This is a genomic window from Streptomyces sp. NEAU-sy36, assembly GCF_013423905.1.
In the GTDB taxonomy this organism is placed as follows: Bacteria; Actinomycetota; Actinomycetes; order Streptomycetales; family Streptomycetaceae; genus Streptomyces; species Streptomyces misionensis.
On sequence record NZ_CP058977.1, the window covers coordinates 2,072,364 to 2,186,615 of the forward strand.

General features: G+C 72.4%; 105 protein-coding genes, 1 tRNA gene and 1 pseudogene (2 of these 107 running past the window's edge). 69 read left to right on the top strand and 38 right to left on the bottom strand.

The window, feature by feature from the left end; all coding sequences use genetic code 11:
- Positions 1-281: the end of a TetR/AcrR family transcriptional regulator gene (locus HZZ00_RS09440; RefSeq protein WP_180331775.1), read on the top strand. The gene continues 343 nt to the left of window position 1, outside the view; the window shows 281 of its 624 coding nt (coding positions 344-624); the start codon falls outside the window, past its left edge; its stop codon occupies positions 279-281.
- 10 nt (positions 282-291) lie between these two features.
- Here HZZ00_RS09440 and HZZ00_RS09445 read toward each other — a convergent pair whose 3' ends face one another.
- On the bottom strand, positions 292-753 hold the full coding sequence (locus tag HZZ00_RS09445) for a MaoC family dehydratase (protein WP_180331776.1): 462 nt from the start codon (positions 751-753) through the stop codon (positions 292-294).
- A 93-nt stretch (positions 754-846) separates the two neighbouring features.
- Here HZZ00_RS09445 and soxR point away from each other — a divergent pair, with 93 nt between their 5' ends.
- The gene (gene soxR, locus HZZ00_RS09450; RefSeq protein ID WP_180331777.1) at positions 847-1,314 is read left to right on the top strand and encodes a redox-sensitive transcriptional activator SoxR; all 468 of its coding nucleotides are present in this window, start codon (positions 847-849) and stop codon (positions 1,312-1,314) included.
- Between the two features lie 42 nt (positions 1,315-1,356).
- Here the strand turns inward: soxR and HZZ00_RS09455 are convergent, their stop codons facing one another.
- From HZZ00_RS09455 to HZZ00_RS09465, 3 genes are all read right to left on the bottom strand, one after another.
- Positions 1,357-2,424 (bottom strand): RNA ligase (ATP), encoded by a 1,068-nt coding sequence (locus HZZ00_RS09455; protein WP_180331778.1) that lies wholly within the window; start codon positions 2,422-2,424, stop codon positions 1,357-1,359.
- 87 nt (positions 2,425-2,511) lie between these two features.
- Positions 2,512-3,222 carry a 3-keto-5-aminohexanoate cleavage protein gene (locus HZZ00_RS09460; RefSeq protein ID WP_180331779.1) on the bottom strand — a complete coding sequence of 237 codons (711 nt, stop codon included), beginning with the start codon at positions 3,220-3,222 and terminating at the stop codon, positions 2,512-2,514.
- A gap of 122 nt (positions 3,223-3,344) precedes the next feature.
- The gene (locus HZZ00_RS09465; protein ID WP_070027911.1) at positions 3,345-3,947 is read right to left on the bottom strand and encodes a hypothetical protein; all 603 of its coding nucleotides are present in this window, start codon (positions 3,945-3,947) and stop codon (positions 3,345-3,347) included.
- Between the two features lie 219 nt (positions 3,948-4,166).
- Between HZZ00_RS09465 and HZZ00_RS09470 the strand changes: the two genes are divergently transcribed.
- Positions 4,167-6,956 (top strand): penicillin acylase family protein, encoded by a 2,790-nt coding sequence (locus tag HZZ00_RS09470; protein WP_180331780.1) that lies wholly within the window; start codon positions 4,167-4,169, stop codon positions 6,954-6,956.
- 32 nt (positions 6,957-6,988) lie between these two features.
- Here HZZ00_RS09470 and HZZ00_RS09475 read toward each other — a convergent pair whose 3' ends face one another.
- Positions 6,989-8,287, bottom strand: a complete 1,299-nt coding sequence (locus HZZ00_RS09475; protein ID WP_180331781.1) for a serine-threonine protein kinase — start codon at positions 8,285-8,287, stop codon at positions 6,989-6,991.
- Positions 8,288-8,366: 79 nt separating this feature from the next.
- Entirely contained in the window at positions 8,367-9,590 is a 1,224-nt protein-coding gene (locus HZZ00_RS09480; RefSeq protein ID WP_180331782.1) for an exo-beta-N-acetylmuramidase NamZ domain-containing protein, read from the bottom strand.
- Between the two features lie 158 nt (positions 9,591-9,748).
- Here HZZ00_RS09480 and HZZ00_RS09485 point away from each other — a divergent pair, with 158 nt between their 5' ends.
- Genes HZZ00_RS09485 through HZZ00_RS09495 form a run of 3 tightly spaced genes read left to right on the top strand, consistent with a single transcriptional unit; the run spans position 9,749 to position 12,816 of the window.
- Entirely contained in the window at positions 9,749-10,522 is a 774-nt protein-coding gene (locus HZZ00_RS09485) for an SDR family oxidoreductase (RefSeq protein ID WP_107409098.1), read from the top strand.
- The gene (locus HZZ00_RS09490; protein WP_180331783.1) at positions 10,519-12,198 is read left to right on the top strand and encodes a class I adenylate-forming enzyme family protein; all 1,680 of its coding nucleotides are present in this window, start codon (positions 10,519-10,521) and stop codon (positions 12,196-12,198) included. Before HZZ00_RS09485 ends, HZZ00_RS09490 begins: the two co-directional genes overlap by 4 nt.
- 24 nt (positions 12,199-12,222) lie before the next feature.
- Positions 12,223-12,816 carry a TetR/AcrR family transcriptional regulator gene (locus HZZ00_RS09495; RefSeq protein WP_180331784.1) on the top strand — a complete coding sequence of 198 codons (594 nt, stop codon included), beginning with the start codon at positions 12,223-12,225 and terminating at the stop codon, positions 12,814-12,816.
- Here HZZ00_RS09495 and HZZ00_RS09500 read toward each other — a convergent pair.
- From HZZ00_RS09500 to HZZ00_RS09520, 5 genes are all read right to left on the bottom strand, one after another.
- Positions 12,755-13,675: a LysR family transcriptional regulator gene (locus HZZ00_RS09500; protein ID WP_180331785.1), complete on the bottom strand. Its 921-nt coding sequence runs from the start codon at positions 13,673-13,675 to the stop codon at positions 12,755-12,757. The genes HZZ00_RS09495 and HZZ00_RS09500 overlap by 62 nt on opposite strands.
- 356 nt (positions 13,676-14,031) lie before the next feature.
- A complete protein-coding gene (locus HZZ00_RS09505) occupies positions 14,032-15,246 on the bottom strand; it encodes an acyl-CoA dehydrogenase family protein (protein ID WP_180331786.1) in 1,215 nt (404 codons plus the stop codon).
- Between the two features lie 5 nt (positions 15,247-15,251).
- Entirely contained in the window at positions 15,252-16,274 is a 1,023-nt protein-coding gene (locus HZZ00_RS09510) for a phosphotransferase family protein (RefSeq protein ID WP_180331787.1), read from the bottom strand.
- A 139-nt stretch (positions 16,275-16,413) separates the two neighbouring features.
- Positions 16,414-16,932, bottom strand: a complete 519-nt coding sequence (locus HZZ00_RS09515; RefSeq protein ID WP_180331788.1) for an NUDIX hydrolase — start codon at positions 16,930-16,932, stop codon at positions 16,414-16,416.
- A 149-nt stretch (positions 16,933-17,081) separates the two neighbouring features.
- Positions 17,082-17,978, bottom strand: a complete 897-nt coding sequence (locus HZZ00_RS09520) for a DMT family transporter (RefSeq protein WP_180331789.1) — start codon at positions 17,976-17,978, stop codon at positions 17,082-17,084.
- Positions 17,979-18,320: 342 nt separating this feature from the next.
- On the opposite strand from HZZ00_RS09520, the gene HZZ00_RS09525 reads away from it, so the two are divergent.
- The 3 genes from HZZ00_RS09525 (at position 18,321) to HZZ00_RS09535 (ending at position 20,718) form a co-directional block, all read left to right on the top strand.
- A complete protein-coding gene (locus HZZ00_RS09525) occupies positions 18,321-19,301 on the top strand; it encodes a hypothetical protein (RefSeq protein ID WP_180331790.1) in 981 nt (326 codons plus the stop codon).
- Between the two features lie 90 nt (positions 19,302-19,391).
- Complete coding sequence (locus HZZ00_RS09530) at positions 19,392-20,108, top strand: molybdopterin-dependent oxidoreductase (RefSeq protein WP_180331791.1); 717 nt, start codon at positions 19,392-19,394, stop codon at positions 20,106-20,108.
- Entirely contained in the window at positions 20,092-20,718 is a 627-nt protein-coding gene (locus HZZ00_RS09535; protein ID WP_180331792.1) for a cytochrome b/b6 domain-containing protein, read from the top strand. Before HZZ00_RS09530 ends, HZZ00_RS09535 begins: the two co-directional genes overlap by 17 nt.
- A gap of 104 nt (positions 20,719-20,822) precedes the next feature.
- Here HZZ00_RS09535 and HZZ00_RS09540 read toward each other — a convergent pair whose 3' ends face one another.
- Positions 20,823-22,220 (bottom strand): gluconate:H+ symporter, encoded by a 1,398-nt coding sequence (locus HZZ00_RS09540; RefSeq protein ID WP_070027892.1) that lies wholly within the window; start codon positions 22,218-22,220, stop codon positions 20,823-20,825.
- A 35-nt stretch (positions 22,221-22,255) separates the two neighbouring features.
- Positions 22,256-22,774: a gluconokinase gene (locus tag HZZ00_RS09545; protein WP_180331793.1), complete on the bottom strand. Its 519-nt coding sequence runs from the start codon at positions 22,772-22,774 to the stop codon at positions 22,256-22,258.
- Positions 22,775-22,914: 140 nt separating this feature from the next.
- On the opposite strand from HZZ00_RS09545, the gene HZZ00_RS09550 reads away from it, so the two are divergent.
- On the top strand, positions 22,915-23,616 hold the full coding sequence (locus HZZ00_RS09550) for a FadR/GntR family transcriptional regulator (RefSeq protein WP_070027889.1): 702 nt from the start codon (positions 22,915-22,917) through the stop codon (positions 23,614-23,616).
- Between the two features lie 36 nt (positions 23,617-23,652).
- On the opposite strand, the gene HZZ00_RS09555 is transcribed toward HZZ00_RS09550, so the two are convergent.
- Positions 23,653-24,027 (bottom strand): YchJ family protein, encoded by a 375-nt coding sequence (locus HZZ00_RS09555; RefSeq protein ID WP_180331794.1) that lies wholly within the window; start codon positions 24,025-24,027, stop codon positions 23,653-23,655.
- A 109-nt stretch (positions 24,028-24,136) separates the two neighbouring features.
- Here HZZ00_RS09555 and HZZ00_RS09560 point away from each other — a divergent pair, with 109 nt between their 5' ends.
- The 3 genes from HZZ00_RS09560 to HZZ00_RS09570 are packed head-to-tail and all read left to right on the top strand — an operon-like array spanning position 24,137 to position 26,848.
- Positions 24,137-24,451 carry a dsRBD fold-containing protein gene (locus tag HZZ00_RS09560; protein WP_070028030.1) on the top strand — a complete coding sequence of 105 codons (315 nt, stop codon included), beginning with the start codon at positions 24,137-24,139 and terminating at the stop codon, positions 24,449-24,451.
- 11 nt (positions 24,452-24,462) lie between these two features.
- Positions 24,463-25,740 (top strand): phosphoribosyltransferase family protein, encoded by a 1,278-nt coding sequence (locus HZZ00_RS09565; protein ID WP_180331795.1) that lies wholly within the window; start codon positions 24,463-24,465, stop codon positions 25,738-25,740.
- Between the two features lie 19 nt (positions 25,741-25,759).
- Positions 25,760-26,848, top strand: coding sequence for a CapA family protein (locus tag HZZ00_RS09570; protein WP_180331796.1), 1,089 nt, complete (start codon positions 25,760-25,762; stop codon positions 26,846-26,848).
- Here HZZ00_RS09570 and HZZ00_RS09575 read toward each other — a convergent pair.
- From HZZ00_RS09575 to HZZ00_RS09585, 3 genes are all read right to left on the bottom strand, one after another.
- The gene (locus HZZ00_RS09575; protein WP_180331797.1) at positions 26,845-27,222 is read right to left on the bottom strand and encodes a hypothetical protein; all 378 of its coding nucleotides are present in this window, start codon (positions 27,220-27,222) and stop codon (positions 26,845-26,847) included. The two genes, HZZ00_RS09570 and HZZ00_RS09575, sit on opposite strands and share 4 nt — an antisense overlap.
- A 115-nt stretch (positions 27,223-27,337) precedes the next feature.
- Positions 27,338-29,062, bottom strand: a complete 1,725-nt coding sequence (polX, locus tag HZZ00_RS09580) for a DNA polymerase/3'-5' exonuclease PolX (RefSeq protein WP_180331798.1) — start codon at positions 29,060-29,062, stop codon at positions 27,338-27,340.
- A gap of 70 nt (positions 29,063-29,132) precedes the next feature.
- A tRNA-Leu gene (locus HZZ00_RS09585) sits at positions 29,133-29,220 on the bottom strand.
- 213 nt (positions 29,221-29,433) lie between these two features.
- Between HZZ00_RS09585 and HZZ00_RS09590 the strand changes: the two genes are divergently transcribed.
- From HZZ00_RS09590 to HZZ00_RS39030, 3 genes are all read left to right on the top strand, one after another.
- Positions 29,434-30,759 carry a M20/M25/M40 family metallo-hydrolase gene (locus tag HZZ00_RS09590; RefSeq protein ID WP_180331799.1) on the top strand — a complete coding sequence of 442 codons (1,326 nt, stop codon included), beginning with the start codon at positions 29,434-29,436 and terminating at the stop codon, positions 30,757-30,759.
- A 142-nt stretch (positions 30,760-30,901) separates the two neighbouring features.
- Positions 30,902-31,135 (top strand): chaplin ChpH, encoded by a 234-nt coding sequence (gene chpH, locus HZZ00_RS09595; RefSeq protein WP_074991889.1) that lies wholly within the window; start codon positions 30,902-30,904, stop codon positions 31,133-31,135.
- Between the two features lie 139 nt (positions 31,136-31,274).
- A complete protein-coding gene (locus HZZ00_RS39030; RefSeq protein WP_180331800.1) occupies positions 31,275-32,063 on the top strand; it encodes a chaplin in 789 nt (262 codons plus the stop codon).
- A gap of 107 nt (positions 32,064-32,170) precedes the next feature.
- Here the strand turns inward: HZZ00_RS39030 and HZZ00_RS09605 are convergent, their stop codons facing one another.
- A complete protein-coding gene (locus HZZ00_RS09605) occupies positions 32,171-32,359 on the bottom strand; it encodes a DUF5703 family protein (protein WP_005485166.1) in 189 nt (62 codons plus the stop codon).
- Positions 32,360-32,406: 47 nt separating this feature from the next.
- Here HZZ00_RS09605 and HZZ00_RS09610 point away from each other — a divergent pair, with 47 nt between their 5' ends.
- Positions 32,407-33,162, top strand: coding sequence for a hypothetical protein (locus HZZ00_RS09610; protein WP_180331801.1), 756 nt, complete (start codon positions 32,407-32,409; stop codon positions 33,160-33,162).
- A 60-nt stretch (positions 33,163-33,222) separates the two neighbouring features.
- On the opposite strand, the gene HZZ00_RS09615 is transcribed toward HZZ00_RS09610, so the two are convergent.
- Complete coding sequence (locus HZZ00_RS09615) at positions 33,223-35,505, bottom strand: helix-hairpin-helix domain-containing protein (RefSeq protein ID WP_180331802.1); 2,283 nt, start codon at positions 35,503-35,505, stop codon at positions 33,223-33,225.
- Positions 35,502-36,485 carry an aldo/keto reductase gene (locus HZZ00_RS09620; RefSeq protein WP_070027867.1) on the bottom strand — a complete coding sequence of 328 codons (984 nt, stop codon included), beginning with the start codon at positions 36,483-36,485 and terminating at the stop codon, positions 35,502-35,504. Before HZZ00_RS09620 ends, HZZ00_RS09615 begins: the two co-directional genes overlap by 4 nt.
- 139 nt (positions 36,486-36,624) lie before the next feature.
- Between HZZ00_RS09620 and HZZ00_RS09625 the strand changes: the two genes are divergently transcribed.
- Positions 36,625-37,680 carry an LLM class F420-dependent oxidoreductase gene (locus HZZ00_RS09625; protein ID WP_180331803.1) on the top strand — a complete coding sequence of 352 codons (1,056 nt, stop codon included), beginning with the start codon at positions 36,625-36,627 and terminating at the stop codon, positions 37,678-37,680.
- A 181-nt stretch (positions 37,681-37,861) separates the two neighbouring features.
- A pseudogene (locus HZZ00_RS09630) lies at positions 37,862-38,424 on the top strand (ferritin-like domain-containing protein); the annotation flags it as partial.
- Between the two features lie 18 nt (positions 38,425-38,442).
- Here HZZ00_RS09630 and corA read toward each other — a convergent pair.
- The gene (gene corA, locus HZZ00_RS09635) at positions 38,443-39,444 is read right to left on the bottom strand and encodes a magnesium/cobalt transporter CorA (RefSeq protein WP_180331804.1); all 1,002 of its coding nucleotides are present in this window, start codon (positions 39,442-39,444) and stop codon (positions 38,443-38,445) included.
- A gap of 62 nt (positions 39,445-39,506) precedes the next feature.
- On the opposite strand from corA, the gene HZZ00_RS09640 reads away from it, so the two are divergent.
- The 4 genes from HZZ00_RS09640 (at position 39,507) to mshC (ending at position 43,001) form a co-directional block, all read left to right on the top strand.
- Complete coding sequence (locus HZZ00_RS09640) at positions 39,507-40,193, top strand: histidine phosphatase family protein (protein ID WP_180331805.1); 687 nt, start codon at positions 39,507-39,509, stop codon at positions 40,191-40,193.
- A gap of 91 nt (positions 40,194-40,284) precedes the next feature.
- Positions 40,285-40,875, top strand: a complete 591-nt coding sequence (locus HZZ00_RS09645) for a DUF3090 domain-containing protein (RefSeq protein ID WP_180331806.1) — start codon at positions 40,285-40,287, stop codon at positions 40,873-40,875.
- Positions 40,839-41,666, top strand: coding sequence for an SCO1664 family protein (locus HZZ00_RS09650; RefSeq protein ID WP_071828862.1), 828 nt, complete (start codon positions 40,839-40,841; stop codon positions 41,664-41,666). Before HZZ00_RS09645 ends, HZZ00_RS09650 begins: the two co-directional genes overlap by 37 nt.
- A 105-nt stretch (positions 41,667-41,771) precedes the next feature.
- Positions 41,772-43,001: a cysteine--1-D-myo-inosityl 2-amino-2-deoxy-alpha-D-glucopyranoside ligase gene (gene mshC / locus HZZ00_RS09655; RefSeq protein WP_180331807.1), complete on the top strand. Its 1,230-nt coding sequence runs from the start codon at positions 41,772-41,774 to the stop codon at positions 42,999-43,001.
- Between the two features lie 72 nt (positions 43,002-43,073).
- On the opposite strand, the gene HZZ00_RS09660 is transcribed toward mshC, so the two are convergent.
- The 5 genes from HZZ00_RS09660 to HZZ00_RS09680 form a co-directional block, all read right to left on the bottom strand.
- Positions 43,074-44,003 (bottom strand): PAC2 family protein, encoded by a 930-nt coding sequence (locus tag HZZ00_RS09660; protein ID WP_180331808.1) that lies wholly within the window; start codon positions 44,001-44,003, stop codon positions 43,074-43,076.
- Between the two features lie 219 nt (positions 44,004-44,222).
- On the bottom strand, positions 44,223-45,839 hold the full coding sequence (locus HZZ00_RS09665; RefSeq protein ID WP_180331809.1) for a glycerol-3-phosphate dehydrogenase/oxidase: 1,617 nt from the start codon (positions 45,837-45,839) through the stop codon (positions 44,223-44,225).
- Positions 45,840-45,886: 47 nt separating this feature from the next.
- Positions 45,887-47,425, bottom strand: coding sequence for a glycerol kinase GlpK (gene glpK / locus HZZ00_RS09670; RefSeq protein WP_180331810.1), 1,539 nt, complete (start codon positions 47,423-47,425; stop codon positions 45,887-45,889).
- A gap of 70 nt (positions 47,426-47,495) precedes the next feature.
- Positions 47,496-48,287: an MIP/aquaporin family protein gene (locus HZZ00_RS09675; protein ID WP_180331811.1), complete on the bottom strand. Its 792-nt coding sequence runs from the start codon at positions 48,285-48,287 to the stop codon at positions 47,496-47,498.
- A gap of 346 nt (positions 48,288-48,633) precedes the next feature.
- A complete protein-coding gene (locus tag HZZ00_RS09680; RefSeq protein WP_070027852.1) occupies positions 48,634-49,398 on the bottom strand; it encodes an IclR family transcriptional regulator in 765 nt (254 codons plus the stop codon).
- A 310-nt stretch (positions 49,399-49,708) separates the two neighbouring features.
- Here HZZ00_RS09680 and metH point away from each other — a divergent pair, with 310 nt between their 5' ends.
- The 3 genes from metH (at position 49,709) to HZZ00_RS09695 (ending at position 56,152) form a co-directional block, all read left to right on the top strand.
- Entirely contained in the window at positions 49,709-53,224 is a 3,516-nt protein-coding gene (gene metH, locus HZZ00_RS09685; RefSeq protein ID WP_180331812.1) for a methionine synthase, read from the top strand.
- Between the two features lie 185 nt (positions 53,225-53,409).
- Complete coding sequence (locus tag HZZ00_RS09690) at positions 53,410-54,111, top strand: HAD family phosphatase (protein ID WP_180331813.1); 702 nt, start codon at positions 53,410-53,412, stop codon at positions 54,109-54,111.
- Between the two features lie 436 nt (positions 54,112-54,547).
- Positions 54,548-56,152, top strand: coding sequence for an ABC transporter substrate-binding protein (locus HZZ00_RS09695; RefSeq protein ID WP_180331814.1), 1,605 nt, complete (start codon positions 54,548-54,550; stop codon positions 56,150-56,152).
- 95 nt (positions 56,153-56,247) lie between these two features.
- Here the strand turns inward: HZZ00_RS09695 and HZZ00_RS09700 are convergent, their stop codons facing one another.
- Together HZZ00_RS09700 and HZZ00_RS09705 are read right to left on the bottom strand one after the other, a co-directional pair.
- A complete protein-coding gene (locus HZZ00_RS09700; protein WP_070030260.1) occupies positions 56,248-56,919 on the bottom strand; it encodes a response regulator transcription factor in 672 nt (223 codons plus the stop codon).
- A 14-nt stretch (positions 56,920-56,933) separates the two neighbouring features.
- The gene (locus HZZ00_RS09705; protein ID WP_257585723.1) at positions 56,934-57,926 is read right to left on the bottom strand and encodes a RecB family exonuclease; all 993 of its coding nucleotides are present in this window, start codon (positions 57,924-57,926) and stop codon (positions 56,934-56,936) included.
- A 168-nt stretch (positions 57,927-58,094) separates the two neighbouring features.
- Between HZZ00_RS09705 and HZZ00_RS09710 the strand changes: the two genes are divergently transcribed.
- From HZZ00_RS09710 to HZZ00_RS09720, 3 genes are all read left to right on the top strand, one after another.
- Positions 58,095-59,981 carry a site-2 protease family protein gene (locus HZZ00_RS09710; RefSeq protein WP_180331816.1) on the top strand — a complete coding sequence of 629 codons (1,887 nt, stop codon included), beginning with the start codon at positions 58,095-58,097 and terminating at the stop codon, positions 59,979-59,981.
- Between the two features lie 68 nt (positions 59,982-60,049).
- Complete coding sequence (locus HZZ00_RS09715; protein ID WP_180331817.1) at positions 60,050-60,952, top strand: tRNA (adenine-N1)-methyltransferase; 903 nt, start codon at positions 60,050-60,052, stop codon at positions 60,950-60,952.
- Between the two features lie 226 nt (positions 60,953-61,178).
- Positions 61,179-61,763, top strand: a complete 585-nt coding sequence (locus HZZ00_RS09720) for a hypothetical protein (protein ID WP_180331818.1) — start codon at positions 61,179-61,181, stop codon at positions 61,761-61,763.
- Between the two features lie 25 nt (positions 61,764-61,788).
- On the opposite strand, the gene HZZ00_RS09725 is transcribed toward HZZ00_RS09720, so the two are convergent.
- The gene (locus HZZ00_RS09725) at positions 61,789-62,091 is read right to left on the bottom strand and encodes a ferredoxin (RefSeq protein WP_180331819.1); all 303 of its coding nucleotides are present in this window, start codon (positions 62,089-62,091) and stop codon (positions 61,789-61,791) included.
- Positions 62,092-62,612: 521 nt separating this feature from the next.
- Between HZZ00_RS09725 and arc the strand changes: the two genes are divergently transcribed.
- From arc to prcA, 6 genes are all read left to right on the top strand, one after another.
- Complete coding sequence (gene arc / locus HZZ00_RS09730; protein WP_070030254.1) at positions 62,613-64,379, top strand: proteasome ATPase; 1,767 nt, start codon at positions 62,613-62,615, stop codon at positions 64,377-64,379.
- 232 nt (positions 64,380-64,611) lie between these two features.
- Entirely contained in the window at positions 64,612-66,123 is a 1,512-nt protein-coding gene (gene dop / locus HZZ00_RS09735; RefSeq protein WP_374028520.1) for a depupylase/deamidase Dop, read from the top strand.
- Between the two features lie 171 nt (positions 66,124-66,294).
- Complete coding sequence (locus tag HZZ00_RS09740) at positions 66,295-66,513, top strand: ubiquitin-like protein Pup (protein WP_180331820.1); 219 nt, start codon at positions 66,295-66,297, stop codon at positions 66,511-66,513.
- A gap of 14 nt (positions 66,514-66,527) precedes the next feature.
- Positions 66,528-67,145, top strand: a complete 618-nt coding sequence (locus HZZ00_RS09745) for an endonuclease VII domain-containing protein (protein WP_180331821.1) — start codon at positions 66,528-66,530, stop codon at positions 67,143-67,145.
- Entirely contained in the window at positions 67,097-67,942 is an 846-nt protein-coding gene (gene prcB / locus HZZ00_RS09750; RefSeq protein ID WP_180331822.1) for a proteasome subunit beta, read from the top strand. The genes HZZ00_RS09745 and prcB overlap by 49 nt, the downstream gene beginning before the upstream one ends.
- 63 nt (positions 67,943-68,005) lie before the next feature.
- Positions 68,006-68,752 (top strand): proteasome subunit alpha, encoded by a 747-nt coding sequence (gene prcA, locus HZZ00_RS09755; protein WP_180331823.1) that lies wholly within the window; start codon positions 68,006-68,008, stop codon positions 68,750-68,752.
- 66 nt (positions 68,753-68,818) lie between these two features.
- Here prcA and HZZ00_RS09760 read toward each other — a convergent pair whose 3' ends face one another.
- The gene (locus HZZ00_RS09760; protein ID WP_180331824.1) at positions 68,819-69,835 is read right to left on the bottom strand and encodes a LacI family DNA-binding transcriptional regulator; all 1,017 of its coding nucleotides are present in this window, start codon (positions 69,833-69,835) and stop codon (positions 68,819-68,821) included.
- 123 nt (positions 69,836-69,958) lie between these two features.
- Between HZZ00_RS09760 and HZZ00_RS09765 the strand changes: the two genes are divergently transcribed.
- From HZZ00_RS09765 to HZZ00_RS09840, 16 genes are all read left to right on the top strand, one after another.
- Positions 69,959-71,218: an MFS transporter gene (locus tag HZZ00_RS09765; RefSeq protein WP_180331825.1), complete on the top strand. Its 1,260-nt coding sequence runs from the start codon at positions 69,959-69,961 to the stop codon at positions 71,216-71,218.
- A gap of 9 nt (positions 71,219-71,227) precedes the next feature.
- Entirely contained in the window at positions 71,228-72,589 is a 1,362-nt protein-coding gene (gene pafA / locus HZZ00_RS09770; protein WP_070030246.1) for a Pup--protein ligase, read from the top strand.
- Between the two features lie 340 nt (positions 72,590-72,929).
- Positions 72,930-73,736, top strand: a complete 807-nt coding sequence (locus HZZ00_RS09775) for an FKBP-type peptidyl-prolyl cis-trans isomerase (protein ID WP_257585725.1) — start codon at positions 72,930-72,932, stop codon at positions 73,734-73,736.
- A gap of 84 nt (positions 73,737-73,820) precedes the next feature.
- Positions 73,821-74,192, top strand: coding sequence for an FKBP-type peptidyl-prolyl cis-trans isomerase (locus HZZ00_RS09780; RefSeq protein ID WP_180331827.1), 372 nt, complete (start codon positions 73,821-73,823; stop codon positions 74,190-74,192).
- Positions 74,193-74,339: 147 nt separating this feature from the next.
- Entirely contained in the window at positions 74,340-75,317 is a 978-nt protein-coding gene (locus tag HZZ00_RS09785) for a YafY family protein (RefSeq protein WP_180331828.1), read from the top strand.
- Positions 75,318-75,330: 13 nt separating this feature from the next.
- Positions 75,331-76,350, top strand: coding sequence for a YafY family protein (locus HZZ00_RS09790; protein WP_180331829.1), 1,020 nt, complete (start codon positions 75,331-75,333; stop codon positions 76,348-76,350).
- 211 nt (positions 76,351-76,561) lie between these two features.
- Positions 76,562-76,822, top strand: a complete 261-nt coding sequence (locus tag HZZ00_RS09795; protein ID WP_180333442.1) for a hypothetical protein — start codon at positions 76,562-76,564, stop codon at positions 76,820-76,822.
- 42 nt (positions 76,823-76,864) lie between these two features.
- Entirely contained in the window at positions 76,865-77,059 is a 195-nt protein-coding gene (locus HZZ00_RS09800) for a hypothetical protein (RefSeq protein WP_180331830.1), read from the top strand.
- A gap of 235 nt (positions 77,060-77,294) precedes the next feature.
- On the top strand, positions 77,295-77,585 hold the full coding sequence (gene tatA, locus HZZ00_RS09805; RefSeq protein WP_180331831.1) for a Sec-independent protein translocase subunit TatA: 291 nt from the start codon (positions 77,295-77,297) through the stop codon (positions 77,583-77,585).
- Positions 77,586-77,630: 45 nt separating this feature from the next.
- Positions 77,631-78,575 carry a twin-arginine translocase subunit TatC gene (gene tatC / locus HZZ00_RS09810; protein WP_180331832.1) on the top strand — a complete coding sequence of 315 codons (945 nt, stop codon included), beginning with the start codon at positions 77,631-77,633 and terminating at the stop codon, positions 78,573-78,575.
- A 142-nt stretch (positions 78,576-78,717) separates the two neighbouring features.
- Complete coding sequence (locus tag HZZ00_RS09815) at positions 78,718-81,570, top strand: RNA helicase (protein WP_180331833.1); 2,853 nt, start codon at positions 78,718-78,720, stop codon at positions 81,568-81,570.
- A 340-nt stretch (positions 81,571-81,910) separates the two neighbouring features.
- On the top strand, positions 81,911-83,569 hold the full coding sequence (locus HZZ00_RS09820; protein WP_257585726.1) for an ATP-binding protein: 1,659 nt from the start codon (positions 81,911-81,913) through the stop codon (positions 83,567-83,569).
- Entirely contained in the window at positions 83,566-83,970 is a 405-nt protein-coding gene (locus tag HZZ00_RS09825) for a roadblock/LC7 domain-containing protein (protein WP_146463736.1), read from the top strand. The genes HZZ00_RS09820 and HZZ00_RS09825 overlap by 4 nt, the downstream gene beginning before the upstream one ends.
- Positions 83,967-84,419: a DUF742 domain-containing protein gene (locus HZZ00_RS09830; protein WP_180331834.1), complete on the top strand. Its 453-nt coding sequence runs from the start codon at positions 83,967-83,969 to the stop codon at positions 84,417-84,419. Before HZZ00_RS09825 ends, HZZ00_RS09830 begins: the two co-directional genes overlap by 4 nt.
- A complete protein-coding gene (locus HZZ00_RS09835) occupies positions 84,400-85,020 on the top strand; it encodes an ATP/GTP-binding protein (protein ID WP_180331835.1) in 621 nt (206 codons plus the stop codon). Before HZZ00_RS09830 ends, HZZ00_RS09835 begins: the two co-directional genes overlap by 20 nt.
- A 31-nt stretch (positions 85,021-85,051) precedes the next feature.
- Complete coding sequence (locus HZZ00_RS09840; protein WP_180331836.1) at positions 85,052-86,521, top strand: cytochrome P450; 1,470 nt, start codon at positions 85,052-85,054, stop codon at positions 86,519-86,521.
- A gap of 9 nt (positions 86,522-86,530) precedes the next feature.
- Here the strand turns inward: HZZ00_RS09840 and HZZ00_RS09845 are convergent, their stop codons facing one another.
- On the bottom strand, positions 86,531-87,469 hold the full coding sequence (locus HZZ00_RS09845; RefSeq protein WP_180331837.1) for an RluA family pseudouridine synthase: 939 nt from the start codon (positions 87,467-87,469) through the stop codon (positions 86,531-86,533).
- A 74-nt stretch (positions 87,470-87,543) separates the two neighbouring features.
- Between HZZ00_RS09845 and HZZ00_RS09850 the strand changes: the two genes are divergently transcribed.
- Both HZZ00_RS09850 and HZZ00_RS09855 read left to right on the top strand, forming a co-directional pair.
- The gene (locus HZZ00_RS09850) at positions 87,544-88,122 is read left to right on the top strand and encodes a GNAT family N-acetyltransferase (RefSeq protein ID WP_180331838.1); all 579 of its coding nucleotides are present in this window, start codon (positions 87,544-87,546) and stop codon (positions 88,120-88,122) included.
- Between the two features lie 188 nt (positions 88,123-88,310).
- Complete coding sequence (locus HZZ00_RS09855) at positions 88,311-90,575, top strand: NB-ARC domain-containing protein (protein WP_180331839.1); 2,265 nt, start codon at positions 88,311-88,313, stop codon at positions 90,573-90,575.
- Positions 90,576-90,860: 285 nt separating this feature from the next.
- Here HZZ00_RS09855 and HZZ00_RS09860 read toward each other — a convergent pair whose 3' ends face one another.
- Together HZZ00_RS09860 and HZZ00_RS09865 are read right to left on the bottom strand one after the other, a co-directional pair.
- Positions 90,861-91,709, bottom strand: coding sequence for a siderophore-interacting protein (locus HZZ00_RS09860; protein WP_180331840.1), 849 nt, complete (start codon positions 91,707-91,709; stop codon positions 90,861-90,863).
- 122 nt (positions 91,710-91,831) lie between these two features.
- Positions 91,832-92,752, bottom strand: a complete 921-nt coding sequence (locus HZZ00_RS09865; protein WP_257585727.1) for a 5'-3' exonuclease — start codon at positions 92,750-92,752, stop codon at positions 91,832-91,834.
- A gap of 232 nt (positions 92,753-92,984) precedes the next feature.
- On the opposite strand from HZZ00_RS09865, the gene HZZ00_RS09870 reads away from it, so the two are divergent.
- The 4 genes from HZZ00_RS09870 (at position 92,985) to HZZ00_RS09885 (ending at position 97,557) form a co-directional block, all read left to right on the top strand.
- Positions 92,985-94,070 (top strand): glycine betaine/L-proline ABC transporter ATP-binding protein, encoded by a 1,086-nt coding sequence (locus HZZ00_RS09870; RefSeq protein ID WP_180331841.1) that lies wholly within the window; start codon positions 92,985-92,987, stop codon positions 94,068-94,070.
- Positions 94,063-95,877 carry an ABC transporter permease/substrate binding protein gene (locus tag HZZ00_RS09875; protein WP_180331842.1) on the top strand — a complete coding sequence of 605 codons (1,815 nt, stop codon included), beginning with the start codon at positions 94,063-94,065 and terminating at the stop codon, positions 95,875-95,877. The genes HZZ00_RS09870 and HZZ00_RS09875 overlap by 8 nt, the downstream gene beginning before the upstream one ends.
- A gap of 388 nt (positions 95,878-96,265) precedes the next feature.
- Positions 96,266-96,838, top strand: a complete 573-nt coding sequence (locus HZZ00_RS09880) for a helix-turn-helix domain-containing protein (protein ID WP_180331843.1) — start codon at positions 96,266-96,268, stop codon at positions 96,836-96,838.
- Positions 96,835-97,557, top strand: coding sequence for a helical backbone metal receptor (locus HZZ00_RS09885; RefSeq protein ID WP_180331844.1), 723 nt, complete (start codon positions 96,835-96,837; stop codon positions 97,555-97,557). The genes HZZ00_RS09880 and HZZ00_RS09885 overlap by 4 nt, the downstream gene beginning before the upstream one ends.
- Here HZZ00_RS09885 and HZZ00_RS09890 read toward each other — a convergent pair.
- Entirely contained in the window at positions 97,469-98,638 is a 1,170-nt protein-coding gene (locus HZZ00_RS09890) for a TDT family transporter (RefSeq protein ID WP_180331845.1), read from the bottom strand. The two genes, HZZ00_RS09885 and HZZ00_RS09890, sit on opposite strands and share 89 nt — an antisense overlap.
- A gap of 71 nt (positions 98,639-98,709) precedes the next feature.
- Here HZZ00_RS09890 and HZZ00_RS09895 point away from each other — a divergent pair, with 71 nt between their 5' ends.
- Positions 98,710-99,642 carry a LysR family transcriptional regulator gene (locus HZZ00_RS09895; RefSeq protein WP_070030220.1) on the top strand — a complete coding sequence of 311 codons (933 nt, stop codon included), beginning with the start codon at positions 98,710-98,712 and terminating at the stop codon, positions 99,640-99,642.
- Positions 99,643-100,040: 398 nt separating this feature from the next.
- Here the strand turns inward: HZZ00_RS09895 and HZZ00_RS09900 are convergent, their stop codons facing one another.
- On the bottom strand, positions 100,041-100,769 hold the full coding sequence (locus HZZ00_RS09900) for a gamma-glutamyl-gamma-aminobutyrate hydrolase family protein (protein ID WP_180333445.1): 729 nt from the start codon (positions 100,767-100,769) through the stop codon (positions 100,041-100,043).
- 41 nt (positions 100,770-100,810) lie between these two features.
- Complete coding sequence (locus HZZ00_RS09905; protein ID WP_180331846.1) at positions 100,811-101,548, bottom strand: FadR/GntR family transcriptional regulator; 738 nt, start codon at positions 101,546-101,548, stop codon at positions 100,811-100,813.
- Positions 101,549-101,644: 96 nt separating this feature from the next.
- Here HZZ00_RS09905 and HZZ00_RS09910 point away from each other — a divergent pair, with 96 nt between their 5' ends.
- Genes HZZ00_RS09910 through HZZ00_RS09920 form a run of 3 tightly spaced genes read left to right on the top strand, consistent with a single transcriptional unit; the run spans position 101,645 to position 105,179 of the window.
- Positions 101,645-103,003, top strand: coding sequence for a glutamine synthetase family protein (locus tag HZZ00_RS09910; protein WP_180331847.1), 1,359 nt, complete (start codon positions 101,645-101,647; stop codon positions 103,001-103,003).
- 23 nt (positions 103,004-103,026) lie between these two features.
- Positions 103,027-104,400 (top strand): aldehyde dehydrogenase, encoded by a 1,374-nt coding sequence (locus tag HZZ00_RS09915; RefSeq protein WP_180331848.1) that lies wholly within the window; start codon positions 103,027-103,029, stop codon positions 104,398-104,400.
- Complete coding sequence (locus HZZ00_RS09920) at positions 104,397-105,179, top strand: 3-oxoacyl-ACP reductase (protein WP_180331849.1); 783 nt, start codon at positions 104,397-104,399, stop codon at positions 105,177-105,179. The genes HZZ00_RS09915 and HZZ00_RS09920 overlap by 4 nt, the downstream gene beginning before the upstream one ends.
- Before the next feature lie 7 nt (positions 105,180-105,186).
- Here HZZ00_RS09920 and HZZ00_RS09925 read toward each other — a convergent pair whose 3' ends face one another.
- The gene (locus HZZ00_RS09925; protein WP_180331850.1) at positions 105,187-106,389 is read right to left on the bottom strand and encodes an amino acid deaminase/aldolase; all 1,203 of its coding nucleotides are present in this window, start codon (positions 106,387-106,389) and stop codon (positions 105,187-105,189) included.
- Positions 106,390-106,645: 256 nt separating this feature from the next.
- Here HZZ00_RS09925 and HZZ00_RS38270 point away from each other — a divergent pair, with 256 nt between their 5' ends.
- From HZZ00_RS38270 to HZZ00_RS09940, 3 genes are read left to right on the top strand one after another with little or no spacing between them, the layout of a single operon-like run.
- Positions 106,646-108,103: a hypothetical protein gene (locus HZZ00_RS38270; RefSeq protein ID WP_257585728.1), complete on the top strand. Its 1,458-nt coding sequence runs from the start codon at positions 106,646-106,648 to the stop codon at positions 108,101-108,103.
- Positions 108,100-109,260: a type VII secretion-associated serine protease mycosin gene (gene mycP, locus HZZ00_RS09935; RefSeq protein ID WP_180331851.1), complete on the top strand. Its 1,161-nt coding sequence runs from the start codon at positions 108,100-108,102 to the stop codon at positions 109,258-109,260. The genes HZZ00_RS38270 and mycP overlap by 4 nt, the downstream gene beginning before the upstream one ends.
- 56 nt (positions 109,261-109,316) lie before the next feature.
- On the top strand, positions 109,317-110,054 hold the full coding sequence (locus HZZ00_RS09940; protein ID WP_180331852.1) for an SseB family protein: 738 nt from the start codon (positions 109,317-109,319) through the stop codon (positions 110,052-110,054).
- 1 nt (position 110,055) lies between these two features.
- On the opposite strand, the gene HZZ00_RS09945 is transcribed toward HZZ00_RS09940, so the two are convergent.
- Positions 110,056-110,412 carry a DUF1844 domain-containing protein gene (locus tag HZZ00_RS09945; protein WP_070030204.1) on the bottom strand — a complete coding sequence of 119 codons (357 nt, stop codon included), beginning with the start codon at positions 110,410-110,412 and terminating at the stop codon, positions 110,056-110,058.
- A gap of 377 nt (positions 110,413-110,789) precedes the next feature.
- Here HZZ00_RS09945 and infC point away from each other — a divergent pair, with 377 nt between their 5' ends.
- From infC to HZZ00_RS09970, 5 genes are all read left to right on the top strand, one after another.
- Positions 110,790-111,428 carry a translation initiation factor IF-3 gene (gene infC / locus HZZ00_RS09950; RefSeq protein WP_106981816.1) on the top strand — a complete coding sequence of 213 codons (639 nt, stop codon included), beginning with the start codon at positions 110,790-110,792 and terminating at the stop codon, positions 111,426-111,428.
- 114 nt (positions 111,429-111,542) lie between these two features.
- Positions 111,543-111,737, top strand: a complete 195-nt coding sequence (rpmI, locus tag HZZ00_RS09955) for a 50S ribosomal protein L35 (protein ID WP_004933563.1) — start codon at positions 111,543-111,545, stop codon at positions 111,735-111,737.
- 98 nt (positions 111,738-111,835) lie between these two features.
- The gene (gene rplT, locus HZZ00_RS09960) at positions 111,836-112,219 is read left to right on the top strand and encodes a 50S ribosomal protein L20 (protein WP_030381833.1); all 384 of its coding nucleotides are present in this window, start codon (positions 111,836-111,838) and stop codon (positions 112,217-112,219) included.
- Positions 112,220-112,407: 188 nt separating this feature from the next.
- Positions 112,408-113,268, top strand: a complete 861-nt coding sequence (locus HZZ00_RS09965; RefSeq protein WP_180331853.1) for an RNA methyltransferase — start codon at positions 112,408-112,410, stop codon at positions 113,266-113,268.
- A gap of 50 nt (positions 113,269-113,318) precedes the next feature.
- Positions 113,319-114,252, top strand: the 5' portion of a protein-coding gene (locus HZZ00_RS09970; RefSeq protein ID WP_180331854.1) for an ATP-binding protein. The gene runs 197 nt beyond the window's last position; only the first 934 of its 1,131 coding nucleotides appear in the window; its start codon is at positions 113,319-113,321; the stop codon falls past the right edge of the window.

Sequence of the window (114,252 nt, forward strand, 5' to 3'; positions counted from 1 at the left end):
CCGCCCGGGTGGTGCAGTACGAGCTGGACGCCCTCGGTCCCGAGGCCCGCGCGGAGATCCTGGCGCTGCGCCGACAGGTCGACGCCGAGGTGCGCGGGATCATCGAGGACGGTGTCGCCGCGGGCGAGTTCGACGTGCTCGACGTCCAGGGCACCACGCTCGCCGTGCTGTCGCTCTGCATCGACGTGGCCCGCTGGTTCAACATCGACGGGCCACGGACGCCCGAGCAGGTCGGCGAGCTGTACGCCGACCTGGTGCTGCGGATGGTCGGGGCGAAATAGACCCCGGACGCTACAGGTAGTACCGGGACACCGACTCCGCGACGCACACCGGCTTGTCCCCGCCCTCGCGCTCCACGGTGAAGGCGACGGTCACCTGGACGCCGCCGGTGACGTCCTCGACCCCGGTGATCGTCGCGGTGGCGCGCAGCCGGGAGCCGACGGGCACGGGGGCGGGGAAGCGGACCTTGTTCGTCCCGTAGTTGACGCCCATCTTCACGCCCTCGACCGCCATCAGCTGCGGCCCGAAGAGGGGCAGCAGGGAGAGGGTGAGGTAGCCGTGCGCGATGGTCGTGCCGAACGGCCCGGCGGCGGCCTTCTCCGGGTCCACATGGATCCACTGGTGGTCCCCGGTGGCCTCGGCGAACAGATCGATCCGCTTCTGGTCCACCTCCACCCAGTCGGTGTGTCCCAGCTGCTCGCCCACGGCCGCCTTCAGCTCGGCGGGGGAGGTGAAGATCCTCGGTTCTGCCATGTTCCCGGCCTCTCGCTCGCATTCCTAAGCAACTGCTTAGCATGGTCGGGGGCGGAGACGATGTCAACGGGACCGTTCACTAGGCTGTGCGGGGTGCCCCAGATTCCCGAGAAGATCCATGAGCTGACCGTCGGCCAGTTGTCCGCGCGCAGCGGCGCCGCCGTCTCCGCGCTGCACTTCTACGAGGCCAAGGGCCTGATCAGCAGCCGCCGCACCAGCGGCAACCAACGGCGCTTCAGCCGTGACACCCTGCGCCGGGTGGCCTTCATCCGCGCGGCCCAGCGGGTCGGCATCCCGCTCGCCACCATCCGCTCGGCGCTCGCCGAACTGCCGGAGGAGCGGACGCCGACGCGGGAGGACTGGGCGCGGCTGTCGCAGGCGTGGCGCTCCGAACTCGACGAGCGCATCACCCAGCTCAACCGCCTCCGCGACCACCTGACCGACTGCATCGGCTGCGGCTGCCTGTCCCTGGACACCTGTGTGCTGTCCAACCCGGACGACGCCTTCGGGGAGCGGCGCGCGGGCTCGCGGCTGATGACGGAGCGCCCGCGGGGGAAGTGACGGGGGCCCGCGCGAAGGGGGCGGGCCCCGCGCCCGGCCGGCTCACTCGTACTCCGTGCCGCCCTTGCGGGTCAGGTACGCCGCGCTCACCGCCTTGGCGATCGCCCGGCCCCCGGTCACCGCGCTGTACCGCTCGGTCCGGGGCCGTATCACCACACCCTCGCGCAGATGCAGCTCCCGCCCGGACACCGTCTCCCGGCCGCTCGCGACCGACAGCACCCGCTCGATGTCGTACGGCCCCTCGTACAGCCGGGGCACCACCGGCAGCTCGCCCTCCAGCAGCGCGGCCGCGTCCAGCCAGCGCACGGCGCCGTCGATCTCGGCGCAGACGTCGAACGCCGCGTAGCCCAGGGTGTCGCGCCGGCCGTCCGCGCCGTACGTCAGGTCCTGCACCCCCGCGCCGTACACCTCGCCGAAGACGCCGACGCGCCGCGCCCCGAGCCGCTCGGCCAGCCGGGCGGCGGCCGCCGCGACGCCGTGTCCGCGCACCGCCCGCCAGTACAGGTTGCGCGGGTCCTCCTTCAGGGCGAGGGACCTGGCGCCGAAACCCTTGGACGAGACGTACACCCGGTCCTGGTCGGCCACGTACGTCAGCAGGCACGCCGAGCCGTGCAGCTTCTCCGTCAGCACCACGGGCTCGCCCGGCGCGAAGACGTCCGGGTAGCGCTGGATGTTCTCGATGTCGACCCAGGGCAGCAGCTCGGGCGCCGGCTCCACCTCGCCGTTCATCGTGGGCGGGATCGGCGGTACCCATTTGGTGATGCCCAGCCGCTCCGCGAAGTCCGTGCCCGCGGCCGCCGCGGCGGCCAGGTCCACCCCGGCGAGCGCCTTGGGCCGGCACACGATCCCCTGCGACAGCTCGCCCCGCAGCCGCACCGCCCTGACCCGGTTCGCGGCACCGCCCGCCAGCCGCCCGGTCAGCCCCAGCTCCTCGATCAGCCCGTCCGGCAGCACGGCCTGCTCGGGGATGTAGACGGCCGCCTCCCCGGTCCGGAACACACCCTTGGCGACCACGGCCCGGTACAGCCCCACCTGGGCCAGCTCCAGCGCGTCCGCGTTCGGATGCTCATGGACGGTCAGCACCTCGGCGGTCACCCGCAGCGTGGACATGAAAAGCCCCCCGTTCGTCGGTCTCCGGCTCCAACGCCCCTCAGGCTCGCGGACGCTAAACGCGTGGAGCCACCGGATTCCGCGCTGCTACGGTCGCGGGCGCAGCACGTGGGCCACCAACTCCGCGTTGGACGCGGCCCGTTCGCCGTCCGGCAGGCACAGCGTGTCCTCCAGGCCGATGCGGGTGGCCAGTCCCAGGCGGCCGGCCAGCCGGACGAGCGGCCAGGTGCCGCCCTCCTCGCCGTGCAGGAGGACCGGACGGCCGTGGCGGTCGCCCAGTTCCGCCAGCAGCGAGCAGGCCGAGTCCCGTGCCGTGGCCGGGTCCGGGTCCGTCACCTCGGCCAGGACGCGCAGCACCCGCGGGGCGAGCGGGGAGGCGGTGAAGCGGGCCGCGGCACCGGTGCCGGACCAGATGCCCGCCTCGACGGCCACGCCCCGGTCCAGCAGCAGCCGCGCGAGGTCCTCGGCACCCGGCTCGTGCCAGTTGACCGAGGCGAAGTCGGGCAGGAGCGTCCAGGAGCGGACGCGGTCCAGGCGGCGGGCCGGGTCGGGTTCGGCCCAGGCGCCGGTCGTCACGCCGATCGGGACCGGGACGCGGGCGCGCAGCGCTTCGAGGGTCGGGGCGAGGACGCGGGGGGAGAGACTGTCGTGACCGCACGGCGACTTGGGGTGGACATGGATCTCCGTCGCCCCGGCCGCGACGGCGTCCGCGGCGGAACGCGCCATGTCCTCGGGGGACATCGGGACGGCCGTGCCGTCCTCGGGCGTCCGCCGCCCGTTGAGACATACCTGCACCATGACCCGATGGTGCCAGGGCCCACCGACGACCACCCCACCGACAAGGGCCCGACGGCCTCCGCGGCGGCGGAGCGCGGGGGTGCGGCATCCCCTGCGCGACCCCCTGATCGAATCCCGTACCGTCAGGCGGAGATCAGCAGCCGGCCCCGCCGGGCGTGGTCCAGGGCCCGCGGGGAGAGCACCGGAAGCGGCACGAGTATCCCGCAGTCCGTGCAGACCGGGCCGGAGGACGGCTCGTGGTCAAGGCCGTACTTCCACACGAGGCGGTCCGCGCCGCACACCGGGCAGCACGACCCCGGCTCCCGCTCCAGCGCGGCGATCAGCCGGCGCAGCACCTCGGCCAGGGGAGCGGAGGGGTGGACCCGCGGGTCGTCGCACCACGCGACGCCGAAGCCGCCCCAGGTCAGCCGGTGCCAGTCGTCCACGCTGCCCGGCCGGCGCAGCCCGTCGTGCTTCTCCCGGCGGCGCCGCTCGGTGAAGCCGGTCTCGTAGGCGAGCCAGACGGACCGGGCCTCCTCCAGTTCCTCCAGTGCGGCCACGAGCCGCGCCGGATCGGGGGAGCGGTCCTCGGGTCCGAACCCGGCCCGCGCGCACAGATGGTCCCATGTCGCCCGATGCCCGTAAGGGGCGAACTTCTCCAGGCACTTGCGCAGCGAGTAGCGCCGCAGCGCCAGATCACAGCCCGGATCGCGTACCTGTCTCGCCAGACTCCGGAAACCGGCCATCGCCCTGCACCTCCGTCACACCTGCACCTGTTCTCCGGTCAGTTCGGCGTCGTCGTACGGACGTCGCCTGATAGACGTATCGACAGGCGCTTCGGCTCCATCTCTTCGCGTGGTTCCTCCCGGGGACTTCCACTGCCCCCGAAAAAGTGACGCGTGTTCATCTTCAACTTGGGGGATACCGGCGGTAACGTTCGCGCACCCCACTCGCTAGGAGCCGCCATGCCACGGCGAACCCCACGTATCGCCCTTGACGGAGTGAGAACGTCCCGCCGACTCCCCGGGTTCCTGAAGTCCGCGTCGGTATGCGTACTGATAGCCGGACTTCTCTCCCCGCTCACCCAGACCGCGGCCACAGCCGCCACCGCGGCCGCGTCCAACGACTACTGCGGCGGCCAGTGTTCGGACATCCTGCCGCCGGGCGAGAACGGCAACGCCACCCTCGCGCAGATCCTGCTCAACCAGGCCTTCGGCACCCAGCCCTCGCACGCCGAGGACCAGCTCGGGCCGTACGCCGACCTGGCCACGGGCTACAAGGGACTGTCCGACTCGACCATCAACAGCTTCTTCAACGACGCCTCCTTCGGCGTCCCGTCCGACCAGGTCGCCTCGACCGAGAAGCCGAACGGGCGCGGCGACGTGACGATCGTGCGCGACAAGAAGACCGGTGTGCCGCACATCACCGGCACCACCCGCTACGGCACCGAGTTCGGTGCCGGGTACGCGGCGGCCGAGGACCGGCTGTGGCTGATGGACGTCTTCCGGCACGTCGGCCGGGGCCAGCTGACCTCCTTCGCGGGCGGTGCCGCCGCCAACCAGGGCCTTGAGCAGGAGTTCTACCGCAACGCCCCCTACACGGAGGCCGACCTCCAGGCGCAGATCGACCGGGCGGTGGCCGGCAACGGGGCCCGCGGCCAGCAGGCCCTCGCCGACGCGAACGCCTACCTGGACGGCATCAACTCCTACATCGACGCCTCCGACAGCGGGCGTTACTTCCCCGGCGAGTACGACCTGACCGGCCACAAGGACGCCGTCACCAACGCCGGCACCATCGACCACTTCAAGATCACCGACCTGGTGGCGCTGGCCTCCGTCATCGGCACCCTCTTCGGCTCGGGCGGCGGCGGCGAGGTCGGCAACGCCCTCTCCCTGATGGCCGCCCAGAACAAGTACGGCGTCGAGGAGGGCACCAAGGTCTGGGAGTCCTTCCGCGAGCGCAACGACCCCGAGGCCGTGCTCACCGTCCACGACGGCCAGAGCTTCCCGTACGGCACCAAGCCCGCCACCGCCAAGGGCGAGGCGCTGCCCGACGCCGGCTCGGTGACCCAGGAGCCGCTGGTCTACGACCGCACCGGCAGCGCGGGCACCTCCGCCGCCCGGACCATGTCCGAGACGGCCGCCAAGTCCACGCTCGGCTCCGCCCACCGGGGCATGTCCAACGCCCTCGTGGTGAGCGGCAAGCACACCGCGAGCGGCCATCCGATCGCCGTCTTCGGCCCGCAGACCGGTTACTTCGCCCCGCAGCTGCTGATGCTCCAGGAGATCCAGGGCCCCGGCATCAGCGCCCGCGGCGCCTCCTTCGCGGGCCTGAGCATGTACGTCGAACTCGGCCGCGGCCAGGACTACTCCTGGAGCGCGACCACCTCCGGGCAGGACATCATCGACACCTACGCCGTCGAGCTGTGCCAGGACGACTACCACTACCTGTACCACGGCACCTGCACCGCGATGGACAAGGTCGAGCAGAAGAACTCCTGGTCGCCCACGCTGGCCGACGGCACCGCCGCGGGCTCGTACACCATGCGGGTGTGGCGCACCAAGTACGGACCGGTGGAGTACCGGGCGACGGTCGGCGGCAAGAAGGTCGCCTACACCACCCTGCGCTCCTCCTACCTGCACGAGGTCGACTCCATCATCGGCTTCCAGATGCTGAACGACCCCGGCTACGTCAAGGGCCCCCAGGACTTCCAGAGCGCGGCACAGCACATCAACTTCACCTTCAACTGGTTCTACGCCGACTCCCAGCACACCGCCTACTACAACAGCGGTGACAACCCGGTCCGCGCGGACGGCGTCGACCCCGAGTTCCCGGTGTGGGCACAGCCCGCGTACGAGTGGCGCGGCTGGAGCCCGGACACCAACACGGCGGACTACACCGCGCCCTCCGCCCACCCCAACTCGATCGACCAGGACTACTACATCTCCTGGAACAACAAGCAGGCCAAGGACTACACCAACGCCTCCTGGGGCGACGGTTCCGTGCACCGCGGCAATCTGCTGGACGACCGGGTCAAGAAGCTGGTCGCGGCCGGCGGGGTGACCCGCACCCAGCTGGTGCAGGCCATGGCGTCCGCGGGCGTGAGCGATCTGCGCGCCGAGGACGTGCTTCCCGAACTGCTCCAGGTGATCAACTCCTCGCCGGTGACCGACTCCACCGCCGCCGGCGCGGTGAGCAGGCTCCAGGCATGGGTGACCGCGGGCGCCCGGCGCACCGAGACCTCCGCCGGCTCCAAGACCTACGCCGACGCCGACGCGATCCGCATCCTGGACGCCTGGTGGCCGCTGCTGGTCAAGGCGGAGTTCCAGCCCGGTCTCGGCAGCGATCTGTACAACGCGTTCACCGGCAACCTGTCCGTCGACGAGGCGCCGTCCGCCGGGCACGGCCCGACCGGCTCGCACGCCGGCAGCGCCTTCCAGTACGGCTGGTGGAGCTATGTCGACAAGGACATCCGGTCGGTGCTGGGCAAGAACGTGCAGGGTCCGCTCGCCGAGAAGTACTGCGGCGGCGGGGACCTCGGCGCCTGCCGGGACACACTGATCAGCACCCTGAAGCAGGCCGCCGGGATGACCGCCGCCCAGGTCTACCCGGGCGACAGCCTCTGCTCGGCGGGTGACCAGTGGTGTGCCGACTCGATCGTCCAGCGCACGCTGGGCGGCATCAAGCACGGCAACATCAGCTGGCAGAACCGGCCGACCTACCAGCAGGTCGTGGAGTACACCGCGCACCGCTGACCCCCGGCCGTCGAACCGGTGCCGGCGGCGGGTCAGGAGACCCGGCCCGCCGCCAGCACCACCCGGGCCAGTTCGGGGTGGAGGATGTCGCTGTGCACCCCGGCCGGTGGTCCGCCGCGGCGGACCACCGAGGCCGCGTCGATGTTCACGCACCCCGTCGCGGGCAGCCCGCCCGCGAGGGCACGGGCCAGATCGAGCGTGACCGTGCCGGGCACCGACTGCACCCCGTCGTGGCCCAGCGCGCCCCAGCGGGGGCCGAGGACGGCCGCGATCTCGTTGCCCAGACAGGACCGGTCGTCCCCGGCCATCCGCGAGGCCAGCGGATAGAAGGTGCCGAGGGCCGCGTCGAAGCGGGAGTAGCAGCACACCAGCGGGCCGTCGACGCGCCGCTGCTGGTCCTTCAGCGCCCCCGACCGGTGCGGGTCGTCGGGCAGCCGCTCGGCGAACGCGTAGTGCGAGAAGGCGCCTTCGAGCAGCGTCACGGACTTCACCGTGCGCACCGCGGAGGGCAGCCCGCGCAGCGCGAACGACACCAGACGGCCGCCGAAGCTGTGCCCGACCAGATGCACCCGCACCCCGGGCGCGACCGCCGCCAGCCTGCCCAGCAGCGGCCCGAGCCCATGCTCGCCGATGGTTCCGGCGCGCCCCTTCATCGTGTAGTACGCCGCCTGCCGCAGCAGTTCCTTGGCGCCTTCCCACGGGTTCGGCAGGCCGAACCCCTCGGCGCCGCCCGGCGCCGCGACCGCGGCCAGCGCGTCGGCGAACTCCGCGCAGGCGGTGGCCGGTTCCTCGGTGAACACGCTCGGCAGCCCCGGCTCGTCGGTGTCGGCGGCGGGCCGCTGCGCGCCGTCGAGCAGCAGTCGCACCAGCCGCCCGAACTCCGTCAGTCCGGCGTCGCCCTCCGGCCGTTCGTCCAGCAGCCGGGCCAGCCGGTCGAGGACGGACGCCCGGCCGGGGAAGACCGCGAGCAGTGCCCGCCGGGTGTCCTTGTCCAGCGCCGGACCGGGCGCCGCCTCCGCCTCCGTCGCCGTCACCGACTTCGGGAAGTCGGGGATCGGCTCGTCGCTGAACCGCATCGAGGGCCAGACCACCCCGACGTACCCGAGGCGCGCGTGCGGCGCGAGACCCGGGAACGGGGCGAAGAAGCCGCGGTAGAGGGCGGTCGCGGCCGAGCGGTCCTCGTTCCAGCCGTGGGCGAAGACGACCAGGTCACGGACGCCGCGTTCCGTGACCTGGGCCAGCAGGTGATCGCGTTCGGAGGGGTCCACGTCCCCGTTCGTGTCGAAGGTCAGCTCCCAGTAGGGAGACACGCTCATCCCAGGATCCGCCATGTCAGGCTCCCTCGCCCCGCGGAAACGTCACGTGCTGTAATTGTCCCGCAACGCAGAGGAGTTGACCAGGGGGCGTGGTTCACCCGTACAGGAGATATTCCTCGCGCATCCGCCGGAACGCGGCCAGTTCCCCCCGCCAGGCGCCCACCACCTCGTCGGTGCCGGCCCCCGCGTCGATCATCGTGCGCACCCGGTCCGATCCGGTGAGCTTGTCGATCCAGTCGTCCGGCCGCCAGGCGAACTTCTCCCACACCTTCCGCGCGGTCACCAGCAACGCGATCCCGGTGCGCACCGGGTCGTAGGCGGCCCGGTCGGTCACATGGACCTGCACCCCGCCGACCGTGGTGCCCGCGAACTTGGAGAAGGTGGGCGCGAAGTACGCCTCCCGGAACCGCACCCCGGGCAGCCCCAGCTCGTTCACGGCCGCCGCCCAGCGGCCGTCGACGCCCTCGGCGCCGAGCAGTTCGAACGGCCGGGTGGTGCCCCGCCCCTCGGACAGGTTGGTGCCCTCGAACATGCACGTGCCGGAGTACACCAACGCCGTGTCGGGCGTCGGCATGTTGGGGCTCGGCGGCACCCAGGGAAGCCCCGAGGCGTCGTAGAAGTCCGAGCGCCGCCAGCCCGTCATCCGGACGGTCTCCAGGGAGACCGGCGCGGCGAGGAACTCCTTGTCGAACAGCCGCGCCAGCTCCGCGACGGTCATCCCGTGCGCCTGCGCGATCGGCTGCCGGCCCACGAACGTGGCGAACTCCTTGTGCAGCACCGGGCCCCGGGCCTCGCGGCCGGTGACCGGGTTCGGCCGGTCCAGCACCACGAAGCGCTTGCCCGCGAGCGCGGCCGCCTCCATGCAGTCGTACAGCGTCCAGATGTAGGTGTAGAACCGCGCGCCCACGTCCTGGATGTCGAAGACGATCGTGTCCACCCCGGAGGCGGTGAAGACGTCGGCGAGGGCCTGCCCGCTCTTGAGGTACGTGTCGTAGACCGGCAGCCCCGTCTCCGGGTCGTCGTAACGGCCCTCGGAGCCGCCGGCCTGGGCGGTGCCGCGGAAGCCGTGCTCGGGGCCGAAGACCGCGGTCAGCCGGACGCGCGGGTCCTCGTGCATGACGTCGACGATGTGGCGGGCGTCCCTGGTGATGCCCGTCGGATTGGTGACGATGCCCGTCTTCCGGCCGTCGAGGAGCCGGTAGCCGTCGGCCGCGAGGACCTCGAAGCCGGTGCGGAAGGCCGCGCGGCCGTGCGGGGGTGGGGCCGGTACGGCCGCCAGGGTGGCTGTGGCCAGGAGGTTTCTTCGGGAGAGGTGCAAGGGGTGCCTCCGTCCGTGCGGAAGGTGCGGGCCGTGTGGCGCGGGTGGCGCGGTTGCCCGCACCCCTTTGAGGTTGGTGCGGCAGCCCTTCCTTCACACATACCGACCGGTTAGTCTGGCCGCGCTGAGCCGAGTCGCGTCGTGTCGTGAGGAGACCGATGGTGCATGCCATGCAGGATGCGGGAGTGGTCGTCACCGGGGCCGGCGGGGGCATCGGGGCCGCCCTCGCCAGACGGTTCGCCGCGGCGGGGGCACGGGTCGTGGTGAACGACCTGGACGCGGCCAAGGCGGCGGCGGTGGCCGGGGAGATCGGCGCCACCGCCGTGCCCGGGGACGCCTCCGCCGTCGTCGAGCAGGCGCGGGACGCGCTCGGCGGGACCGTCGACGTCTACTGCGCCAACGCCGGGGTCGCCTTCGCGGACGGCGACATCCACGCGTCCCTGGATGAGAAGGCATGGGCGCTGACCTGGGACGTCAACGTGATGGCGCACGTCCGCGCGGCCCACGCGCTGCTGCCGCACTGGCTGGAGCGGGGCAGCGGCCGGTTCGTCGCGACGGTGTCCGCCGCCGGGCTGCTCAGCATGGTCGGCGCCCCCTCCTACAGCGTCACCAAGCACGGCGCCTACGCCTTCGCCGAGTGGCTGTCCCTGACGTACCGCCACCGCGGCCTGAAGGTGCACGCGATCTGCCCGGAGGGCGTGCGCACCGACATGCTCGCGGCCAGCGGCAGCGCCGGCGAGGTGATGCTGGCGCCCACCGCGATCGAACCGGAGGACGTGGCGGACGCGCTGTTCCAGGGCATCGAGGAGGACCGCTTCCTGATCCTGCCGCACGCGCAGACCGCCGAACGCTACCGGGGGCGCGGCGCGGACCCCGAGCGCTGGCTGGCCGGCATGAACCAGATCCAGCAGAAGGTGGAGGAGGTGTCGTGAGCGAGTCCCGCTACGCGTCCAAGCCCTGGCTGGCCCTGCTCGACGAGGCCCAGCGCGCCCCCGTCGACCCCGCCGACTCGCTGGTGCACGCCCTGCGCGCCGCGGTCGCCGAGGCGCCCGAGCGCACCTTCCTGAGCTACTTCGACGGCCGGCTGAGCTATCGCGAGGTGGACCGGCTCACCGACTCCGTCGCCGCCGGGCTCGCCGCGCGCGGACTGGAGCGCGGCGACCGGGTGGCCGTACTGCTCCAGAACTCCCCGCACTTCGTGCTGGCCCTGCTCGGCGCCTGGAAGGCGGGCGCCGTCGTGGTGCCGGTCAACCCGATGTACAAGTCGGCCGAGGTCTCCCACGTGCTGCGGGACGCCGAGGTGGCCGCGCTGGTCTGCTCGCAGCGGGCATGGGAGTCGTACCTCAGGCAGACGGCCGCCGACTCGCCGGTGCGGATCGTGCTCACCGCGTGCGAGCGGGACTTCCAGACGCACGACGACGCCCGGGTGCTGTCCTTCGAGCGGCTGCCGCAGGCGCCCGACGCCGAGGACCTGACGGCCGTGGCCCGGCGGGGCGGACCGGCGCCCGAAAGCCGGGACCCGGCACCCGACGACATCGCGCTGATCAGCTACACCTCCGGCACCAGCGGCACCCCCAAGGGCGCCACCAACACCCACCGCAACATCATGTACAACGCGGAACGGCAGCGCACCGGGCTCCAGCTCCCGCCGGGACCCGTCTACTTCGCGCTCGCGCCGCTGTTCCACATCACCGGCATGGTCTGCGAGCTGGGCGCCTGTCTGAGCAGCGCGGGCACCCTCGTGCTCGCCTACCGGTTCGATCCCGGCGTCGTCCTGGAGGCGTTCGCCGAGCACCGCCCGCACTTCACGGTCGGCCCCTCCACCGCCTACATGGCCCTGGCCGCCCACCCCGACGCGTCCCCGGAGCACTTCTCCTCCTTCGCGCACCTCGGCTCCGGCGGCGCCCCGCTGCCGCCCGCGCTGGTCGAACGGTTCCGGGAGCGGTTCGGGGCGTACATCCACAACGGCTACGGCCTCACCGAGTGCACCGCCCCCTGCGCCTCCGTGCCGACCACTCTGGAGGCGCCGGTCGACCCCGTCTCCGGGACCCTCGCGGTCGGGCTGCCCGGCCCGGACACGGTGGTGCGGATCGTGGACGACCGGGGCGCGGAGGTGCCGTTCGGGGAACAGGGCGAGATCGCGGTGCGCGGCCCCCAGGTGATCCCCGGGTACTGGCGGCGACCGGACGCCACCGCCGAGACCTTCCCGGACGGCGAGCTGCGCACCGGCGACATCGGGTTCATGGACCCGCAGGGCTGGCTCTACGTCGTGGACCGCAAGAAGGACATGATCAACGCGGCCGGGTTCAAGGTGTGGCCGCGCGAGGTCGAGGACGTCCTCTACACCCATCCGGCGGTGCGCGAGGCGGCCGTCGTGGGCGTGCCCGACGGCTACCGCGGGGAGACCGTCAAGGCGTACATCAGCCTCCGTCCGGGGGCCGGAGCGGACCCGGATGAACTCGCCGTGTACTGCAAGGAGAGACTGGCGGCCTACAAGTATCCGCGCCAGGTGGAGATCCTGCCCGAGTTGCCCAAGACGGCGAGTGGGAAGATCCTCCGTCGGGAACTGCGTTCCCGCGGCGGTGGCGGACAGCACGGGACCAAGTGACATCACGGAAGGCAGGTGGCGGCAGTGCCCAGGACGACGGACGGCGACGGAGCCCCTGTTCCGCAGCGGCTCCTGGCCGCCGCCACCCGGCTCTTCGCGGAGCAGGGCTACGACCGCACCTCCGTGCAGGAGATCGTGGAGGCGGCCGGCGTCACCAAGGGGGCGCTGTACCACTACTTCGGCTCCAAGGACGACCTGCTGCACGAGATCTACGCGCGGATGCTGCGCGTCCAGCAGGAGCGGCTCGACCACTTCGCCGGCATGGACGCGCCCGTGGAGACGCGGCTGCGGGGGGCCGCGGCGGACGTCGTGGTGTCCACCATCGAGAACCTGGACGACGCCTCGATCTTCTTCCGCTCCATGCACCAGCTGAGCCCGGAGAAGTACAAGCAGGTACGGGCCGAGCGGCGGCGCTACCACGAACGCTTCCGCGCGCTCATCGAGGAGGGCCAGCAGGCGGGCGTCTTCTCCACCGCGACCCCGGCCGACCTGGTCGTGGACTACCACTTCGGCTCGGTCCACCACCTGTCCACCTGGTACCGCCCGGACGGTCCCCTCACCCCCCAGCAGGTCGCCGACCACCTGGCGGACCTGCTGCTGCGGGCGCTGCGCCCGTGAGGTGACGGACGAGGGCCCGGGCCGCCGGGTTCCCCGGCGTCGCCCCGCGCCCGGCCAGGACGACGGTACGGCCGGGCTCCGGCTGCCGTATGCGCACACACGGCAGCCCCGCCCGCTCCCCGATGGCGCGGGGCACGAACGCCACCCCGATCCCGGCCCGGACCAGCTCGACGAGCAGCCCGATCTGGGTGACGTCGCAGGTGATGCGGCGGTCCAGGCCGCAGTGGGCGGCCAGCCGGCGCACGGCCGTCTCCAGGCCGGTGCCCGCCCGGAAGTCGACGAACGGCTCGTCGGTCAGGTCCCGCAGGAGTGTCCGCCCCGCGCGGGCCAGCGGATGCCCGGGGGCGGTGATCAGCACCAGTTCCTCCTGCCAGGCGGCGTGCGCGTGCAGCCCCGCGGGCAACTCCCGGGCGTCCGGCGCGAGATACGCCAGATCCAGCTCACCCGCGCGCAGCGCCTCGGTCAGCTCGGCGACGGTGGCGTCCCGCACGGAGACCTGGATGCCGGGGAACTCCCGGTGGAACGCGGCGAGTTCGGCGGGCAGATCGACACAGGTGAGCGTCTGGATCGTGCCCACGGCCACCCGCCCGGCCGCCAGCCCCGCCACCGCGGCGACCGCGTCCCGCGCCTCGGCGGCGCCGGCGAGCAGCGCACGGGCCCTGGGCACGAGGGCCCGCCCGGCCTCGGTGAGCACCACCGTGCGGCCCGTGCGGTCGAACAGGTCGGCGCCCAGCTCGCGTTCGAGGTTGCGGACCGACACGCTCAGCGCCGACTGCACGATCAGCTCGGCGCGCGCGGCCGCGGTGAAGCTGCCCTCGGTCACCACGGCCATGAAGTGCCTGAGCTGGCGGATCTCCATCCGCCCATCGTAGAGAACCATTCATAAAAGCGATGGCTCCCAGCGAATCCATCTGTTGGACCGGTGGACGGCCCGCGCGCCACGCTGGACGCATGACACGCAGACCCTCGCCCCTGTCCCGCCTCCGCTCCTTCCTCGGCGCCCTGCTGCGCGCCGACCACACCTACTTCGGCGGTTACTAGGGCCTCTCGTCTGGATCATGCCGGGCTCGCGGGGTCTGGCACGCACATCTGCGGCGTTGTCGTCGGTCGCCAACGCTCCGCGTTGACTCCCTCCTCCGCCTTGCATCTGCACGCACCAGACCCCGCTCCCTGATCCGGCCTGATCCAAACGAAAGACCCTAGTCCTGGCGGCTGCTACAGGTACTTCTTCAGCTCCCGCCGGGCCAGTGACCGCTGGTGGACCTCGTCGGGGCCGTCGGCCAGCATCAGGGTGCGGGCGGCGGCGTAGATCTCGGCCAGCGGGAAGTCCTGGCTCACCCCGCCCGCGCCGTGCAGCTGGATGGCGCGGTCCAGGATGGCGACCACCGCGCGCGGCGTGGCGATCTTGATGGCCTGGATCTCGGTGTGCGCGCCCCGGTTGCCGACGGTGTCCATCAGCCAGGCCGTCTTCAGCACCAGCAGCCGCAGCTGCTCGACCGTCACCCGGGCGTCGGCGATCCAGTTCTGCACCACGCCCTGCCGGGCCAGCGGCTTGCCGAACGCCGTGCGGGAGACCGCCCGGCGGCACATCAGCTCGATGGCCCGCTCGGCCATGCCGATCAGCCGCATGCAGTGGTGGATCCGGCCGGGGCCGAGCCGGGCCTGCGCGATGGCGAAGCCGCCGCCCTCCTCGCCGATCAGGTTGGTCACCGGCACCCGCGCCCGGTCGAAGACCACCTCGGCGTGGCCGCCGTGGAAGTGGTCCTCGTAGCCGAACACCCGCATCGCCCGCCGGACGGTCACACCGGGCGTGTCGCGCGGCACCAGGACCATGGACTGCTGGCGGCGGATGTCCGCGCCGTCCGGGTCGGTCTTGCCCATCACGATGAAGATCCGGCAGTCCGGGTTCATCGCCCCGGAGATGTACCACTTGCGGCCGGTGACGACGTACTCGTCGCCGTCCCGCTCGATCCGGGTGGTGATGTTGGTGGCGTCCGAGGAGGCCACCTCCGGCTCGGTCATCGCGAACGCCGAGCGGATCTCACCGGCCAGCAGCGGCTCAAGCCACTGCTTCTTCTGCTGCTCGTTGCCGAACTGCGCCAGCACCTCCATGTTCCCGGTGTCGGGCGCGGCGCAGTTCGTCGCGGTGGGCGCCAGCTGCGGGGAGCGCCCGGTGATCTCGGCGAGCGGCGCGTACTGGAGGTTGGTGAGCCCCGCGCCGTACTCGGCGTCGGGCAGGAACAGGTTCCACAGGCCCTGCCGCCGGGCCTCGGCCTTGAGCTCCTCGACGACCGGCGGGGTCTGCCAGGGCGAGTCCAGCGCGGCCCGCTGCTCCTCGGCGACCGCCTCGGCCGGGTACACGTGCTCGTCCATGAACGCGAGCAGCCTGGCCCGCAGCTCCTCGGTGCGCGCGTCGAACGCGAAGTCCATGACGGTCAGCCTTCCTGAAGAGTGGTCAGTCCGTGGTCGATGAGGACGGGCACGAGAGCGCCCATGCGGTCGAAACCGCGGCCGACCGTCTGGCCGAGGGTGTAGCGGTAGTGGATGCCCTCGACGATCACGGCGAGCTTGAAGAAGGCGAACGCCTCGTACCAGGAGACGGCCGAGACGTCCCGCCCGGAGCGGGCCGCGTACCGCTCGATCAGTTCCGCGGGGGCCGGGTGCCCCGGTGCCTCGGCGGTGGTGGCCACGGGCGAGTCGGGCACGTCGAGGCTGCGGCTGTACATCACCAGCAGACCGAGGTCGGTCAGCGGATCGCCGAGGGTGGACATCTCCCAGTCGAGGATCGCGGTGATCCGGTCGTCGGCCCCGATCAGCACGTTGTCCAGGCGGTAGTCGCCGTGCACGACGGCGGGCGCGGGGGAGGCGGGCAGCCGGCGGCCCAGGGTGGCGTGCAGCTCGTCGATGCCGGGCAGGTCGCGATTGCGGGAGGCGTCCAGCTGCTTGCCCCAGCGGCGCAGCTGCCGGTCCAGATAGCCCTCGGGCCGGCCGAAGTCGCCGAGGCCCACCCCGGCGGGGTCCACGGCGTGCAGCTCGACCAGCGTGTCCACCAGGGACAGCACCGCGCTGCGCACCCGCTCCTCGCCCAGCGCGGCCAGCTGCCCGGAGGTGCGGTACGGGGTGCCCTCCACGAACTCCATCACGTAGAACGGCGCGCCCAGCACCTCCTCGTCCTCGCACAGCAGCACAGGGGCGGGGACCGGTACGGAGGTGGGGTGCAGCGCGCTGATCACGCGGTGCTCGCGCCTCATGTCGTGCGCGGTGGCCAGCACATGGCCGAGCGGCGGCCGGCGGACGACCCACCGCGAGGCGCCGTCGGTGAGCGCGTACGTGAGGTTCGACCGGCCGCCCTCGATCAGCCGTCCGCCGAGGGGGCCCCGCACCAGACCGGGACGCTCGCGCTCCAGCAGGAGGCGCAGCCGGTCCAGGTCGAGTCCGGGCGGGTGGTCGGCGCTCATATTCACTCCAACGAACGGTCGTACAGGACGCGATTCATGATGCCGACCGGTCGGTATGTCGTCCAGTGCGTACGGCGAACATGGCGGGAAACGTGACCGGGGCCACGGCACGCCCGGCGGCCCGCCGGGCGGCGCGGGATCAGTTGCCGGCGGCCCGGAACTCCGCCAGCCGCCGGTACGCCGCCAGCCCGTCCGGCACCCACTCCCACTCGCCGAGCCGCCGTTCGACCTCCTCGTCGGTGAGGAAGCCGTACCACTGCACCTCTTCCCTCTGCGGGTCGACCGGCAGCTCGCAGCGCACCTCGTACACCGCCGACCACCAGGAACGGCCGGCCCCGTCGTCGTAGAGGAACGTGAACAGGTGCGTGGGCCGGGGCAGTCCGGAAACCCCCAGCTCCTCCTCGGCCTCCCGCAGCGCCGCCTCGTCGTACGACTCGCCCGCGCCGACCACCCCGCCGACGAACGGGTCGTACAGCGAGGGGAAGACCAGCTTGGTGGCAGTGCGCCGGTGGACGAACAGCCGCCCGGCCGCGTCCCTGGCCTGGATGAAGACGCAGCGGTGGCGCAGCCCCCGGGCGTACACCTCGCCGCGCGGCAACTGCCCGACGACCCGGTCGTGTTCGTCGACGATGTCGAGGATCTCGTCAGCAGGGTTCATGACCTCATCCAAACACGGGCGCGCACGGGCGGCGGTTCGGCGGCGCTGGAGGTGACGGCGGCCGGTCGTGGTGCGGAAGGTCAGGGCGGCCGGTCGTGGTGCGGAAGGTCAGGGCGGCCGGTCGTGGCGCCGGAGGTCAGGGCGGCCGGTCAGCGGCGCTGGAGGTCGCGGGCCGGCGGCTCCGCCTCCGTCGCGCCGCACGGCATCGCCGGGTGCATCCCGAGCAGGACGATGCCCGCGACCACGGCCGCGAGCCCGGCCGCCTGCCAGGCCAGCGCCCCGGTGTCGGTACGCAGCCGGTCGCCGAGGAAGCCCACCCCGCACAGGATTCCGGCCAGCGGCTCGGCGGCGGTGAGCGCGGGCAGCGACATCCGCAGCGGCGCCGTCTCGAACGCGCTCTGCACCAGCACCAGTCCGGTGACCCCGCACGCGAACACCCCGTACGGCTGCCAGCTGGTGAACAGTTCACCGAAGCCGCCGTCGGAGAAGAGGGTGCCGCTCACCCGGGTCAGCGCGTCCTGCACCCCGTAGAGCAGCCCGGCCGCCAGGGCCAGCAGCACCGGGCCCCAGCTGAGCCGGGAGCGCTTGGCGTACGTGGTGAGCGCGAGCGCCGCCCCCACCACCAGGCCGATGATCAGCCAGTGCCGCAGCGGATCGGCGATGGCGGTGCCGGCGCGAGGTTCACCCGCCATGATGAACGCGCTGACCCCGCCCGCGAGCAGCAGCAGCCCCGCCCACCCCTGGCGGCCCAGCGGCTGCTTGGTCTGGTGGCGCGACAGCGCGAGCGCGAACAGCAGGTTGGTGGCCAGCAGCGGTTCCACCAGGGAGATCTCGCCCTTGCCGAGGGCGACCGCGCCCAGCACCATGCCGGCCACCATCAGCCCGAGCCCGCCCAGCCAGCGCGGCACCCGCATCAGGTCCAGCAGCAGCCGGAACGACAGGAAGTCGCTCAGCGGCGCCTGCTGCGCGGCGTTCTGCTGGAGCACGAAGCCGAGGCCCAGACAGCAGGCCGCGCTCACGGCGAGGAGGAGAACCAGAACGGACACGCTGCGTACCTCGATCATCCGGCCGGACCACGGACGCGTAGGGGCCGACTGTAGCGCTCCCGGGGCGGCATTGCCCCGGAAGGACCCGGAAACGGGCGGTTGCCCCGCCATGGTCGGCGCCCCGGACGCGGGGCGCCATGGCGTACGCCACAGCCGCACGCCCGGAACTCGTCCGGAGTGTGGCCGCCCCACGGCACCCTCCCCGGGCATATACCCCAATTTCCTTGGCCCGCACGGTAGTTGAACCCATCAACAGGCGCGTTCCGCTTGACGCAAACCTTGGCCTGCGGGTTTGCTGTCCGTGATCGGCCGATGGCAGCCCGAGAAACAGGAAGTCCCGCGGTGTCACCACTCCCGCCCCTGCTCGTCGCCCGCCGGGTCCGCACGGACGGGCCGGGACCCACCGCCCCGGCCGCCCCCGGCGCCTACGACGACGCCCTCGACGACCCCGAACTACGCACCGCCCGCGCCGCGTTGGGCCAGGGCCGCAGACAGGCCGCCCGCTCCCTGCTGCTGCGCACCGGCGACGACTGGGACCGCCGTGGCCACCGGCTGGCCGTGCTCGCCCGCGAGCCGTGCGCCGCCGCCTGGGCCCGGGACTGGCTGAAGGCCGAACCCGCCTCCGCCGACGCCGCCGCCCTGCTCGCCCTCGCCCGGGTACGGCGCGCCCTGCGCGGCCGGGAGGACCCCGGCCGGGCCCGCGCGGCCTGCGCGCGGGCCGCCGCGCTCGCCCCCGGCGACCCCACCCCCTGGCTCGGCCTGCTCCGGCTGGCCCGCACCCAGGGCGCCGACACCGAGGTGCTGGACGCCTTCACCGAGGTGCGCCGCCGCCACCCCGAGCACCACCACGCCCACCACCTGCTCGTCGCCCGCCTCGCCGAACGCCCCTCGGGCGGCCGGGCCGAGTCCCACGAGGTGTACGACTTCGCCGAGGCGGCCGCCGCCGCGGCCCCCGCCGACTCCCCGCTGGCCGTCCTGCCGGTCGTCGCCCTCGCCGAGCGCCACCGGGTGCTCGCCGCCACCGGGCTCGCCCCGGCCGACCCCAACGTCTCGGCGCACTGGAGCGGGCCGCGTGCCCGGCGGATCCTGCGGGCCGGCTTCGACTGGTGGCTGGAGTGGGAGCACGACGAGCACCCCCGCCGGCACATCGACCTCAACCACCTCGCGTTCGCGCTGTCCGCCGCGGGCCGCCCGGCGGAGGCCGCCGTCCTGTTCCGGCGCATCGGCCCGCACGCCACCCGCGTCCCCTGGTGCTACCCGCACCGCGACCCCTGGCTCGCCTTCCGCACCGCCCGCGCCCGTGCCCTGCGGGCACCGGCCTGAGCGCCGCGCCGCGGACGCGAGTCCTTACGAAACCCTGACCAGCGCCCGGAAGCCCTGGTCAGGCGCCGCCCCCGGTGCTCGAATGAAGGGGTGAACCCCGAATCCCCCGAGGAACGCGGCGGTACCCCCGTCGGCCGCCGCGTCTTCCTCGGCACCCTCGGCCTGGGCGCCCTCGGCGTGCTCACCGCGCCCGCCCTGCAACGCGGCCTGGAGTCCCTCGCCGGCAAGGACCCCACGGGCCTGAGCGGCCTGCTCCCCAACGGCGGCGGCTTCCGCTACTACTCCGTCGCCGCGTCGGTGCCGGACAAGAACGCCGCCGACTACCGCCTCACCATCGGCGGCCTGGTCGACCACCCCCGCACCTACACCCTCGCCGACCTGCGCGCCCTGCCGCAGACCCGGCTGGTCAGGGACGTCCAGTGCGTCACCGGCTGGCGGGTGCCCGGTACCCCCTTCGAGGGCGTGCGCCTCTCGGACCTGCTGGACGCCGCGGGGGTCCGCCCGACCGCGAGGGCCCTGCGCTTCACCTGCTTCGACGGCACCTACACCGAGAGCCTCACCCTCGCCCAGGCCCGCCGCCCGGACGTCCTGGTCGCCCTGCGCATGCAGGACAAGGACATCGGCCACGACCACGGCGGCCCCGTCCGCCTCTACGTCGCCCCCATGTACTTCTACAAGTCGGCCAAGTGGCTCTCCGGCATCACCGTCACCGACCGGGTGCGGCCCGGCTACTGGGAGAAGCTGGGCTACGACGTGGACGCCTGGGTCGGCCGCTCGAACGGACGCACCGATGAACCCACCGGCTGACGCCCCGGCCCGCCCGGCCACCCGGCTGCGCCGCTTCAGCCGGGCCGAACGCTGGGTGCACCGCACCACGGCCGCGCTGATGGGGGTGTGCGTGCTGACCGCGGCCGTCCTCTACATCCCCCAGCTCGCCGTGCTGGTCGGCCGCCGGGAACTGGTGGTCCGCGTCCACGAGTGCGCCGGGATCGCGCTGCCGGTTCCCGTCCTGGTGGGCCTGGCCTTCCGCGCCTTCCGCGCCGACCTGCGGCTGCTGAACCGGTTCGGTCCGCACGACCGGCTCTGGCTGTGGGCGGCCGCGCGCCGCGACCGGCGGCACGGCGCCCGCCCGGCGGGCAAGTTCAACGCCGGGCAGAAGATCTACGCCGCCTGGATCGCCGGCGCCGCCCTCGTGATGCTCGGCACCGGCCTGGCGATGTGGTTCACCCATCTCGCCCCGCTGGTCTGGCGCACCGCCGCCACCTTCGTCCACGACTGGCTGGCCCTCGCCATCGCCGTCGTCCTCGCGGGCCACATCGGCATGGCACTGGGCGACCCGGAGGCCCGGCGGGGCCTGCGCACGGGGACGGTGAGCGGGGAGTGGGCGCGACGGGAGCACCCGCTGTGGCGTCCGTGAACGACGCGCGCGCCCCCCGACCGCACCCGGGAACGCGTCCGCCCCCTCGCCGGCCGCGCGGGCCGTCGAGGGGGCGGATCGTCACCGTCGTGTGCGGGGGGGGGCTAGACGACCAGTGACAGCAGCAGGATCAGCGCGCCGCCGACCACCGACAGGATCGTCTCCATGATCGACCAGGTCTTGACGGTCTGTCCGACGCTGAGCCCGAAGTACTCCTTCACCAGCCAGAAGCCGGCGTCGTTGACGAAGCTGAAGAAGAGCGAACCCGCACCGATCGCCAGCACCAGCAGGGCCGTGTGCGCGGTCGACATGTCGGCCGCGAGCGGCGCGACCAGACCGGCCGCCGAAACCGTCGCCACCGTCGCCGAGCCCGTCGCCAGCCGGATCACCACGGCGATCAGCCAGGCCAGCAGCACCGCCGGGATCGACCAGTTCTTCGAGACGTCCAGGATCATCTGGCCGACACCGCAGTCGATCAGCGTCTGCTTGAAGCCGCCGCCCGCGCCGACGATCAGCAGGATGCCCGCGATCGGCATCAGGCCCTTCTCCACCGTCGCCTGGAGCCGCTCCTTGCTGAACCCGGCGGGCCGGCCCAGCGTGAAGAAGCCGACGATCACGGCGGCGAGCAGCGCGATCAGCGGGGCGCCGATCACGTCGAAGGCACGCTGGGTGGTGTTGGCGGGGTCGTCGATGATGATGTCCACCAGCGCCTTGACCAGCATCAGCGCCACCGGCAGCAGGATGGTGACCAGCGTGGCGACGAAGCTCGGACGACGCTTCAGCTCATCGGAGGGGCGCTGCGGCAGCATCCGGTCCGGCGGCGGGACGTCCACCCAGCGGGCCGCGACCTTCGAGAACAGCGGACCGCCGACGATCACCGTCGGGATGGCCACCAGGATGCCGAACGCCAGCGTCACGCCCAGATTGGCGTGCAGCGAGGAGATCGCGACCAGCGGGCCGGGGTGCGGCGGGATCAGGCCGTGCATCACGGACAGACCGGCGAGCGCCGGGATGCCGATGCGCATCAGGGAGTAGTTGCCGCGCTTGGCGACCATCAGCACCACGGGGATCAGCAGCACGATGCCGACCTCGAAGAAGATCGGCAGGCCGATCACGGAGGCGATGAGCACCATCGCCCACGGCATCGCCCGGCCGCCGGCCTTGGCGAGGATCGTGTCCACGACCTGGTCCGCGCCGCCCGAGTCGGTGAGCAGCTTGCCGAGCGTCGCGCCCAGCGCGATCAGCACGCCCGTGCTCGCGACCGTGGAGCCGAGCCCGGTGGTGAAACTGGTGAGCACCTTGTCGAGCGGCGCTCCGGCGGCCGCTCCGAGCGCCAGCGACCCGATGGTCAGCGCCAGGAAGGCATGCAGCTTGAACTTGGTGATGAGCAGGACGATCACCACGATGCCCACCAGGGCGGCTATGCCCAACTGGGCGTGCCCGGCGGAGGTGATCGGCGGAGGGGCGTCCGCTGCCAGCATCTCGACGCTGAGTCTGGTCACGGGAGTTCCTTGCGGTTACGGGGTTGGGGAGGGTGTTACGCGGATGCGGTGGACAGCCCGGCCAGCGCCTGGACGGCGCGCTCGGTGATCTCCTGGGGATCTCCGCTGACGTCCACGGCGACACCCGCCTCGTCCGGCCCCAGGGGTTCCAGCGTGGCGAACTGGGAGTCCAGCAGCGCGGTCGGCATGAAGTGCCCCTGACGCTGCCTCATCCGGTCCTCGATCAGCTTCCGGTCGCCCGAGAGGTGCACGAACACCACACCGGGCGCCACGGCCCGCAGCCGGTCGCGGTACGACCGCTTCAGCGCCGAGCTGCTGACCACCCCGCCGAGCCCGGCCCGTCCGTGCGCCCAGTGGCCGATGGCGTCCAGCCAGGGCCAGCGGTCGGCGTCATCGAGCGGGATCCCGGCCGACATCTTGTCGATGTTGGCCTTCGGGTGGAAGTCGTCGCCCTCGGCGTACGGCACGCCCAGTCGCGCGGCGAGCAGAGGACCGATCGTGGTCTTGCCCGTCCCCGCGACGCCCATCACGACGACGACCTGGGGGGTTCGCATTACTGCCTCGCTGTCTTCCTCGACATCCGACGCCACGGCGGCGTCGCCACACTGAAACCCATTAGGTACGACGAATTCAAGAGACTGTGACATTTAAGTCTGACTTTTTGTTCCCGTGACCTACGCCGTACGCTGAGTGCATGAGCACACCGGGCCGGGGGCTGCACGGCCGCGTACTGGACACCCTCGGCCCCGCGATCACCGCGGGCGAGTACCCGCCGGGCAGCATCCTGCGCACCGATGAACTCGCCCAGCACTTCGAGGTGTCACGCTCCGTGATGCGCGAGGCGGTGCGGGTGCTGGAGTCCATGCACCTCGTCGAATCCCGCCGCCGGGTGGGCGTCACCGTCCGGCCGCGCTGCGAGTGGAACGTCTACGACCCGCAGGTCATCCGCTGGCGACTGGCCGGCGCCGACCGCCCCCACCAGCTGCGCTCGCTCACCGTGCTGCGCTCCGCGATCGAACCGGTCGCGGCCGGGCTCACGGCCAGGCTCGCCACCGCCGAACAGTGCGCCGAACTCACCGAGTGCGCGCTCGGCATGGTCGCCCACTCACGCGGCCACCGGCTGCGCGAGTACCTGTTCCACGACGTCGCCTTCCACCGCGTCATCCTCAGCGCCTCGGGCAACGAGATGTTCGCCCGCCTCGGCGACGTCGTCGCGGAGGTGCTCAGCGGCCGCACCCGGCACGAGGTCATGTTCGAGGACCCCGACCCCGCGGCCGTCACCCTGCACGTCCAGGTGGCCGAGGCGGTCCGCGCCCGCGACGCGGTCCGTGCCGAGGAACTCACCCGGCAGATCACCGTGGGCGCCCTCCAGGAACTGGACATCCTGGCGCCCTGACCGGCGTGCTCGGGCCCACAGCCGAGTGACGGGCCCTCAGTCGAGGAAGTCGCCGTCCACGTACACCCACGCCCCGTCCACCCGCTCGAAGCGGCTGCGCTCGTGCAGCGAGCCGCCCCGGTAGGAGGCGCGGAAGGTCACCGTGCCGGTGGTGTGGAACGCGGACCCGCTGCCGGCGTCCAGGATCTCCAGGCCGGTCCACCGCAGCCGCGGATCGAGGTCCAGCCGTTCCGGCCGGGTCCGCGGATGCCAGGTGCGCAGCAGGTACCCCGCGTCCCCCTTGACGAACGCGCAGTACCGCGACCGCATCAGCAGCTCGGCGGTCGGCGCGCTCGCGGCCCCCGAGTGGAAACGGCCGCAACAGGCGTCGTACGGCTGCGGAAGCCCGCAGGGGCAGGTGCGCGTGCTCATGCGTCCCATTGTGCCGGGGGCCGGGGAGGCGCCCGCCGCCGGGCGGGTGCAGAGTGGAAATGCCGGCCCCATGCGCCCCGGGACCGGCCGCGAGGAGGAGGGACGGACGATGACCCGACCCGTGACGAGCCACCATCCTCCGGCCGTCAAGGAGTGGCGGCTGAGCCTGTACCTGTCCGAGCACGATCCGGACACCACGGCCCGGATCGTCCTCGACACCGGGGACAACGTCCTGGAGAGCCACGCCGAGGCCCGTCGCAGCCCCGACGACCACGACGTCCCCGAGATCGGCGACGAACTGGCCGCCGGACGCGCCCTGATCGCCATGGGCCGTCTGCTGGTGCGCGCCGCCAACGGCGACATGCGGGCGCTGGGCGCGGCCGAGGAGGAGAGTCCCGTGCCGCTCTGGCTGCCCCGGGAGTGACGGAGCCCGCCGTGCGGTTCGCCGACCGGCTGGAGGCGGGGCGGCGGCTCGGCCGCCGCCTGGAGTACCTGCGCGGCCAGGACGTGGTGGTGCTCGGGCTGCCGCGCGGGGGAGTGCCGGTCGCCGCCGCCGTCGCCGAGGCCCTGGACGCGCCGCTCGACGTCTGTCTCGTACGCAAACTCGGCGTGCCCTACCAGCCGGAGCTGGCCATGGGCGCGATCGGCGAGGACGGCGTACGCGTGCTCAACCCGGACGTGCTGCGCGGCACCGGAGTGAGCGACGAGGAACTCGCCCGCGTCGAGGAGCGCGAGCGCCGGGTGCTCGCCGAGCGGGCCGGACGCTACCGGGGCGAAGGCCCCTCCGCGTCCGTCGCCGGCCGGACCGCCGTGGTGGTGGACGACGGGGTGGCCACCGGCTCCACCGCCCGCGTCGCCTGCCGGGTCGCCCGCGCCCGCGGCGCCGCCCGCATCGTGCTCGCGGTCCCCGTCGCCCCCGGAGACTTCGCCCGCCGCCTCGGCGGGGACGCCGACGAACTGGTCTGCCTGGAGACACCCTGGGACTTCGCCGCCGTCGGCCAGTTCTACGACGACTTCGCCCAGACCGAGGACGACGAGGTCACCGCTTGCCTGCGCCGCCGTCGGCACACCGCGGCAGCGGGCCGCGAGGTGACGGTGCCGGCCGGAGCCGTCCGGCTGGCCGGCCGGCTCACCGTGCCCGGCGACGCCACCGGCGTCGTGGCCTTCGCGCACGGCAGCGGCAGCAGCCGGCACAGCCCGCGCAACCGGTACGTCGCCGAGGGCCTGCACCGCGCGGGGCTCGCCACCCTGCTGTTCGACCTGCTCACCGACGCCGAGGAGGGGGACCGGGACAACGTCTTCGACATCCCCCTGCTGGCCGCCCGGCTCCTGGCCGCCACCCGCTGGCTGCGCGCCGAACCCGCCGTGCGGGACCTCGCCGTCGGCTACTTCGGCGCCAGCACCGGCGCGGCCGCCGCCCTGTGGGCCGCCGCCGAGGGGCGCCCCGCCGCCGTCGTCTCCCGGGGCGGCCGGCCCGACCTCGCCGGGCCCCGGCTCACCGAGGTCACCGCACCGACCCTGCTGATCGTCGGCGGCGCCGACCCGCTGGTCCTCGACCTCAACCGGGACGCGCAGACCCGGCTGCGGTGCGAGAACCGGCTGGCGACCGTGCCCGGCGCCACCCACCTCTTCGAGGAGCCCGGAACGCTGGACCGGGTGACCGAACTGGCCCGCGACTGGTTCACCGACCACATGGCACCCGCACACGTCTGACCCGCGCCCGGGACGACCCATGCCCGAGGGAACCGTCACCTTCGCCCTCACCGGTGACGTCATGCTCGGCCGGGGAGTCGACCAGATCCTCCCGCACCCCGGCGACCCGGCCCTGCGCGAGGACTTCGTCCGCGACGCCCGCGACTACGTCGCCCTCGCCGAGGCCGCCAACGGCCCCATCCCCCGTCCGGTGGACGCCTGCTGGCCCTGGGGCGAGGCGCTGCCCGCGCTGGAGCGGGCCGCGCCGGACGTGCGCGTGCTCAACCTGGAGACCGCCGTCACCGCGGACGGCGACTTCGCCCCCGGCAAGGCCGTCCACTACCGGATGCACCCCGCCAACCTGCCCTGCCTCACCGCCGCCCGCCCCGACGTCTGCGCCCTCGCCAACAACCACGTCCTCGACTTCGGCCCGCGCGGTCTGACCCGGACGCTGGCCGCCCTGACGGCGGCGGGCCTGCGCACGGCCGGCGCGGGCCGCGACACCGACACGGCCCGCCGCCCGGCGGCCGTCCCGCTGCCGGCAGGCGGCCGGGCCCTGGTCTTCTCCTACGGCCTGCCCTCCAGCGGCATCCCCCACGACTGGGCCGCCACCGCCGGCCGGCCGGGAGTCGCCCTGCTCACCGAGGACGCACTGCGGGACCTCGCCGACCGCCTGCGCCGCCCCGGCGACCTCGTCGTCGTCTCCGTCCACTGGGGCCCCAACTGGGGCTACGCCGTCTCCCACGCCGAGACCCGTCTCGCCCACGCGCTCGTCGACGCGGGCGCCGACATCGTCCACGGACACTCCTCGCACCACCCCCGCCCCCTGGAGATCCACCGCGGCCGACTCGTCCTGTACGGCTGCGGCGACTTCGTGGACGACTACGAGGGCATCGGCGGCCAGGAGCGCTACCGCGACGACCTCCGGCTGCTCCACCTGGCCTCGCTCGACCCGGCCACCGGCCGCCTGACCGGCCTGCGGCTCGTGCCCTTCCAGGCCCGCCGGATGCGCCTGGAACCCGCCTCCCGGCAGGACACCGCCTGGCTGCGCACCACCCTCGCCCCCCGCGCCCGGGGCGCCCGCATCGAAGAATCGACCGACGGCACCCTGACCGTACGGGTCCTCTAGCCCACTCGGTCGTCGTAGCTCTTGAGGGTCTTCGCGGCACCGGTGGCCGACTTCAGGTAGTCGTTCTCCGACTTCAGGCTCTCGTTCTCCGCTGTCGCCTCCGCCAACTGCACGACGAGTCCCGCCGCCATGGACAGGAGGCCGTCGCGCTCTTCCTGGAGTCCCTTGCACTTCCAGGCGAGGGCCCCGATGGTGGTGGCGGCCAGAACACCGGCGCCGGCCTTGACCACGACCCCGGCCTTGCCGAACCGGCCTCCGGCCGGCCCGGCATCGTCCTTGCCGGTGCAGACGTGGCCCGTCTGTTGTGAGTGCTGTTGGGCATCACCCAGATGGTGGCTCCGGTACGAGCACGATCCGCATCGGTAACGGGTCATCAGTCGTTCCTCTCCCGTAGGGAGAAGAGCGTGGCACAGGTCTCGTGCCCCCGGCGACCACTTGGTCGACTCCCGTACGACCACCAGCCGGTCGAGCCACCCGCTCAGTGCAGATCTAGCGCCCGCCCTTGCGCAGGAACCGGCGCAGCCGGGTCAGCGGCCAGGTGTTGATCACGTCGTCCGGGGTCAGCCAGCCCCGCTGGGCGGTGCCGATGCCGTACCGCAGCTGTGCCAGGTGCGGCACCGAGTGCGCGTCGGTGTTCACCGCGAACCGCACCCCGTGCGCCCGCGCCCGCAGGATGTCCTCGTCGCACAGGTCGAGCCGGTCCGGCTGTGCGTTGACCTCCAGCGCCGTGCCCGTGCGCGCGCAGACCGCGAAGACCTCGTCCCAGTCCGCGTCCACGCCCGGCCGCCGGCCGATCAGCCGGGTGGTGGGATGCCCCAGGACATTGACGTACGGGTTCTCGCAGGCCTGCACCAGCCGCCGGGTCATCGCCGCGCGGCCCAGGTCGAAGTGCGAGTGCAGCGAGGCCACGCACAGATCGAAACCGGCCAGGAACTCGTCGGGCCAGTCCACCTCGCCCTCCGGCCCGATGTTCAGCTCCGTGCCGTGCAGCAGCCGCATCCGGCGGTGCTTCCCGTCCAGCTCCCGCAGCCGCGCCCGCTGGCCGAGGATCTTCTCGTCGGTCATCCGCTGCATGTGCAGGTTCGGCGCGTGGTCGGTCACCGCGTAGTACGCATACCCGCGCGCCGCGGCCGCCTCCACCATCGCCTCCAGCGACGCCAGCCCGTCGGTCAGATCGGTGTGGGTGTGCAGATCACCGCGGACGTCCCGCTCGGTCACCACCTCGGGCAGTTCCCCGCGCAGGGCCGCCTCGATCTCCCCGCGGTCCTCGCGCAGCGCCGGCTCGATCCACGGCAGGCCCAGCCGCGCGTACACCTCCTCCTCGGTGCGCGAGGCCACGGACTCCTCGCTCCGCGCGTCGAACACGCCGTACTCCGACAGCTTGAGCCCCCGGCGCACCGCGATGGTCCGGGTCCGGATGTTGTGCGCCTTGGACCCGGTGAAGTACTGCAACCCAGCGCCCCACGACTCCGGCGGCAGCACCCGCAGATCCACCTGGAGCCCCTTGCCGGTGCGCACCGACGTCTTCTTCGCGCCCCGCGCGATCACCTCGGCGGTGCCCGGCAGTTCGCACAGCGCTTCCATGAACGGCCCCGACTTCCGCGCCGCCACCAGCACGTCCAGATCCCCGACCGTCTCCCGCATCCGCCGCAACGACCCCGCGTAGGCACACCGCCGGCAGCCGGTCACCCCGGACAGCGCGGCGACGATCTCCTCGGCGGTGTCCAGCGCGAGCGGCAGCGGCACCCGCGCCCCCGCCCGCCGCAGCAACTCGATGCCGTGCCGGATGTTGTCCTGCGTCTTCTCCCCGAACCCCTTGAGATCGGCCAGCGCGTCCGACTCGATCGCGGCGGCCAGCTCGTTCACCGACGAGATGTGCAGGTCCTCGTACAGTCGCAGGGCCTTCTTCGGACCGAGGGTCGGGATGGTGATCAACTCCCGCACCCCGGCCGGAATCCTGGCCCGCCGCTCCTCGACCACGGCCATCGTCCCGGTGCGCAGGTACTCGGCCACCTTGTCGGCGATCGACCGCCCCACGTTCGGGATCTCCCGCAGCCCGTCCTCGTCCAGCTTGGCGACGTCGGCCGGATACCCGCCGATGGCCCGCGCCGCCTTCTCGTAGGCGCGCGCCTTGAACGCGTCGCCTCCGGTGATCGCGATGAGGTCCGCGTACTCCCGCAGCAACGCCTCGACCTCGTCATTGGCCCGGGGCACGGGACCAAGTCTAGGAACCCACCCGCCCCCCGGCACACGAAAGGGCCCCCGCCGAAGCAGGGGCCCTCACTGGTGTCCGAGGGGGGACTTGAACCCCCACGCCCGATAAAGGGCACTAGCACCTCAAGCTAGCGCGTCTGCCATTCCGCCACCCGGACAAGGTGTCTGTCGTGCGCGGGCTTCCCTCGGTGGGGTCTCCCTCGCGGCGACGAAGGAAACATTACCAGGCTTTCGGAGGTGGCTGATCACCCCCCGCTCCGGGCCGGGCCGGCGTGAACGGCGTGTGACGGGCCGGGACCGGTCTTGGGCCCGGGGCGGGGGCGGAGGGAGGATGAGGGGGACCACCAGCAGGGAAGTCGGGAGGAAGCAGCGTGAGCGAGACGGACACGGCCCAGGGCGTCACCGGCGAGGACGAGGTCGTGGACCTCTGCCGCGAGCTGATCCGGTTCGACACCAGCAACTACGGCGACCACTCCGGCCCCGGTGAGCGCAAGGCCGCCGAGTGGGTCGCCGAGAAGCTCGCCGAGGTCGGCCTGGAGCCCAGGATCTACGAGTCGCACCCGGGCCGCGCCTCCACCGTGGCCCGCATCGCGGGGGAGGACCCGTCCCGGCCCGCCCTGCTGATCCACGGCCACCTGGACGTGGTGCCGGCCAACGCCGACGACTGGACCCACCACCCCTTCTCCGGCGAGATCGCCGACGGGTGCGTGTGGGGCCGCGGGGCGGTCGACATGAAGGACATGGACGCCATGACCCTCGCGGTCGTGCGCGACCGGCTGCGCAGCGGGCGGAGGCCCCCGCGGGACGTCGTGGTCGCCTTCCTCGCCGACGAGGAGGCGGGCGGCACCTTCGGCGCCCGGTACCTGGTCGATCACCACCCCGAGCTGTTCGAGGGCGTCACCGAGGCGATCAGCGAGGTCGGCGGCTTCTCCTTCACCGTGAACGAGCAGCGGCGGCTCTATCTGATCCAGACGGCCGAGAAGGGCATGCACTGGATGAAGCTCACCGTGGCCGGCACCGCCGGGCACGGCTCCATGATCCACCGGGACAACGCCATCACCGAGCTGTCCGAGGCCGTCGCCCGGGTCGGCCGGCACAAGTTCCCGGTGCGGGTCACCAAGACCACCCGGGCCTTCCTCGACGAGCTGGGCGACGCGCTCGGCACCGAGCTGGACCCGGAGGACATGGAGGCCACGATCGCCAAGCTCGGCGGTATCGCCAAGCTGATCGGCGCGACCCTGAGCAACACCGCCAACCCCACCCAGCTGAACGCCGGTTACAAGGTCAACGTCATCCCCGGCGAGGCCACCGCGCACATCGACGGCCGCTTCCTGCCCGGCTACGAGGAGGAGTTCCTCGGCGACCTCGACCGGCTGCTCGGGCCGCACGTCCGCCGCGAGGACGTGCACGCCGACAAGGCCGTCGAGACGACCTTCGACGGCGCCCTGGTGGAGGCCATGCAGGCGGCCCTGCTCGCCGAGGACCCCGCCGCCAAGGCGATCCCGTACATGCTGTCCGGCGGCACCGACGCCAAGTCCTTCGACGACCTCGGCATCCGCGGCTTCGGCTTCGCGCCGCTGAAGCTGCCGCCGGAGCTGGACTTCGCGGGCATGTTCCACGGCGTGGACGAGCGGGTGCCGGTGGACGGGCTCCAGTTCGGCGTCCGCGTCCTCGACCGCTTCATCGACGCCTCCTGAGGCGCCCGGACATTCGGGTACGCGTTCGAGATCGACTGAGAAGGGTGAATGCGACCATAAGCTCGTAGCTCCAATACTCCCTCCTCGTTACAGGTGATGCGGTCCCCGCACCTTGGGGCCGCCTTGCCAACGAGGAGGAACAATGATCAAGAAGGTCGTCGCCGCTGCGGCTGCCACCGGTGGGCTGGTTCTCGCGGGCGCGGGCCTGGCCGTCGCCGACTCCGGTGCCCAGGGTGCCGCGGTGCACTCCCCGGGTGTCGTCTCCGGCAACGTCGTTCAGGTGCCCGTGCACGTCCCGGTGAACGTGTGCGGCAACACGATCAACGTGATCGGGCTCCTGAACCCCGCCTTCGGCAACACCTGCGTCAACAGCTGATGCCGGCTCCCCGAGGGGCCATCCACCCCGAGGGGACGTCTTTTGCGAGCCGTCGGCCTCGGCGCGCGCGATGCGCTCCGAGGCCGATCGGCCTTTTCCAGACAGCGAAGGCAAAGCGAAGGCAGGGGGGTACGTACCAATGCGACAAAGCACCCGTAAGGGTCTGATGACCATGGCGGCGGCAACCGGGGTGATCGCGGCCGCGGCCGGCGTGGCCCACGCGGACGCGGGCGCGTCCGGCGCCGCGGCCGGCTCGCCCGGCGTTCTGTCCGGCAACACCGTGCAGGTGCCGGTGCACGCGCCGGTGAACGTCTGCGGCAACACCGTCAACGTCGTCGGGCTCCTCAACCCGGCGATGGGCAACGCCTGCGTCAACTCCGGTGGCGGCCAGGGAGGTCAGGGGCACGGCGGCTCCGGAGGCCCGGGGGGCGCACACGCGGGCGGGCACACCACGGGCTCGCCGGGCGTCGGATCGGGCAACACCGTCCAGGTGCCGATCGACGTCCCGGTGAACGTCTGCGGCAACAGTGTCGATGTCGTCGGGGTGGGCAACCCCGCCCTGGGCAACGAATGCGCCAACGGCGGCGGAACACACGGCGGGGGCCACACCAACCCGCCGGGCCACCCTGGTCACCCGGGCCACCCCGGTCACCCGGGCCACCCGAGTCACCCCGGCCAGCCGGGTCGGCCGACTCAGCCGGGCCACCCGGGAACGCCGCACCAGCCGGGCACCCCGCACCACCCGGGCACCCCGGCCACCCCGCCCGCCGCGAACGCGCACACCCCCCAGGGCTCCTCCGCGTCCCTGGCCACGGGTCAGCTCGCGCACACCGGTAGCGAGCTGCCGCTGGGCGTCGCGCTGTCGGCCGGCGCGGGCGCGCTGCTCGCGGGCGCGGTGATGTACCGCAAGGCGCGAGCCAGGGCCTAGCGAAGCGGTCGGGCACGCCCTGGCGGACGGCGGGGACGGAGCGGGCCGGTCACATACCGGCGGGCCCGCTTCGTTTCCATGTCCCCGCCCGGTTCAGCGTCTTCGTCTCACCACGTGGCCCGCACCTGGCGGATGATCCGCCGGCGCAGCCGCACCCTGCGGCTGCCGTCGCGCAGCAGGCTCAGTCGGTCCAACTCCCAGTGTCCGTACTCGGCATGGTCCGTCAGCAGGCGTGTGGCGTCCTTGCGGGAGACCCCGCGAGGCACGTACACGTCGACAAATTCGTATTCCGGCATCGCATCTATTGTGCGGGCTGGTGCCCGGTACGGATAGCGTCTGCACTATGTCTGATGCTGCGCAGCCCACCGCTGCCGAGGTACGCGCCGCCGCCGAGGCGGTCAAGACCGCGCTCGACCGTCACCTGGCGGCGGTCGAACGCAGGTCCGGAGACGACGACCCGGCCGTCTTCGAGGCGTTCAACCAGCTGGCCGCGGCCGCCGAGGCGTACGACGAGCTGCTGTACGACCGCTACGACGAAGTCACCCCCTTCGAGATCCCCGGTGCCGACGAGACGCTGCCGCCGTACGCCGGCCCCGAGGAGCCCCATGCGATCAGCGTCCTGATCCGCCGCGACTACACCGTCGCGGAGCCCCAGCGGCTGCTGGCCCAGGCCGAGCGGGTCGAGGCCGCGGACTACGAGGACGTCACCGGCGTGGACGAGGACGCGGCCGGCACCGTCCCCGGGGCGCTGGGCCTGCTCTTCGGCGAGTTCGAACCGGACGAGATCGCCTCCCGGCACAAGGAGTTCGGCCTGGAGGAGGGCGACTCCACGCTCTGGGTCACCGCCGCCGAGGAGGCGCCGGAGGCCGGGGAGTGGCTGGAGGCCCCGTTCGAGCACATCGACGCGCAGGCGGTGGTGTGCCGGTTCGACGTCAGCGCGGTCTTCGACGACGAGGAGGACGACGTCGACACCGCCGACGAGGACGAGGACGACGATCTCGAGTTCGTCGAGGACGAGGACGAGGAAGAGGACGAGGACGAGGACGGCGCGGGGACCGGGGCCGGGGCCGGGGGCCGGGCCCGGGGCGCCGGGAGGTGAGCGGGGCGGTGGTGCCGTAGCGGCCCGGCCGCCACGGCACCACCGGCCCCCGTCCCTCGGTCAGGCGGCCGGCGCCTGGGGGCGCAGCAGGGTGCCCAGCCGGGTCGTACGGGGCTTGGCCGGGACCTCCGCGACCGCTCGCGGCAGGGCCTGCTCCACGCCGTGCACCACGGACAGGTGCCGCTCGCCCCGCCCGAACGCCGTGTAGACCCACGGCCTGCTCAGCGCCTTCACGGCATCGCCGGGCAGCACCACGACGGCCGCGGGCCAGCGGCCGCCCACCGCCTGGTGCGCGGTCAGCGCCCAGCCGTGCCGCACCTCGCCCTCCACCCGCTCCCGCGGTACGACCACGGGGGCGCCCGCGCACGACAGGTGCAGCCCCTGCGTGTCGGCCTTCACCACGGTGCCCGGCACGGTCCGGCCCGGGGCGGGGGAGTGGACGATCCGGTCGCCGGGGTCGAAGCCGCCGAACCGGCCGGGGCCGGGGTTGAGGCGTTCCTTCAGGGCGGCGTTGAGGGCACGGGTCCCGGCCGCGCCGCCGTGGCCCGGAGTGATCACCACCATCTGGTCCGCCGGGACGCCGAACGCGCGCGGCACCGAGTCCGCGACCAGCTGCACCGTGCGGTGCACGGCCTCGCCCGCGTCCCGCACCGGCACGATCACGACCTCCTTGCCGGGCGCCTCCACCTGGTTCAGCTCGCCGACACCGATGCCGGAGACCAGCTCGCCGACCGGGCCGGGATCGGGCAGCCGGGAGGCGAGCTGGGGGCAGACGCGGGCCGCGAGCAGATCGGCGAAGACCCGCCCGGGGCCTGCCGACCACAGCAGCGCCGGGTCCCCGCTGAGCACCAGCCGGGCCCCGTCGGGCAGCGACTCCACCAGCATCGCGGCGCTCTCCACGTCCAGCTGGGGCGCGTCCAGCACGAGCAGCAGATCGAGCTCCAGCGCCCCGTCCGCGTCTCGCGCGGGGCCCTCGTCCCCGGCCAGCAGCCCGGCGACGGTGCCGACGCCCGCCCGCGCCTCCGCTCCCGGGACCAGCGCGGCGAGCCGGTCCCGGCCGCCGGGCGTGTGGCAGACCGCGAAGGCCCGCAGGCCCGCGTCCCGGGCGGCGCCGAGCAGCGCCGCCGGTTCCGCGCGGGCCGCCTCCCCGCCGGTGTGCAGCACCAGGCCGTGCCCGGCGACCGCGCGGGCCAGCTCCGCCGCGCCGCCCGACAGCGCGGCGACGGCCGCGGCCCAGGACTGCGCCGCCTCCCGGGACGGCGCGTCGACCAGCCGGGCCAGGCCGTCGGCGAGGCTCTCCTCGGCCAGCGCGTACCGCTCCAGGGCGACGAGGACCCGTACCGGGCGCTCCGCCTCCTCGTCCTCCTCCTGCGGGGCCGCCGGAGCGCCCGGCTCGTCCAGCGGGTCCTCGAAGACCAGGGCGTCGCCTTCGGCGAGGGCGCTCTGCACCGCCCCGTCCGGGTCCGGCACGCCCTGCCGGGCCAGTGCCGCGGTGAGCGCGGGCAGGTCCAGGGCGGTGTGCCCGGCGAGGGCCGCCTGCTCCAGCAGCCAGACCGTCACCGCGCGGCCCCGCCGCTCGTCGTCCGGGCCGCAGCCGGGGCCGAGCAGGGCCCGCGCGAAGCCGTCCGCCTGCTCGGGCCGCACCCCGGGAACGCGCAGCAGCTGCCAGGGGTCCTCCCGCAGGGCCGGCCCGGCGCCCTCGCCGAGCGCGGTGGCCGTCTGGAGCGCGAGGGCCTCCGGGGCGCCGCCCTCGGCCAGCACCCGGCGGACGGCCTCGACCGTCTCCTGCGCGGGCCCGCTGAGGGCGGGCGCGGGCCGCGCGTGGCGCACCGGCTCCGCGGCGGGGGACGGACGGGCCGGGGCGGCCGCGGGGCCCGCCCCGGTCTGCCGCTCGGACCCGGAGCCGGGCTCGGGCACCGGTTCGGGCGTGGGCACCGGTTCGGGCGTGGGCGCGGTGAACACCGTGCCCGCCGGCTTTCGGCCGCCCTCCACGGCCCGGACGGCGGCCAGCAGGTCCGCCGCCTTCCCGCTCAGCTTGGCGCCGCTCTCGATGGGGCCGTTCTTCTCCGCCTTGCGCCGCTCGATCCGCTCCCGTTCGATCCGCTGCGCGGCCAGCTCGGCCTCGGCCTCGGACAACTCGGACGAAGCGGCACCCTCGCCGGACGCCGCTCCCGCGTCGCCGTCCGCCCGCTGCGCGGTCTCCGGCGCGTCGGTCCCGGCGCCGCCGTCGGCCTCCGCCTCGGCGGTACCGGGGGCGCCCTCGGCGTCCTGCGGCGCCGGCACCCCCGATGTGTCCGGCGTCCCCGGCCCGGCTTCCTCCGTGGTCTCCGGCTCCGTGCTCACAGCGTGCTCCAGTCGTGATCGGGATAGCGGTGCAGGGGCGCCGACACGTCGTCCAGCGCCCGGCAGATCTCGTCAGGAAGACTAAGCGCCTCCACTGACAACGCTGCCGTGAGCTGCCGCGCGGTGCGTGCGCCGACGATCGGCGCGGTGACTCCCGGACGGTCCCGGACCCAGGCGAGCGCCACCTGGAGCGGGGTCACCGCGAGGCCGTCGGCGGCCGTGGTCACCGCGTCCACGATGCGGGTCGCCGTGTCGTCCAGATACGGCTCCACGAACGGCGCCAGGTGCTCGGACGCGCCACGCGAGTCGTCCGGCACTCCGTGCCGGTACTTTCCGGTCAGCACGCCCCGGCCGAGCGGGGAGGAGGGCAGCAGGCCCACGCCCAGGTCCAGCGCGGCGGGCAGCACCTCGCGCTCCACGCCCCGCTGGAGCAGCGAGTACTCCATCTGCGTGCTGGCCAGCCGGGTGCGGGTGCCCGGCGCGGCGAGCTGCCAGGTGGCCGCCTTGGCCAGTTGCCAGCCGCAGAAATTGGACACCCCCGCGTACCGCGCGCGGCCGCTGGACACCGCTATGTCGAGCGCCTGGAGCGTCTCCTCCAGCGGGGTGCCCGCGTCGTAGGCGTGGATGTGCCAGAGGTCGACGTGGTCCGTGCCCAGGCGGGCCAGCGAGGCGTCCAGCGCGGCCAGCAGATGGCCGCGGGAGCCGTCGAAGCGGCGCTCGGGGTCGGGGACGCTGCCCGCCTTGGTGGACAGGACCAGGTCACGGCGCGGGACCAGCCGTTCCATCAGCCGCCCGAGCAGGTACTCCGCCTCTCCGTCGCCGTAGACGTCGGCGGTGTCGACGAGGGTGCCGCCGGCCTCCCAGAACGCCTTCAGCATGTCCGCGGCGTCGTGCTCCTCGGTGTCCCGGCCCCAGGTCAGGGTGCCGAGTCCGATCCGGGACACGCGCAGGCCGGTACGGCCGAGATGCCTCTGCTCCATGTCCGCGAGATTACTGGCCAGAACCGATGCGGTGGGTTGCCTGTGGACAACTCGTACGGGCCCGCACGGAGCGCCGCCCGCGCCCCCGCGCTAAGGTCGGCGCCACAGCGACGTTACTCACGGGTAAGGGGATTCGGCCATGCAGCTCGGCATCAACCTCGGCTACTGGGGCGCGGGAATGGACGGGGACAATCTGGCCGTGGCCAAGGAGGCCGACCGGCTGGGCTACGCCGTGTGCTGGGCCGCCGAGGCCTACGGCTCCGACGCGGCCACCGTGCTCAGCTGGGTCGCCGCCCAGACCGAGCGCATCGACGTGGGCTCCGCCATCTTCCAGATCCCGGCCCGCCAGCCCGCGATGACCGCGATGACGGCGGCCACCCTGGACACCCTCTCCGGCGGCCGGTTCCGGCTCGGCCTCGGCGTCTCCGGACCGCAGGTCTCCGAGGGCTGGTACGGCGTGAAGTTCGACAAGCCGCTGGCCCGCACCCGCGAGTACGTGGAGATCGTCCGCAGGGCGATGTCCCGGGAGCGGCTGTCGTACGAGGGCGAGCACTGGACGCTCCCGCTGCCCGGCGGCCCGGGCAAGCCGCTCAAGCTGACCGTGCACCCCCAGCGCGAGCACATCCCGCTCTACATCGCGGCGATCGGCCCGAAGAACCTGGAGCAGACCGGCGAGATCGCCGACGGCGCCCTGCTGATCTTCCCCGCCGCCGAGCACCTGGAGGAGACCACCCTCACGCATCTGCGGGCCGGCCGGGAGAAGGCGGGCAAGACCCTCGACGGGTTCGACGTGTGCCCGACCCTGCCGCTCGCCGTCGGCGCCGACCGGGACCTGGCCGCCCTCGCCGACACCTTCCGCCCCTACACCGCGCTGTACGTCGGCGGCATGGGCAGCGCCAAGCAGAACTTCTACAACCGGCTCGCGCGGCGCATGGGGTACGAGAAGGAGGCCGCCGAGATCCAGGAGAAGTACCTCGCCGGCGACAAGCAGGGCGCGGCCGCCGCGATCCCGCAGGACCTCATCGACAAGACGACGCTGCTGGGCTCCGTCGAGCGCATCGCCGACCGGATGAAGGCCTACGCCGACGCCGGGGTCACCACCCTCAGCCTCGCCCCCGCCGGCTTCACGCTGGAGGAGCGGCTCGCCTCCCTGCGCGCCGGCACCGAGGCCCTGGAGCACGCCGGGCTCGCCTGACGCGGAAGTCTTCGCGGCCGTGGTGGGGGCTCGGGGGGTCTTCCCCGCCACGGCCGTCACCCGGAACAACGCGCCGGGCGACGAGCGGTTACGAACCTCCGTGTCCTTCTTTCGGCCGAGCCGGGCGGCACCCCCTGTTGCGGCACCGTTCCGTCCGCATTTGAGTCGTTCTGCACCGGATGGCGGCTGGGAGAACGGCCGGATCGCCGCGCTGGTCCCGCCGGCCCAGCGCGCACTCACCCCCAAGATCGCCCGGCACGGCGCCGACGAGGACAAACACGGCCGCAACTTCACCGCCCTGCTGCGCAGGCGCGGCCTCACCCCGGCGCCCGTCCCGCCCGAGACCGACTACACGATGCTCCTCGAACGGCGCGGCATCGGCCTCGCGCACGACCGGCTCAGGCGCGACGAGCCGCTGACCGAACGGGACATCGTCGTCTACCTCGCCCACAACCGGGTCACCGAACAGCGCGCCGCCGAGCAGACGGCCCTGCTCCTCAGGCACTCCGCCGGCCACCCCGAGATCGGCAGGGCCCTGCGGATGATCTCCGCCGACGAGGACGACCACCTCGCCTACACCCACGAGGAACCGGCCCCGCGCCCGCCGCGCGCTGCTCACGGCCGCCGTCCACGCCGTGTACGCCTACGAACGCCTCGTCGGCCGGCGTCGCATGGTCACCCTCGGCATGCCCGAACGCCTCGACGCCCTCGGCGGCCCCAGCCCCCGCCCACGAGTACGCCTGATCCGAGCACGCGTGCCCCTCACAGCCACTCGCGCCGCTTGAACAGCCGGTACAGCAGCACCTCCAGGAACGCCATCACCAGGATCACCGCCGGGTACGACCACAGCCAGTGCAGCTCGGGCATGTGGTCGAAGTTCATGCCGTAGATCCCGGCGATCATCGTGGGCACCGCCGCCATCGCCGCCCAGGCGGAGATCTTCCGCATGTCGTCGTTCTGCCGCACGCTCATCTGCGCCAGATGCGCCGACAGCACGTCGGACACCAGCCGGTCCAGCCCCTCCACCGACTCGTTCACCCGCGCCAGGTGGTCGCCCACGTCCCGGAAGAAGGGCCGCGCCTTGTCGTGGACGAACGGCAGTGCGCCGCCGCTGCCCAGGGGGCCGCCGCCCGCCAGCCGGCTCAGCGGCAGCGCCAGCGGCCCGGTGGCCCGCCGGAACTCCAGGACCTGCCGCTTGAAGCCGTAGATCCGCGAGGCCGTGTTGCGGGCGCCCCCGGCCTCCGGCCGGAACACCTCCGTCTCCAGTTCCTCCAGATCCGTCTGCAGCTCCGTCGCCACCTCCAGGTAGCGGTCCACGATGGCGTCGGCGATCGCGTAGAGCACCGAGGTGGGGCCCTTGTCCAGCATGTCCGGCTCCTCCTCCAGCCGGTGCCGCACCGCCGCCAGCGGCGAACCCTCGCCGTGCCGCACGGTCACCGCGAAGGAGTCGCCCACGAAGACCATCACCTCGCCCGCCGAGACCGTGTCGCTCTCCGGCTCGTACACCACCGGCTTGAGCACCACGAACAGCGAGTCCTCGTACACCTCCAGCTTGGGCCGCTGATGCGCCTTGAGGGCGTCCTCCACCGCCAGCGGGTGCAGCCCGAACTCCCGGGTGACGAGGTCGAACTCCCGCTCGGACGGCTCGTACAGCCCGATCCACACGAACCCGCCCGCGGCCCGCGCCTCGGCGAGCGCGTCGGACAGGTCCTCCGGACCCTCGGTCCGCTGTCCGTGCCGGTAGATGGCACAGTCGACGATCACGGAGCGCATTCTCCCTTCGTGAGGTCACCGGCGCATCGCCTGATGCGCCTACCCTGGTCCGCATGCCCACGCTGATCCTCGTAAGGCACGGACGTTCCACCGCCAACACCTCCGGCGTGCTCGCCGGCTGGACCCCGGGGGTGTCCCTGGACGAGCGGGGCGCCGCGCAGGCCGCCGCACTGCCCGGGCGCCTCGCCGCGCTGCCGGTCTCCGAGGTCGTCACCAGCCCGCTCCAGCGCTGCCAGGAGACCGTGGCGCCGCTGCTCGCCGCCCGCCCCGGGCTGCGCGTCCACACCGACGAGCGGATCGGGGAGTGCCACTACGGCGACTGGTCCGGCCGCAAGCTCGCCGAACTCAAGGACGAGCCGCTGATGGAGGTCGTCCAGGCCCACCCGTCGGCCGCCGCCTTCCCCGGCGGCGAGTCCATGCGGGCCATGCAGACCCGCGCCGCCGAGGCCGTGCGCGAGTGGAACGACCGGGTGGAACGCGACCACGGCGCGGACGCGGTCTACCTCATGTGCTCGCACGGTGACATCATCAAAGCCCTGGTCGCCGACGCCCTCGGCCTCCATCTCGACCTCTTCCAGCGGATCTCCGTGGAGCCGTGTTCCGTCACCGCGATCCGCTACACCCGGCTGCGCCCCTTCCTGGTCCGCCTCGGCGACACCGGTGACCTCGCCTCCCTCGCCCCGCGCGAGGAGCACCCGGACGGCGACGCACCGGTCGGTGGCGGTGCGGGCGCACCGTGATCGTCGGCCGCAGTAGGGTGAAGCGATCCGCGCCGTCGCTCATCCGCAGTGGCCCGCACCCCCGAAACTCTCGACTCAATGGAGACAGGACGTGTCCCGTCAGGTGTTCCTCTACGACCCGCCGGACCGCTTCGTGGCCGGCACGGTCGGACTGCCCGGACGCCGTACGTTCTTCCTCCAGGCCACCGCAGGCCCCCGGGTGACCAGCGTGGTCCTGGAGAAGACCCAGGTCGCCGCGCTCGCCGAGCGCATGGACGAACTCCTGGACGAGGTCGTGCGCCGCAGCGGCGGCAGCGCCTCCGTCCCGGCCATGGCACCCGCCGAGGTCGCCGACACCGCGCCGCTGGAGACCCCCGTCGAGGAGGAGTTCCGCGTCGGCACCATGGCCCTGGCCTGGGACGCCGAGGAGCAGCGCATGGTCGTGGAGGCCCAGGCCCTGGTGGAGCTGGACGCCGACACCGACGAGGACCTCGCGGAGGCCGAGGAGCGGCTGCTCCAGGACGAGGAGAACGGGCCCCCGATGCTGCGGGTCCGGCTGACCGGCGCGCAGGCCCGGGCCTTCGCCAAGCGCGCCCTCGACGTCGTCAACGCCGGGCGGCCGCCGTGCCCGCTGTGCAGCCTCCCGCTCGATCCGGAAGGACACGTATGCCCGCGCCAGAACGGATACCGCCGCGGGGCGTGACGGCCGCCGACCCCGGCGCCGCCGACCTGCTCGCCCGCGGCGAGCTGACCGTACGCGGCCGGATTCGCGACGCCTCCAACGCCGCGCTGTTCTGCACGGTCGCGTACGACGGCCGGGAAGCCTCCTGCGTGTACAAGCCGGTGGCCGGCGAGCGCCCCCTGTGGGATTTCCCGGACGGCACCCTCGCGGCCCGCGAGGTGGCCGCCTACGAGGTCTCCGAGGCCACCGGCTGGGGGCTGGTCCCGCCGACCGTGCTGCGCGAGGGCCCCTACGGCGAGGGCATGTGCCAGCTGTGGATCGACGTGCACGCCGAGGCGGAACTGCTCGCCCTGGTCGACGCCGAGGAGCCGGAGCCCGGCTGGAAGGCGATCGGGTTCGCGGAGGTCGGCGAGGGCCGCACCGCGCTGCTGGTGCACGCCGACGACGAGCGGCTGCGCCGGCTCGCCGTCCTCGACGCCGTGATCAACAACGCCGACCGCAAGGGCGGCCATCTGCTGCCCACCGCGGACGGCCGGCTCTACGGCATCGACCACGGCGTCACCTTCAACGTCGAGGACAAGCTGCGCACCCTGCTGTGGGGCTGGGCCGGCGAACCCCTCACCGCGGACGCCACCGAGGTGCTCAAGCGGCTGCGCGACGCCCTGGACGGCGACCTCGGCGAACGGCTGACCCCGCTGATCACGGCCGCGGAACTCGACGCCACCCGGGCCCGCGTCGCCGCCCTGCTCACCTCCGGAGTGCATCCGGAGCCCGGCGGGGAGTGGCCGGCGATCCCCTGGCCACCCGTGTGAGCGCCCCCGTGAGCACACGGGGGCCGAAGATACAAGAGCGCCCAACCGGCCATCCGGCGCGATCCCGGTCGTAACCGCGACCGGCGGCCGGTTAGGCTCATGTACATGCATGCCTGGCCCGCTTCCGAGGTCCCCGCCCTGCCTGGTCAGGGCCGCGACCTGAGGATCCACGACACCGCGACCGGCGGCCTGGTCACCCTCCAGCCCGGTCCCGTCGCCCGTATCTACGTCTGCGGCATCACCCCGTACGACGCGACCCACATGGGTCACGCGGCGACCTACAACGCGTTCGACCTCGTTCAGCGCGTGTGGCTCGACACCAAGCGGCAGGTTCACTACGTCCAGAACGTCACCGACGTCGACGACCCGCTGCTGGAGCGCGCGGAGCGCGACGGACTCGACTGGGCCGCCCTCGCCGAGAAGGAGACGGCCCTCTTCCGCGAGGACATGACCGCCCTGCGGATGCTCCCGCCGCGGCACTACATAGGCGCGGTCGAGGCCATACCCGGCATCGTCCCGCTGGTGGAGCGGCTGCGTGACCTCGGCGCGGCCTACGAACTGGACGGCGACGTCTACTTCTCCGTCGAGTCCGACCCGAACTTCGGCTCGGTCTCGCGCCTCGACGCGGCCGCCATGCGGCTGCTGTCCGCCGAGCGCGGCGGCGACCCGGACCGCCCGGGCAAGAAGAACCCGCTGGACCCGATGCTGTGGATGGCCGCCCGCGAGGGCGAGCCCAGCTGGGACGGCGCCTCCCTCGGCCCCGGCCGGCCCGGCTGGCACATCGAGTGCGTGGCCATCGCCCTCGACCACCTCGGAATGGGCTTCGACGTCCAGGGCGGCGGCTCCGACCTCGCCTTCCCGCACCACGAGATGGGCGCCTCGCACGCCCAGGTGCTCACCGGCGAGTTCCCGATGGCCAAGGCGTACGTCCACGCCGGCATGGTCGCCCTGCACGGCGAGAAGATGTCGAAGTCCAAGGGCAACCTGGTCTTCGTCTCCCGGCTGCGCCGCGACGGCGTCGACCCGGCCGCGATCCGTCTCGCGCTGCTCGCCCACCACTACCGGGCCGACTGGGAGTGGACCGACCAGGTCCTCCAGGACGCCGTGGACCGCCTCGGCCGCTGGCGGGCGGCCGTCTCCCGCCCCGACGGCCCCTCGGCCGACGCGCTGGTCGAGGAGATCCGCGAGGCCCTGTCGAACGACCTGGACGCCCCCGCAGCCCTCGCCGCGGTGGACCGCTGGGCGGCCCGGCAGGAGGCGGAGGGCGGCACGGACACCGGCGCCCCGGGCCTGGTCACGCGGGCGGCCGACGCCCTGCTGGGCGTGGCCCTGTAGCACCGACGTGGCCCTTTTGGGAGCCGCGGGAACGCAGGAGGGGCGGTACGCGCGCTGCGTACCGCCCCTTTCTCAGTCCTCCGGGTCCTGCTCGTCGTCCTCGTCGGCCGGACCGCCCGGGGTGTCCGGTGGCGACGGCCGGGGCTTGCCTCCCGGCGGGCTCACGTCCCGCCGCCGCAGATACCGCTCGAACTCGCGGGCGATCGCCTCGCCCGACGCCTCCGGCAGCTCCGCGGTGTCCCGCGCCTCCTCCAGCGTCTGGACGTACTCCGCGACCTCGCTGTCCTCCGCGGCCAGCTGGTCCACGCCCACCTGCCAGGCCCGCGCGTCCTCCGGCAGCTCGCCCTGGGGGATGCGCAGGTCCAGCAGGTCCTCCAGCCGGTTCAGCAGCGCCAGGGTCGCCTTGGGGTTGGGCGGCTGGGAGACGTAGTGCGGCACCGCCGCCCACAGCGACACCGCCGGGACCCCGGCGTGCGTGCACGCCTCCTGGAGGACGCCGACGATGCCCGTGGGCCCCTCGTACTTGGTCTCCTCCAGATCCATCCGGCGGGCCAGGTCCGTGTCGGACGTGACCCCGCTGACCGGCACCGGACGCGTGTGCGGGGTGTCACCGAGCAGGGCGCCCAGGATGACCACCAGCTCGACCCCCAGCTCATGGGCGAAGCCCAGCAGTTCGTTGCAGAACGAGCGCCACCGCATGGACGGTTCGATGCCCCGCACCAGGACCAGGTCGCGCGGCTTGTCACCGCCGACGCGGACCACCGACAGCCGGGTCGTCGGCCAAGTGATCTTGCGCACTCCGCCGTCCATGAACACCGTGGGCCGGTTCACCTGGAAGTCGTAGTAGTCCTCGGCGTCCAGCGCCGCGAACACCTCGCCCTTCCATTCGCGTTCCAGATGCGCGACCGCCGTGGAGGCGGCGTCACCGGCATCGTTCCAGCCCTCGAACGCGGCCACCATGACTGGGTCGATCAGCTCGGGAACCCCCTCCAGCTCGATCACCCAGTGCCTCCTTCCGACGTGCCCTCGCTTGACTCACCAACCTTACGGCGTCCCGCGGGGGCGTCCGCAGCCCCCGTGTACGGGGCAGTGAACGGATCACTGCCCCGCGCCCCGCGCTCGAACACCCTTCGAGCCACGGACAAAACCCGCACCGTACGGGCGCGCCGGAAGGGGCGGCCCGTGCGTACGGCGCCGCCCCTCCTCCCGTGCGGTACGGGACTACTTCCCGTCGAGCATGCCCTGCACCTTGGCACGGATCTCGTCCGTGGCCAGGCCGCGGATGGTCAGCGTGGTGCGGCGGCGCAGCACGTCGTCCGGGGTCTCGGCCCACTCGTGGTCACGGGCCCAGACGACCTGCGCCCAGATCTCCGGCGCGTCCGGGTGGACCCGCTCGGCCAGCTCCGGGTTCTCGTTCGCCAGCCGGGCGATGTCGAAGGCCAGCGAGCCGTAGTGGGTGGCCAGGTGCCTGGCGGTGTCGGCGGCCATCCGCGGGCCGGGCGCCGGGTGGTCCACCAGCAGCCGGTGCGCGACGGCACGCGGGTTGGCGACGCCGGGCAGCGGGAGCTTCTTCGGCAGCGAGGAGATCGGCTCGAAGTCGTCGCCCAGCGGGTGGCCCGGCAGCGCCTCCAGCTTCTTCATGATCGTGCGGCCGATGTGGCGGAACGTGGTCCACTTGCCGCCCGCCACGGACAGCATGCCGCCCTTGCCCTCGGTCACCACGGTCTCGCGCTTGGCCTTGGCGGTGTCGCCGGGGCCGCCCGGCAGCACCCGCAGACCGGCGAACGCGTAGGTGATCAGGTCACGCTGGAGCTGCTGGTCCCGGACGGAGAACGCGGCCTCGTCCAGGATCTGGGCTATGTCCTTCTCGTTGACCGCGACGTCCGCCGGGTCGCCCTCGTACTCCTCGTCGGTGGTGCCGAGCAGCAGCATGTCCTCCCAGGGGAGGGCGAAGGTGATCCGGTACTTGTCGATCGGGGTGGCCAGCGCCGCCTTCCACGGCGAGGTCCGCTTCAGGACCAGGTGCGCGCCCTTGGACAGCCGGATGGACGGCGCCGCGTTCGGGTCCTCCATCTTGCGCAGGTGGTCCACCCACGGGCCGGTCGCGTTCAGCACCAGCCGGGCGTCGACGCCGAACTCGTCACCGGACAGCCGGTCCTTCAGCTCGGCACCGGTGACCCGGCCCCGGGTGAAGCGCAGGCCGGTGACCTCGGCGTGGTTGAGGACGACCGCGCCCGCCTCGACGGCCGCGCGGACCGTCATCAGCGCCATCCGCGCGTCGTTCATCTGGTCGTCGCCGTACACGGCCACGGCCTTGAGGTTCTCGGTGCGCAGCTCGGGCACGTCCTGCGCCGCCTTGGCGGGGGAGAGCAGGTGGCCGACGCCGTCGCCGAACGCCGACAGCGCGGAGTAGGCGAAGACGCCCGCGCCGAGCTTCGCCGCGCCGTGCGGCCCGCCCTTGTACACGGGGAGGTAGAAGGTGAGCGGGTTCGCCAGGTGGGGGGCCACCTGGCGGGAGACCGCACGGCGTTCGAAGTGGTTCTCCGCCACCAGCTTCACCGCGCCGGTCTGCAGGTAGCGCAGACCGCCGTGGAGCAGCTTGGAGGAGGCGGAGGAGGTGGCACCGGCGAAGTCGCCGGCATCGACCAGCGCCACCCTGAGCCCGGACTGCGCGGCGTGCCAGGCGGTCGAGATGCCCAGGATGCCGCCGCCGATCACAAGAAGGTCGTACGACGCCTTGGCGAGCTGCTCCCTGGTCTCGGCGCGGCTCGGGTTGGAGCCGGAGGCCGGGCGCGTCCCCAGGGCAGGTACGGACTGCAAGGTGGACTGACTGGTCATGTGGGGTACTTACTCCTCGTCAGAGCGGTGTGAGCCGAAAAGCCCGCTCAGCTCTCGTCCTCGATCCAGCCCATGGTCCGGTCGACGGCCTTGAGCCAGTTCTTGTACTCACGGTCGCGGGTCTCCGCGTCCATCCGGGGGGTCCATTCGGCGGCCCGGCGCCAGTTGGCGCGCAGCTCGTCGGTGCTGGACCAGAAGCCGACGGCGAGGCCGGCGGCGTAGGCGGCGCCGAGGCAGGTGGTCTCGGCGACCATCGGGCGCACCACCGGTGCGTCGAGGACGTCGGAGAGCGTCTGCATCAGCAGGTTGTTGGCGGTCATGCCGCCGTCCACCTTGAGGGTGGACAGCTCGACGCCCGAGTCCTTGGTCATGGCGTCGGCGATCTCCCGGGTCTGCCAGGCGGTGGCCTCCAGGACGGCGCGCGCGAGGTGCGCCTTGGTGACGTACCGGGTCAGGCCGGCGATCACACCGCGGGCGTCGGAGCGCCAGTGCGGGGCGAACAGGCCGGAGAAGGCCGGCACGAAGTAGGCGCCGCCGTTGTCCTCGACCGAGAGCGCGAGGGTCTCGATCTCGGCGGCGGTGGAGATCAGGCCCATCTGGTCGCGCATCCACTGCACCAGCGAGCCGGTGACGGCGATCGAGCCCTCCAGGGCGAAGACCGTCGGCTGCTCGCCGATCTTGTAGCCGACGGTGGTCAGCAGACCGGCGTAGGAGTTGATGATCTTGTCGCCGGTGTTCATCACCATGAAGGTGCCGGTGCCGTAGGTCGACTTGGTCTCGCCCTCGGAGAAACAGGTCTGGCCGAACAGGGCCGCCTGCTGGTCGCCGAGCGCGGAGGCGACCGGGATGCCGCCCAGCAGGTCGCCGAGCTTGCCGCCCTTGATCTCGCCGTAGACCTCGGCGGAGGAGCGGATCTCGGGCAGGATCTGCGGCGGCACGCCGATGGACTCGCAGATCCGCTGGTCCCACGCCATGGTGTGGAGGTTCATCAGCAGGGTGCGCGAGGCGTTGGTGACGTCGGTGACGTGCTTGCCGCCGTCGACACCGCCGGTCAGGTTCCAGATGACCCAGGTGTCCATGGTGCCGAAGAGGATGTCCCCGGCCTCGGCGCGCTCCTTGAGGCCCTCGACGTTGTCGAGCAGCCAGCGGGCCTTGGGGCCGGCGAAGTAGGAGGCCAGCGGCAGGCCGGTCTCGCGGCGGAAGCGGTCCTGGCCGACGTTGCGGCCCAGCTCCCGGCACAGGGCGTCGGTGCGGGTGTCCTGCCAGACGATGGCGTTGTGGACGGGCTCACCGGTGTTCTTGTCCCACAGCACGGTGGTCTCGCGCTGGTTGGTGATGCCGATGGCCTTGATGTCGTCACGGGTGATGCCGGCCTTGGCGACGGCTCCGGCGACGACCTCCTGGACGTTGGTCCAGATCTCGTTGGCGTTGTGCTCGACCCAGCCCGGCTTGGGGAAGATCTGCTCGTGCTCCTTCTGGTCGACGGAGACGATGCGGCCGTCCCGGTCGAAGATGATGCAGCGCGAGGAGGTGGTGCCCTGGTCGATCGCCGCGATGAAGGGGCCTGCGGTGTGGGCGTCGGTCACTGTGTGCTCCTGAAAGGTCCGTGGTGAGGGGGGCTGAACGTACGGCGCGTGCGCCGGAACCCGGGGGTTCCTAGAAGGCGGCGTTGTAGATGCCGGCCGCGATGGCGGCGCCGATCAGCGGACCGACCACCGGGATCCAGGCGTAGCTCCAGTCGGAGCCGCCCTTGTTGGGCAGCGGGAGCAGGGCGTGCACGATGCGGGGGCCGAGGTCACGGGCCGGGTTGATCGCGTAGCCGGTCGGGCCGCCGAGGGAGAGACCGACGGCCACCACGACGAACGCGGTGATCAGGCCGCCGAGCGGGCCGAGGCCGTTGCCCTGGTTGTTCAGGCCCTGCGTGAGGACCGCGAGGATCAGCACGATGGTGCCGATGATCTCCGTCGCGAGGTTCTGCGCGATGTTCCGGATCTCCGGGCCGGTGGAGAAGACGCCGAGCACCGGGCCGGCGCCCTGCTCCTGGGCCTCGACGGCCTTGGCCGAGGTGGCCTGGGCGCCCGGGCCGCCGACGATCTCCTTGTCGGTCAGGTGCGCGTGGAACTGGCCGTAGTAGGCGAGCCACACCAGGACCGCGCCGATCATGGCGCCGAGGAGCTGACCGCCGAGGTAGTACGGAACGTCGCTCCAGTCGCTGTTCTTGATGGCCAGGGCGACGGTGACGGCCGGGTTGAGGTGCGCGCCGGAGAGCGGCGTGGATATGTACACGGCCGTCATGACGGCGAAGCCCCACCCGAAGGCGATGGCGATCCAACCGGCGTTACGGGCCTTGGAGGCCTTCAGCGTGACGGCGGCGCAGACGCCGCCGCCGAGCAGGATGAGTACGGCGGTACCGATGGTCTCGCCGATGAAGATGTCGGAGCTGGACACCCGCGACTCCTTTGTCCTTCGTCCAGGGGTAAGCCGAACCCCGGAATCCCACCGGGAGTTCTGGCGCCCTCGGGGGTGAGAGCGATGCCGGCCCTTGGCTTGTCACACTCTAACGCGTATTGCCGGTAGGTGTTCGACAATGCCGACCGATGGACGGGAGTCTTGCTTCGGCGTTACGTATGCGTCAAGAGTTCTGTTATCGAAAACCGGATCGTTATTGATCGCCGCCGGTTATCACTCTTCGCTCGCTGATGTAGTTTTAGCCCCGCTTTGTCCGTTTCAGGGTAGGCCGAGAACCGGAACGCCGCCCGGCGTCCCGGTCCTACCCACAACGAAGCGTGAACTCTCAGAAGCGTCCGGCGCCGAGGTCCCTGGAAACCGCGCGGGCGCAGTCGCGCACCGCGGCGATCAGCTCGGGGCGCAGCTCGCCCTCCCGGCACAGCCGTTCCACCGCGCCCGTGATGCCGACCGCGCCCACCGGCATCCGGCGCCGGTCGTGCACCGGCGCGGCGATCGACGCCACGCCCTCCCAGGTCTCCTCCACGTCGGCCGCGTAGCCCCGCGCCCGCGTGATGTCGAGGATGTGCTCGAACTCGCCGGCGTCGCACACCGTGCGGTCCGTGAACGCCTTGCGCTCGGCCTCCAGGGCCTCGCTGTGCGCCACCGGGTCGTACGCGGCCAGCACCTTGCCCAGCGCGGTGCAGTGCAGCGGCTGCATGGCGCCGATCTCCAGCACCTGCCGGCTGTCGTCGGGCCGGAAGACGTGGTGCACGATCAGCACGCCCTGCTGGTGCAGCACCCCCAGGTGCACGCTCTCCCCGCTGGAGCGGGCCAGATCGTCCGTCCACACCAGGGCGCGCGCCCGCAGCTCGTGCACGTCCAGATAGGTGGTGCCCAGACGCAGCAGCTCGGCACCCAGCTGATAGCGGCCCGAGGCGTCGTCCTGCTCCACGAACCCCTCCTGCTGGAGGGTGCGCAGGATGCCGTGCGCGGTGCCCTTGGCGAGGCCGAGCGAGGAGGCGATGTCCGACAGGCCGAGCCGTCGCTCGCCGCCCGCGAGCAGCCGCAGCATCGCGGCCGCGCGTTCGAGCGACTGGATGTTCCGTGCCATCGCCGTCCTGCCTCCGTCCCCTTCGACTGCCGATACATGCCGATGGGTGAGTGCCGTTCGCCACCGCACTCACTACCACCGTTCGGCAATGTCGAACACTACCGGTCCATGTCGACCTCCCGCTAATGGTCGGTCGACTCCTGTTACATCCCGTGTGGTCCGCGCGTGGCACCGGGGCCATTCGCGTCCGTCACGTGGACGCCTGTGCCCATCCAAGCCCACACCCGGTTAGTCTGGCGCCGTGCGGACCCCCCGCCTGCCCTGGGGTCCCGCATAGCCGACAGCCGTCGCACCTTCAGGGAGCCCTTACATGGCCTCGTTGCCAACGTCCCCTACCGCCGACAGCCGGACCCGTGCGTCCGCGCTCCGAGAGGCGCTCGCCACCCGCGTGGTGGTCGCCGACGGAGCCATGGGCACCATGCTCCAGGCCCAGGAACCCACCCTGGACGACTTCCAGCAGCTCGAAGGCTGCAACGAGATCCTCAACCTGACCCGCCCGGACATCGTCCGCTCCGTCCACGAGGCCTACTTCGCCGTGGGCGTCGACTGCGTCGAGACCAACACCTTCGGGGCCAACCACTCCGCCCTCGGTGAGTACGACATCCCCGAACGGGTCCACGAACTGTCCGAGGCCGGTGCCCGCGTCGCCCGCGAGGTCGCCGACGAGTTCACCGCCCGCGACGGCCGCCCCCGCTGGGTGCTGGGCTCCATGGGCCCCGGCACCAAGCTGCCCACCCTCGGTCACGCCCCGTACACCACCCTGCGCGACGCCTACCAGCGCAACGCCGAGGGCCTGGTCACCGGCGGCGCGGACGCGCTGCTCGTGGAGACCACCCAGGACCTGCTCCAGACCAAGGCCGCCGTGCTCGGCGCCCGGCGCGCCCTGGACGCCCTCGGCCTCGACCTCCCGGTGATCGTCTCGGTGACCGTCGAGACCACCGGCACCATGCTGCTGGGCTCCGAGATCGGCGCGGCCCTCACCGCCCTGGAGCCGCTGGGCATCGACCTGATCGGCCTGAACTGCGCCACCGGCCCCGCGGAGATGAGCGAGCACCTGCGCTACCTCGCCCGCAACGCCCGCATCCCGCTGTCCTGCATGCCCAACGCGGGCCTGCCCGTCCTCGGCAAGGACGGCGCCCACTACCCGCTGACCGCCCCCGAGCTGGCGGACGCGCAGGAGACGTTCGTGCGTGAGTACGGTCTGTCGCTGGTGGGCGGGTGCTGCGGTACGACGCCGGAGCATCTGCGGCAGGTGGTGGAGCGGGTGCGGGATCTGGCGCCGTCGGTGCGTGAGCCGCGGCCGGAGCCCGGTGCGGCGTCGCTGTACCAGTCGGTGCCGTTCCGGCAGGACACGTCGTATCTGGCGATCGGTGAGCGGACGAACGCGAACGGGTCGAAGAAGTTCCGTGAGGCGATGCTGGAGGGCCGCTGGGACGACTGTGTGGAGATCGCCCGTGAGCAGATCCGCGAGGGCGCGCACATGCTCGATGTGTGTGTGGACTACGTCGGCCGGGACGGTGTGGCGGACATGGAGGAGCTGGCGGGCAGGCTGGCGACCGCGTCGACGCTGCCGATCGTGCTGGACTCCACCGAGGTGGAGGTGATCCGGGCCGGTCTGGAGAAGCTGGGCGGGCGTGCGGTGATCAACTCGGTGAACTACGAGGACGGGGACGGGCCCGGGTCGCGGTTCGCGCGGGTGACGGCGCTGGCGCGTGAGCACGGTGCGGCGCTGATCGCGCTGACCATCGACGAGGAGGGCCAGGCCCGTACTCCGCGGAAGAAGGTGGAGATCGCCGAGCGGCTGATCGCGGATCTGACGGGGAACTGGGGGATCCGTGAGGAGGACGTCCTCATCGACACCCTGACGTTCACGATCTGCACGGGCCAGGAGGAGTCCCGCAAGGACGGGGTGGCGACGATCGAGGCGATCCGGGAGCTGAAGCGGCGGCATCCCGCGGTGCAGACCACGCTGGGGCTGTCGAACATCTCCTTCGGGCTGAACCCGGCCGCGCGGATCCTGCTCAACAGCGTCTTCCTGGACGAGTGCGTCAAGGCCGGCCTGGACTCGGCGATCGTGCACGCCTCGAAGATCCTCCCGATCGCCCGTTTCAGCGAGGAGGAGGTACGGACCGCGCTCGATCTGATCTACGACCGCCGCGCGCCGGGGTATGACCCGCTGCAGAAGCTGATGCGGCTGTTCGAGGGGGCGACGGCGAAGTCGCTGAAGGCGGGCAAGGCCGAGGAGCTGGCCGCGCTGCCCCTGGAGGAGCGGCTCAAGCGGCGGATCATCGACGGTGAGCGCAACGGTCTGGAAGCGGATCTGGATGCGGCGCTGGCCGGGCGGCCGGCGCTGGACATCGTCAACGAGACGCTGCTGGACGGCATGAAGGTCGTCGGTGAGCTGTTCGGTTCGGGGCAGATGCAGCTGCCGTTCGTGCTGCAGTCCGCCGAGGTGATGAAGGCCGCGGTCGCCTATCTGGAACCGCACATGGAGAAGTCGGACGCCGAGGGCAAGGGCACCATCGTGCTGGCCACGGTCCGCGGTGACGTGCACGACATCGGCAAGAACCTGGTCGACATCATCTTGTCGAACAACGGCTACAACGTGGTCAACCTGGGGATCAAGCAGCCCGTCTCCGCGATCCTGGAGGCCGCCGAGGAACACCGCGCCGACGTGATCGGCATGTCCGGGCTGCTGGTCAAGTCCACCGTGATCATGAAGGAGAACCTGGAGGAGCTGAACCAGCGCGCCCTGGCGTCGAAGTACCCGGTGATCCTCGGCGGTGCCGCCCTCACCCGCGCCTACGTCGAACAGGACCTCCACGAGATCTACCAGGGCGAGGTCCGCTACGCCCGCGACGCCTTCGAGGGCCTGCGCCTGATGGACGCCCTCATCGGCGTCAAACGCGGCGTGCCCGGCGCGAAACTCCCCGAACTGCGCCCGCGCAGGGTCCGGGCCACGGCCGCGGCGGAGGTGACCGAGCGCCCCGAGGAAGGCCACGTGCGCTCCGACGTCGCCACCGACAACCCCGTGCCCACCCCGCCGTTCTGGGGCACCCGCGTCAGCAAGGGCATCCAGCTCAAGGAGTACGCCTCCTGGCTCGACGAGGGCGCCCTCTTCAAGGGCCAGTGGGGCCTCAAGCAGGCCCGCACCGGGGAAGGACCCTCCTACGAGGAACTGGTCGAGACCGAGGGCCGGCCCCGGCTGCGCGGCCTGCTGGACCGCCTCCAGACGGAGAACCTGCTGGAAGCGGCCGTCGTCCACGGCTACTTCCCCTGCGTGTCCAAGGACGACGACCTGATCGTCCTCGACGAACAGGGCAACGAGCGCACCCGGTTCACCTTCCCCCGCCAGCGCCGCGGCCGCAGGCTGTGCCTGGCCGACTTCTTCCGCCCCGAGGAATCGGGCGAGACCGACGTGGTCGGCTTCCAGGTCGTCACCGTCGGCTCCCGCATCGGCGAGGAGACCGCGAAGCTCTTCGCGGCCAACGCCTACCGCGACTACCTCGAACTGCACGGCCTGTCCGTCCAGTTGGCCGAAGCCCTCGCCGAGTACTGGCACGCCCGCGTGCGCGCCGAACTCGGCTTCGGTGGCGAGGACCCGGCCGGCATCGAGGACATGTTCGCCCTGAAGTACCGCGGCGCCCGCTTCTCCCTCGGCTACGGCGCCTGCCCCGACCTGGAGGACCGCGCCAAGATCGCCACCCTGCTGGAACCCGAGCGGATCGGGGTCCGGCTGTCCGAGGAGTTCCAGCTCCACCCCGAGCAGTCCACGGACGCGATCGTGATCCACCACCCCGAGGCGAAGTACTTCAACGCCCGGTGACGCACCGACCGAGGGCTATGACCGACCCGTCCCCGGCCCGCGCCGGGGGTGACAAGCGGGGTACCCCCGGCGCTCCGTGATAAACGAGGCGCTTCGGGCGGCCAAGTCGTACACTGGTCGGTCCACCGCAGGCCGGTTCCCCGAGTGGGAACCGGCCTGAACGTCCCTCAAGGAGGTGCGCCCGGATGACCAGCACGGTCCCCGCGCTCGGAACCCGTTCGGCCGAAGGGTCCGCCCTGCAAGCGGTCCTCCTCGACATGGACGGCACCCTGGTGGACACCGAGGGCTTCTGGTGGGACGTCGAGGTGGAGGTCTTCGCCGCCCTCGGCCACACCCTGGACGAATCCTGGAAGCACGTCGTGGTCGGCGGCCCCATGACCCGCAGCGCCGGCTTCCTCATCGAGGCCACCGGCGCCGACATCGCCCTCGCCGAACTCAGCCTCCTGCTCAACGAGGGCTTCGAGGCCCGCATCAGCACCGGCCTGCCACTCAAGCCCGGCGCCGCCCGGCTGCTCGCCGAACTGCACCAGCACGGCATCCCCACCGCCCTGGTCTCCGCCTCCCACCGCCGCATCATCGACCGCGTGCTCACCGTCCTCGGCCCGCACCACTTCGCCCTGTCCATCGCGGGCGACGAGGTCACCCGTACCAAACCCTTCCCCGACCCCTACCTGCTCGCCGCCACCGGACTCGGCGCCCACCCCAGCAGATGCGCCGTCGTCGAGGACACCGCCACCGGCGTCGCCGCCGCCGAGGCCGCCGGCTGCCGCGTCGTCGCCGTACCCTCCCTCGCCCCCATCGGCCCCGCCGCACGCCGCACCGTCGTCTCCTCCCTCGAACACGTCGACCTGGCATTTCTGCGCGGCCTGATGACGGAAATGCGCTAGCCGTTCACCCAGCGTGCGAACACCATTGACCGGGCCCGCCGAATAACCGCGGAAGTACGCCCGGGGTGGAATTCATCGCGGGCCACCCCGGCCGAATTCCGGCACCTCCCCGGACCGTCGCGGATGTGACGTTCGCCACCCCGCCGGGCCTCGACAACGCCGGACGAGTATGCAGAACGCCCCCACCCGGCCGGGATCCACGGCTCCATGTGTCCCGATTGATGAGAAGCTGCACTAATCCTGCCGCTGTCGGGTTTTCGGTGTGTCCGCACCCGGTTTCACAGCGTGATGGACAGTCAACTCACGCGACTGTGAACGCCCCAGCCGGTCCGGACTAATCTCGTCGCGAGAACATCGCCGAAAACCCCCCGTGCTCCGCCGCGCCACCCATGCATGCCGGAAACACGGACCCGAACAGCTCTGGAGAAACCCCCGCATGAACCGCAAGACTTTGGTGCTGCCGGCGGTGGCCGGCCTGCTCACCCCGGTCCTCGCCGCGTGCGGCGGATCGGGCAGCGGGAGCAAGGGCGGCGACGCCATCGTCGTCGGCACCACGGACCGGTTCACCGTCACCAAGGACGTTCCCGCGCCCCTCGACCCGGCCTACGCCTACGACGTCGGCCCCTGGAACCTCCTGCGCCAGACCGTGCAGACCCTCATGGCCGAGCCCAAGGGCGAGGGCAACCCCGTCCCGGACGCCGCCGAAAGCTGCGGCTTCACCGACAGCGGCAGCGAGCGCTACGCCTGCAAGCTGCGCGACGGCCTCACCTTCGCCAACGGCGACCCGGTCACCGCACAGGACGTCAAGTACTCCATCGAGCGCGCCCTTCGGCTCAAGGCCGACACCGGTGTCTCCTCCCTGCTCAACACCATCGACACCATCGAGACCCAGGGCGACCGCGAGGTGATCTTCCACCTCAACACGGCCGACGCCACCTTCCCGTACAAGCTGTCCACCCCGGTCGCCGGCATCGTCAACCCCAAGGACTACCCCAAGGACTCGCTGCGCGACGGCTTCCACCTGGACGGCTCCGGCCCCTACACCTTCCAGGCCGACGTCAAGGACAACACGGTCGTCAGCGTCACCTTCACCAAGAACCCCCACTACAAGGGGGCCGTGACGGTCAACAACGACAAGGTCGTGGTCCGCTCCTTCGCCGACGCCGACGCCATGGGCGCCGCGATCGACAAGGGTGACATCGACGTCATGTCCCGCACCATGTCGCCCGCCCAGGTCCAGAAGCTGGACGCCGGCAACGACCAGAACGTCGACCTGGTCGAGATGCCCGGCCTCGAAACCCGCTACCTGGCCTTCAACACCAACGCGCCGACCGTGAAGTCCAAGGCCGTGCGCCAGGCGATGGCCCAGATCGTCAACCGCGGCGAACTCGTCGCCAAGGTCTACGGCACCCAGGCCGAGCCCCTGTACTCCCTGGTCCCCGCCACCATCACCGGGCACTCCAACTCGTTCTTCAACACGTACGGCAACCCCAGCGCCGCCAAGGCCAAGGAGCTGCTCACCAAGGCCGGCATCACCACCCCGGTGAAGCTGACCATGCACTACACCACCGACCACTACGGCTCGGCCACCAAGCAGGAGTTCGAGATCCTGCAGAAGCAGCTGAACGACAGCGGCCTGTTCGACGTCACCATCCAGGGCCACCCCTGGTCGCGCTTCCGCCCCGCCGAGCAGAAGGGCGAGTACGACGTCTACGGCATGGGCTGGTTCCCCGACTTCCCGGACCCGGACAACTTCCTCGCGCCGTTCCTCGACAAGGGCAACTTCCTCGGCTCGCCGTACTCCAACAGCACCATCCAGCGCACCCTGATCCCGCAGTCCCGCCGCGACGCCAACCGCCTCTCGGCCGCCGACAGCCTCACCGAGATCCAGAACACCGTCGCCGACGACGTCCCGTTCCTCCCGCTGTGGCAGGGCAAGCAGTACATCGCCGCACGCGACGACATCACGGGCGTCTCCTACGCCGTCAACTCCTCCTCGACGCTCCAGCTCTGGGAGCTCGGCCGGGGCGTCAACGGCTGACGAACCGTCAACGACACAGGGCGCCTTCCCCGCTGGGGGGAGGCGCCCTGCGTCGTCTCGACCGGACCGCCGCGCGGGCGACGGGACCCCGCGAACTACTGCGCGCCGGGACGCACCAGACCGCTCTCGTACGCGTACACCGCCGCCTGCACCCGGTCCCGCAGACCCAGCTTGGTCAGCACGTGCCCCACATGCGTCTTCACGGTGGTCTCGCTGACGAACAGATCGGCCGCGATCTCCGCGTTGGACAACCCGCGCGCCACCAGCTTCAGCACCTCCACCTCACGGTCGGTCAAGGTGTGCAGGGTGTCCGGCACCGGCTCCTCACCGGAGGGCAGATGCGTGGCGTACTTGTCCAGCAGCCGCCGCGTGATGCTCGGCGCCAGCATCGCCTCACCGGCCGCCACCACCCGGATCGCCTGCACCAGCTCGTCCGCGGGCGCGTCCTTCAGCAGGAAACCACTGGCCCCCGCGCGCAGCGCCTCCACCACGTACTCGTCCAGATCGAACGTGGTCAGCACCAGCACCTTCGCCGGGCCGTTCCGCTCCGGGCCGGTGATCTGCCGGGTCGCCTCGACGCCGTCCATCCGCGGCATACGGATGTCCATCAGCACGACGTCCGGCTGCAGGGCCCGCACCTGATCAAGGGCCTGCAGACCGTCACCGGCCTCGCCGACGACCGCGAGATCCTGCTCGGCCTCCAGGATCATCCGGAAACCCGTACGCAGCAGGGGCTGGTCGTCGACCAGTAGGACGCGGATGGCCACGTGACACTCCTTCGCTAGTCCGCGCCCATTCTGCCCTGCTGCACCACACCGGCTTCGCCCGCCCTCAGCGGCAGCGGATACGGCGGGGGAGTGCCCCCGAACTCCGGGCAGAGCGCCTGGTGATCGCACCAGCCGCACAGCTTGGTCGGCCGGGGCCGCCAGTCACCGGTCTCGGTGGCCCGCCGGATCGCCTCCCACAGCGCGCGCAGCCGGCGCTCGACCCGCTCCAGATCCGCGGGCGCCGGGTCGTACGTCAGCACATCGCCGCTGCCGAGGTACACCAGCTGCAACCGGCGCGGCACCACGCCCTTCAGCCGCCAGACCACCAGGGCGTAGAACTTCATCTGGAACAGCGCGCTCTCCGCGTACTCCGGCCGCGGCGCCTTGCCCGTCTTGTAGTCGACGATGCGCACCTCACCGGTCGGCGCCACGTCCACCCGGTCGATGATGCCGCGCAGCCGGAGCCCCGACTCCAGCTCGGCCTCCACGAACAGCTCCCGCTCGGCCGGCTCCAGGCGCGTCGGATCCTCCAGGGTGAACCAGCGCTCCACCAGCCGCTCCGCCTCACCCAGCCACTGCGCGAGGCGCTGCCCGTCCGGATCGTCCGCGAACAGCTCCGCCAGCTCCGGGCGGCTCTCGCGCAGCCGGTCCCACTGGCCCGGCACCAGCGCCTTGGCCCGCGGCGCGGTCCGCTCACCGGCCGGGGCGTCGAACAACCGCTCAAGCACCGCGTGCACCAGCGTGCCCCGCGTCGCCGCCTCGCTCGGCTTCTCCGGCAGCCGGTCGATCACCCGGAACCGGTACAACAACGGACACTGCATGAAGTCACCGGCCCGCGAGGGGGACAGCGAGGCCGGCGCCACGGCCACGCGCCCGGCGGCGGCACCGCCGCCCGCCCCACCCGTGGCGCCCTCGGTGTCGCCGGTGGTCGCTTCCGCCGCGGGCGGTTCCGTCGTCGGCCCGGGAGCGCTCGGCGCGGCTCCGGCCTCCTCGAAGCTGGTGTCCATGTCCACAGACCATACGGCCCACCACTGACAGTGACCCAGCCGCGGGCCGTGGCCACCGGGCGAACTCGAGGGGTGCCGGGGCGGAACGCGCCACCACGGCCGCATACCATCGATCAGAGACCCTTCCGTCCCGGCAGGCGCGGAAGACGCTTCGAACGAGGGGACACCGTGGACGTGAGCGGCGCGAGCGGGCAGCCGCGGTCCGGCGACGACAAGCCGACCGAGCACCCCGCAAGTCCAACGCCCCCGCCGACCGCCCCCGAGGCCCCGGCGCCGCCGGACGACGCCCGCCCCGCGCCCACGGGCGCCCCCGAGGCCCCCGACCCGGCCGCCGGCGCCCGCCCGGCGGACGGCCCCGGCGGTGACACTCCCGCCCCCGAAACCCGGCCCGCCCCGGACGCTTCCCCCGACAGGCCCGGCCCGGCCGCCGGCGCCCGCCCGGCGGACGGCCCCGGCGGTGACACTCCCGCTTCCGAAACCCGGCCCGCTTCCGAAACCCGGCCCGTCCCGGACGCTTCCCCCGCCGCCCCCGACCCGGACGCCGACACCCCCGGCGGCAACGCCCGCCCCGCGAGCGGCTCCGGCGACGAGACCCCGGCCCACGGAGCCCGGCCCGCCGCCCCCACCCCGGACGCGCCCCCCGCCGCCCCCCGAGCCGAGCACGACACGAGCCACGGCCAGGAGAACCCGGCGCCGGACGGCCGCGGCGGCCAGGAGGGCCGACCTGCCCCGGCAGCCGACGGCGAGCCCGGAGCCGCCCCCGCCCACGGCGAGGGCGAGCCCGGCACCGCCCCGGACCGCACCACCGCGCACCCCGACCCCTCCGGCCACCGCACCCTCGCCCACACCGAGCACCCCGCCGGACCCGGCATGGCCAAGGGCGAGCCCCCGCGACGGCCGAAGGAACCCGGCGGCGGCATCCTCATGGGACGCCCCTTCGGCGTGCCCGTGTACGTGGCACCGAGCTGGTTCCTCGTGGCCGCACTGATCACCTGGGTGTTCGGCGGCCAGCTCGACCGCGTCCTGCCCCAGCTCGGCGCCGCCCGCTACCTCGTCTCCCTCTTCTTCGCCGTCGCCTTCTACGCCTCCGTCCTCGTCCACGAACTCGCCCACACCGTCGCCGCGATCCGCTTCAAACTCCCCGTCCGCCGCATCCAGCTCCAGTTCTTCGGCGGCGTCTCCGAGATCGAGAAGGAAGCCGAGACCCCCGGCCGCGAGTTCGTCCTCGCCTTCGTCGGCCCGCTGCTCTCCCTCGTCCTCGCCGGGGTCTTCTACCTCGCGATGAAACCCGTCCAGCCCGGCACCGTCCCCGGCATCCTCCTCGCCGGCCTGATGGTCTCCAACCTCATCGTGGCGATCTTCAACCTCCTCCCCGGCCTCCCCCTCGACGGCGGCCGCATGCTCCGCGCCGTCGTCTGGAAGATCACCGGCAAACCCATGAGCGGTACCGTCGCCGCCGCCTGGGTCGGCCGCGCCCTCGCCGTCGCCGTCCTCATCGGACTGCCCCTGGTCAACTCCTCCGGCGCCCTCGGCGGCGGCAACCAGGACACCGGCGGCATGAACACCGTCACCGACGCCCTGCTCGCCGCCATCCTCGCCGCCATCATCTGGACCGGCGCCGGCAACAGCCTGCGCATGGCGAGGTTGCGCGAACACCTGCCCGAACTACGCGCCCGCACCCTCACCCGGCGAGCCGTCCCCGTCGAGACCGACACCCCCCTGTCCGAAGCCCTGCGCCGCGCCAACGCCGCCGGCGCCCGCGCCCTGGTCGTCGTCGACGCCGACGGCCACCCCCTCTCCCTGGTCCGCGAATCCGCCATCGTCGGCGTACCCGAACACCGCCGCCCCTGGGTCGCCGTCAGCAGCCTCGCCCAGGACCTCACCGAAGGCATGCGCGTCTCCGCCGAACTGGCCGGCGAGGAACTCCTCGACGCCCTGCGCGCCGCCCCCGCCACCGAATACCTGGTCGTCGAGGAGACCGGCGAGATCTACGGCGTACTGTCCGCCGCGGACGTCGAACGCGCCTTCGTCCGCGCCATGGCCAGGCCCGCCTGACCACCCGCACCCCGCCCCCGCCCGCCACACCGGTCAAGCCCCCCGCGGGGACCCGGTAGGCTGGTCACATGTCCGAACCGACCGGTGCCGCCCGCAGGCGCGGGCCCTTCAAGGTCGGGGACCAGGTTCAGCTGACCGACCCCAAGGGCCGCCACTACACGTTCACGCTCGAAGCCGGAAAGAACTTCCACACCCACAAGGGTTCCTTCCCGCACGACGAACTGATCGGCGCTCCCGAGGGCAGCGTTGTCCGCACCACCGGCAACGTCGCCTACCTCGCGCTGCGCCCCCTGCTCCCCGACTACGTCCTGTCCATGCCCCGCGGGGCAGCCGTCGTCTACCCGAAGGACGCGGGACAGATCCTCGCCTTCGCCGACATCTTCCCCGGCGCCCGCGTCGTGGAGGCCGGCGTCGGCTCCGGCTCGCTGAGCAGCTTCCTGCTGCGCGCCATCGGCGACCAGGGCATGCTGCACTCCTACGAGCGCCGCGAAGACTTCGCCGAGATCGCCCGGCAGAACGTGGAGCGCTACTTCGGCGGCCCCCACCCCGCCTGGCAGCTCACCGTCGGCGACCTCCAGGACAACCTGTCCGACACCGACGTCGACCGTGTCATCCTCGACATGCTCGCCCCCTGGGAATGCCTGGAGGCCGTCTCCAAGGCCCTCGTCCCCGGCGGCATCCTGTGCTGCTACGTGGCCACCACCACCCAGCTCGCCCGGACCGTGGAATCCATCCGCGAGATCGGCTGCTTCAACGAGCCGACCGCCTGGGAGACCATGATCCGCAACTGGCACATCGAGGGCCTCGCCGTCCGCCCCGACCACCGGATGATCGGCCACACCGGCTTCCTGCTCACCGCCCGCCGCCTCGCCGACGGCGTCGAGCCCCCCATGCGCCGCCGCCGCCCCGCCAAGGGCGCCTACGGCGAGGACTACGCCGGACCCAACGCCGACGGCGGCAACGGCCGCTGACCCGGCCCGCACCGGCACAACACAAGGGCGCCGTCGCCGAGTTCCCACCCAACCGGGAACTCGGCAACGGCGCCCGTCCGTTGACACGGCACACCCCGGCACCCGGCGGCCCGACCCCGCGGCCGGCCGCCACCGGGAAACCCGACCCCGCCGTTCCCCCGCACTGTGACGTGTGGCACCATGCTGGCCACACCCCCCGGCACAGCCCTCACAGGAGACACTCCTCGTGCAGCAATCCGCCGTTCCGGAGCTTGCCCACACCCACACCCGCCCCATCCACTGGCTCGCGACGGCCACCGCCCTCGCCGGCGTCGTCGCCCTCTCCTCGCTCGTCCAGCCCGGCTCCGCCACCGCCGCCCAGCCCACCGCCACCCGCGGCACGGCCCCCGCCCCCGCGGCCATCCCGCCCGGCACCGCCGGCGTGACCTTCCCGCTGTCCTGCGGAACCGGAACCGAGAAGACCGTCGTCGCCAGAAAGGCCACCGGCGACCTCGACGGCGACGGCCGCCCCGAAACCGCCGCCGTCGTCCACTGCGACTCCGCCATGGGCACCCCGCCCGACGGCGTCTACGTCCTCACCCGCGCCGCCGACGGCCACACCCCCCGCGTCGTCGCCACCCTCGTCGCCCCCAAGGAACGACTCACCGTCACCGACCTCGCCATCCACGCCGGAACCGTCACCGCAACCCTGCTCGGCTACTCCTCCGACGCCGTACCGAGCTGCTGCCCCGACGTGAAAACCCCGGCCGCATGGCACTGGAACGGCAAGGCCTTCCTGCGCACCACCCCGGCCGGGGTCCACAGCGTCTGACGACGCCACGTCCGAAAAACGCGGGTCACTCCGCGTCCGGACCGTACACCTCCACCCTGTCCGAAACCCTGCGCACATGAATGCACTCACCAGGACACTCCTTGGCCGAGTCCACCACATCGGTGAGCAACGGCAGCGGCACCGGCACCGTCGCCCCCGCCTCCTGGAGCAGCTCGTCGTCCGCGCCCTTCACATAGGCCAGACCGTCGATGTCCAGTTCGAACACCTCCGGGGCGTACTGGGCACAGATCCCGTCGCCGGTACACAGGTCCTGGTCGATCCACACCTCCAGCGCCTCACCGGCCGGGGCCTCCTGCTGCACGGTCACCTCTCCTGACATCGGTTCGCCGGACACCCCGGCGGACACCCGGCCCACCGGGACCACCCGGCGGGGCAGTCGAACACGCCCGACCCTACCCCCGCCCCCCGGACCCGCCACCTCCGGCCGCCCCCGGGTTTCCACCCCCGCCCCGTCGGGTACGAGCGCTCGACCAGGGACAGGACGCCCCACACCCGGGGCGAACACTTCCAGCCAAGCCCGCGGTGACACCGACAGGCCCCACCGTCGCTCTGCGTGAGAACCGCACGAGCGCCCTGCGGCCTGCCCGCAGACGGGCCCGACCCGGCCGGAGCCGACAACTCCGGCCACCCACGAAGGGTTTCGACCACGCCAACCATGGAACAAGCTGCTTCCCCATCACGTTGAGTGGGTATCCCCTCCGTGCGAGGGAGTGTGCGCCGGGTGACCGACGACACACCTTGACAGTCTTTGTGATCTAGGGGTTTCAATCGACACCCACCCAGGTAGGGTCTGGAAGCGTCCAGCTCCCCTTGGAGGAGGTGAGGACCGTGGCAGCCCACGACGACGACATGAACCGCGGCATCCGCCCGGGACGCGGGTCCGAAGACCCGTCCGGGCAGATCGCCTACCTTGAGCAGGAGATCGCCGTCCTGCGACGCAAGCTCGCCGACTCTCCGCGACACACGAGGATTCTCGAAGAGCGGATCGTCGAGCTGCAGACCAACCTGGCCGGCGTGTCCGCCCAGAACGAACGGCTGGCCAACACTCTGCGCGAGGCCCGCGACCAGATCGTGGCCCTCAAGGAGGAAGTCGACCGGCTCGCCCAGCCGCCGGCCGGCTTCGGAGTCTTCCTGCAAGCCAACGAGGACGGCACCGCCGACATCTTCACCGGCGGCCGCAAACTCCGCGTCAACGTCAGCCCCAGCGTCGAGCTCGACGAACTGCGCCGCGGCCAGGAAGTCATGCTCAACGAAGCGCTCAACGTGGTCGACGCCATGGAGTTCGAGCGCGTCGGCGACATCGTCACCCTCAAGGAACTCCTGGAGGACGGCGAACGCGCCCTCGTCCTCGGACACACCGACGAAGAACGAGTGGTCCGGCTCGCCGAACCCCTCCTCGACGTCACCATCCGACCCGGCGACGCACTCCTGCTCGAACCCCGCTCCGGATACGTCTACGAAGTCGTCCCCAAGAGCGAGGTCGAGGAACTCGTCCTCGAAGAAGTCCCCGACATCGGCTACGAAGCCATCGGCGGCCTCGGCAACCAGATCGAAGCGATCCGCGACGCCGTCGAACTGCCGTACCTCTACCCCGACCTCTTCAAGGAGCACGAGCTGCGCCCGCCCAAGGGCGTCCTGCTCTACGGCCCCCCCGGTTGCGGCAAGACCCTCATCGCCAAGGCCGTCGCCAACAGCCTGGCCAAGAAGGTCGCCGAAGTCACCGGCCAAGCCGCCGGCAAGAGCTTCTTCCTCAACATCAAGGGCCCCGAGCTCCTCAACAAGTACGTCGGCGAAACCGAACGCCAGATCCGCCTCGTCTTCCAGCGAGCCCGCGAGAAGGCCAGCGACGGCACCCCCGTCATCGTCTTCTTCGACGAGATGGAATCGCTCTTCCGCACCCGCGGCTCCGGCGTCAGCTCCGACGTCGAGAACACCATCGTCCCCCAGCTGCTCGCCGAGATCGACGGAGTCGAAGGCCTGCAGAACGTGGTCGTCATCGGCGCCTCCAACCGCGAGGACATGATCGACCCCGCCATCCTGCGCCCCGGCCGCCTCGACGTGAAGATCAAGATCGAGCGCCCCGACGCCGAAGCCGCCAAGGACATCTTCGGCAAATACCTCACCGAACGCCTTCCGCTCCACACCGACGACCTCGACGAACACAGCGGCGACAAGAACGCCACGGTCCAGGCCATGATCCAGACCGCCGTCGAGCAGATGTACGCGGAATCCGAGGAAAACCGCTTCCTGGAAGTCACCTACGCCAACGGCGACAAGGAAGTCCTCTACTTCAAGGACTTCAACTCCGGCGCCATGATCGAGAACATCGTGGGCCGCGCCAAGAAAATGGCGATCAAGGACTTCCTCGAAAAGAACCAGAAGGGCCTCCGCGTCTCCCACCTCCTCCAGGCCTGCGTGGACGAGTTCAAGGAGAACGAGGACCTGCCCAACACCACCAACCCCGACGACTGGGCCCGCATCTCCGGAAAGAAGGGCGAACGGATCGTCTACATCCGCACCCTCATCACCGGAAAGCAGGGCGCGGACACCGGACGCTCGATCGACACGGTGGCGAACACCGGTCAGTACCTGTAAAAGCGGGGCGGCTGCGGGTGCCCACGGCGGGTACCCGCAGCCGACTGCTTTTCTGGCCACGACCGGAGCAGGCAATGACGCAAATGATCTCCCCACCAGCGCAAAGGCGTTCTAGGCTCTTTCCTACCGCCGAGTCGCGCAGTGCGGGCACGGGCACCGCACACGCACCGGAGCGCCAGCGGTACGTGAGCGGAGCCCATCACCGAGGGCGCCGCCGGGCAAGGAGGGCCGCATGACCGTACGGCGAGTAATGGGCATCGAGACGGAGTACGGGATCTCCGTCCCCGGCCACCCCAACGCGAACGCCATGCTCACCTCGTCCCAGATCGTCAACGCCTACGCGGCGGCGATGCACCGGGCCCGCCGGGCCCGCTGGGACTTCGAGGAGGAGAACCCGCTACGCGACGCGCGAGGCTTCGACCTCGCCCGGGATGCCGCCGACGCCAGCCAGCTCACCGACGAGGACATCGGCCTCGCCAACGTGATCCTCACCAACGGCGCCCGGCTCTACGTCGACCACGCCCACCCCGAATACAGCGCCCCCGAGGTCACCAACCCCCGCGACGCAGTCCTGTGGGACAAGGCCGGCGAACGCATCATGGCCGAGGCCGCCGAACGGGCCGCACAGCTCCCCGGCGCCCAGCCCATCCACCTCTACAAGAACAACACCGACAACAAGGGCGCCTCCTACGGCACCCACGAGAACTACCTCATGCGGCGCGAGACCCCGTTCTCGGACATCGTGCGCCACCTGACGCCGTTCTTCGTCTCCCGCCAGGTCTTCGCCGGCGCCGGCCGCGTCGGCATCGGCCAGGACGGCCACGAACACGGCTTCCAGCTCAGCCAGCGCGCCGACTACTTCGAGGTCGAGGTCGGACTCGAGACCACCCTCAAGCGCCCCATCATCAACACCCGCGACGAACCCCACGCGGACGCCGAGAAGTACCGCCGACTCCACGTGATCATCGGCGACGCCAACCTCTCGGAGATCTCCACCTACCTCAAACTCGGCACCACCTCCCTGGTCCTCGCCATGATCGAGGACGGCTTCATCGCCGTCGACCTGGCCGTCGACCAGCCCGTCCGCACCCTGCACCAGGTCTCCCACGACCCGTCCCTCAAGCGCCTGGTCACCCTCCGCAGCGGCCGCACCCTCACCGCCGTCCAGCTCCAGATGGAGTACTACGAGCTGGCCCGCAAATACGTCGAGGAACGCCACGGAGCCGACGCCGACGAGCAGACCAAGGACATCCTCAGCCGCTGGGAGGACACCCTCACCCGGCTGGAGAACGACCCCATGAGCCTCGCCGGCGAACTCGACTGGGTCGCCAAGCGCGAGCTGATGGAGGGCTACCGCCGCCGCGACGGCCTCGACTGGGACGCCGCCCGGCTGCACCTGGTCGACCTCCAGTACGCCGACGTACGCCCCGAGAAGGGCCTCTACAACCGCCTGGTGGCCCGCGGCCGGATGAAGCGCCTGCTGGACGAGTCCGAGGTCGACAGGGCCCGTACCAAGCCGCCCGAGGACACCCGGGCCTACTTCCGCGGCCGCTGCCTGGAGCAGTACGCGGACGACGTCGCCGCGGCCAGCTGGGACTCGGTCATCTTCGACCTCCCCGGCCGCGACTCCCTCCAGCGCGTTCCAACCCTGGAACCGCTACGCGGAACGCGAAATCACGTCAAGGAGCTACTGGACCGCTGCCGTACCGCGGAAGACCTGGTCAGGGTCCTCTCGGGCGGATGAGCGGGCCAGGGGGGTACTCGGTGCGGCCCCGGGCGGCGGGTGGAAATCCCGCCGCCCGGGAATCATCGAAGTGGCCCCCGCACGTTGGAGAAACTGCGGGGCCGATGTCGGACCCGGCTTGTAGGGTCTGATCATCACCGATCGGCAGGCTAACTGAGCGGGGTGAGGGTTATGGCAACCAAGGACACCGGCGGCGGCCAGCAGAAGGCCACACGTTCCACCGAGGAAGTCGAGGAGCAGGCGCAGGACGCCCAGTCCTCGGAAGAACTCAAGGAACGCCACGAGAAGCTGAGCGACGACGTGGACTCCGTCCTGGACGAAATCGATGATGTGCTCGAGGAGAACGCAGAGGACTTCGTTCGAAGCTTCGTTCAAAAGGGTGGAGAGTAGATTTCACCTTCGAAATGAAGGTCACCCGGGGGTCGTGGTTGGGAAGCGAAGATGAGGCGAAGCGTTGCTCGCGGTGCAAGCAGTACCGGCCGCGGGCAGCGTTCGCGCGGAACAAGTCGATGCGTGACGGGCTCCAGGCCTATTGCCGCGAGTGCGCGGCCCGCTATCACCAGGACCGTCAGCTGGCCAGGGGGAAGAACGTCCGGCCACGGGTGGGGGCGCCCGAAGGCCACAAGTTCTGCCGTACCTGCGGAGCGATCAAGCCGCACAGCGAATGGCCCCGCAACAGCAGCGCCTCGGACGGTCTCGGGACCTTGTGCAAGGCGTGTAAGGCGGTGAAGGGGCGACAGCGCCATCTCAAGCGCAGCTACGGACTCACCGAAGCGGAGCGCGATGCGATGGTCGGTTCCCAGCGGGGTCTGTGCGTGATCTGCCTGAAGGCTCCGGCCGCGCATGTGGATCACTGCCACAAGACGGGTAAGGTCCGTGGCGTACTGTGCTTCAACTGCAATTCGGCCATCGGCAAGTTGGGGGACGACCCCGACGCCGTACGCCGGGCCGCCGCCTATCTGGAAGGAAACTCGTGGAAGCCAATACTCGTGGCACCGGGCGTCTACCAGCTGCCTTCCTGACGCCAGGATCTTCCTCTTTCATGGACTTCGTCGCCGAGCACCAGCCGGAGCTGCTGCCGGGCAACCGGCAGTTGCCGCCGACCCAGGGGGTGATCGAGGCCCCGCACGGCACCACCATCGTGGCGGTGACGTTCCCCGGGGGCGTGGTGCTCGCCGGTGACCGCCGGGCGACGATGGGCAACGTGATCGCCCAGCGGGACATCGAGAAGGTGTTCCCGGCGGACGAGTACTCCGCGGTGGGTGTCGCCGGTACCGCCGGTCTCGCCGTGGAGATGGTCAAGCTCTTCCAGCTGGAGCTGGAGCACTTCGAGAAGGTCGAGGGCGCCCAGCTGTCCCTGGAGGGCAAGGCCAACCGGTTGTCGACCATGATCCGTTCCAACCTGGGCATGGCCATGCAGGGCCTGGCCGTGGTGCCGCTCTTCGCGGGGTACGACGTGGACCGGGGGAAGGGCCGCATCTTCTCCTACGACGTCACGGGCGGCCGCTCGGAGGAGCACCACTTCGCGGCGACGGGTTCGGGCTCGGTCTTCGCCCGTGGTGCGATGAAGAAGCTGTTCCGTGACGACCTGGCCGAGGAACAGGCCACGACGCTGGTGGTCCAAGCCCTCTACGACGCGGCCGACGACGACTCGGCGACCGGTGGTCCCGATGTCGCCCGCCGGATCTACCCGATCATCACCGTGATCACCGAGGACGGTTTCCGCCGGCTCAGTGAGGACGAGGCCTCGGAGCTGTCGCGTGCGGTGCTCCAGCGGCGCCTGGAGGAGCCGGACGGTCCCAGGGCGGCCCTGCTGTAGGCGCGGGTCCGGTTGTTTTCGAAGGTGATCACAGTGACGCTGACAGAAAGGGACGGATAACCGGTGTCGACGCCGTTCTATGTCTCACCCCAGCAGGCGATGGCGGACCGGGCGGAGTACGCCCGCAAGGGCATCGCGCGTGGCCGCAGTCTGGTGGTCATGCAGTATGCCGACGGCATTGTGTTCGTCGGCGAGAACCCGTCCCGTGCGCTGCACAAGTTCAGCGAGATCTACGACCGGATCGGCTTCGCCGCGGCCGGTAAGTACAACGAGTACGAGAATCTGCGCATCGGTGGTGTCCGTTACGCCGATCTGCGTGGCTACACCTATGACCGGGACGATGTGACGGCGCGGGGTCTGGCGAACGTGTACGCGCAGACGCTGGGCACCATCTTCTCGTCGGCGGCGGAGAAGCCGTACGAGGTGGAGCTGGTGGTGGCCGAGGTGGGGGAGACCCCCGAGGGCGATCAGATCTACCGGTTGCCGCACGACGGATCGATCGTGGACGAGCACGGTTCGGTCGCGGTGGGTGGTAACGCTGAGCAGATCAGTGGCTTCCTGGACCAGCGGCACCGGGACGGGATGAGTCTGGCGGAGGCGCTGAAGCTGGCGGTGCAGGCGCTGTCCCGGGACACCAACGGCAGCGAGCGGGAGATTCCCGCGGAGCGGCTGGAGGTGGCGGTGCTGGATCGTACGCGTCCGCAGAAGCGGAAGTTCAAGCGGATCGTGGGCGGTCAGCTGGCGCGTCTGCTGGAGGCGGGTGGTGCCGCCGCGGGTGCGGAGGGTGCCGAGGAGTCGGAGGCGGAGTAGTCCGTCGTTCGTCAGTTTCGTGGGTGCGTGCCCCGGCCGTGGTCGCGGTCGGGGCACGCGGCTGTTCTAGGGGGTCTGCGGGGGCGCTGTGGAGCCTCGTACGGCGAGGTGGACGGGGATGTCGTCGGCGTCGGGCCGGCGGCCGTCCAGGACGGCCAGGAGGGCGTGCATGCCTTGTTCGCCGAAGCGTTCGGCGTCGAGGCGGACGGTGGTGAGTTCGGGGTCGAGGGCGGTGGCGAGGGCGAGGTCGTCGATGCCGGTGACGGAGATGTCGTCGGGGATGCGCAGGCCGAGGCGGCGGGCGGCCTTGTAGGCGCCGGCGGCGAGTTTGTCGTCGTCGCAGACGATCGCGGTGGGCCGGGGGCCGGGGGCGGTGAGGGCGGTCTCGGTGGCGGCTCGTGCGCCTTCGATGGAGATGGGGGCCCGGGCCGTGCGCAGTTCGGTGTCGGGTGCGGCGGCGAGGCGGGTGGTGAGTTCGCGGGCGCGGACGTCGAAGGTCCAGGAGGGTACGTCGGCGGCGAGGTGCAGGAAGCGGCGGTGGCCGAGGGTCAGCAGGTGGTCGGTGAGCTGGCGGACGCCGTCGGCGATGTCGAGGTTGACGGTGGCGGCGCCGAGGCTGCCTTCGGGGTCGCTGTCGAGCATGACGAGGGGGAGTCGGTCGCCGCGGATGGCGGTGAGGGCGTCGGCGGCCATGGAGGAGGCGAGGACGCCGTCGAGGGCCGCCTGGGCGGAGGCGAAGGGGTCGCGGGCGGGGCCGATGCCTTCGGGGGAGGGGTAGAGGACGACGCCGAAGCCGTGCTCGGCGGCGACGCGGGCGGCGCCGGTGTAGACGCCGGCGAAGAACTCGGTGGTGAGGGCGGGGACGACGAGCAGGACGGTGCGGGTGCGGCCGAGGCGGAGGTTGCGGGCGGCGAGGTTGGGCCGGTAGTCGAGTTCGCGGGCGGCCTGGCGGACGCGTTCGGCGGTGGCCGCGGAGACGCGGCCGCGCCATTTGTCGCCGAGGACGAGGGAGACGGCGGCCTGGGAGACGCCCGCGGCCTGGGCCACGTCGCGGCTGGTCGGGCGCGTGCTGCTGCGTGCCACTGGGGGCCTGCTCCTTCACCTGGACGCGTGAACTGCGCACATGGTACGTATGAGAGGGGAAGTTATACGTAACACTTGAGGGCGTCGAGGCGCCTGGGGCGAGCCACGGGAGGCGCCGCGACAATGGCCACGGGTTATCTGGAGATACTCCGGGCGCGGCATGCGCTGCGGCTGCTCACCGGGACGCTGGTGGGCCGGCTGCCCAATGCGACGGCGGCGATCGCGCTGGTGCTGTTCGTGCGCGCCGCGGGGGGCACGTACAGCCTGGCGGGCGCTCTGGCGGCCGTCTACGGCGTCGCCAACGCGGTGGGCCAGCCGGTGCTGGGGCGGCTGGTGGATCTGTACGGGCAGCCGCGGGTGCAGTTGCCGGCGGCGGTGCTGGCGGCGGTGGCGATGACGGTGTTCGCGTTCTCGGGTACCGATCCGCTGCCGTTGGCGTACGTGGCGGTGGGGGCGTCCGGGCTGTGCGCGCCGCCGTTGGAGGGCGGGCTGCGGGCGCTGTGGCCGTCGGTGCTGCGCCGTGAGGAGCAGGTGCACACGGCGTACGCGATGGACGCGGTGGCCCAGGAGGTGATGTTCACGCTGGGCCCGTTGCTGGTGACGGTGTGCGCGGCGGTGTGGGACGCGCGGGCGGCGCTGCTGGTGCTGAATGTGCTGGGGGTGCTGGGGGCGCTGTCGGTGGTGGTGTCGCCGCCGTCGCGGGCGTGGCGGTCGGCGCCGCGGGAGGCGCACTGGCTGGGGGCGTTGCGTTCGCCGGGTCTGCTGGCGTTGCTGGGTGCGTTCCTGTTCGTGGGGATCGCGCTGGGTTCCATCACGGTGGCGGCGGTGTCGTACGCGGACGGTCATGGCGGGGACGCGGTGTACGGCTGGTTGATGGCGGGGCTGGGGCTCGGTGCGCTGGTGGGTGGTTCGGTGTACGGGGCGCGGCAGTGGCCGGGAGTGCCGGAGCGGCGACTGCGGGTGCTGGTGGCGCTTCTGGCGGTGTGTTATCTGCCGTTGATGCTGGTGCCGGGTGCGGTGGCGATGGTGTTGCTGTCGGTGGTGTCGGGGGTGTTCCTGGCGCCGTGCATCGCGTGTGCGTTCATCCTGGTGGACCGGCATGCGCCGCGGGGGACGGTGACGGAGGCGTTCTCGTGGCTGGTGACGACGTTCACGGTGGGTGCGTCGGTGGGGACGGGTCTGACGGGGCCGGTGGTCCAGGCGGGTGGCACGGTGTGGGGTTTCGCGGTGCCGGGGGTCGCGGGGGCGGTGTCGTTGCTGGTGTTGCTCGGCACGGGGCGGGTGCTGGCAGCTCCTGTGCGGGGTGCGGTGGTTGCGGCTTCATCGGAAAATGATCCAAATCGTGCTGTCGAACCCCGTTTCAGCTCCACGGATCGGGCGTAATGTTCCCTCATGGACCGCCGCATTTTCGGGCTGGAGAACGAGTACGGCGTCACGTGCACGTTCAGGGGACAGCGCCGCCTGTCGCCTGACGAGGTGGCGCGGTACCTCTTCCGCCGTGTCGTGTCATGGGGCCGCAGCAGCAATGTCTTTCTGCGAAACGGCGCCCGGCTCTATCTCGACGTGGGGTCACATCCGGAATACGCGACACCCGAGTGTGACAATGTGATCGAACTGGTCACCCACGACAAGGCCGGGGAGCGCATTCTCGAGGGACTCCTGGTGGACGCGGAACGACGCCTGCACGAGGAGGGAATCGCGGGCGACGTCTACCTCTTCAAGAACAACACCGATTCGGCGGGCAACTCCTACGGGTGCCACGAGAACTATCTGGTGGCGCGGCACGGGGAGTTCTCCCGGCTCGCGGACATTCTGATCCCGTTCCTGGTCACGCGGCAGTTGCTGTGCGGCGCGGGGAAGGTGCTGCAGACGCCGCGGGGTGCCGTCTACTGCGTGAGTCAGCGTGCCGAGCACATCTGGGAGGGTGTGTCGTCGGCGACGACCCGTTCCCGGCCGATCATCAACACGCGGGACGAGCCGCACGCGGACGCGGAGCGTTACCGCAGGCTGCATGTCATCGTGGGCGACTCGAACATGTCGGAGACCACGATGCTGCTGAAGGTCGGCGCCACCGACCTGGTGCTGCGGATGATCGAGGCGGGCACGGTGATGCGGGATCTGACGCTGGAGAACCCGATCCGGGCGATCCGGGAGGTCAGCCACGACATCACCGGGCGGCGCAAGGTGCGGCTGGCCAGTGGCCGGGAGGCGTCGGCGCTGGAGGTGCAGCGCGAGTACTTCGACAAGGCCGTGGACTTCTGCGACCGCCGTGGCATCCGTACCGGGACGGTCGCGCGGGTGCTGGAGCTGTGGGGCCGGGCGCTGGAGGCGATCGAGACGGAGGAGCTGGACCGGATCGCCACCGAGATCGACTGGGTGATGAAGTACAAGCTCATCGAGCGGTACCGGGCCAAGCACAACATGACGATGTCGCATCCGCGGGTCGCGCAGATAGACCTCGCGTACCACGACATCCACCGCCGGCGTGGGCTGTACTACCTGCTGGAGAAGAAGGGGCAGGCGGCGCGGGTCTGCAATGACGTGCGGATCTTCGAGGGCAAGTCGGTTCCGCCGCAGACGACTCGGGCGCGGCTGCGCGGTGACTTCATCCGGCGGGCGCAGGAGCAGCGCCGGGACTTCACGGTGGACTGGGTGCATCTGAAGCTCAATGACCAGGCGCAGCGCACGGTGTTGTGCAAGGACCCGTTCCGTTCGGTGGACGACCGGGTGGAGAAGCTGATCGCCGGAATGTAGGCGGACATCGGGTGAGGTGGTGTGTCCGGTGGTGTGTGCCGGAACGCCACACGGGCGCCGTACCTTTCGGGTGCGGCGCCCTTCTCGGTCGTAGAGTTGCGCGCACGTCATCCGCAAGTCCGACCGATTACGAGGCTCTTCCGTGCGCCGACGTTCACTTCTTCTCGCCGCCGTTCCCGCAGGTCTGGTCACGCTCGCCGGGTGTGGCGGCTCGTCCGGTCACAGTGACGCGGGGGTGTCGCCGTCGCCGTCGGCGCCGAGCGCGCCTCCGCCGCCGAAGATCGTGGACGGGCCGCTGCCGCCGATCACGGCGGGCAAGCGGTTCGGTGAGAAGCCGACCGTGGCGAAGGGGACGGGCGATCCGTCGAAGAACCTCGCGGTGCGCACGGTGGTTCCGGGCCGGGGTCGCGCGGTCGCGGAGAACGACTTCATCCAGGCGAACTATCTGGGGCAGATCTGGGACACCGGCAAGGTGTTCGACAATTCGTACGACCGGCATGCCCCGCTGGTGATGCAGCTGGCGCAGGGGAGCCTGATCGACGGCTGGCGGTATGGGCTGACCGGGAAGAGGACGGGTAGCCGGGTGCAGATCGCGGTGCCGCCGACCTGGGGTTACGGCAAGTCGGGGGATCCGCAGGCGGGGATCAAGGGTACCGACACGCTGGTCTTCGTGGTCGATCTGATCGATTCGTTCAACTCGAAGAGTTCGGCGCGCGGCAGGGCCGTGCCGCAGAACGATCACGCGCTGCCGAGGGTGGGCACCAACACCGATGGGGCGGTGCCCACGGTCGTGGTGCCGCACACCGCCGCGCCGGACAAGCTGGTGTCGGCCTATGTGCTGGAGGGCGACGGCCCGGAGCTGAAGGCGGACCAGACGGTGCTGTGCCAGTTCCAGGGGCTGGTGTGGGACGGCGGCAAGACGTTCCAGCGGACCTACGGCTCGGGCCGGCTCAGCCAGTTCTCGCTGTCGCAGATGCAGCAGACGGTGAAGGGGCTGGCGCAGGGGCTGACCGGGAAGAAGGTGGGCAGCCGGGTGCTCGTCGTGGTGCCGCCGCAGCTGGGCTACGGGGACAACCCGCCGAGCGGGGGCCCGATCGGCAAGGGCGCGACGCTGGTGTTCACGGTGGACATCCTGGCCGCCATGTAGCGGGGGTGTCCGTGGCGGGCGGTGGTCCCGTGGGGATGAAAGACTGGCGGGGTTTCGTGTCGTACCTACGCAGGAGCTTTTGACGTGAACATCGAGAAGCCCGAGATCGACTTTCCCGAGGGCCAGGCCCCGGCGGACCTTGAGATCAAGGACATCTGGGAGGGCGACGGAGAGGTCGCGAAGGCGGGCCAGACCGTCACCGTGCACTACGTCGGTGTCGCCTTCAGCACCGGCGAGGAGTTCGACGCCAGCTGGAACCGCGGCACCCCGTTCCGCTTCCCGCTGGGCGGCGGCCGGGTCATCGCGGGCTGGGACCGGGGCGTGCAGGGCATGAAGGTCGGCGGCCGTCGCCAGCTGACCATTCCGGCCCACCTCGCCTACGGCGACCAGAGCCCGACCCCGGCGATCAAGCCGGGCGAGACGCTGATCTTCGTGGTGGACCTGCTCGCCGTCTGAGCCACCCCGAGCCATCGGCCGTGTCCGACCGGATCCGACCGTCTGGGGCCCATGCCTGTCCGGGCATGGGCCCTCGGCTTTTGCCACCGCGCCCGGGAGCGGTACGGTCAACGACCGGAAGCACAACAGGGAAGGCGAAGGGCGTCGATGGCCATTGCCAAGGCCGAGCGGCTGATGAACCTCGCGCTGTGTCTGCTCGGCGCACGGCGTCCGCTCAGCAAGCGTGAGCTGCGCGATTCCATCGAGGCATACGTCGAGGCCGCGCGCCCGGACCGGGCCGGGGTGAGCAGCGACGACTCCTTCAACCGGATGTTCGAGCGCGACAAGGACGATCTGCGCGAGCTGGGCCTGGTGATCGAGACCGTCGAGAACATCGACGGCGAGGTCGGGTATCTCGCCCGCCGGGACAGCAACCGGCTGCCGCCCATCACCCTGGACGCCGAGGAGGCCGCCGCCCTGGGCCTGGCCGCCAAGGTGTGGCAGCAGGCCCGGCTCGCGGGTGCCGCCAGCGGCGCCCTGCAGAAGCTGCGTGCCGCCGGGCTGCCCGAGGAGGTCGATCCGTACGAGGCGCACGGCGCGCTGGAGCCGCGCATCCCGGTGCACGAGGCCGCGTTCGAACCGCTGATGCTGGCCTGCCGCGACCGCCGGCCGGTGGTGTTCGACTACCGCAAGGCCACCGCCGCCCGCCCCGAGCCCCGGCATGTCGAGCCGTGGGCGCTGGAGTGCTGGCGCGGCCACTGGTACCTGGCCGGTTTCGACCGCGACCGGGGCGCCGAGCGGGTCTTCCGGCTGTCCCGGATCACCGGCAAGGTGCGCTCGCGCGGTACGGGCTTCACCGCGCCCGTGCCCGACGTGGTCACCGTGCGGGAGACGGTGGCGGGCTGGGCCGGCGAGACCGCCGACCGCTCGGCGCTGATCCGGCTGCGCTCCGGAGCCGGCTACCCGCTGCGGGCGAAGGCCGTCAAGGTGCGGGAGCTGGGCGACGGCTGGGACGAGCTGGAGATCCCCTACGGGCACGGCCTGGACGCCTGGCTGGTGGAGTTCGGCCCGGACGTGGTGGTCGTGGAGCCCGCCGAGCTGCGGGCCGATGTGGTGGACCGGCTGCGTGCCGTGGCCAAGGGCTGAGGGGGAGCAGGACGTGGCAGGCAAACCGGCCAGGGCCGTGAACGCCATCGACCAGACCCGGCGGATGCTCTCCTTGGTGACGTATCTGCGGGAGCGCCCCGGTGCCCGGATCGCCGATGTGGCCCGGGCCTTCGGGATCACGGAGGACGAGCTGGTCGCCGACCTGGATCTGCTGCCCATGTGCGGGACCAGTTTCCGCGGCGGCGACCTCCTGGACATCGACACCGACGGCGAGCGCATCTGGTGGCACAACCCGGCCGCGCTCGGCGAGGACGCCGCCGAGCCGCTGCGGCTGGCCGCCGACGAGGCCACCGCCCTGCTGGTGGCGGCCCGCGCGGTCGCCACGCTGCCCGGGCTGCGGGAGGGCGACCGGCAGGCCCTGCTGCGCGCCACCGCCAAGGTGGAGACGGCGGCGGGCGAGGCGGCGGGCGCCAGCTCCCGGCTGTCGGTGACCTTCGAGTCCGAGGGCGGTGTCTTCGCGGACGTCGACCGGGCCATCTCCGACCGCCGCCGGCTGTGGATCCGCTACTACTCGCCGGCCCGTGACGAGGTCACCGAGCGCGAGATCGACCCGATCCGGCTGGTCAGCGTCGGGCACACCTATGTGGAGGCCTGGTGCCGCCGCTCGGAGGCCCGGCGCACCTTCCGCCTCGACCGGGTCGCCGAGATCCGCGTCCTGGACGAGCCCGCCGCCCCGCCCGAGGTGGAGCTGCGGGACCTGTCCGAGGGGCTGGTCCAGCCGGCCGCCGAGGACCCCGAGGTGGTGGTCGAGGTCGGCCCGGGCGGCCGCTGGGTCGCCGAGTACTACCCGCACGACAGCGCCGAGGAGCTGCCCGACGGCGGGCTGCGCATCACGCTGCGCACCCCCGACCCGGCCTCCCTGCGCCGGCTCGCGCTGCGGCTGGGCGGCGACGGCCGGATCGTCTCCCCGCCCGAGCTGGCCGAGAGCGCCCGCCGCGCGGCCCGCGAGGCGCTGGCGGCGTACGACGGCACGCCGGACGCGGCGGGGGACACCGTCGAGGGGCGGCGGTGAGGCGCCGGGCGACGGGCCCCGCCCGCCCGTTATGCCGGGATCGGCGCGGGCCCCGGGGCAGCCGGGCGGCCGTGCGGCGGGCGCGGTGAGCGGGGGCGGAGTGACCGGCGGCGGAGCGACCGGCGGGCCGGCCGGCGGCACGACCGGGACGACGACCGGCGGAGAAGGAGTGGTGGGTGTGAGCGAGTCTGCGGTGTCCGGTGCGAGCGAGATGACGGTGGCCACCGCCTTCGCGGGGATGCGGAGAGTGAGCCCCGTGGTGTTCCGGGCGGGCTGCCCGGACTGCCGGGGCCGGTTCGAGCTGGCCGCGAGCGCGCTGCGCCTCGCCATCGGGGCGAGCCACCGCACCACGTTCTACTCCTTCACCTGCCCCGAGTGCGGCGCCGCGGTCCGCAAGCCGGCCGGCGAGCGCATCGTCGAACTGCTCACCGGCGGCGGAGTGCGGACCCTGCGCCTCCACTCCACGGTGTAGCCGGCTGCGCTCCGGGCCGCCGGACGGTCTAGGCTCGACCCCATGTTCTGGCCGATGTTCGCGGTAGCCCTGGGATTCCTGGGCCTCGCCGTCCTGGGAGTGCTCGCCGTCCGGGTGTTCGTGGAGGCGCGGCGCCTCGGGCGGCAGGTCACCGACTCCGCGCGGCGGATCAACCGGGCAGCCGAGGACCTGGAACGGTCGGCGATGAGCGCGGCACGGGCCGCGGACGCCCTGTGATGTCGTCCTGTGATGCACTTTGGGTCACTTCGCCCTGTCACCTAGCCGCTTCGGGCAGGTACGCTGCTGGTCGCGGCCCGGAGATCGAGGCGCGGTCCGCAGAGTGGGAGTACGCACGGGGAGTGTCCCACGTTCACCCCCGGGCGATACGATCGCTGCCGGCACGATGGTCGGACAACTGTCCGATCAGTCGGACAAGCCCCGTCGCCCCGCCTCAGTGAGAAGGTGAAGACTTATGTTCCGCAACGCACTTGAGCCGTGGCACCTGGTGCTCCTGGTTCTGGTCATCGTCCTCGTGTTCGGTTCCAAGAAGCTTCCGGACATGGCCCGGTCCCTCGGCAAGTCCGCGCGCATCCTGAAGAGCGAGGCCAAGGCGATGAAGGACGACGGCGGCAACAAGCAGTCGGCCACCACCGCCCAGTCGACCGCCGACGAGCCGGCCCCCGCTCGTACCATCCAGGCGGCGCCCGGCGACGTGACCAGCTCCCGCCCGGTCAACGAGCCGACCGACTCCGCCCAGCGCTGACGCGAGGACCGGGGCCCGGTCCGCTGCACGAGATGAGGATGTGGGTTGCCCAAGTCCGCCCGCAAGAAGGAGAGGGATCCCGAGGGGCGCATGCCACTCGCGGATCACTTGCGTGAGCTGCGCAACCGGCTCACGAAGGCCGTCCTGGCGATCGTCGTCGTCACGATCGTGTCCGCCTTCTTCTACAAGGACATCATCGACCTGATCACCGCGCCGTTGCTGCGCTCGGTGGGTTGTCACCAGTCCTTCGGCGAGCTGGCGAAGGCGAACGACAACACCCACTGCGCGCACATCACGATCGGTGATCTGCTGGGGCCGTTCACGCTGGCACTGAAGGCCTCGCTGACCGCGGGTGTCGTGCTGGCGTCCCCGGTCTGGCTCTACCAGCTGTGGGCGTTCGTCGCGCCGGGCCTGCACCGGCACGAGAAGAAGTACGCGTACGCGTTCGTCGGCTTCGGCGTGCCGCTGTTCCTCGGCGGCGGCTTCCTCGCCTACCACGTGCTGCCCATCACGGCGCGGGTGATGATCGACCTCACCCCCAGCGGGGTGGAGAACCTGCTGTCGCTGGACAAGCTGCTCGACCTGGTCACCCGCATGGTGGTGGTCTTCGGCCTCGCCTTCGAGATGCCGTTGCTGCTGGTCATGCTGAACCTGACGGGCATCCTGACCGGACGGCGGATGCTCGGCTGGTGGCGCGGCATGGTCGTCGGCATCGCCGCCTTCGCGGCGGTGGCCACGCCCGGTGCCGACCCGATGTCGATGCTGGCGCTGGCGGCGCCGATCTGGGCCCTGTTCTTCATCGCGGTGGCCTTCTCGCTGATCAACGACCGGCGCCGGGCCCGCCGCGCGGACGACGGGCTGTCGGACGACGAGGCGTCGGTGCTGGACCTGACGCCCGAGGAGATCGGCGAGGTGGAGTCCGTGAGCGCGAGCGGCGCTCCCGAGCCGCCGGCGTCCGACCGGGTCAACGGCTACGACGACGTGACCTGACCCACACACAGGGGCGAGACGCGCTGCCCCCGGCCCGGGAGACCCTCCCGGGCCGGGGGCAGCCGTCCGTCCGGGCCCGGTGTCCGGCCCGCTGTCCGGTCCGGTGCCGAGCGGGTGTGCTGATCAGCGCACGTTCCGGATAATGATCGTCCTGTTGTCGGTGGGGCCCGGTACGCTCGAAAGCACGATGACAGAGGACCTCTCACCGGCCGAGCGGTACGCGGCAGCCCGCAGGCGGGCAGCCGAGCAGGCCACCGCGCTCGCGTCCTTCCGCGAGATGTACGACTTCGGCCTCGACCCCTTCCAGATCGAGGCCTGCCAGGCACTCGAAGCCGGCAAGGGCGTACTGGTGGCCGCCCCCACCGGCTCGGGCAAGACGATCGTGGGCGAGTTCGCCGTCCACCTCGCCCTGCTCCAGGGCAAGAAGTGCTTCTACACGACGCCCATCAAGGCGCTGTCGAACCAGAAGTACGCCGATCTGAGCCGCCGCTACGGCGCCGACAAGGTGGGCCTGCTCACCGGCGACAACAGCGTCAACTCCGACGCCCCGGTGGTCGTGATGACCACCGAGGTGCTCAGGAACATGCTGTACGCGGGCTCGCAGACGCTCCTGGGCCTCGGGTACGTGGTCATGGACGAGGTGCACTACCTCTCCGACCGCTTCCGCGGCGCCGTCTGGGAGGAGGTGATCATCCATCTGCCCGCCTCGGTGACCCTGGTGTCCCTGTCGGCGACCGTGTCCAACGCGGAGGAGTTCGGCGACTGGCTGGACACCGTCCGCGGCGACACCGAGGTGATCGTCTCCGAGCACCGGCCCGTGCCGCTGTTCCAGCACGTGCTCGCCGGACGCCGGATATACGACCTGTTCGAGGAGGGCGAGGGCCACAAGAAGGCCGTCAACCCCGATCTGGTGCGCCTCGCCCGGATGGAGGCGACCCGGCCGTCGTACCAGGACCGGCGCCGGGGCCGGGCCATGCGGGAGGCCGACCGGGAGCGCGAGCGCAGGCAGCGCTCGCGGGTGTGGACGCCGGGCCGGCCCGAGGTCATCGAGCGGCTGGACGCCGAGGGCCTGCTGCCCGCGATCACCTTCATCTTCAGCCGCGCCGGCTGCGAGGCCGCCGTCCAGCAGTGCCTGTACGCGGGCCTGCGGCTCAACGACGAGGAGGCGCGCGAACAGGTCCGCGCCCTGGTCGAGGAGCGCACCGCCCACATCGCCCAGGAGGACCTGCACGTCCTCGGCTACTACGAGTGGCTGGAGGGCCTGGAGCGGGGCATCGCCGCCCACCACGCGGGCATGCTGCCGACCTTCAAGGAGGTCGTGGAGGAACTGTTCGTGCGCGGCCTGGTCAAGGCCGTGTTCGCGACCGAGACCCTCGCGCTCGGCATCAACATGCCCGCCCGCTCGGTGGTCCTGGAGAAGCTCGTCAAGTGGAACGGCGAGCAGCACGCCGACATCACGCCGGGCGAGTACACCCAGCTGACCGGGCGGGCCGGCCGCCGGGGCATCGACGTCGAGGGCCACGCCGTCGTGCTGTGGCAGCGCGCCATGAGCCCCGAGCACCTGGCCGGGCTCGCGGGCACCCGTACCTACCCGCTGCGCTCCAGCTTCCGGCCGTCGTACAACATGGCGGTCAACCTGGTCGAGCAGTTCGGCCGGCACCGCTCCCGGGAACTGCTGGAGACGTCCTTCGCGCAGTTCCAGGCGGACCGTTCGGTGGTCGGGATCTCCCGGCAGGTGCAGCGCAACGAGGAGGGGCTGGCCGGCTACAAGGCCTCCATGACCTGCCACCTCGGCGACTTCGAGGAGTACGCGCGGCTGCGCCGGGAGCTGAAGGACCGGGAGACCGAACTGGCCCGGCAGGGCGCCCACCAGCGCCGCGCCGAGGCCGCCGTCGCCCTGGAGAAGCTGCGGCCGGGCGACGTCATCCACGTGCCGACGGGTAAGTACGCGGGCCTCGCGCTGGTGCTGGACCCGGGGCTGCCGGCCGGCCGTTCCAACGGGCACCGCGGGTTCGACCACCAGGACGGGCCGCGCCCGCTGGTGCTGACCGCCGAACGGCAGGTCAAGCGGCTGGCGTCGATGGACTTCCCGGTGCCGGTCGAGCCGCTGGACCGGATGCGGATCCCGAAGTCCTTCAACCCGCGCTCGCCGCAGTCGCGCCGGGACCTCGCCTCCGCGCTGCGCACCAAGGCCGGGCACATCCCGCCGGAGCGGGCCCGCAAGAAGCGCTCGCAGGCCGCCGACGACCGGGAGATCGCCCGGCTGCGCACCGCGATCCGCGCCCACCCCTGCCACGGCTGCAACGAGCGGGAGGACCACGCCCGCTGGGCCGAGCGCTACCACCGGCTGCTCCGGGACACCTCGCAGCTGGAGCGCCGGATCGAGGGCCGCACGAACACCATCGCGCGGACCTTCGACCGGATCGTCGCCCTGCTGACCGAGCTGGACTACCTGCGCGGCAGCGAGGTCACCGAGCACGGCCGGCGGCTGGCGCGGCTGTACGGCGAACTTGACCTGCTGGCCAGCGAGTGCCTGCGCGAAGGCGTCTGGGAGGGGCTGGCGCCCGCCGAACTGGCCGCCTGCGTCTCGGCGCTGGTGTACGAGGCCCGGGTGGGCGACGACGCGCTGGCGCCCAAGCTGCCCTCCGGCAAGGCGAAGGCCGCGCTGGGGGAGATGGTGCGGATCTGGGGCCGGCTGGACGGTCTGGAGGAGGAGTTCCGGATCAACCAGACCGAGGGTGTCGGCCAGCGCGAGCCGGACCTGGGCTTCGCCTGGGCCGCCTACATGTGGGCGTCGGGCAAGGGCCTGGACGAGGTGCTGCGCGAGGCGGAGATGCCGGCGGGCGACTTCGTGCGCTGGTGCAAGCAGGTCATCGATGTGCTGGGGCAGATCTCCGCGGCGGCGCCCGCGGACGGCTCGACCGTGGCCAAGGCCGCGCGGAAGGCCGTCGACCAGCTGCTGCGGGGCGTGGTGGCCTACTCGTCGGTGGGCTGACCGGCACCTCGCCCGACGACACGAAAACCGGCTCATCCCTCGGGGTGAGCCGGTTTTCGTATACCCGTACGCCATGACCCAACGTGTTCGAACGGATGCCGAACGTACGAATGGGGCCGAGCGTACTCCTGGTGCCGGGGTGGTGTCAGGCGGTCGCCGAATATGACACGGGCGTTGAGCCGGTCGGGCTAGGCTCGCCCGCGGCGCACCGAGTTGAGGTAAATCGCGCGCCTGTTCCCATTTACGGAGAAGATCCCGTCCTTTCCATGAATCTTCCCCCCGACGACTCTCCCGACACCCAGCCGATCCATCCCCAGCCGATCCGTCCCAGAAGGCATCCATGGTGAGTGTTCAGAAGCCGCCCGGTCGCCGTGAACGTCCGTACGCCCGGGTCCTGTTGCCGCCGGCCATGGTGATGGCCGCGGCAGGCGCGGGCGCCGTCGCCCTGGTGCCCGGCGAGGCCCGGGCCGCCGTCGGCCTGTGCGCCGCCCTGGCCCTGCTGCTGGTGCTCGTCACCGGGGCCGAGGCCGCCCGGCGCGGCCGCCTGCTGCGCGCGGAACAGGCCGCGCACGCCCGCGACACCGTGCACCTGCAGGAGCGGCTCGCCGACCACGACGTCCTGATCCACCGCTTCGCCACCGACGTCCTGCCCTGGGCGTTCGCCCGGCTGTCCCGCGGCGAGATGCTCCGCGACGTGCTCACGAACGTCTATGACGCCGACCCCGAGCTGCGCGTCCTGCCCGACGCCTACCGGGAGATGGTGCGCGTCGCGCTGCGCGGCGCCGACCACGAGATCACCATGCGGATCGCCACCGAGCGCTCCTTCGTCAGCATCGCCCGCCGCGTGCAGGCCATCGTGCACCAACAGGCCGTGGAACTGAGGGAGATGGAGGAGGACCACGGCCGCAACCCCGAGGTCTTCGACGACCTGCTGCGCCTGGACCACGGCAGCTCGCTGATCGGCCGGCTCGCCGACACCATCGGCGTCCTCGGCGGCGGCCGCCCCGGCCGCCAGTGGCCGCTGCCGGTCTCCCTCTACAGCACCCTGCGCGGCGCCATGTCCAGGATCCTGGACTACCACCGCATCCACCTGGCGTCCATCTGCAACATCAACATCAAGGGCACCGCCGTCGAACCGGTCATCCACGCCGCGGCCGAGCTCTTCGACAACGCCACCCGCTACTCGCCGCCGACCACCAAGGTGCACGTCACCGCCGTCGAGGTGCAGACCGGCATCGTCATCGAGATCGAGGACGCCGGGGTCAGCCTCAACGAGGAGTCCCGGATCCGCATCGAGAAGATGATCGAGGACGCCAAGAACGGCGACGACGCGCACAACCTCGGCGACAACCCGCGCCTCGGCCTCGCCGTCGTCGGCCGGCTCTGCAAGCAGTTCGACATGGAGGTCTCGCTGCGCACCTCCGCCTACGGCGGTCTGCGCGCGATCCTCATCGTGCCGCGCGTGATGACCACCACCGAGCCCGGTGTCGGCGTCGCCCACGGCATCGGCGCGACCGGCATCCCGATGCCCGAACTCGGCGCCGTCGAGGGCCCCAGGCGCCGCCCCAAGAAGCGCCGCCCCACCAGCCCCAAGATCCCCGCCGGGATCTCCATGGAGGACGACGTCCCCGAGGTCACCGAGTGGACCGCGGGCGGCCTGCCGCAGCGCCGCAGCCGGGTGAAGGTCCCGCTGAGCCGGCGCTGGGCCGAGGAGGCGGCCATCGAGCGGGCCGAGCGCGAGGGCCGCCCCACCATCTGGTCGCAGACCAGGCAGGAGCCCGACCCGGAGCCGGAGCCGGACCCCGAGCGCAAGAAGCTGATCGACCGCCCGCCGGGCATGTGGATCGACGACTTCTTCGACGGACTGCGCAAGGGCATGCCCGAGGGCGCCACCGCGCCGGAGCTGACCGACTTCACGCTCCACCCGACCAAGTACCTGCACCTGATCGATGACGCGGCCGCCCCCACCGAGGCCGACGACGAGGGGACCACCCGGTGATCCAGCAGCGAGGCAACTTCGACTGGATGCTCAAGCAGCTCAACGACGGAGTACCCGGCATCCAGATGATCGTGGTGCTCTCCTCCGACGGCCTGCGCATCGCCCGCTACGGCGGCGAGCCCGACGCCGCCGACCGGGTCGCCGCCGCCTGCGCGGGTCTGCAGAGCCTGGCCGGCGCCATCATCCAGGAGATCCCCGGCGCCGGTGAGATGAAGGTCGTCGTCGTGGAGATCGAGGGCGGCTACTTCTACCTGATGAACGCCGGCGCCAACGCCTACCTCGCCGTGCTCGCCGACGTCACCTGCGAACCGGGCCGGATGAGCGGCATGATGCGCGACCTCGTCGTCCGGATCGGCGCCCACCTCACCAGTCCGCCCCGGCGGGACGGGCAGACCGTATGACCCCTCCACGACGCACCCGGCGTCGGCCGGGCCCGCCGCCCCCACCCACCCCGTCACCCGCGCCGCCGTCCGAGATCCCGGACGGCCCGCTCCCGCACGGCACCCCGGGCGGCCAGCCCCCGCCCGGGAACCCCGAGCGGCTCTACGCCGTCACCGGGACCGCGGACGGCGGCCGCGCCGAACTCGACCTGGTGACCCTGATCGTCGCCCGCGGCACACCCCCGCCCGGCGCGTCCCCCGAGCACACGGCGGTGCTCGAACTGTGCGCGGCCCCGCTGTCGCTGGCCGAGCTGTCGGCCTATCTCTCCCTGCCGTTCAGCGCGATGACGGTACTGATCACGGAGATGATCACGGCCGAACTGGTGCAGGCGCGCGCCCCGGTCGTCCGCCGGGCGGCCCCCGATCGTTCCCTCCTCGAAGCGGTGATGCATGGACTTCAAAGGCTCTGACACGATCCCCGGCCCGCGCACCGAGGACCAGCTGCCGCACACCACCCAGACCGCGGTGAAGATCGTCATCGTGGGCGGCTTCGGCGTCGGCAAGACCACCATGGTCGGCTCCGTCAGCGAGATCAGACCGCTGACCACCGAGGAGACCATGACGCAGGCCGGCATCGGGATCGACGACGACTACGGCTCCGAGACCAAGACGGCCACCACCGTCGCCATGGACTTCGGCCGGATCGGCATCACCGGCAAACTCGTGCTCTACCTGTTCGGCACCCCCGGCCAGGAGCGCTTCTGGTTCCTGTGGAACGGCCTGTTCGAGGGTGCGCTCGGCGCGGTCGTCCTCGTCGACACCCGGCGCCTGGAGGTCAGCTTCGACGTCATGGGGCGGCTGGAGGAACGCGGCGTGCCCTTCGTCGTCGCCGTCAACTCCTTCCCGGACGCCCCTCGTTACCCCATCGAGGAGCTGCGCGCCGCGCTCGACCTCACCCCCGAGATCCCGATCGTCGAGTGCGATGTGCGCCGCCGGGCCTCCAGCAAGGACGTGCTGCTCACCCTGATGCGCTTCCTGCACTCGCTCGCCCTCTCCGGCGCCCTCGTCTGACCCGCCCTTTTCCCGTTCCGGAGCGAACACCGTGACGTCTGAACCCCAGTTGCCGACCGGCACGCCCGACACCCTCCCCGGCCCGCCCCCCGGCTGCCCCGCGCACGGCCCGGGCCCCGGCGGAGCACACCGGCTCTACGGCCCCGGCGCCGAGGACCTGGACGACCTCTACGAGCGGCTGCGCGAGCAGTACGGCCCGGTCGCCCCCGTGCTGCTCCACGACGACGTGCCGATGTGGGTGGTGCTCGGGCACGCCGAGAACCTCCAGGTGGTGCGCAGCCCCTCGCAGTACACCCGCGACAGCCGGATCTGGACGCCGCTGCTGGACGGCCGGGTCAAACCCGACCACCCGCTGATGCCGCACATCGCCTGGCAGCCCATCTGCTCCCATGTCGAGGGCGACGAGCACCTGCGGCTGCGCAACGCGGTCACCTCCGCCATGGGCACCATCGACCACCGCAGCGTCCGCCGGCACATCGGCGGCCACACCCAGCGCCTGGTCAACGGCTTCTGCGAGCGGGGCCGGGCCGATCTGGTCGCGCAGTTCGCCGAACACCTGCCGATGGCGGTGCTGTGCGAGATCCTCGGCATGCCCGAGGAGTACAACGACCGGATGGTGCAGGCCGCGCGGGACGCCCTGAAGGGCACCGAGACCGCCAACCAGAGCCACGCCTACGTCATGGACGCGCTGAACCGGCTCACCATGCGCCGCCGCGCCCGGCCCGAGGACGACTTCACCAGCCACCTCGTCACCCACGGGGCCGGGCTCAGCGACGACGAGGTCCGCGAACACCTGCGGCTCGTCCTGTTCGCGTCCTACGAGGCCACCGCCAACCTGCTCGCCAACGCGCTGCGCATGGTCCTGACGGAGCCCGGGTTCCGCGCCCGGCTGAGCGGCGGGCAGATGACCGTGCCCGAGGCGATCGAGCAGTCGCTGTGGGACGAGCCGCCGTTCAGCACCGTTTTCGGCTACTACGCCAAGCAGGACACCGAGCTGGGCGGGCAGCGCATCAGCAAGGGCGACGGACTGCTGTTCGCGCCCGCGCCGGGCAACATCGACCCGCGGGTGCGGCCCGACCTGTCCGCGAGCATGCAGGGCAACCGCTCGCACCTCGCCTTCGGCGGCGGCCCGCACGAGTGCCCGGGGCAGGACATCGGGCGGGCCATCGCCGACGTCGGCGTCGACGCCCTGCTCACCCGGCTGCCCGACGTCCAACTCGACTGCGCGGAAAGCGACTTGCGCTGGCGGTCCTCGATCGCCTCCCGGCACCTGGTGGCACTGCCGGTGCGCTTCGAGCCCAAGCCGCAGGCGGACACCGACCTGCCGCCCCGGGCCTACACCCCCGGCCTGCCCGCCGACCTCATGCCGCCCGCCCCGCGGCCCCGGCCGGCCGCGGCACTGCCCGCCGCCGTGCCGCCCGCCCGGCCGGTGACACCGGCCCCCGTGCCGCCGCCGAAGGGACCCTGGCAGCGGCTGCTGCGCTGGTGGCGCGGCGAGTGAGCCGGCCGGTCACGCCCAGCCGGTGCCGGACCAGGCCGCCAGGGCGCGCCCGCTGGTGAAGGCGTGCTCCACGCCGGTGACCGGATCGGTGAACTCAAGCGCCCGCGCGAGCAGTTGCAGCGGGCGCCGGAAGTCGCCGGCCGGCACCGGGCCGGCCACCACCGGGTAGAGCGGGTCGCCGAGGATGGGCACTCCGAGCGCGTTCAGATGCACCCGCAGCTGATGGGTCTGGCCGGTGCGCGGCAGGAGGCGGTAGCGGCCGAGCCCCTCCCGCCGCTCCAGCAGCTCCACCCTGGTCTCCGCGTTGGGCTCGCCCTCGACCTCCCGGGCGGCAAGCGCCCCGCGCTCCTTCACGATCCGGCTGCGCACCGTCCGGGGCAGCGCGAGCGAGGCGTCGTACGGGGCGACGGCCTCGTACTCCTTGCGCACCCGCCGGTCCCGGAACAGCGTCTGGTACGCGCCGCGTTCCTCGGGCCGTACCGTGAACAGCACCAGACCGGCGGTGAGCCGGTCCAGCCGGTGCGCGGCCGTCAGCGTCGGGATGCCCAGCTCGTGGCGGAGCCGGGCCAGGGCCGTCTGGGTGACATGGCTGCCGCGCGGGGTGGTGGCCAGGAAGTGCGGTTTGTCGGCGACGACGATGTGCGCGTCCCGGTACACCACGGTGACCGGGAACGGCACCGGGGTCTCGGCGGGCAGGTCGCGGTGGAACCACACGAACATCCCCGGCCGGTACGGCGCGTCCGGCGGCACCGCCCGTCCGTCGGCGCCGACGATCCGCCCGGCGTGGAACATCGCCTCCACCATGCCGGGCGCCGCGCCCGTGAGCCGCTCCACCAGGTGCTCCCGCACGGTGGGCCACGTTCCGTCCGCGGGCAGCCGCACCCGCACGGGGTCCACGCCGTCGCGCTGGGGGAGCGGGGCGGGCGGGGGCGGCGTACGGCGTCTCACCCGGTCAAGGGTACGAGGCGGGGGCGGGGCGAAACCGCTGGGTGACGGGCGCCGCACGGCGGCAGTATGGGGCCATGCCCTTTCTCACCAGCCCAGTGCTGCCCGCCGGCGCTCTCGCCCGTGCCCCCCAGCCCGCCATCGCCGGCGACGGCCTCGTCCTGCGCCCCTGGCGGGCCGAGGACGCGCCCGCCGTGTACGCGGCGTTCCAGGATCCGCTGATGCACCGCTTCCACGGCAAGTCCTGTGAGTCCGAGGCGGAGGCGGCCGGCTGGATCACCGAGTGGCAGGAGCTGTGGGAGGGGGAGAACCAGGCGCAGTGGGCGGTCGCGGAGGCGGACGGCGACGCGCTGCTGGGCAGGGTCGCGCTGCGGCAGATCGAACTGGGCGACGGGACGGCGGAGATCGCCTACTGGACGGTGGCGCGGGCCCGTGGCCGGGGCGTGGCCGCGCGGGCGGCCACGGCCCTGACCCGCTGGGCGTTCGAGGAGATCGGCTTCCACCGGCTGGAGCTGATGCACTCCACCGCCAACGAGGCCTCCTGCCGCGTCGCCCGCAAGGCCGGTTACGCCCCCGAGGGCATCCGGCGCAGCGCCTTCCTCCACCCCGACGGCTGGCACGACATGCATCTGCACGCGCGGGTGCGGGGGGACTGACCGTCCGCCGGGGCCCCGGCCACGGTTCCGCGAATCCCGGCGAGGCGGCGGGGACGGGTGCGGCCCGCCCACGCTCCGCCGCCCGGGCAGGGCGCCGGGATTGTTACCGTCGTCCCCTGGGCTGGACGTGCTCGTGGACGGGTTACCGCCCCTCGTAGGCTCCGGCAGGGAGAACGAAGGAGTGGCCGGTGTCCGGGGAGCCGTTCGGAGTCGTCCTGCGCGGTCAGCGGCAGCGACGCCGTCTGACCATCGAGGAGTTGGCCGAGGCGTCGGGGGTGAGCGTCCGGGCGATCGGTGACATGGAGCGGGGGCGCAGCCGCGTCCCGCAGCGGCGCACCGCGATGGCGCTGGCGGAGGGGCTGGGGCTCGGCGAAGCGGAGCGGGAGGCGCTGCTGGCGGCCGCGCGGGCGGCACGGACGGCGCGTGCGACCCGCCCGGCGGCGGGGACGGGGACGGCCGTACCGCCGCGGTCGGTGGGGGACTTCACCGGACGCGACCGCGAACTGGCGCGGCTGCGGGACGCCGCGGCGCGGGCGGGCACCGGCGAGGGCACGTCGGTGTCGGTCATCTCGGGCCCGCCGGGGTGCGGGAAGACGACGCTGGCCCTCAAAGCCGCAGCGGACCTGGCCCAGGAGTTCCCCGGCGGCTGTTTCGTGGTGGACCTGCACGGCGTGGAGGGCCCCATGGACACGGGCGAGGCGCTGCTGAAGCTGTTGAAGGCACTGGGGGTGTCGGACCGCAGGCTGACGCAGGAGGACACGGCCGGGCGCGCGGGTCTGCTGCGCGCCCTGCTGGGCGAGCGCCGGTGTCTGGTGGTGCTGGACAACGCCCGGGACGAGGGACAGGTGCGCCCGCTGCTGCCCGCCGGCGGGCGGAGCCTGGTGCTGGTCACCAGCCGGCGGCCGCTGAGCGGTCTGGAGAACGTCGACCGGCTGGCGCTGTCCGAGATGGCGCGGGCCGAGGCGGTCGAGCTGCTGCGGCGGATCCTGGGCGAGCGGCGGGCGGACGCGGAGATCGACGCCGTGGGACGGGTGGCGGAGCTGTGCGGGCACCTTCCGCTGGCGCTGCGGGTGGCCGGGAACTGGCTGACGGTGCGGTCGGCGTGGAGCGTGGCCCACCTGGTCCGGCGGCTGGCCGACGAGGAACGCCGCCTGGGCGCGCTCGCGGCCGGGGACGTGCGGGTGGAGGCGGCGTTCGAGCTGTCGTACCGGCAGTTGACCGGGGAGGCCGCCCGGATGCTGCGGCTGCTGAGCCTGGTCCCGGCGCCGGACATGACCGCGGCCTACGGCGCCGCCCTGACCGCCACCGGCGTCTTCGAAGCCGAGGACGTCATGGAGGAACTGGTCGAGGCCGGGCTGCTCCAGGCCACCTTCACCGGCCGCTACCAACTGCACGACCTGCTGCGGCTGTTCGCCCGTACCCGGCCCGCAGGCCCGGAGGGGCCCGGTGAGCGGGAAGCGGCCGAGGACCGGCTGCGCACCTGGCTGCTGGAGACGGCCGTGGTGGCCGGCCGCTGGTACAAACCCGGGTACGGGGCACCGCCGTCCTCCTGGCAGGGCCTGGTCCCGCTGGAGAGTGCCGAGCAGGCCCGCGCCTGGCTCCAGGACGAGGCCCCGGCCTGGCTCGCCGCGCTGCACGGCGCCGCCCGCCGGGGCGAGCACGGCCGGGTCGTGGAGACCGCAGGCGCCATGGAGTGGTTCTGCGACCTGTGGCTCTTCTGGGGGCACTGGCCCGAGGTGTTCCGGCTGTCGAGCGAGGCCGCCGCCGCGCTCGACGACCCGTATCTGCGGGCCTTCCACCTCAACTGCCACGCCTGGGCCCTGAACACCTGCGAGCACCGCCACCGCGAGGCCCTCGAACGGGCGGGGGAGGCACTGGACTGCGCCCGCCGCGCCGAGGACGTCACCCAGCAGGCCTCGGCGCTGGCGCACGCGGCGAACGCGCACCGCAAGCTCGGCGAGGCCGAGGAGGCCGCCGAGAAGTCCCTCGCCGCCATCCACCTGGCGGACGGGGCCGGCGATCCCGAGGTCTGGCTGAACGCCGTGGCGAGCTACGCGGTCTCCCTGCGCTCCGCAGGCCGCGCCGAGGAAGCCCTGCACCAGGACCGGCGCGTCATCGCCTTCCTCGACGCGCCCGACTGCCCGGTGAGCGAGTTCATCGCCGACGTCATCCGCGCCAACACGATCTACGCGATCGGTCTCGACTACGCGGCGCTGGGCCGCTGGCGGGAGGCCGCGGGCCACTACCGCGATGCCGTGGACGAGGCCCACCGCATCGGTCTGACCAACGGAGCGGGGTACGCGCTGGTGTCGCTGGGGCAGGCCCTGATCGAGCTGGGGGAGGCGGCGGAGGCCCGCTCCCGCCTGCTGGAGGCCCTCGCGCTCGGCGACGAGGCCGACGGCAAGGAGCTGAGGACGGCGCGGACACTCCTGGACGCGCTCCCCGCCGAGTGACGGCGGCGCGGTCGCTCGGGTGAAGGGCCGTGCCGGGGGCCGGTAGCGGCGCGCCCCGGGCGCCGCGGCACCCGCCCGCGCCGGCCGGGTCGGCGGTGATCCGGGCCCCCGCCGCCTCAGCCGCGCGCGGATGCCGCCGGGCGCGCCGCCCAGGACGCACGGCAGTCGGCGACTGACGCCGCGAGAGGGCGACCGGCGCCGTACGGACGAACCGGCCGCCGCGGGCGGGGCCGCCCAGCAGCCGCCCGGGGCGGCGGTGGCGGCCGGCCGGGGCGGCGGCTGCGCTCAGGCCGCCGCCGCGCCGCCGTCCTCCTGCTCGGCCTCGATCCGGGCGTTCCACTCCCGCTTGGAGGCCTGCCAGCCGTCCTCGTTGTGGCCGAGCCGCCAGTAGCCGGAGATCGACAGGTCCTGGCGCGGGATCTGCCGCTCCACCCGCAGCATCCGGCGCAGCTCCTTCACGAAGCCGGCCTCGCCGTGCACGAACGCGTGCAGCCGGCCCTCGGGGAACTCCAGTTCCCGTACGGCCTCCAGCAGGGCCGCGCCGACCGGGCGATCCCCGCGGTGCAGCCAGACGATCTCGGCCGGGGAGTCGATCTTCTGCTCCTCCTCGGGCCCGGACACCTCAACGAAGGCGTGTGCCAGGGCCCCGGGGGGCAGGGACTCCAACGCACGGGCGATCGCGGGCAGCGCGCTCTCGTCACCGGCGAGCAGATGCCAGTCGGCGTCCGTGTCGGGCGCGTAGGCGCCGCCGGGGCCCATGAAGCGCAGGGTGTCGCCGGGGCGTGCCCGCAGCGCCCAGGGGCCGGCCAGGCCCTCGTCGCCGTGGATCACGAAGTCCAGGGTCAGCTCGCGGTGTCCCGCGTCCCAGCCGCGCACGGTGTAGGTCCGGGTCACCGGCCACTGCTCGCGCGGGAACTCGGCGCGGATCCGCTCCAGGTCGAAGGGCTCCGGGTAGACCACTCCGGCCGGACCGAACAGCAGCTTCACATAGTGGTCGGTGCAGGTGTCCGCCGCGAACCCGGCCAGACCCTCGCCGCCCAGCACCACGCGCTGCATGTGCGGGGTGAGCCGCTCGGTGCGTACCACCCGGGCGGTGTGGACCTTGCGCGGCTTTCGTTCCGGACGCTCTGCCATCACGGCCTCCTGCGGATTGGTTAGGTATACCTAAGCTAACATTTCCTCCCTCGGCCCGGATCTTCCTTCGTTGTTCAACGTCCGCCCTTTGCTGGAATATTGCCGATCCCGTGGGCCCCGGCTCACCCGCCCAGCGTGTCCAGCAGCCGTTGCAGCGAGCCGCCCAGACCCCACCGGGCCGCCAGCTCCTGCAGGCCCGCCGGATCGCGCGGGGCGCGCGGCAGCGCGGTGTCCACCTCGGGCAGCGGCACGTCACCGGCCACCCGCACCACCTTCGGCGCCACCGCGACGTACGGCCGGGCCTCGGTGAGCCGCCGCCGCTGCGACGGCGTGAGCCGGGCCCTGGGGTCGTCCACCGCGGCCATGATCCCGGCCAGGTCGCCGAACTCGGCGAGCAGCCTGGCGGCCGTCTTCTCGCCGATCCCGGCCACGCCCGGCAGGCCGTCGCTCGGGTCGCCGCGCAGCAGCGCCAGATCCGCGTACCCCCGTCCGTCCACCCCGTACTTCTCGCGCAGCACCGATTCGTCGGTGATCTGGAGGGTGCCCACACCCTTGATCGGGTACAGCACGCGCACCCCGCGGGCGTCGTCCACCAGCTGGTAGAGGTCGCGGTCGCCGGTGACGATGTCGACCGGGCCGGTGGCGCGCCCGGTGAATGTGCCGATCACGTCGTCCGCCTCGTAGTCCGGGACGCCGACCCGGGCGATGCCGATGGCGTCCAGTACGGCCTCGATGACGGGCACCTGCGGGGCGAGGGTGTCCGGGACCTCCTCCGCGTCCGGCGCGCCGGTGTGCTCCTCGGCGACCCGGTGCGCCTTGTAGGTGGGGATCAGCTCGACCCGCCACTTCGGCCGCCAGTCGGCGTCCATGCAGGCCACCAGGTGGTCCGGCCGGTGGTCCCGGACCAGCCGGTCGATGAAGTCCAGCAGTCCGCGCACCGCGTTCACCGGGGTGCCGTCCGGTGCCTTCACGGAGTCGGGGACGCCGAAGTAGGCGCGGAAGTAGAGCGAGGCGGTGTCGAGCAGCATCAGTCGTCCGGTCACGCTCGCATCATGCCGCACGCCACCGACAGTCACCTTCGCCCGCCTTTCGTCCGGGAACGCGTTGCGCGTTGCGCAATGCGGTGAGCCCGGCCACTTGTGAGTTTGCTTCCGTTTGACCTGGGAAGCAGCGCCGCCATGGAGCGGAGTGGTTGCTCATTTCAACTGTCGGCTGGTTTTCGACGGTCGGCGGCCCGCCGCTCCCCTGTCCCTGTTCCCGAGACAAGAGGTACGCGTGCAAGCCAGGCTTGAGGCGGAACACCTGTTCAAGGTGTTCGGCAGACGACCGGACGACGCAGTGGAGCGCCTGCGGAAGGGCGCCGACCGGGAGGAGCTGCGCGCCGACGGCACCACGGCCGCCGTGATCGACGCCTCCTTCCGTGTCGAGGCGGGTGAGATCTTCGTCGTCATGGGTCTGTCGGGCTCCGGCAAGTCCACCCTGCTGCGGATGCTCAACGGTCTGCTGGAGCCGACCGCCGGCAGCGTGCGCTTCGACGGCGAGGAACTGACCGCGCTGAGCGACCGCGGACTGCGCGAGCTGCGCTCCAGGAAGATCAGCATGGTCTTCCAGCACTTCGCGCTGTTCCCGCACCGCAGCGTCCGCGACAACGCCGCCTACGGCCTGGAAGTGCAGGGCGTGCCCCGCGCCGAGCGCGAGCGCCGCGCCGACGAGGCGCTCGCCCTGTGCGGCCTGGCCGGCTGGGAGAAGTCCTGGCCCGACGAGCTGTCCGGCGGCATGCAGCAGCGCGTCGGCCTCGCCCGCGCCCTCGCCACCGACGCCGACCTGCTGCTCATGGACGAGTCGTTCAGCGCCCTGGACCCGCTGATCCGCCGCGACATGCAGGACCAGCTGCTCCAGCTCCAGAAGACCCTGAAGAAGACCATCGTCTTCATCACCCACGACCTCAACGAGGCCATGCGCCTGGGCGACCGCATCGCCGTCATGCGCGACGGCCGGATCGTGCAGACCGGCACCGCCGAGGACATCCTGCTGCGCCCGGCCAACGACTACGTGGCCTCCTTCATCCAGGACGTCGACCGCTCCCGGGTGCTCACCGCGGTGGCCGTGATGGACACCGACGTGCGCGGCGACGAGGCCGACTGCGACTGCGAGACGGCGACGCCCGAGACGCCGTTCACCGAGCTGTGCGCGATCAGCGCCCGGGTGGGCCACCCGGTCGCCGTGCTCGGCGCCGGCCGTTCCCTCGTCGGGGTCGTGCCCCGGCAGCGCCTGGTGGGCTTCCTCGGCGACGAACAGGGTGAACCGGCCGCCTGCGGCGGCCACGGCAAGGACGGGAAGAAGGTGACCGCCCGTGCCTAGGCTCCCCCTCGGCGACTGGGTCGACTCCGGTGTGAACTGGCTGGTCGACCACCTCTCCTGGCTCTTCGACGCCGTCAAGGCCGTCATGGAGGGCATGTACGACGGCATCGACGCGGTGCTCGCCGCCCCCGCGCCGCTGCTGATGGCAGGCATCCTCGCCGTCATCGCCTGGTGGCTGCGCGGCCTGAGCGCCGGCGTCCTCGCGTTCGCCGGCTTCGCCCTGGTGGACTCGCTCCAGCTCTGGGACCAGGCGATGTCCACGCTCGCCCTGGTCCTCGTCGCCACCGTGATCGCCCTGGTGATCTCGATCCCGCTGGGCATCTGGGCGGCCCGCTCCAAGGCGGTCGGCGCCGCCGTACGGCCCGTCCTGGACCTGCTCCAGACGATGCCGTCGATGGTCCTGCTGATCCCGGCCATGCTCTTCTTCGGGCTGGGCACCGCGGCCGGCGTCGTCGCCACCCTGATCTTCGCGCTCGCCCCCGGCGTCCGCATGACCGAACTCGGCATCCGCCAGGTCGACGCGGAACTGGTCGAGGCCGCCGAGGCGTTCGGCACCACCCCGCGCGACATCCTGTGGCGCGTCCAGCTGCCGCTCGCCCTGCCGACCATCATGGCCGGCGTCAACCAGGTGATCATGCTGGGCCTGTCCATGGTCGTCATCGCCGGCATGGTCGGCACCGGCGGCCTCGGCGGCGCCGTCAACGAGGCCATCGGCCAGCTCGACATCGGCTACGGCTTCGAGGCGGGCGTCGGCATCGTCGTCCTCGCCATCTACCTGGACCGCATCACCGGCGCCCTGGGCACCCAGCTGTCCCCGCTGGGCCGCCGGGCCGCCGCCAAGGCGCCCCGCCGCGCCTGGTCCTACCGCCCGCACCCGGCCGTCGCGGTCGCCGGTGTCGTCGTCCTCGCGCTCGTCGCCGGCGGGCTCGGGGTCTTCGGCTCCACCGGCGGCAGCTCCGAGGCCTCCGGCACCGACATCGGCAAGGGCAAGGAAATCAAGATCGGCTACATCCCCTGGGACGAGGGGATCGCCTCCACCTTCCTGTGGAAGGAGATCCTCCAGGAACGCGGCTTCAAGGTGACCACCACGCAGTACGCGGCCGGCCCCCTCTACACCGGGCTCGCCACCGGGCAGATCGACTTCGAGACCGACTCCTGGCTGCCCACCACCCACGCCGAGTACTGGAAGAAGTACGGCAAGCAGCTGGACGACCTCGGCAGCTGGTACGGACCCACGTCCCTGGAGCTGACCGTCCCCTCCTACGTGAAGGACGTCGACTCGCTCGCGGACCTCAAGGCACACGCCTCCGAGTTCGGCGGGAAGATCGTCGGCATCGAGCCGAGCGCCGGCGAGATGAGCCTGCTCAAGAGCAAGGTCCTCAAGGAGTACGGCCTCGACGGCACCTACCAGGTGATCGACGGCTCCACCCCGGCCATGCTCGCCGAGCTCAAGCGCGCCTACGCCAGGAAGGAGCCGGTCCTGGTCACCCTGTGGTCCCCGCACTGGGCCTACAGCGGCTACGACCTGAAGAAGCTCAAGGACCCCAAGGGCGCCTGGGGCAAGGGCGACGGGGTGCACGCCCTGTCCCGCAAGGGATTCGCCGACGACAACCCGCAGGTCGAGCGCTGGCTGAAGGACTTCTCCATGACCGAGAAGCAGCTCACCGGCCTGGAGGCGCGGATCCAGCAGGCCGGCAAGGGCAAGGAGCAGGACGCCGTCCGCGCCTGGCTGCGCGACAACCCCGGCCTGGTGGACAAGTGGGCGCCGGTCACCGGCGACCACGCCCAGAGCCAGGCGGCCGGGTGACCTGACCGCACCGGACCGCCACCCGAGGGGCGGCCGGCACCGTACGACGACGGGAGTACGGAGCCGGCCGCCCCTCGCGGCGCTTTCCGTAGGGGAAAGCACCCGTTTCCCCTACGGCAAGAATCCGGCCAATCACCCAGCGTGATGACTCTGGCTGCTGGACATGTTCATCCCCAGGGAGGAAGCATCGGGGGACCCCCGCGGAGCCCCCGACACTGGCGTGAACCGGGAGGGTAAGGGGTCCATGGCGAGCAGGGGATGTGACACGCGCATGAAACCGTTTGCCGAACATGCGTAGGGTGCAGTGAAGCCATCGGGAGCCCCGCAGCGGGCACCCGGTACCCGAGGCAGGACGAACGGACGACGAGCGAGGGAGGGAGCCGGAGCGATGGGCGACCACAAAGAGCAGCAGCCCGTACGGGTGGGCGCGGCGGTCCGGCGGCGGCGCCGTGCGCTGGAGCTGACCCTCGCGGTCGTGGCCGAGCGCACCGGCCTGTCCGTGCCCTTCCTCAGCCAGGTGGAGAACGACCGGGCCCGCCCCAGCCGCACCTCCCTGGAGAAACTGGCCGACGCGCTGCGCACCACGGCCGTCGAACTCCTCGCCGCGGCGGACCCCGCGGCCACCGTGGACGTGGTGCGCGCCGAGCCCGTGGCCGAGGGCGACTTCGCGCCCCGCACCCGCTCCCTGGTCCGCGGCCACCACCAGCTGCACGCCTCCGAGTTCCTCGGCGACCACGACGCCGGCCGCGAGTTCCAGCACCGCAACGACGAGTTGATGTACATCGTCGAGGGCGCGGTCGAGATCGAGGCCGAGGGCCGGGCCTACCGCCTCGGCCGCGGTGACACCCTGTACCTCACCGGCGGCGTCCGGCACCGCTGGCGGGCGACCGTGCCGGACACCCGGGTCGTCGTGGTGGCGGTGGCCGAACACATCGAGGCCGTGCAGGACCGGTCCCGGTGAAGCGCGTCGTCTCCCTCGTCCCGTCCCTCACCGAGGCCGTCGCCGAGACGCTGCCCGGCGCGCTCGTCGGGGCCACCGACTGGTGCAGCCATCCGGCGGACCTGGACGTCGTACGGATCGGCGGGACCAAGAACCCCAAGGTCGAGCGGATCGTCGAGCTGGCACCCGACCTGGTCGTGGCCAACGAGGAGGAGAACCGCGTCCCCGACCTCGACGCGCTGCGCGCGGCGGGTCTCGATGTGCTGGTCACCGAGGTGCGCACGGTCCCGGACGCCTTCACGGAGCTGGCCCGGGTCCTGGCGGCCTGCGGTGCCCCCGAGCGCCCCGGCTGGCTGCGCGAGGCCGAGGCGGAGTGGACCGCGCTGCCCGAGCCCGCGGAGCGCAGGACCGCCGTCGTACCGGTGTGGCGCCGCCCCTGGATGGTGGTCGGCCGGGACACCTTCGCGGGGGACGTACTGGCCCGCCTCGGCGTGCACCACCTGTACGCGGGGCACGCCGAGCGCTACCCCCGCGTCCCCCTGGACGAGCTGCGGGCCGCCGCCCCGGACGTGGTGGTGCTCCCCGACGAGCCCTACCGCTTCACCGCGGACGACGGCCCCGATGCCTTTCCCGGTCTGGCCTGCGCCCTGGTCAGCGGGCGGCACCTGACGTGGTACGGGCCGTCTCTGGCGCGGGCGCCGCGGGTGCTGGCCGAGGCCCTGCGAGCAGCTCGCCGCTGAGCAGCCCGCGCACGGTGCCGGTACCCGCCGCCAGCCACGCCACGACCAGCAGCACGTACAGCGCGACGGACAGCGCCTGGTAGCCGGTCAGGCCGGTGTGCCGGGCGAGGGCCGCCGCGCCGGTGACACAAGTGCCCACCGGGAAGGTGCAGGCCCACCAGGTCATCGCGAAGCCCATGCCCTGGCGCCGGGCCCGCACCAGGTGTGCGACGGCCAGCGCCAGCCACATCAGCGCGAAGCCCGTCACGGGCACCCCGTACAGCACGGAGAACACGTCGAGGCCGCGCGCGTACGAGGCCGGTACGACACCCGGCGCGGCGTTCGCGATCGAGCCGACGGCGGTGGTGGACTGCCCGAGCGGGCCGAGGACCAGGAACAGGGTCGGCGTGAGCGCGAGCGGCAGCGGGCCGGCGGTGATCAGCCGGAAGAGGACCAGCGGCAGCATCACCAGGGTGGCGAACAGACTCAGCCCGAACATCGCGAGACAGGCCAGCAGCAGGGTCGCGCGGGGCTGGCCGGGCGGCAGGTGCGGGACGAGCTGCGGGCCGAGCGCGGCCGACACCATCGGCGCGACCAGCGGCAGCAGCCACACCGGGGAGGCCTGGGAGGGCTCGATGCGGTGCCGCACGGACATCAGGTACGGCACCGCCACGGCCGCCCACAGTCCGACCGCCGTACCGGCGGTGTACAGCACGGTGTCCAGGGCGACGGCGGTGCCGGTGCCGAGCCAGTCGCGCCCGGCGGTCGGCGCGCCGCCGCCCACCGCGAGCATGGCCATGGACAGACAGCCGTAGAACGGGGCCATGGCCGGGTCGAGGAGATGGGCGCGGGCCTGGTCGCGGTGGTGGACCCAGTGCAGGGTGCGGGCCACCAGCAGGGTCACCAGCATCAGCAGGGACAGCGCCCAGACGGCCGCGAGGACCGTGTGCAGGCCGGCCGGCAGCGCCACCGGCAGCGCGGTGCCGGCCGTGCCGACGGCGGCGGTGCCCATGACGGAGGCGTACCAGTTGGGACCGAGGTGGCGGACCCGGACGGCGCGGGGCGCGCGGGCGGCGGGAAGGGGCGGGGCAGCGGTGACCATGGCATTTACCGTGCCGTCGGGATTCTCCCCTGACCAGGGAGTTTGCTTCTATGGGGACATAAACTGGTCTTATGAGCAAGGCGGAGGGACAGGACGGGCGGCAGGAGGGCACCGGGTCGTTGGCGCACCGGGTGCCCGATCTGGCGGCGCTGGAACTGCTGCTGGCGGTGGCGCGGCTGGGCAGTCTCGGCGCGGCGGCCCGGGAGGTCGGTGTCACCCAGCCGGCCGCGAGCAGCCGGATCCGGTCGATGGAGCGGCAGCTGGGGGTGGCCCTGGTGGACCGCTCGCCCCGGGGGTCGCGGCTCACGGACGCCGGGGTGCTGGTGACGGACTGGGCGCGGCGGGTGGTGGAGGCGGCGGCCGCGTTCGACGCGGGGGCGCGGGCGCTGCGGGACCGGCGGGACTCGCGGCTGCGGGTGGCGGCGAGCATGACCATCGCCGAGTACCTGCTGCCGGGCTGGCTGCTCGCGCTGCACGCCGAGCGGCCCGACACGGCGGTGTCGCTGCTGGCCGGCAACTCGGCGCGGGTGGCGGAACTGCTGCTGGGCGGGGAGGCGGACCTCGGCTTCGTGGAGGGGCTGTCCGTCCCCGCGGGACTGGACGCGGCGGTGATCGGGCACGACCGGCTGATCGTCGTGACGGCACCGGGGCACCCGTGGGCCCGTCGGCGGCGGCCGCTGGCGGCCGAGGAACTGGCGGCGACCCCGCTGATCCTGCGCGAGCGGGGTTCGGGGACGCGGCAGGTGCTGGACGCCGCGCTCGGGGGGCTCGCGCGTCCGCTCATCGAGCTGTCCTCGACGACGGCGGTGAAGGCGTCGGCGGTGAGCGGGGCGGGACCGTCGGTGCTGAGCGAACTGGCGGTGCGGGAGGAACTGGCGCTGCGCCGGCTGGTGGCCATCCCGGTGGACGGCGTCTCCCTCTCCCGCGACCTGCGCGCCGTCTGGCCCACGGGCCATCGTCCCGCGGGCCCGGCCAGGGACCTGCTGTCCCTGACGCGCGCCTGAGCGCGAAGAGCGCGGCGATTCCCTGAGGGGCGCGGCGCGCTCGGCCATGGCGAGCCGGCACGTGTGGCGGCGCGTCGGCCCGCTGACGGTGACGGCGTTATGCAGCCGACGGCGAGAGCGGTTCCCTGAGGGGCGCGGCGCGCTCGGCCATGACAAGCCGGCACGTGCGGCGGCGCGTCGGCCCGCTGGTGGCGACGGCCCCATGCAGCCGACGGCAACGGCGGTTCCCGGAGGGGCGCGGGGAACCGCGCGCCCAGCCGCGACGAGCCCGCGCGTGCGACGGCACGTCGCCCGGTCGGCGGTGACGGCACCGTGCAACCGGCGTGCAGGGCGGTTCTGTGTGGGGGGGCGGGGAACTTGCGCGCCCGGCCACGACGGACCCGCACCGTCACGCCGTCTCAGCCCGCTTCGGCCCCCCGCTCAGCCCGCTGCGGTCCCCCGCTCAGCCCGCGGCAGCACCCCGCGGCCGTGACCAACGCCCGCATCACCCGCGTGTCCTCGCCCATCTCCGGATGCCACTGCACGCCCAGGGCCCAGCCCCGGTCCGTCGGCAGTTCGACCGCTTCCACCGTGCCGTCCTCCGCGTGGGCCGAGGGCACGAGGCCCCGGCCGAGACGGGAGACGCACTGGTGGTGGTAGGTGGGGACGGTCGTCGCGGCCGGGGCGATCTCGGCGTAGCGCGTGCCCGGCACGGGTGTGACCGTGTGGCTGCCGAAGACGCCCACCGCCTCCGCGTGCCCCTCCACGTGCTGCACCAGCGTCCCGCCGAGCGCCACGTTCAGCAGCTGCATGCCCCGGCAGATCCCCAGCAGCGGCGTGCCGGAGGCCAGCGCGGCGTCGATCAGGGCGAGTTCCCACGCGTCCCGGGCCGTGGCCGGCGGGCCCGTACGGGGGTCGCGGGCGGCGCCGTAGCGGGCCGGGTCCACGTCCGGGCCGCCCGCGACGACCAGCCCGTCCAGCCGGGCCACCGCCGCCGGGGCCAGCTCGGGCGAGTCCGGCGGCAGCATGCACGCCAGGCCCCCGGCCCGCTGCACCAGCCGCGGATACCCGGCCGGCAGCAGCGCCGCCTCCAGCTCCCAGACCCCCCACCGGGTCCCGGTCTCCAGATACGTGCTCACACCGATCAACGGAACAGAAAGGTTCACAGCCGTACCTTTGCAGAAGCGGGTCAGGTCAGGAAACCCCGCAGCAGCGCCGCCGTGCCCGCGCAGTGCTCCCGCATCATCTCCCGCGCTCCGTCCGCGTCCCCGTCCAGCACCGCCTCCACCAGCGCGGTGTGCTGCCGCTGGGAGTGCTCCAGGTTGCGCACCAGCAGCGGGATGCAGTCCAGCAGCTCGTTGACCGTGGCCCGCACCGCCGCGTACTGCGCGGTCAGCGAGGGGGACCCGCACAGCTCGGCCAGGGTCAGGTGGAGCAGGGTGTCCCGGCGCCGGTAGTCGGCCAGCGGCGCGTCGTGCGTGCCCGCCAGCGCCTCCCGCAGCCGTGCCGCCCGCTCGTCCGTCAGCCCGTGCGCCGCGCACAGCCCGGCCGCCCCCACCTCCAGCACCTCGCGGAAGCGCAGCACGTCCTCGACGTCCACCGCGGCGATCCGCCGCCGCAGTTCGTCCTCGCCGCCCGCGTCCGCGCGCGGCAGCACGAACGTTCCGCCGTACCGGCCGCGCCGCGCCTCGACCAGCCCCTGGTCCTGGAGCACCTTCAGCACCTCGCGCAGCGTCACCCGGCTGATCCCGAGGCGCTCCGCCAGCTCCCGTTCGGCCGGCAGCCGCCCGCCGCCCGGCACCAGTCCGAGCCGTACCACCTGGAGGATCTGCTCCAGCGCCTCCTCGAAGCCGTTGCCCGCCCGCACCGGCCGCAGCACCGCGGCGAGCCGGTCGCCCGCCCCCTGCCGCTCCGTCCCCGGCGACATCCGCCCGCGCCCCCTTCCCAAGCAATGGTTCCGGGCAATACCTTATGGCTCCCCGGCCCGGCCGAAGAAGCGCGTAGGCGCCGAAGGAGGCTCTCCGTGGCAGACCGCACCGCCCCGCTCTCCGTCGAGGAGCTGCACGCCCTGGTGGCGAGCGGTGAGATCGACACCGTCGTCCTGGCCTTCCCCGACATGCAAGGGCGCCTGCAGGGCAAGCGGTTCGCCGCCCGCTTCTTCCTGGACGAGGTCCTGGAGCACGGCTCCGAGGGCTGCAACTACCTCCTCGCCGTCGACACCGAGATGAACACCGTCGACGGCTATGCCATGTCGTCCTGGGAGCGCGGCTACGGCGACTTCGCCATGCGCCCCGACCCCGCCACCCTGCGCCGCATCCCCTGGCACCCCGGCACCGCCCTGCTCGTCGCCGACCTCGCCTGGCACGACGGCACCCCGGTCGCCGCCGCCCCACGCCAGATCCTGCGCCGCCAGCTCGACCGGCTCGCCGCCCTCGGCTACACCGCGCAGGTCGGCACCGAGCTGGAGTTCATCGTCTTCAAGGACAGCTACGAGGAGGCGTGGGACGCCGGTTACCGGGGTCTGACACCCGCCAACCAGTACAACGTCGACTACTCCATCCTCGGCACCGGCCGCGTCGAACCCCTGCTGCGCCGGCTGCGCAACGACATGGCGGGCGCGGGCCTCACCGTCGAGTCCGCCAAGGGCGAGTGCAACCCCGGCCAGCACGAGATCGCCTTCCGCTACGACGAGGCCCTCACCACCTGCGACCAGCACGCGCTGTACAAGACCGGCGCCAAGGAGATCGCGGCCCAGGAGGGCGTCTCGATCACCTTCATGGCCAAGTACAACGAGCGCGAGGGCAACTCCTGCCACATCCACCTCTCGCTCACCGACGCCGACGGCACCAACGCCCTGGCCGGGCCCGAGGGGATGTCCGAGCTGATGCGGCACTTCCTCGCCGGACAGCTGGCCGCGCTGAGCGACTTCTCCCTGCTCTACGCCCCCAACATCAACTCCTACAAACGGTTCCAGCCGGGCTCCTTCGCCCCCACCGCCGTCGCCTGGGGCCACGACAACCGCACCTGTGCCCTGCGCGTGGTCGGCCACGGCCGCTCCCTGCGCTTCGAGAACCGCCTCCCCGGCGGCGACGTCAACCCCTATCTCGCGGTCGCCGGACTGGTCGCCGCGGGGCTGCACGGCGTGGAGCACAAGCTCGAACTCCCCGAGCCCTGCGCCGGCAACGCCTACGCCGCGGACTTCGACCACGTCCCGGCCACCCTGCGCGAGGCCGCCGAACGGTGGGAGCGCAGCGCCATCGCCGAGGCCGCCTTCGGCGAGGAGGTCGTGGCCCACTACCGCAACATGGCCCGCGTCGAACTGGCGGCCTTCGACGCCGCGGTCACCGACTGGGAGCTGCGCCGCTCCTTCGAACGCCTGTGAGCCAGCCCGTGAAAGGTCGAGCCGTGTCCGACGCAGACGAGTTGCAGATCCTCAACCCCGCCACCGAGGAGGTCGTCGCCACCGTCGCGGCCGCGAGCGAGCACGACGTGGCCGCCGCCGTCGCACGGGCCGTCCGCGCCCAGACCGGCTGGGCCGCGCTCGCCCCCGCCGACCGGGCGCGGCTGCTGCGCCGCTTCGCCGACACCGTCGACGCGCACACCGAGGAACTGGCCCGCCTGGAGGTCCGCGAGGCCGGCCACACCCTCGGCAACGCCCGCTGGGAGGCCGGCAACGCCCGCGACCTGCTGCACTACGCGGCCGGCGGCGCCGAACGCCTGCTCGGCAAGCAGATCCCGGTACCCGGCGGCTGGGACGTCACCTTCCAGGAGCCCCTGGGCGTGGTCGGCGTGATCGCCCCCTGGAACTTCCCCATGCCGATCGCCGCCTGGGGATCCTTCCCGGCGCTCGCCGCGGGCAACGCCGTCGTCCTCAAGCCCGCCGAGACCACCCCGCTCACCGCCCTGCGGCTGGCCGCGCTCGCCCTGGAGGCGGGGCTGCCCGAGCACCTCTTCCAGGTGCTGCCGGGCCACGGGCACATCGCCGGACGCGCACTGGTGGACCACCCGGACGTGGCCAAGATCGTCTTCACCGGGTCCACCCGCACCGGTCGCGAGGTCATGGAGCGCTGCGCGCGGCTCGTCAAGCCGGTCACCCTGGAACTCGGTGGCAAGAGCCCCAACGTCGTCTTCGCCGACGCCGACCTGAAGACCGCCCTCGACCCGTTCTCCTTCCTGGACAACTCCGGACAGGACTGCTGCGCCCGCACCCGGATCCTCGTCCAGGAGACGGTGCTCGACGAGGCCCGCGCGTTCCTCGCCGACGCGCTCGCCGCCGTCGTCGTCGGTGACCCGGCCGACGAGAAGACCCAGATGGGCCCGCTGATCTCCGCCGCGCAGCGCGACCGCGTACGGTCGTACGTCCCCGACGGCGCCCCCGCCCTGCGCGGCGGGGCCCCCGACGGACCCGGCTTCTGGTTCCCGCCGACCGTCCTGACGGGGGAGCGGCACGACAGCCCGGCCGCCCGCGAGGAGATCTTCGGACCCGTCGCCGTGCTGCTCCCCTTCACCGACGAACAGGACGCGGTCCGCCTCGCCAACGACACCCCCTACGGGCTGTCCGGTTCCGTGTGGACGCGCGACCTCGGCCGCGCGCTGCGCGTCTCGCAGGCCGTGCGCGCGGGCAACCTGTCCGTCAACTCCCATTCCAGCGTCCGCTACTGGACCCCGTTCGGCGGCTACCGGCAGTCCGGCGTCGGCCGCGAACTCGGCCCCGACGCCCTGACCGCCTTCACCGAGACCAAGAACGTCTTCATCAGCACGGAGGGCCCCGCACAGTGACCGACAACAGTGTCTGCCGCCGACTGGTCGGCCGTACCGCCGTCGTGACCGGAGCCGGCAGCGGCATCGGCCTCGCCACCGCCCGCCGGCTCGCCGCCGAGGGCGCCCACGTCGTCTGCGCGGACGTGGACGAACCCCGGGGCAAGGCCGCCGCCGAGGAGGTCGGCGGGCTCTTCGTCAGGACCGACGTCACCGACCCCGAGCAGGTCGAGGCGCTGTTCGAGACCGCCTACGACACCTACGGCAGCGTCGACGTGGCCTTCAACAACGCGGGCATCTCGCCGCCCGACGACGACTCCATCCTGGAGACCGGCCTGGAGGCCTGGAAGCGCGTCCAGGAGGTCAACCTCACCTCCGTCTACCTGTGCTGCAAGGCCGCCATCCCGTACATGCGCCGCCAGGGCAAGGGCTCCATCATCAACACCGCGTCCTTCGTGGCCCGGATGGGCGCGGCCACCTCCCAGATCTCCTACACCGCCTCCAAGGGCGGCGTGCTCGCCATGTCCCGCGAACTGGGCGTGCAGTTCGCGCGGGAGGGCATCCGGGTCAACGCCCTGTGCCCCGGGCCCGTCAACACCCCGCTGCTGCGGGAGCTGTTCGCCAAGGACCCGGAGCGGGCCGCCCGCCGGCTCGTGCACATCCCGGTGGGCCGGTTCGCCGAGGCCGAGGAGATCGCCGCCGCCGTCGCCTTCCTGGCCAGCGACGACTCCTCCTTCGTCAACGCCACCGACTTCCTGGTGGACGGCGGGATCGCGGGCGCCTACGTCACGCCCCTGTAGGCCCGGCTCACAGGAACGTGCGCCCCTCGCCCCGGTAGGTCGGCACGGTCGCCGTCACCTCGTCGCCCGTCACCAGGTGCAGCGCCTCGAACCGCTCGCACAGCTCGCCCGCCTTGGCGTGCCGGAACCACACCCGGTCGCCGATCAGCAGATCGTCGGCGGGCGAGCCGAGCAGCGGCGTCTGCACCTCGCCGGCCCCCTCCTGCGGGTCGTACCTCAGGCCCTGCGGCAGATACGGCACCGGCAGCCGGTCGGCCCCCGGGGCGCCCGAGGCCGGATAGCCGCCGCCGAGCACGGTGACGGCGCCCACGCCCGGCCGCCGTACCACCGGCAGCGCGAACAGCGCCGCCGGACGGCCCGTGAAGGAACGGTAGTTGTCGAACAGGCGCGGCACGTACAGCCCGGACCCGGCCGCTATCTCGGTGACGGCGGCCTCGGCGGCGGTGTGCTGCACACTGCCGGTGCCACCGCCGTTGACGAACTCCAGACCGGGCGCGACGGCCCGCACCGCCCGTACCGCCGCGGCCCGCCGCTCGGCCAGCTCCCGCCGGGCCGCGCTCTGCATCAGCCGGACCGCCCGCGACCGCAGCGGCCGGCCGGCGACCGAGTCGCCGACCCCCGCTATGTGCCCCTCGTACGCCATCAGTCCGACGAGCCGGAAACCGGGCCGCTCGGCCACCGCCCGTGCCACGGCGGCCAGTTGAGCGGGGGAGTGCAGCGGGGAACGGCGCGCGCCCACCCGTATCCGACCGCCGAGCAGCTTCAGCGACGTGTCCAGCTCCAGGCAGATCCTGACCACTTCGCCGCCACCGTCACGGGCGGCGTCGACGAGATCGAGCTGCGCGGGGTCGTCCACCATCACCGTGACGGCACCCGCGAGTTTGTGGTCGGCGGTCAGCTCCGCGAAACCGGCACGGTCGGCGGACGGGTAGGCCAGCAGGATGTCGTCGAACCCGGAACGGGCCAGCCACAGCGACTCGGCCAGCGTGAACGACATGATGCCCTGGAAGCCGTCCCTGGCCAGGACGCGCTCCAGCAGGGCGCGGCAGCGCACGGACTTGCTGGCGACGCGGACCGGCTTGCCGCCGGAGCGGCGGACCAGGTCGGCCGCGTTGGCGTCGAAGGCCTCCAGGTCCACGATCGCGAACGGGGCGTCGAGATGGGCGGTGGCCCGGTCGTACCGGGCCCGGTCGGCGGCACGCGCAGTCATGCCGGAAGCCTGCCAGACGCGATTACCGCAGGGTAGGGGGACGTTCCCGGGCAAGTACCCCGGCCTCGCGCACTGGTTCCGCCTCCGCCCCCGGCAACCCGTAGAGTGACGCGCACGTACGACGGACCCGCCCGGCCGCGTCCGGCCGCCGGCCCGTTCGTACCGGCACGCCTGCCCGGGAGTTCCGGGCACGGCCGAGGGAGCGCGACGGCCCGCGCACGAGGAGACGGCCCGGGCACGAGGAAACGGGGGGCGCATGAGCACGGACGCACGCCGCGCCTCCGTACCCCCGCGCCCCGCGTCCCCGCCCGGCCGCACGGGCAACGGCACCGCGGGCGCCGGACGGGTCGTCATGCGCGGCACCGGGGCGGCGCCGGGGGAGGACCCCGACGAGGAGCCGTCCGTCTTCGCACCGCGCGGCGGCCGGCCGGCGGCGCCGGACAGCGGCCCGGTACCCGAAGCCGCCGGACTCACCAGCCCCCCGCCGCCCCCGGCCTCGGCCCGCTTCCCCGACGCCCCGCCCCGCGCGGGCCGCGCCGCACACCCCGCCGCCACCGGACCGGCCGGTCCTGCGGGGCCCGAGCGTGCCGGTACGCCGGGCCCGGACCGCACGGCCCGGGGAGGGGCCCGGCCGCCCCGGCGCCCGGACGCGCCCGAGGAGACCCCCACCGAGACGACGGCCCGCCTGCGCCCCGTCCCGCCGGCACCCGCCGCGCAGCGCTCCGACTCCGGGCCGGCCGACGCCGGTTCCGCCCCCGGCCGCCCGCCGAAACGTCCCGGTTCCGCGCCCGGCCGTCCCGGGCCCGCCATCCCGCCGGCCTCCGCACCGGCCCAGGACGCCGCCGCGCCCCGGCCCGGCAGGCACCCGCACGCCACCCGCCCCGCCACCACCTGGCACCCGCGGCCCGCCCGCCAGGACGCCCGGCCCGTCGTGACGTTCGGCGAGCCCGAGGTGTTCCGGGAGCGGGCTCGCGCGCGGACCGCGGTGGCCGGGGTCTGTCTCGTGCTCGGGCTCGGACTGATCGGCGGTGCGGTGACCGGGAGTTGGCTCGCCCGGGACGGCGGGGACGGGCCGCACGGGTTCGCCGCCGCCGCGTCCGTCTGGCACAGCGTGCCCGTCGACCGGCTGTTCCCGCCCGTGGTGCGGGGGCCCGGCGCCGGGCCCGGCGGAGCCGACCGCACCTGGACGCGGATCGCCGTCGCCCCGGACAGCGGCTGCGCCGACGCCTTCGACCCGCTGCTGCGCGAGGCCCTCGCCCCCGTCGGCTGCGGACGCCTGCTGCGGGCCACCTACACCGACGCCACCCAGAGCCATGTCACCACCGTGGGGCTGCTGTTCACCACGGCCGACCCCGCCGCGATGTCCGCGCTCGCCGCCCGGTTCCGCACCGAGCACCTGACCGAGCGCGCCGATCTGGTGCCCCGCGCGTACGGCCCGAAGGGCACCCCGGCCGCCGGGTTCGGCGACGCCCAGCGCGCGTCCTGGACCATCTCGGTGCGCACCGACGCCCCCGTCGTCGTGTACGCCGTCTCCGGCTGGGCCGACGGCCGCACCGTGGACACCCCGCAGCCCGCCGCCGACGCCGTACGGTCCGGCGCCACCACCCCGCAGGCCCAGTCCGGCCTCGGCAACGAGGCGAAGGGCCTCGCCGGGCAGATCGAACGGCTGCTGCGGCAGACCGTCGACACCTCCGCCACGAAGAGATCCTCATGAAGCGTGCCTTTGGGGCCGCCGTGAGCGCCCTGCTCGCCGGCGCCCTCACCCTGCTGCCGTGCGCCGCCGCCCACGCCGACGGCATCCGCGCCCAGCAGTGGGGCCTGACCGCCCTCCACCTCGACCAGGCCTGGCGGACCACCAAGGGGCGGGGCGTCACCGTCGCCGTCCTGGACACCGGCGTCCAGGCCGACCACCCCGACCTCGTCGGCAACGTGCTGCCCGCCCACGACATGATCGGCTTCGGCGCCCGGCCCGGCGACCGCACCTGGGGCCGGCACGGCACCGCCATGGCCGGCATCATCGCCGGTCACGGCCACGGGCCCGGCCGCGCCGACGGCGTCATGGGTGTCGCCCCCGAGGCGAGGATCCTGCCCGTGCGGGTGATCCTGGAGGACAGCGACCCCGCCCGCGCCAAGGCCCGCACCACCCGCGGCGGCGCCCTCGCGGAGGGCATCCGCTGGGCCGCCGACCACGGCGCCGACGTCATCAACCTCTCCCTCGGCGACGACTCCGCCTCCGCCCACCCCGAACCCGGCGAGGACGAGGCCGTGCAGTACGCGCTGAAGAAGGGCGTGGTCGTCGTCGCCTCCGCGGGCAACGGCGGCGACAAGGGCGACCACGTCTCCTACCCGGCCGCCTACCCCGGCGTGATCGCCGCCACCGCCGTCGACCGCTACGGCACCCGCGCCGCCTTCTCCACCCGCCGCTGGTACGCCGCCGTCAGCGCGCCCGGCGTCGACGTCGTCATCGCCGACCCCGACCACAAGTACTACGCGGGCTGGGGCACCTCGGCCGCCTCCGCCTACGTCTCCGGCGTGGCCGCCCTGATCGAGTCCGCCCGCCCCGGCCTGAGCCCGGCCCAGGTCAAGACGCTCCTGGAGGACACCGCCGAGGACCCGCCGGCCGGCGGCCGCGACGACTCCCGCGGCTTCGGCACGATCGACCCGGTGGCGGCCCTGCGCGCGGCCGACCGGCTCCACCCCGAGCAGCTGCGCCCGGCGGCGTACGGGAAGAAGTACTTCGGCCCGGGGCCCGCCGCCCCCAAGGCCACCGGCTCCACCACCGACTGGGCGGCCCCCCTCGCGGGCAGCGTCGGCGGGGTGCTGCTGGTCGTGGGCGTGATCCTGTGGCGGGGCCGCAGGCGGCCCTTCTGAGACGGGGCCCGGCCCGCGGCTCCGGCGGGACGTGCGCCCCGATAGGGTCGGTGACCGTGGCGAACAAGAACATCCCCGACTCCGGCTACTCCGACGACGACGGCTCCGCCGACCCCCGGCTCGGTGCCGCGCTCGCCGCGTGGGCGCAGGACCGCACCGCCGTCGGCCCGGTCCTGGAGGCGCTGAAGGGCGCCCGGCTGCTGGTGCCCGTGGTGGCGGTGCTCGGTGAGGTGGAGGAGGACGAGAAGGGGCTGCGTCGCGAGAAGACCAGCGACATGGCCGTGCCCACCCTGAAGGCCGGGAACCGGACCGCGCTGCCCGCCTTCACCTCCACGGACTCCCTCGCCCGCTGGGACCCGGCGGCCCGCCCGGTCGCCGTCCCCCTGCACCAGGCGCTTGAGGCCGCCGCGCACGAGAAGGCCGACACGGTCGTGCTGGACCTGGCCGGACCGGTGCCGTTCGAGCTGACCGGGCCCGCGCTGCTCGCCCTCGCCGAGGGCCGCACCAGCACCGACCCGCTCGGCGACCCGGCCGTCGTCGAGGCCGTGCGCGCGGCGGTGGCGGCGGAACCCGGCGTGCTGCGCGCCCACCTCGGTCCCGGGCAGGCCGACGGCGTCCTCGCCCTCGTCCTCGACGCGTCCGCGCCGCCCGCGGAGACCGCGCGTTCTCTCGCCGGCCGGCTCGCGGCCGACGAGACACTGAGGGCCCGCCTGGTGCGCGGCCTCGACCTGGCACTGCTGCCGGCCGGGACGACGCCTCCGGGCGAGCCCCTGTACGTGAAGGAAGAGGAATAGGTCAGCGGTAGACCGGGCCGGTGTACTTCTCGCCCGGCCCCTGGCCCGGCTCGTCCGGGACGATCGACGCCTCGCGGAAGGCCAGCTGGAGCGACTTCAGGCCGTCGCGCAGCGGGGCCGCGTGGAAGGAGCTGATCTCGGTGGCGCCGCCGTCCAGCAGGCCGGCGAGCGCGGTGATCAGCTTGCGGGCCTCGTCCAGGTCCTTGTACTTGTCGCCCTCCTCGCTGAGCCCGAGCTTCACTGCGGCGGCGCTCATCAGGTTGACGGCGACCGTCACGATCACCTCGACGGCGGGGACCTCGGCGATGTCCCGCGTCATCGCGTCGAAGTCGGGGTTCTCAGGAGGGGTCTCACTCATGCCCACACCCTAAGGCGGATGACGGCTTTCCCCTTACGCGATCCGGATTCGTGCTTGTAAAGCGATCCTGCTAACCTGGTTGACGACCGGTCGGACGCCCTCAGTGTGTTCGGCCCACAAGTGGAGGCTCCGAACTCCCACCCGACCGCCCTCCGGGACGGCGGGTCATCCGGTCAGGCGGCCGCCATCGTTCCGTACGGACGATGGAGTCGCCCGATTGTGCGCCCCGCGTTCACCGCGTCGGTGCTCCGGTGACAAGGAGCCCCGCCTGTGATCGTCCGGGGCATTTTTTCTGCTTCGGCGCGGTTGGTCTGACGTAAACAGACGTTACGCGGCAGTCAAGCCAGGCCGTCGCGTGGTGCTACCGAGGAGGATCCATCAGCGCCGAGCCCCGCATCAACGACCGGATTCGCGTTCCCGAGGTGCGACTTGTCGGTCCCAGTGGCGAGCAGGTCGGCATCGTGCCGCTCGCGAAGGCACTGGAGCTTGCGCAGGAGTACGACCTGGACCTGGTCGAGGTCGCGGCGAACGCCCGTCCGCCCGTGTGCAAGCTCATGGACTACGGGAAGTTCAAGTACGAGTCGGCCATGAAGGCCCGTGAGGCGCGCAAGAACCAGGCGCACACGGTCATCAAGGAGATGAAGCTCCGGCCGAAGATCGACCCGCACGACTATGACACCAAGAAGGGTCACGTCGTCCGGTTCCTCAAGCAGGGCGACAAGGTCAAGATCACGATCATGTTCCGTGGTCGCGAGCAGTCCCGGCCCGAGCTGGGCTACCGACTGCTGCAGCGCCTCGCGGAGGACGTCCAGGACCTCGGCTTCGTGGAGTCGAACCCGAAGCAGGACGGCCGCAACATGATCATGGTCCTCGGTCCGCACAAGAAGAAGACCGAGGCGATGGCCGAGGCCCGCCAGGCGCAGGAGGCCCGCAAGGCCGACGCGAAGGCGAACCCCGGCAAGTCGCAGAACCCTGCCGAGGCTGAGGCGCCGTCCGAGGAGCCTGCCGAGGCGTGATCCCGGGGAGCCCCACGGCTCCCGAGGATGTAACCGAAACAAGAGCGACGCTCCACCGTGCCCGGTTTTCGTGACCGGGCACCGGAGCGCCACCGACGAGGAGAGAACGGCGCTATGCCGAAGAACAAGTCGCACAGCGGTGCCAGCAAGCGCTTCAAGGTCACCGGCTCCGGCAAGGTGCTCCGCGAGCGCGCCGGCAAGCGCCACCTGCTTGAGCACAAGTCGTCCCGTGTGACGCGTCGCCTCACCGGCAACGCCGAGATGGCCCCGGGCGACGCCGCGAAGATCAAGAAGCTTCTCGGCAAGTGACGCCCCGGCGCCCTTCGAGCGCCGCGCGTCTGGACCGGGACCCAATCGTTTCCGGGTCGTGTGAGGACCCCCACGACCCCGCTACAAGGAGTTAACAAGTGGCACGCGTCAAGCGGGCAGTCAACGCCCACAAGAAGCGCCGGGCGATCCTGGAGCAGGCCTCCGGCTACCGCGGTCAGCGTTCGCGCCTGTACCGCAAGGCCAAGGAGCAGGTCACCCACTCGCTGGTCTACAACTACAACGACCGCAAGAAGCGCAAGGGCGACTTCCGTCAGCTGTGGATCCAGCGCATCAACGCCGCTGCCCGCGCCAACGGCATGACCTACAACCGCTTCATTCAGGGTCTGAAGGCCGCGAACGTCGAGGTCGACCGCAAGATCCTGGCCGAGCTGGCCGTCAACGACGCGAACGCGTTCGCCGCGCTCGTCGAGGTCGCGCAGAAGGCGCTGCCGTCGGACGTCAACGCGCCGAAGGCCGCGTGACGCCGCGCCGGCTTCAGCCGAAGTAACACGGGACCCGCAGGCTGTACGGCTTGCGGGTCCTGTCGTTGAGGTCCCCCGGTGGTCGTCCGGCCGCGGGTGCGTCGTGGCTGCTCGCGCAGTTCCCCGTGCCCCTTCGGGGCGCACCCCGACGGCATGACACGGAAGACTCCCCGAAGGTGAAGAACAGGATGCCCCCCGCAACCCCCGAGCTGATCTCCCCCCGCTCCGCCCGTGTCGTCGCCGCACGGCGGCTGGCCAAGCGGAATTTCCGGGGGAAGGACCGGCTGTTCCTCGCGGAGGGGCCGCAGGCCGTGCGGGAGGCGGCGGCGCACCGGCAGGACGGGCAGGCCACCCTGGTCGAGCTGTTCGCCACCGTCGAGGCCGCGGAGCGCTACGCCGACATCGTGGGCGAGGCCCGCGACGCGGGGGCACGGGTGCACCTGGCGTCCGAGGACGTCATCGCCGACATCTCCACCACCGTCACCCCGCAGGGGCTCGTCGGCGTCTGCCGCTTCCTGGACACCCCCTTCGAGGAGATCCTCGCCGCCCGCCCCCGGCTGGTGGCCGTGCTCGCCCACGTCCGCGACCCCGGCAACGCCGGCACCGTGCTGCGCTGCGCCGACGCCGCGGGCGCCGAGGCCGTCGTCCTCACCGACGCCTCCGTGGACCTGTACAACCCCAAGGCGGTGCGCGCATCGGTGGGCTCGCTGTTCCATCTGCCGGTCGCCGTCGGCGTGCCCGTGGAACAAGCCATCGAGCGGCTCAAGGGCGCCGGGGTGCGCATCCTCGCGGCCGACGGCGCGGGCGACCGCGACCTGGACGACGAACTCGACAAGGGCACCATGGGCGGCCCCACCGCCTGGGTGTTCGGCAACGAGGCATGGGGGCTGCCGGAGGAGACCCGCGCCCTCGCCGACGCCGTCGTGCGCGTTCCCATCCACGGCAAGGCGGAGAGCCTGAACCTCGCCACGGCCGCCGCGGTCTGCCTGTACGCCTCGGCCCGTGCGCAGCGCGCCCGCGGAGGGTGCCGCTGCGTCACCCGGAGCTAGTAGGGTGGCCAGCTCGGGGCCCTGCGCCGTATGAGAGGTGGGGTACGGGGATGAGTGTGGCCGGCACGAGCACCGGGCCGGAGCGACGGGACGCGCGGGGCGCGCCCCCGTCCGCGTGCGGTCCGGGCGGACTCGACCCCGACCAGCTGCCCGACGGACTGGTGGTCGCCGACGAGCGCGGGCGCGTCGTCGGGTTCAACGCGGCCGCGGAGCGCATCACCGCCGTACCCGCCGCCGACGCCCTCGGGCAGCCGCTGGAGAAGGCGCTGCCGTTAGAGGACCTGGAGGGGCGCCGCTGGTGGCAGCTCACCGACCCCTACGGCGGCCTCTCCACCCGGACCCGGCAGCCCGAGCGTAATCTGCTGTTGCCCGGCGGCCGGGAGGTGCTCGTCACCGCCCGCTACGTCCGCGCCGAACCCCTCGGCCCCGTCCGGCGCCTGGTCGTCTGCCTGCGGGACACCGAGGCCCGCCGCCGCACCGAACGCAGCCACGCCGAACTGATCGCCACCGTCGCCCATGAGCTGCGCTCCCCGCTGACCTCCGTCAAGGGCTTCACCGCCACCCTCCTCGCCAAGTGGGAGCGGTTCACCGACGACCAGAAGCGGCTGATGCTGGAGACCGTCGACGCGGACGCCGACCGGGTCACCCGGCTCATCGCCGAACTGCTGGACATCTCCCGGATCGACTCGGGGCGGCTGGAGGTGCGCCGCCAGCCCGTCGACATAGGGGCCGCCGTCTCCCGGCACATCCAGGCGTACGTCGCCGCAGGCCAGCCCGCCGAACGCTTCCTGCTGCGCATCGAGCAGCCGCTGCCCGACCTGTGGGCCGACCCCGACAAGATCGACCAGGTGCTCAGCAACCTGCTGGAAAATGCCGTGCGGCACGGCGCGGGAACCGTCACCATCGACGTCACGCCCACGGCGTCCCCCCGCGAGGGCGAGGACACCGGCACGTCGGTCACGGTGAGCGACGAGGGGCCCGGCA

Coding starts and splice junctions, on each gene's coding strand:
- HZZ00_RS09445 (WP_180331776.1), bottom strand. CDS start 753: ATGGCAGAACCGAGGATCTTCACCTCCCCCGCCGAGCTGAAGGCGGCC.
- HZZ00_RS09455 (WP_180331778.1), bottom strand. CDS start 2,424: ATGTCCACGCTGCGGGTGACCGCCGAGGTGCTGACCGTCCATGAGCAT.
- HZZ00_RS09460 (WP_180331779.1), bottom strand. CDS start 3,222: ATGGTGCAGGTATGTCTCAACGGGCGGCGGACGCCCGAGGACGGCACG.
- HZZ00_RS09465 (WP_070027911.1), bottom strand. CDS start 3,947: ATGGCCGGTTTCCGGAGTCTGGCGAGACAGGTACGCGATCCGGGCTGT.
- HZZ00_RS09470 (WP_180331780.1), top strand. CDS start 4,167: ATGCCACGGCGAACCCCACGTATCGCCCTTGACGGAGTGAGAACGTCC.
- HZZ00_RS09475 (WP_180331781.1), bottom strand. CDS start 8,287: ATGGCGGATCCTGGGATGAGCGTGTCTCCCTACTGGGAGCTGACCTTC.
- HZZ00_RS09485 (WP_107409098.1), top strand. CDS start 9,749: ATGGTGCATGCCATGCAGGATGCGGGAGTGGTCGTCACCGGGGCCGGC.
- HZZ00_RS09500 (WP_180331785.1), bottom strand. CDS start 13,675: ATGGAGATCCGCCAGCTCAGGCACTTCATGGCCGTGGTGACCGAGGGC.
- HZZ00_RS09505 (WP_180331786.1), bottom strand. CDS start 15,246: ATGGACTTCGCGTTCGACGCGCGCACCGAGGAGCTGCGGGCCAGGCTG.
- HZZ00_RS09510 (WP_180331787.1), bottom strand. CDS start 16,274: ATGAGCGCCGACCACCCGCCCGGACTCGACCTGGACCGGCTGCGCCTC.
- HZZ00_RS09515 (WP_180331788.1), bottom strand. CDS start 16,932: ATGAACCCTGCTGACGAGATCCTCGACATCGTCGACGAACACGACCGG.
- HZZ00_RS09535 (WP_180331792.1), top strand. CDS start 20,092: ATGAACCCACCGGCTGACGCCCCGGCCCGCCCGGCCACCCGGCTGCGC.
- HZZ00_RS09545 (WP_180331793.1), bottom strand. CDS start 22,774: ATGCGAACCCCCCAGGTCGTCGTCGTGATGGGCGTCGCGGGGACGGGC.
- HZZ00_RS09550 (WP_070027889.1), top strand. CDS start 22,915: ATGAGCACACCGGGCCGGGGGCTGCACGGCCGCGTACTGGACACCCTC.
- HZZ00_RS09555 (WP_180331794.1), bottom strand. CDS start 24,027: ATGAGCACGCGCACCTGCCCCTGCGGGCTTCCGCAGCCGTACGACGCC.
- HZZ00_RS09560 (WP_070028030.1), top strand. CDS start 24,137: ATGACCCGACCCGTGACGAGCCACCATCCTCCGGCCGTCAAGGAGTGG.
- HZZ00_RS09570 (WP_180331796.1), top strand. CDS start 25,760: ATGCCCGAGGGAACCGTCACCTTCGCCCTCACCGGTGACGTCATGCTC.
- HZZ00_RS09575 (WP_180331797.1), bottom strand. CDS start 27,222: ATGACCCGTTACCGATGCGGATCGTGCTCGTACCGGAGCCACCATCTG.
- chpH (WP_074991889.1), top strand. CDS start 30,902: ATGATCAAGAAGGTCGTCGCCGCTGCGGCTGCCACCGGTGGGCTGGTT.
- HZZ00_RS39030 (WP_180331800.1), top strand. CDS start 31,275: ATGCGACAAAGCACCCGTAAGGGTCTGATGACCATGGCGGCGGCAACC.
- HZZ00_RS09605 (WP_005485166.1), bottom strand. CDS start 32,359: ATGCCGGAATACGAATTTGTCGACGTGTACGTGCCTCGCGGGGTCTCC.
- HZZ00_RS09610 (WP_180331801.1), top strand. CDS start 32,407: ATGTCTGATGCTGCGCAGCCCACCGCTGCCGAGGTACGCGCCGCCGCC.
- HZZ00_RS09620 (WP_070027867.1), bottom strand. CDS start 36,485: ATGGAGCAGAGGCATCTCGGCCGTACCGGCCTGCGCGTGTCCCGGATC.
- HZZ00_RS09625 (WP_180331803.1), top strand. CDS start 36,625: ATGCAGCTCGGCATCAACCTCGGCTACTGGGGCGCGGGAATGGACGGG.
- HZZ00_RS09640 (WP_180331805.1), top strand. CDS start 39,507: ATGCCCACGCTGATCCTCGTAAGGCACGGACGTTCCACCGCCAACACC.
- HZZ00_RS09650 (WP_071828862.1), top strand. CDS start 40,839: ATGCCCGCGCCAGAACGGATACCGCCGCGGGGCGTGACGGCCGCCGAC.
- mshC (WP_180331807.1), top strand. CDS start 41,772: ATGCATGCCTGGCCCGCTTCCGAGGTCCCCGCCCTGCCTGGTCAGGGC.
- HZZ00_RS09665 (WP_180331809.1), bottom strand. CDS start 45,839: ATGACCAGTCAGTCCACCTTGCAGTCCGTACCTGCCCTGGGGACGCGC.
- HZZ00_RS09680 (WP_070027852.1), bottom strand. CDS start 49,398: ATGGCACGGAACATCCAGTCGCTCGAACGCGCGGCCGCGATGCTGCGG.
- metH (WP_180331812.1), top strand. CDS start 49,709: ATGGCCTCGTTGCCAACGTCCCCTACCGCCGACAGCCGGACCCGTGCG.
- HZZ00_RS09690 (WP_180331813.1), top strand. CDS start 53,410: ATGACCAGCACGGTCCCCGCGCTCGGAACCCGTTCGGCCGAAGGGTCC.
- HZZ00_RS09695 (WP_180331814.1), top strand. CDS start 54,548: ATGAACCGCAAGACTTTGGTGCTGCCGGCGGTGGCCGGCCTGCTCACC.
- HZZ00_RS09705 (WP_257585723.1), bottom strand. CDS start 57,926: ATGGACACCAGCTTCGAGGAGGCCGGAGCCGCGCCGAGCGCTCCCGGG.
- HZZ00_RS09715 (WP_180331817.1), top strand. CDS start 60,050: ATGTCCGAACCGACCGGTGCCGCCCGCAGGCGCGGGCCCTTCAAGGTC.
- dop (WP_374028520.1), top strand. CDS start 64,612: ATGACCGTACGGCGAGTAATGGGCATCGAGACGGAGTACGGGATCTCC.
- HZZ00_RS09740 (WP_180331820.1), top strand. CDS start 66,295: ATGGCAACCAAGGACACCGGCGGCGGCCAGCAGAAGGCCACACGTTCC.
- HZZ00_RS09745 (WP_180331821.1), top strand. CDS start 66,528: ATGAAGGTCACCCGGGGGTCGTGGTTGGGAAGCGAAGATGAGGCGAAG.
- HZZ00_RS09765 (WP_180331825.1), top strand. CDS start 69,959: ATGGCCACGGGTTATCTGGAGATACTCCGGGCGCGGCATGCGCTGCGG.
- pafA (WP_070030246.1), top strand. CDS start 71,228: ATGGACCGCCGCATTTTCGGGCTGGAGAACGAGTACGGCGTCACGTGC.
- HZZ00_RS09785 (WP_180331828.1), top strand. CDS start 74,340: ATGGCCATTGCCAAGGCCGAGCGGCTGATGAACCTCGCGCTGTGTCTG.
- HZZ00_RS09795 (WP_180333442.1), top strand. CDS start 76,562: ATGACGGTGGCCACCGCCTTCGCGGGGATGCGGAGAGTGAGCCCCGTG.
- HZZ00_RS09800 (WP_180331830.1), top strand. CDS start 76,865: ATGTTCTGGCCGATGTTCGCGGTAGCCCTGGGATTCCTGGGCCTCGCC.
- tatA (WP_180331831.1), top strand. CDS start 77,295: ATGTTCCGCAACGCACTTGAGCCGTGGCACCTGGTGCTCCTGGTTCTG.
- HZZ00_RS09815 (WP_180331833.1), top strand. CDS start 78,718: ATGATCGTCCTGTTGTCGGTGGGGCCCGGTACGCTCGAAAGCACGATG.
- HZZ00_RS09820 (WP_257585726.1), top strand. CDS start 81,911: ATGGTGAGTGTTCAGAAGCCGCCCGGTCGCCGTGAACGTCCGTACGCC.
- HZZ00_RS09830 (WP_180331834.1), top strand. CDS start 83,967: ATGACCCCTCCACGACGCACCCGGCGTCGGCCGGGCCCGCCGCCCCCA.
- HZZ00_RS09835 (WP_180331835.1), top strand. CDS start 84,400: ATGGACTTCAAAGGCTCTGACACGATCCCCGGCCCGCGCACCGAGGAC.
- HZZ00_RS09850 (WP_180331838.1), top strand. CDS start 87,544: ATGCCCTTTCTCACCAGCCCAGTGCTGCCCGCCGGCGCTCTCGCCCGT.
- HZZ00_RS09860 (WP_180331840.1), bottom strand. CDS start 91,709: ATGGCAGAGCGTCCGGAACGAAAGCCGCGCAAGGTCCACACCGCCCGG.
- HZZ00_RS09880 (WP_180331843.1), top strand. CDS start 96,266: ATGGGCGACCACAAAGAGCAGCAGCCCGTACGGGTGGGCGCGGCGGTC.
- HZZ00_RS09890 (WP_180331845.1), bottom strand. CDS start 98,638: ATGGTCACCGCTGCCCCGCCCCTTCCCGCCGCCCGCGCGCCCCGCGCC.
- HZZ00_RS09895 (WP_070030220.1), top strand. CDS start 98,710: ATGAGCAAGGCGGAGGGACAGGACGGGCGGCAGGAGGGCACCGGGTCG.
- HZZ00_RS09905 (WP_180331846.1), bottom strand. CDS start 101,548: ATGTCGCCGGGGACGGAGCGGCAGGGGGCGGGCGACCGGCTCGCCGCG.
- HZZ00_RS09925 (WP_180331850.1), bottom strand. CDS start 106,389: ATGACTGCGCGTGCCGCCGACCGGGCCCGGTACGACCGGGCCACCGCC.
- HZZ00_RS38270 (WP_257585728.1), top strand. CDS start 106,646: ATGAGCACGGACGCACGCCGCGCCTCCGTACCCCCGCGCCCCGCGTCC.
- mycP (WP_180331851.1), top strand. CDS start 108,100: ATGAAGCGTGCCTTTGGGGCCGCCGTGAGCGCCCTGCTCGCCGGCGCC.
- HZZ00_RS09945 (WP_070030204.1), bottom strand. CDS start 110,412: ATGAGTGAGACCCCTCCTGAGAACCCCGACTTCGACGCGATGACGCGG.
- rpmI (WP_004933563.1), top strand. CDS start 111,543: ATGCCGAAGAACAAGTCGCACAGCGGTGCCAGCAAGCGCTTCAAGGTC.
- HZZ00_RS09965 (WP_180331853.1), top strand. CDS start 112,408: ATGCCCCCCGCAACCCCCGAGCTGATCTCCCCCCGCTCCGCCCGTGTC.